We start from the raw sequence: 113,733 nt of genomic DNA, 5'->3' as shown, positions 1-113,733 counted from the left end.
CCAGACGTACCGCTGCGCGCTGACTTGATCATGACAGATCATAAAGAAGCGAATTTACCGCTGAAACGTATTAAAGCGATGTTAGTTGACCGTGGTTATCAAGAAGCGATTACTTATAGCTTCGTAGACCCTAAAATTCAAAGCCTATTACATCCGCAGGAAGAAGTACTTTCCTTGCCAAATCCAATTTCAACTGACATGTCCGCAATGCGTTTGTCTCTGTTGACTGGTTTATTAGGCACTGTGGTCTATAATCAAAATCGTCAACAAAACAGAATTCGTTTATTTGAGACAGGTCTACGCTTTACGCCTGATAATCAAGCAGAATATGGTATTCGTCAGGAAAACATGCTGGCGGGTGTGATCACGGGCAACAAATTCGATGAACATTGGTCATTAGATAAACAAGTTGTTGACTTCTTTGATTTAAAAGGTGATCTTGAAGCTGTTTTTGAATTGACTGGAAAACTAAATCAAATTACATTTAAATCTGAAGCACATCCAGCACTACATCCTGGGCAAAGTGCTGGGATTTATCTGGAAAATGAACATATTGGCTTTATCGGTGTTGTTCATCCAGAACTAGAACGTAAACTCGATTTAAATGGTCGTACAGTCGTGTTTGAAGTTCGTACTGATGCAATCGCACAGCGTGTTATTCCAGAAGCGAAAGCGATTTCGCGTTATCCGTCGAACCGTCGTGACATTGCTGTGGTTGTGCCAGAAACTGTAGCAGCTGCCGAAGTTTTAGCAGAATGTAAAAAAGTTGGCATAAATCATATAGTTGGCATAAACTTATTTGATGTGTATTGTGGTGAGGGGATAGCTGAGGGTTATAAGAGTCTCGCTATCAGTCTCGTCTTCCAAGATACCCAGCGTACCATGGAAGAAGAAGAGATTACCGCGACCGTTGATCTGTGTGTTGCTGCGTTAAAACAGCGATTCCAAGCCTCCTTGAGGGACTAAACTTATGGCGCTTACTAAAGCTGAAATGTCAGAAAATTTGTTTGAAAAACTGGGTGTTAGCAAACGTGATGCGAAAGACCTTGTTGAAACTTTCTTTGAAGAGGTTCGCCTTTCCTTAGAAAATGGTGAGCAAGTTAAATTATCTGGATTCGGTAACTTTGATTTACGTGATAAAAATCAACGTCCCGGTCGTAACCCTAAAACTGGGGAAGATATTCCAATTACTGCTCGCCGTGTTGTTACCTTCCGTCCAGGCCAAAAATTAAAAAGCCGCGTGGAAAAAGCAACCCCAAAAGAGTAATCCTATTCTCTGAATAGCAGAGTAATAAAAAAGACCGCCTAGGCGGTCTTTTGTTTTTAAGTAAAAGACACTTTTTAAATATGGTGAAATTTACTTTTCTCTTGATGGATTAACGCGACAATATAATTCTCAGCGAGTTTAATCGCTTTAGCTTCTTTTTGTGTTGCAGTAATAGGATCCAGACGATTATGTTGCGGTGTGTTGCTCGTGTTAATCAAGTGCGGTGCGAACATCATAGCTAAATTCCTGATGGACATTTTATGGGATGCTTCATCGTTGGAAAAAAGAGCGCAATAACGAACAACAAGTTGTAATGTTAATGGCGGTGGTGCTAGGCGACTCAATGCACTGTGGATCCTATTGTCACAGTTTTTTAAGATTGAAGAGGCTTTACTTTTTAATTGCTTGTTACCTTTAATTTGTTGGGTCACATCTTCTTTATTTTGTATTGCATCGGCACAGGCTTGTAAATCATTAAATGAAGTATCTGACCTGAAATCGATGTTGGTAGTTTTTCTGAGTAATTCTCCTGCTATTTTTTTAAATACACTGGATAATGTTAGTAAAGGATAGTGCTCTAGTTGCGTAAGATCGTAACTGCCACTCTCTGGGTCATTTATCTTATTAACGAGTTCACTGACATCATTTTGGCCACCTTCAATACGAAGTATACCTTCACCATTACTTGTTGAGTACTCGTCATGCTTATAGATCGTACAGCCTAGCAGGTTAATTGCATGATTTTTCTCTCTATCTGTGTCAGAAAGATTGTCACTAGTATTAATGAGCTCCGCATTGCTTTGCTGCAATTCAGTCGCTTCGTTTTTTCGTTTTTTTTCTGCTCGCAGGGCTTTATGTTGAGCGATGGCGTTTAATCCAGCCGCTCGTGCAGCCTCGGCTCGAGGATTTCCAGTTAAATCCGCTTTAGGTATAATTTCATCTTGAGGTGGTAAATTTCTTGTGGAAGTTTCATCTGCAAAGGAAACCGTGCGTGACGATGCATCCTTGTACGGAAGGCTAATCATAACAAAGGGTTCATTTGAAATGGTTTTTTTCTGGCTGGCTTGTTTTTTTTGGCAACTAAAAAGTAAAGAAAAAAAGCTAACTAATGATTGAGTTGCTTTTTTTATTGATGTTTTAAAATGACTGTTAGCCTTATTCTCAGCTTGGTCAGTCTCTTTTGTGTTATATGCAGAGAGTTGCGGTTTGGAAGAATGGTTAACTGTATTTAGTGCCATGTGTAACCCCTTATAGTGGTTAATAGTAAAATTAAAATTGGCAGCAGTTTAAATTTTTTTTTATGCTCTCTCTTATATAAAACGCGCTTATTTTTTTAACAAAAGATAATTATTGTAAATGTAATGACTATTTCCTTGAAACAATTACAAAAACAGCAATATCAATCCGATATAGGTTTGATTTTTTTGTTGTTACTGAGTCTTTTTATCATTGCAATGCTATCGCTCAGTGCAGGAGAAATTTGGTATTGGCCGAGCCAATGGATGGATGATTCCGCACAATTATTTGTCTGGCAAATCCGCTTACCTCGGCTCCTTGCGGTTATCACCATTGGAGCATCATTGGCAGTAACGGGCGCCATCATGCAAGCGTTATTTGAGAACCCATTAGCGGAACCTGGATTGTTAGGGGTCAGTAATGGTGCAGGGGTTGCAGTTGTTTTTACCGTATTGCTCTCATCAGGGGTTACCTATTATTGGCTAGTTAGCATGAGTGCCATTATCGGTGCTTTAGCCCTCACGGGTATTTTACTCTATTTTGCTCGCCATCAACATTTGAATAATGCCAGCTTATTATTAGTTGGTGTTGCGCTAGGTGTGATCAGTGGTGCGTGTATGACATGGATGGTTTACATGAGCAGTAATTTAGATTTACGTCAATTGCTGTATTGGATGATGGGCAGTTTCAGTGGTGTTGATTGGCGTCAAATAGGATTAGTCATAGCCTGCCTTCCGTTTTTATTTTGGGCAATCACTCAGGGAAGAATTTTAAATTATTTATTACTGGGTGATATTCAAGCTTATCAATTGGGTATTTCTACGCATCGTTGGCGATTAATATTAATTATCATTACTGGAATATTAATTGGACTCAGTGTAGCAATTGCGGGGGCAATTAGTTTTATAGGATTAGTGATCCCCCACATATTAAGGCTAAGTGGGATCACTGATAACCGTTTTTTATTGCCAGCCTGTGCAATTGCTGGTGCGCTATGCTTATTAGTTGCAGATTTGTTGTCCCGATTATTGATAGACAATGCTGAAATTCCGATTGGCGTGATTACTGCAACCTTGGGCGCCCCTATTTTTATTTATCTTCTCGTCAAAAATCATACGTGGCGACAATAATATGAATAAAACAGTGATGATTGAAACGCAAAATCTGACTGTGAAAAACCGGTTACGGGGTATTAATCAATCCGTTTTTGCAGGGGAGCAGATACACCTATTAGGTGCCAATGGGGCAGGGAAAAGCACCTTACTTTCAGCGTTGAGTGGTTGCACATCTTACACAGGAACGATTTTTTTTAATAATGTCAATTTGAAAGATTATGCTGTTCAGGATGTTGCAAGGTGTCGTTCTTATCTCACACAGCAAACGGGAATTTTACCGAGTTTAAAAGTGTTTCAATACTTATCCTTGTTTATTGAGCAGCATGTCGTTCCGCCCACGATTTTTAGCGAATTATGCGAAGATTTTCAACTTTCATCATTATTATCTAAGCCTATTAACCAATTATCTGGTGGGGAATGGCAGCGAATTCGGATAGTCGCTGTATTTTTGCAGGTATGGGATCGAGACTGTTTGAGCGGAAAAATAATCTTATTTGATGAACCAATAAACAATTTAGATATTATTCAGCAAGGAATGCTAGATAAATGGGTGAAATGTTTTTGTCATTGCGCAGGAACAGTTATAATGAGTGGACATAATCTTAGTCATTCTTATAAAAATGCAAGTCGAATTTGGATGATGAAGAAAGGCGCAATTATCTATGCAGGTGAGCCTGACAATGTCATGACAGAAAGTCATTTGTCAGATGTATTTATGGCTGATATAAAACTCAATCAGAGCTCATTGAATAAAGTATGGCAAATTAACGACCATACTAATTAGCTAATCGTGTTCTTATTGCCCGTATTATGGCAATTATTGCAGTAATGATGACTGGTGTTGAGGTTCGGTTAAAGTAATTTTAACTAGAATATCCTATTCATAATGAAACTAGGCTACAGACAATATGAGCAATTTCCTTCCGTTTTCAAAACCAGCAATCGGGGATGAAGAGGTTAAGGCAGTAGAAAACGTTCTGCGTTCAGGCTGGATCACTACAGGCCCACAGAATCATCAATTAGAAGAAGATTTTTGTAAACGTTATGGTTGCAAGCATGCGATTGCCCTCGCATCGGCAACCGCAGGTATGCATGTTGTTTTGATGGCGCTGGGTATCGGTCCAGGTGATGAGGTTATCACTCCGTCACAAACATGGGTTTCAACTATCAATATGATTGAGCTGTTAGGTGCAACGCCAGTTATGATTGATGTTGATCGTGATACCCTCATGATTCAGCCAGAAGCAGTAGAAAAAGCCTTAACGAGCAAAACGAAGGCAATTATTCCTGTTCATTATGCGGGGGCGCCTTGTGATTTAGATGCCCTACGTGCCATCGCCAAAAAAGCGGGTGTTTTCCTCATTGAAGATGCGGCTCATGCGGTCGGAACGCGTTATAAAAATGAGTGGATTGGTGAGAAGGGCACTGCCATTTTTTCATTCCATGCAATCAAAAACGTAACCTGTGCTGAAGGTGGTCTGGTCGCCACTGACGATGATGCACTTGCTCAGCGTGTTCGTGCATTAAAATTTCATGGTTTAGGTGTAGATGCGTTTGATCGCCAAATGCAAGGTCGTAAACCGCAAGCCGAAGTGGTTGAGCCGGGTTTCAAATATAACTTATCAGATATTCATGCGGCGATTGCAGTAGTACAATTATCCCGCGTTGAGTATTTAAACCAGCGTCGAGCTGAACTGACGGCACGCTACCGTGAGTTACTAAAAGACTCTCCATTACAAATGTTATCTGTGCCAGAATACCCACATTTACACGCTAACCACTTATTTATGGTGCGTGTTGATGAGTCTGTGTGTGGCATTGACCGCGATGCATTTATGGAGAAGCTAAAAGAGCATAATATTGGTACGGGATTACATTTCCGTGCGGCTCATACACAAAAATATTACCGCGAAAAATACCCAGAGCTGTCATTACCAGAATCAACATGGAATAGTGCAACGCTTTGCTCATTGCCTCTGTTCCCAGATATGACTGACGCGGATGTTGAACGGGTAGTGAGTGCGATTAATACAGTCCTTTTGGAGTCAAAATAGTGTCATTAGCTGATGAATTTGATGAGATTAAAAAAGTCTCAGTGGTAATCCCTGTTTATAACGAAGAGCAAAGTTTGCCTCAGTTGTTAGAACGTACGATTAAGTCCTGTAAACAACTGACTCAAGCTTATGAGTTAATTTTAGTTGACGATGGAAGTAGCGACCGTTCTGCAAAAATGTTGGTTGAAGCGGCTGAAAACCCAGATAACCATGTGATTGCGATCATTTTAAACCGCAATTATGGTCAACATTCTGCGATTATGGCAGGTTTCAATCAAGCGGATGGCGACTTAGTTATCACTCTTGATGCGGACTTACAAAACCCACCGGAAGAGATCCCTCGTTTAGTACAAACAGCGGCTCAAGGCTATGATGTTGTTGGAACTCGTCGCGCTAACCGTCAGGATTCATGGTTCCGCAAAACGGCGTCAAAAATGATCAATGCAATGATCACCAAGGCGACGGGTCGTTCAATGGGTGACTACGGTTGTATGCTGCGAGCTTATCGCCGTCATATTATTGAAGCGATGCTTCAATGCCATGAACGCAGCACATTTATTCCTATTTTAGCGAATACCTTTGCGCGTAGAACCATCGAAATTGATGTAGCGCATGCTGAACGCGAGTTTGGTGATTCAAAATACAGCTTTATGAAGCTGATTAATTTAATGTATGACTTATTAACTTGTTTAACGACTGCGCCTCTGCGTCTGTTAAGCGTGGTTGGTAGCATTATCGCTGCTGGCGGCTTTGTGCTGGCAGTGTTGTTAATTGTTTTACGTTTACTGTTTGGTGCGAGCTGGGCAGCTGACGGCGTATTTACACTGTTTGCGATACTCTTTATGTTTATCGGCGCGCAGTTTGTTGCTATGGGATTATTGGGCGAATACATCGGTAGGATCTATAATGATGTGCGCGCGAGACCTCGTTATTTTATTCAAAAAGTCGTCGGTGCAGACCTTAAAACCGACAAAAATCAGGAAGAAAACTAATGAAAGCTATTGTTTTTGCCTATCATGATATTGGCTGTGTAGGGATAAAAGCGCTTGAGAAAGCGGGTTTTGATATTCAGGCAGTATTTACTCACACTGATGATCCAAATGAAAACCACTTTTACTCTTCTGTAGCTCGTGTCAGTGCAGATATGGAACTTCCTGTTTTCGCTCCAGAAAACGTTAACCACCCACTGTGGATTGAACGTATTCGTGAGATGAAACCCGATGTGATTTTCTCTTTCTATTATCGCGATATGTTAAGCGAAGAACTGTTAGCATTAGCACCGAAAGGCGCTTTCAACCTGCACGGTTCTTTACTGCCTAAATACCGTGGTCGTGCACCCATCAACTGGGCACTGTTAAATGGTGAAAGTGAAACTGGCGTAACGCTGCACAAAATGGTCGCTAAAGCTGATGCTGGCGATATCGTAGCGCAAGAAAAAGTGGCTATCACGGATACTGATACTGCCCTGACTCTGCATGCGAAAGTCCGTGAAGCAGCAGAAGTTCTGTTAGATAAAACTCTGCCATTAATCGAAGCGGGCAGCTACAAAACTGTTGCTCAAGATGAGAGCCAAGCAAGCTACTTCGGTCGTCGTTGTGCTGATGATGGTCAAATCGACTGGAGCCGCAGCGCGAAAGAAATTAGCTGCCTGATCCGCGCAGTGACTGAACCATACCCAGGCGCGTTCACCTATTTAGGTGCACGTAAAATGATAGTATGGCGTGCTCGTGTATTAGACGATAACCAAGGTAAAGCTGCGGGTACTGTATTATCTAGCGACCCACTGCGTATCGCATGTGGTCAAGGCGCACTGGAAATCGTTAGCGGTCAAAGCGAAACTGGTCTGTACATGCAAGGCAACCGTCTGGCTAACGAAATGGGCATCGTAACTGACGTTCGCGTTGGTGCTAAACCAACTGCGCAAGTTAAGCGTCGTAAACGTGTCCTTATCCTAGGTGTGAACGGCTTTATCGGTAACCACTTAACTGAGCGTCTGTTACAAGATGACAACTACGATATCTATGGTATGGATATTGGCTCATCTGCGATTGAACGTTTCATTGGTAACCCTCGTTTCCACTTTATCGAAGGTGACGTAAGCATCCACACTGAATGGATTGAGTACCACATCAAAAAATGTGACGTTATTCTGCCACTGGTTGCTATCGCGACGCCAATCGAATATACCCGTAACCCACTGCGTGTATTCGAATTAGACTTCGAAGAAAACCTGAAAGTTGTTCGTTACTGCGTGAAATACAACAAACGCATCATCTTCCCATCCACATCTGAAGTTTATGGTATGTGTGATGATAAAGAATTTGATGAAGACGAATCTCGTCTGATCGTCGGTCCAATCAACAAACAACGTTGGATTTACTCTGTATCTAAACAGTTACTTGACCGAGTTATCTGGGCATACGGCGCGAAAGAAGGTCTGAAATTCACCTTATTCCGTCCATTTAACTGGATGGGTCCACGTTTAGACAGCTTGAACTCTGCGCGTATTGGTAGCTCACGTGCAATCACTCAGCTGATCCTGAACTTAGTTGAAGGTTCACCAATCAAGTTAGTCGATGGTGGTGCACAAAAACGCTGCTTCACGGATATCAAAGATGGTATCGAAGCACTGTTCCGCATCATTGAAAACAAAGACGGCAAATGTGATGGTCAAATCATCAACATCGGTAACCCAACTAACGAAGCAAGTATTCGTCAGTTAGCGGAAATGCTGTTAGAAAGCTTCGAAAAACACCCAGCTCGTAGCAAGTTCCCTCCATTTGCTGGCTTCCGTGAAATCGAAAGTGCTAGCTACTATGGTCAAGGTTACCAAGACGTTGAGCATCGTAAACCAAGTGTTGAAAACGCACGTCGTTTACTTGACTGGGTTCCGACTATCGACATGAAAGATACCATTGAAGAAACATTAGACTTCTTCTTACAGGGTGCTGTAGAAGAGCTGGAAAGCAAAAAATAATGAAAAAAGTTGGCTTGAGAATCGATGTGGACACCTATCAAGGTACATTGAAAGGGGTTCCTCAATTACTTAAAGTGCTCAAAGAGCATGATATTCAGGCCAGCTTTTTCTTCAGTGTAGGACCCGATAATATGGGGCGCCATTTATGGCGCCTTTTGCGTCCTAAATTTCTGTGGAAAATGCTACGGTCGAATGCGGCATCTTTGTATGGTTTAGATATTTTACTGGCGGGTACTGCGTGGCCAGGTAAAAAAATCGCCAAAGATTTAGGCTATTTGATGAAACAAACCTTGGATGCTGGGCATGAAGTCGGCTTACATGCGTGGGATCATCAAGGGTGGCAAGCCAAAGTGGCTAAATGGAGCGAGGCTCAACTCACTGAACAAGTGAAATTGGGTGTCGACGCACTGCACAACGCGACAGGTCAACGAGTCACTTGTTCAGCGGTAGCAGGGTGGCGTGGTGACGAGCGTGTACTCGAAGTTAAACAAGGGTTTAATTTTGACTACAACAGCGACTGCCGTGGAAAGTTCCCATTTAGACCTATTCTACGTGATGGTTCGTTGGGAACAGTGCAAATTCCTGTGACGTTACCGACCTACGATGAAGTCGTTGGTACAGTGGTAGCGGACGAAGAATTTAATGACTTTATTCTCCAAGCAATCAAAGATGACCAAGGTGTTCCTGTTTACACTATCCATACGGAAGTGGAAGGAATGTCAAAGTCACAACAATTTTCACAATTATTGGAACGAATTAAGCAAGAAGAAATCCAATTCTGTACATTGAGTGAATTGTTGCCTGAAGACATCAATACGCTTCCAAAAGGAAGAGTGGTTCGCGCCCCATTCCCGGGACGAGAAGGTTGGCTGGGCTGCCAAGAAGAGGAATAAAATACCCATGTTGAATAACCGAGCGAGCAAAGTAGGAGCCTCTCTGCTGGCTCTTTTTTTTGTCTTGACCTATTTGTTGCCGTTAAACAGCCGTTTACTTTGGCAGCCGGATGAAACCCGTTATGCGGAAATCAGTCGCGAAATGCTACAACGCGGTGACTGGATTGTGCCGTACATGCTGGATATTCGTTACTTTGAAAAACCAGTGGCGGGGTATTGGATCAACAATATTAGCCAAATGATTTTTGGTGACACAAACTTTGCAGTTCGTTTCGGTTCTGTCTTCTGTATTTTATTGAGCACTCTGCTGGTTTACCGCATGGCAAAAATGATGTGGCGTAATAGCCATGTTGCTTATGTGGCAAGCTTCATCTACATTTCGATGTTCTTGGTGTTTGCAGTAGGAACATACAGCGTTCTCGACCCGATGCTATCGTTATGGATAGCCGCCAGTATGTTCTGTTGCTTATGGGCAATGAAAGCTCGAGAGGTGAAAACCAAACTCGCCGCGTGGGGAGCTCTTGGCTTGGCTTGTGGTATGGCATTCATGACCAAAGGCTTTTTGGCCTTAGCCATTCCCGTCATCGTGATGCTGCCTATCACCTTGTATCAAAAACGTTTTCTTGAAATGCTCAAATATGGTCCATTAGCGATTATTACTGCGGTGATCATTAGCTTGCCATGGGCATTGGCAATAGCCAAACAAGAACCGGATTACTGGAATTACTTCTTCTGGGTTGAGCATGTGAAACGCTTTACGGCGGATGATGCTCAGCACGTCGCGCCATTCTGGTACTACATTCCGATTATTTTGCTTGGTGCTATTCCGTGGATGGGCTTAGTACCCGGCTCTTTAATTAAAGGATGGAAAGAGCGTAAATCTAGCCCAGATATGTTCTTTTTATTATGTTGGTTTGTGGTGCCGGTGATTTTCTTCAGTGTTTCACGCGGAAAATTACCGACTTACATGCTGCCGTTTATGGCACCATTGGCGCTATTAATGGCGAAATATGGTGTGGATTGTGTACGCAATGGCACCATGAAGGCATTGAAAGCTAACGGTATCATTAACATTGTGATCGGGATTGCCGCGGTGATTGCGGTAATTATCGTTAGCAGTGTGATCAAAAAGCCCCTGTACGAGCATGATGAATGGTCAAAAATGGTGCTGGGGGTCGTGGCATTTTCGATTTGGGCGATCATCGGTTATCTCTGTACTGTGTTAAATGCCAAGTACTGGTTATGGGCGGCGTCTTGCTCATTGGCAGTCAGTTTATGTATTGGTAGCGCATTGCCAAATAACACGATTGACTCGAAGTTACCGCAGAATTTTATTCATCAAAATCATGATCTTTTGATGAACAGCCAGTATTTGATGGCAAGTAACGTTGGAGTGGCTGCGGGACTGGCATGGGAAACCAAAAATTCCAATATTTATCTCTATAATAGCAGCGGTGAATTAACCTATGGCTTGGAATACCCAGACAGTGCGCATCGTTTGGTTAAACCGGATGAATTTGCAGCATGGCTAGCGAAAGCTCGCCAAGAAGGGCAGGTCACCGTGGTGTTCTTGTTAGGTAAAAAAGAAGGTTTGCCAGACATTCCTAAGCCGGATGAAGTCATTAAGAATTCACGTATGGCAATAGTGGTTTACCATAAACAATGATAGCGCAATTACTTCTATTACTCCTTGTCAGTGTGTTAACTTGCATTGGGCAAATTGCCCAAAAGCAAGCGGTCGTCACTTGGCAAGGAGACAAACATAATAAAGCCGCATCTGCCATTTGTTGGTTGGTGCTGGCGGTATTAATGCTGGGATTGGGAATGCTGTTTTGGCTAAAGTTATTGGAAACAATGCCACTCAGTATTGCCTACCCGATGCTCAGTATTAATTTCGTCTTGGTCACATTGATAGGGCAATTTGTCTACCATGAGCAAACTGGACTAAACCACTGGCTTGGGGTTGCCTCAATCATGATAGGTATACTACTGATGAGTATAAGTGTATGAATAAAGGATACTTATGGGTACTCGGTAGCGCGCTATTAGTTACCGTCGCACAACTTAGTCTAAAAGCGGGAGTTGTGGAACTTCCATCGTTCTCTCTAGGTTGGCACTGGTTGCAGCTAGAATGGCTAGCAGATAATGCGGCAAGTTTAGGGATTATCTTTGTCGGGTTAGTCTGTTATACATTATCAATGTTGTGCTGGTTATTCGCGTTAAAATACATTGCGCTCAATAAAGCCTACCCGCTTATCAGTCTCAGCTATGTGTTTGTTTACATACTGGCGGTGGTGTTGCCATGGTTTAATGAACCCGCAACGGCGTTAAAAGCGGCGGGGATTGCATTTATTCTGTTAGGCGTATGGCTGATCAGTCGACCTTCCAAGCCTTTAACCAAAAAAGCTAAATAGCATCAGATAAGTAGCCTTAAGTGTTTATTTTTTTATGCGTTGTACTGTTGATCATTGTACATTATAGTCTCGCGTATTAGGATATCACTTAAGGTGATTATTTTTTAGTTATCTATACCCACGGGTTATCTATAAGGTACGCTATGATAGTGAATCTCAAATACCTACCATTGCTGTGTTGCCTCGTGTTGATTGGCTGCTCTTCATCCGTAAAACGGACATCAGCACCGCCAATGAAAACCCAATTGTCTGATCCAATCATGACTATCGCTCAACTCAAAGACCAGCTAAGCCAATGGTATGGTACGCCGTATCATTATGGTGGCATGAGCCAAAACGGCGTGGATTGCTCGGGTTTTGTCTATCGAACATTTAGTGACCGCTTTGCTATTGAAGTCCCCCGTACGACGGTTGACCAAACGCGTTTAGGTACGCGGATTGATAAATCGGATTTAATGCCGGGTGACTTGGTATTCTTCAAAACGGGATCTGGGGAAAACGGCCTGCATGTTGGGATTTACGATACGGACAACACATTTATCCATGCATCCACCAGTAAAGGTGTGATGCGTTCATCGATGGATAATAGCTATTGGCGAAAAGTATTTTGGCAGGCACGGCGCATCTAATTTTGCTTCATTCCTCATTAATTCCTCAATGATTATGCTATCTTAGGAGCAAGTTTTGCTTTTAGGATAGCCGAATGTCTACATTACGTTTATTTATCTCTGAATCCTTCGACCCTTGGTTTAATTTAGCGGTAGAAGAGACTATTTTTCGCCAAATGTCCGCGGACCAACGCGTGATGTTCCTATGGCGTAATGCCGATACTGTTGTCATTGGCCGCGCTCAAAACCCATGGAAAGAATGCAATACTCGCAAAATGGAACAAGATAATGTTCGATTAGCGCGCCGTAGCAGTGGCGGAGGGGCTGTATTTCAAGATTTAGGGAATACCTGTTTTACCTTTATGGCAGGAAAACCGGAATATGATAAAACCATCTCAACCCAAATTATTGTGGATGGACTGGCACAAGTCGGGATCCACGCTGAAATTTCTGGACGCAATGATTTAGTTCTCGAAACCGAAAATGGCCCGCGAAAAATATCAGGTTCAGCCTACCGTGAAACTAAAGATCGTGGCTTCCACCACGGCACCTTGCTGATTAATACCGATTTAAGTCGTTTAGCAAACTACCTTAATCCCGACCCTAAAAAACTGCAAGCCAAAGGGATTACATCAGTGCGTTCTCGCGTCGCCAATTTAAATGAGTTGGTACCGGATATTTCCCATGAAAAAGTGTGCGAAGGAATTATAAATAGTTTCTTTAGCTACTACGGTGAAACGGTAGAACCGGAGTATATCTCACCGGAAAAACTCCCTGATTTACCCAATTTTGCGGAAACATTCGCGAAGCAAAGTAGCTGGGAATGGAATTTTGGACAAGCGCCTGCTTTTAGCCATATGGCAGATACTCGATTCCCATGGGGCGGTATTGAATTCCACTTTGATATTGAAAAAGGCGTGATAACTCGCTGCCAATTTTTCACCGACAGTCTCGACCCGTCGCCATTGGAGTGGTTAAGTCAGCAACTCGTGGGGCAAGCCTATCAAACGGAAACCGTGCGTCAGTTAATGGCAAAAATGACCGTATTGTGGCCAGAATTGACTGAGCAATTTGCAGATTTAGAAGGTTGGTTGGTGAACGAACTGAGATAAAAAAAGAGCCGATTATTTATCGGCTCAAAAAATAGATTTCGTTGGAATGGGTGTTTGAGGGTGTAACGAAAATCTAATGCGCGCTTAATGATGGCAATTGCAAGTCATAAAAGTTTTACATTCTGGTAACTCACCTGCTTGACGGAATTTAGCAGGGGTAGTATCAAAGTGTTTTTTGAAAATACGGGTAAATGTCGCTTGTGAGCTAAAGCCATATTGCAACGCGATATCGAGAATAGGTAAGTTGCCTTCACGTAATGATTTAGCCGCTTCCAATAGGCGACGTTTACGAACGTATTCGCCTAGTGTGCAGCCCTTAAGCTCTTTAAATACACGCTGTAAATGCCATTTCGAATACCCGCTTTTATCCGCGATAGTATCAATTTTGATGCCTTCATTACGTTGTAATTGGCTTTCAAGCCATCTAATGATTTCATTGACTACACTTTCTGACATATCTACCTCCTACTCTAGTAGGCTATTGTTCATTAATAACTAATAATAACTCATGAAATTATGGTCTATTCTTCCTTTTTTTCCGATATATCGATAGGCTAATCGTGCGGTTTTTGAGTGAGAATAACTATTGTTACGATAGTTTTTATTGAAATACAAAAAACTAAACATACACTATTGAATGTTAAAATTAACTTAAATACAGTATGTTATGTTTATTTTTATGATTAAAAATAGACTTATTTAGATTTGCCAATAGACTTATTCAAATTTATTGTTGGTGCTGTTCTATTTTATTAACCAAGTAAATTATTGAAATTTTATTTGATGTAATAATGAACAAAATACTTCAAGGCAATATAACAATTAACAGGAAATTCCGAAGTGAATTGTTTTCTTAACGATAGTGCGTGTATTGAAAGGTTCATTTACCCATGAAATTTAAGATTGGGATAAATGAACCTGATTTCAATATGTAGTTACTTATTAATTACCATTGATAACTGACGTTCCAATAAAAATTACGAACTTCCTGAGGTACACCCATGGAGGAAACATATTCTCTATCAAAGGCATTTTTCAGGGTTAGGGTCGTATTGAGCCCTTTGACAAATTGGTCGGCTTTGTAGTTTACGTAAAAATCATGAACGCCATAACCAGCCTGCTGGAAAATCTCACGACGGTAGCGGTCTAGATCGTTAGAATTTTTTCTATCAGGCAGTTTATAGGTACTATCTCCCGTAATTTTTGTTCTTGCGGCAAATTCGCCAGTCCAGCCCACATTAATTCCGGTGTTCGCTATAGGTGCATTGAATTTAATCATCATCGATTCAGGTCGAATAGAAGAGAGAGCGTGATTTTCTAAATCTTCTTTCCCAGAGGTTAAATTATGGTTGAGGCTCAAATCAAACCACTGAGATTGATAGCGAATAAAGCTATCGAACCCAGCAATGGTGGCCGATGGCACATTGGCATAGAAAATTTCTTCAGGGAACCAGACATAATATAAATCGCGGTTCATTTTCCTTTTATATTGGCTATGCATCGCAATGTAGTTATGAGCTTTAGTATGGAAATAGGTTGTTCCAAAGCTGAGCGTATCACCCGTTACCACAAAATCGTCGAAGCTGAGTTTTAGGCCAGCTTCTGTAGTTTTATTGGTTTCTGGTTTTAAATCAGGGGACGTTCTAAAGACTGAAGTGCCAGCCCATTTGGTGGAAAAGTGAAGTGAGTTATTGTACAACTCCGCCATTCTTGGCGCGCGATAGCCTTCGGCATACGAGGAATGAAGACTTAGCCAATGCGTTGGTGTCGCGCTAATGGCAAAACGTGAAGACCAATTGGTATGTTTGCTTTTGGCAAAGCCATCGCGATTGACACTATATTGTGTAAAACGCGTTCCAGCTGAAAGCGTCACAGGCACATGGGCAAATGTGAGTTCATTGTTTAGCCAACCGGAGGTATTTGATAACTCTGTTGGTGGATAGCTAATTGCATATTGATTCGGTTTTTGTTTTTGTTGATAGTGTTCAATACCGCTTTGAATATTGCTGTATGCCCAGCTCGATACAGGCAAAGTAAAGTGGTTTGAAAATTTAGAACCATAGGTATATTGATGACGGCTTTCGGCACCATACTCCGTTGGTTTTTTAGCGGCTTTAACTAAATCTAATTGGCTTAGGCTGAGATCAGTATAATAAATATCCCACTCAGCCTCCCATTGAAATCTATTTTCAGGCTTAAATATTTGATTGATTAGAATATCGCGCTGATGTGCATGACGTTCAGTCGGGGTATTCTTGAACATGTTTTTTTGGGTATTAATGAGTGCAGGTTGTCTCAAACTCAAACCGTCATTACGGTATTCCCTTAACTGTAAACCAACATGATATGCGGGATTAGCCATCCAGACGGTTTTAAGCATCCAGTTATGAATTTTTTCTTGGTTATCAAAAGGTGCTGAATCAATTGATGCCATTAAATATTTTTTGCGTTGGCTATAGCTGAGTAGGGCATCAACAGAATCACTGCGTCCAAGTAATGTTCCCCCCGCGTAATAACCATGATCATTACGGTTGATACCACTAAATAAGCGCCCTCCGATATTTTGTCCGGGTGCTAACACTTCTGAAGCGCTGAGGGTTTTAAGGGAAATAACACCAGCAAGCGCGCCGCTGCCGTGTTGTACAGAAGATGCGCCTTTATGCACATAGGCTTTACTGATCAGTGAGGGATCAATCAGTGTGGCATCGAATAAGCCAGAATTAAAATCCTGAACTACATTATCCACCATAATTTTGACACCACGGGAGTCGTAGCCTCGCATCTGTACTGACTGTCCATAGGTACTGCCGGCTCCCGTCACAAAAATACCAGCCTGACCCTTTAATAAATCGAGGGCGGATGATGCGGTTTGTTGTTCTGGTGCGGTAGCGTCAATCACCTCAAATTGCTCAGCAACGGCAAACTTTTCGTGGCTCAATGGAGTGGTGGTGACGTGAATGATATCGTCGGCAGCAAAACTCGCAGTACTGAACCCAGTCATAGCAAGGGCGACGGTTAATGTTGATAAAGAAAATACTTTGCTGTGTGAAGCACCTGAAGTTGATGCTGATCTCAATGTAAGCGCCATTAGGAAATCCTTTCCTGAGTAATATGATTCTAGCAGCCAAGATAATAAAAAAATTATCTATGGGTAGCATATAGTTAAAACGAGAATCATTATCGTTAATAAAATGGCGGTATCAAGTATTTTTTGGTTAATAATGTTAAAATAATTGAAATTATCAGGTAATTGTATTGCTGACTGAATGTGTCGGTAGTGACTTATTTGGACGAGGAATGGAAATAAGCACTTTAGATTATAATACAATTTAAAGCGCTTATTTTGGCTGTGGACAGCGAGACTTATTTGAAGCGGAAGTTAACAGCGTCAGCCAGAATTTCAATCAACTGTTCGGTGTCTTCCCAACCTAAACATGGGTCGGTAATCGATTGACCATAAACCAGAGGTTGGTTTGCACAGATTTTTTGATTGCCTTCTTTTAAGAAGCTTTCTGCCATGACGCCACTAATCGCTGTGGAGCCTTGCTTAATTTGTTGGGCGATATCTTGCGCAACATCTAATTGGCGACGATGAATCTTCTGGCAGTTACCATGGCTGAAGTCCACCACTAAATGCTCAGCTAAACCAAATTCATTTAATTTTTCACAGGCTTGTGAAATGTACTGTGCTTCATAGTTAGGCTTCTTGCCACCACGCATAATGATATGCCCATGAGGGTTACCACTGGTTTGGTAAATGGTCATCTGCCCGCTCTTATCTGGCGATAAAAACATATGTTGCGCTTTGGCTGCACGAATAGCATCAATAGCGATGTTGATATTGCCATCTGTACCGTTTTTAAAACCAACAGGACAAGAGAGCGCCGAAGCCATTTCTCGGTGGATCTGACTTTCAGTGGTACGAGCGCCAATCGCTCCCCAGCTAATTAAGTCCGCAATATATTGCCCCGTCACCATGTCGAGGAATTCGGTGGCGGTTGCTAACCCTAATTGATTAACTTCAATCAAAAGTTTGCGCGCTAAGCGGATACCGGTGTTTACTTGACATGAATTATCAAGATGCGGATCAGAAATTAAGCCTTTCCAGCCCACAACGGTACGCGGTTTTTCAAAATAGGTGCGCATGACAATTTCTAAGCGATCTTGATATTTTTGACGTAGTGTATTGAGCTTGTTCGCGTACTCAATTGCGGCGTCAATATCATGAATAGAGCAAGGACCTACAATTACCAGCAAACGCGGGTCTTCACCGGATAAGATCTTTTCAATTCTTTTACGTGACGCTGTCACGTTATTGGCAATTGCTTGGGATATCGGAAATTCCTCAGCGAGTACTTGTGGTGTAATTAAACTGTCCACTCGCTGAGTTCGTAACTCATCTGTTTTATGCATTTTGTTTCTCAAAACTTTTACTCGGCTGAGCCATTTCGTACAGCCGTATTAGTGACTAAGGTCACAATAAACGAAACTGGCTCAAATTCAAACCACCAACTTGGGTTGAATGAATAATTTTTTATATTTTATTTCATCAAAAAATACGACGCTGTAATCCCATCGTATCAATCACTTTTGCTGAAATTTCTTCAACAGAATAGTTGGTTGTGTTTAAGTAATTGATTTTATTCTGTCTAAATAGGGCTTCTACTTCAGCAATTTCAATACGACACTGACGAAGTGAGGCGTAACGGCTGTTTTCACGTCGCTCTTCACGAATTGCCGCAAGTCGTTCAGGGCTGATGGTTAAACCAAAAAGTTTATGGGTATAGGGGCGTAATGCGGCAGGTAGCTGTAAATTGTCCATATCATCGGCAGTGAATGGGTAGTTGGCGGCTTGTATGCCAAATTGCATCGCTAAATATAAGCTTGTTGGAGTTTTACCGCAGCGAGAGACTCCAATTAAGATCACTTGCGCTTGTTCAAGGTTACGCAATGAGATGCCATCATCGTGAGCGAGGGTATATTCAATTGCTGCAATACGGGCATCATATTGATTCATATTTTGCATGGATAACCCGTGGGTACGATTAAGTTTTGGTTCTGGCTCTAACCCGACTTCTCTCTGTATTGGAGCGACCAAACTTTGCACGATATCCTGACAAAAGCCCGCACTTTGAGTGATGATTTCTTTCACTTCAGGGGAAATTATTGAATAAAACACCAGTGGTCGAAGGTCTGTTTCAGCATAGATAGTATCGATTTTTTGTTTAATTTCAAGCGCTCGTGCTTGCGTAGTAACGAACGGTAAGGTGTAAGAAATAAAGGATAATGGAAATTGAGATAAGACGGCGTGCCCTAACGTTTCAGCTGTGATTGCAGTACCATCAGAGATGAAAAAAACGGTGCGTTGGACTTGGCTGGCATTTTTACTCATAGAATTTAATTCGCTCATAACTGGCTTCTTTTTATCGTATTTTTTCTAAGTTTTGGAAAATATTGTAAGTGAATAAACATTTAAAAATCATTTATGGGGGGAAGTATAGACAAATTTTGAACAATTTTTAGAACAAAAAAATTTTATTAATTGATGGAACGATTCACCAGTCCATCTTCCCATAACGTCTGTGCTAGTCTATTCGCGAGGCGAATTTTCGCCAACGAGATTTTTTACGATTTGTTGTCTGTCACTAAATTGCTATAAAAGGATCGCTTTCAATGTCCACAAATGGCCTTACTCCGTGTAATGTACTTTGGTATAACCAATTAGGGATGAATGATGTTGACCGTGTTGGAGGCAAAAACGCTTCCCTCGGTGAAATGATCACCAACTTGTCCGATCTTGGTGTATCCGTACCAAACGGTTTTGCGACAACCGCACAGGCGTTTAATGATTTTCTGGAGCAGAGCGGTGTAAACCAGCGTATTTACAACCTGCTAGATGAAACGGATATTGATGATGTGAACCAACTGGCGACAGCCGGTGCTCAGATCCGCCAATGGGTGATTGATACCCCATTGACGCCAGCATTAGAGCAGGATATTCGCGAAGCTTTCCTTCAATTATCTGAAGGTGAAGCAGAAGCGTCATTCGCTGTTCGCTCATCAGCAACCGCTGAAGATATGCCTGATGCCTCATTTGCTGGGCAGCAAGAGACATTTCTCAACGTTCAAGGGATTGATGCGGTTTTGGTTGCCATTAAACATGTATTTGCGTCGCTGTTTAATGACCGTGCTATTTCTTACCGTGTACACCAAGGCTACGATCATCGTGGCGTCGCGTTATCTGCGGGTGTGCAAAGAATGGTGCGTTCTGACCTCGCTTCTTCCGGTGTTATGTTTACTATCGATACTGAGTCTGGTTTCGACCAAGTCGTCTTTATTACCTCCGCATATGGTCTCGGCGAGATGGTTGTACAGGGCGCGGTAAACCCAGATGAATTCTATGTCCATAAACCAACCTTACAAAATAATAAGCCTGCGATTGTACGTCGTACATTAGGTTCTAAAAAATTGCAGATGGTCTATGCCGACAGTAAAGAGCACGGTAAACAAGTGAAGATTGAAGATGTGCCAGAAGCGCTACGCAATCGTTTCTCTTTATCTGATCACGAAGTGGAAGAGTTGGCTCGTCAAGCTTTACAGATCGAAAAACACTACGGCCGTCCAATGGATATCGAATGGGCAAAAGATGGCCATAATGGTCGTCTGTATATTGTTCAAGCGCGTCCGGAAACCGTTCGTTCTAACCAACAGGTTATGGAACGCTATCAACTGAAAGACCAAGGGCAGGTCTTAGTTGAAGGTCGTGCAATCGGTCATCGTATTGGCGCAGGTTCGGTTAAAGTTATCCATAACTTAAGTGAGATGGATAGAATTCAGCCGGGTGACGTATTAGTGACGGACATGACGGATCCTGATTGGGAACCTATCATGAAAAAAGCCGCTGCTATCGTGACAAATCGTGGCGGTCGTACTTGCCATGCAGCGATCATCGCGCGTGAACTTGGGATCCCTGCTGTTGTTGGTTGTGGAGATGCAACCGAGCGCTTGAAAGAAGACCAAGAGGTCACGATTTCTTGTGCTGAAGGGGATACTGGCTTCGTTTATGATGGCAAATTAGATTTTGAAATTCACAGCTCCGAAGTGGATAACATGCCTGATTTGAACGTCAAAATCATGATGAACGTGGGTAACCCAGACCGTGCATTTGATTTTGCTTGTTTACCAAACGAAGGCGTCGGCTTAGCGAGACTCGAATTTATCATCAACCGTATGATCGGTGTTCACCCAAGAGCACTGCTAGAGTTCGATGCTCAGACGCCAGAATTACAAGCAGAAATTCGCAATATGATGGTCGGCTATGACGACCCTGTTGAATTCTACGTTAGCAAGCTGACGGAAGGGATTTCAACACTCGCTGCAGCATTCTGGCCAAAACGCGTGATCGTACGTTTATCTGACTTTAAGTCCAATGAATATGCCAACTTAGTCGGTGGGGATATTTATGAGCCTGAAGAAGAGAACCCAATGTTGGGCTTCCGTGGGGCTGGGCGTTATGTGTCAGATAGCTTCCGTGCATGTTTTGCACTGGAATGTGAAGCTGTTAAACGCGTTCGCAACAAGATGGGCCTGACTAACGTTGAAGTGATGATCCCGTTTGTTCGCACAGTAGCACAAGCTGAGTCTGTGGTTGCTGAGCTGGCAAAACATGACCTGAAACGTGGTGAGAATGGCTTAAAAGTGATTATGATGTGTGAAATTCCATCTAACGCACTACTAGCTGACCAGTTCCTTGAACACTTTGATGGCTTCTCCATTGGTTCTAACGACATGACTCAGTTAACCCTCGGTCTTGATAGAGACTCGGGTGTTGTATCTGAATTGTTTGATGAGCGTAATGATGCGGTTAAGGCGATGTTATCAATGGCAATCAAGGCTGCGAAGCGTCAGAACAAGTATGTCGGTATTTGTGGGCAAGGTCCATCAGACCACCAAGATTTCGCTCAATGGCTGGTGGATGAGGGTATTGATAGCCTATCGTTGAATCCAGATACTGTGGTACAAACTTGGCTAACAATCGCTGAAAATCAATAATTTAATTATTCATTTTTAGATGATTCATTATAAGAAGGTCGGTAAATAATTATTATTTACCGACCTTTGTTTATATATAGAGGCAACCTATTACAGCAATAGAATTAAACCTAATATAAGTTTAATTTACGTAAATATTCATAATATATTATTCAGATTTTCAGCAAAATAAAACTATAGTCTCATAAATAAAGTCATTATTAATGTTAAATAAAAAGTTATTAAATAATTAAAACCATTAAATCCATTACTCCAATTATGCGTAATTACGTATAGGGAGAGTAATTAGAATATTATATTGCCACTGTCATAGTGAGAGTTGGGGATGGGGGGCGTAGGGATAAAAAAAAAGCCTATCATGGGCTGACAGGCAAAGACTACACACAGCAATTTGGTTAAGTAAGTCACGTTAGAAATTAAATAACATAACTTATTAATTCGTTATCGAAGAGATATTAACAGGGATATATTAAACTGTTTAAATAAGTTAATCACTCGGAACACTCTTAATAAGATATTACTTATTGTTCCCAAATGATTATTCATTCGATGGGGAGAATATTAACATAATTAAAGATAAAAACTAACAGTAGTGTGTTAAATATTGTTTCTAAATATTAATGAGAATAGATAGTCGAGAAAACATGTTCAAAATGAAACATGTTTTCTCGAATTAAATGAAATTTATTTCTTCATTAAGAATTCTTCTTCAAGGAATTTTTCGGTAGCCTCTAAATTCTCACTTGGTGGAGCCACTTCATTCATCCACGCTTTGAGCAGGCTATAAGAGACAGCCAGCACTACAGGACCAATGAATAAGCCAATCATACCGAATGATAAGATACCGCCGATAACACCCACTAAAATAAGCACCATAGGAAGATCTGCACCCATTTTAATCAGCCAAGGGCGTAATACGCCATCCATTGTGGCAACCACTGCCGCCCAGACACCGAGAATGATTGCCCAGGTGGTATCCCCAGTCCAAAATAGCCATAGAACGGAAGGAACCATGACTAATAGTGGGCCAAGTTGTGCGACGCAGCAGATAAAAATCAAGACCGTTAAAATGGCGGCATAACTAATACCCGATAGAGCTAAACCGACGCCACCTACAATGGCTTGAATTAAAGCGGTAACAACCACGCCAAGTGCGACTGCACGAATAGATTGTGCTGCAAGTACCACCGCTGCGTCGCCACGGATGCCCGCAAGACGTACAGCAAAGTGACGAACACCGATTGTCACAAGCTCACCTTTATAATAAAGAAGACCGCTAAACAGTAACATTAATACGAGGTGGAATAAGAAGCGGCTGGCACTAACGGCCTGCGTTGCAAACCATCCTGCGGCTTGACCGAAATAAGGTTGAACTTTAGCCAATAACGCATTACCACCACTCGCGACTAAACTGTGCCAAGCGTAATAAAGTTTCTCTCCGACCATAGGCACTTGATTCAGCCACTCTAAATCAGGCAAGGTGATACTAGCCGGTGACTTCGCTAATTCGATAAGCGGCGCACTGTTTTGAATTATGCTGCCAATCAAAATACTGGTTGGAATAACAAAAAGAAGGAAGATCAGTAGAACCATGGTCAATGAAGCAAGCCAGCGCTTATTCCAAAGACGTGCTTGTAGTCGTAAGAGAATTGGCCAAGTAGCAATCACCATCATCCCCGCCCATACGAATCCTAAAATAAATGGGCTTAAGACCCAAAAACAGGTCGCTATCATAAAGATAATGGAGAGCAGTCCCAGGACGAGTTTGGGTAAATCCAAACGTTTTTGCGATTTTTCCATTAATGATCAATCCTTAACAAATGAAAATTCTGTGGGGTTAGGGCTTTTACAGGTGAAAATAACGTAATTATTTTTCATGCTTAAAAGAAACGATATTGTGATATGGTTTTACTGACAATGTCACCGGCAGATGCGCTATCTTTACAGGCTGCGAGGGAACACTTCAATATACCTTGTGCCTATTGTGCTACTTAAACTAAAGATAGTACATAACGACAAATGCGATTACTCAACAACAAGAGTCATGATTAATAATGATCCCGCGTATATCTGAAGCACCACATTTTAGTCAGCTAGCTATCCAATTTCTGCACGAGCTACAACAGCAAGGTTTTACTGGTGATACTGGCACCAGTTACGCTGAGCGCTTATCCATGGCTACTGATAACAGCATTTACCAACTATTACCTCAAGCCGTCATCTTCCCTCGTTCCAGCGCTGATGTACAAATCATTACGCGTGTTGCAGGGCAAGATAAATACCGCGAATTAAGTTTCACGCCGCGTGGCGGGGGAACGGGCACCAATGGACAATCGCTCACTGAAGGGATTGTGGTGGACATGTCCCGCTATATGAATCGAATTTTAGAAATCAACCCAGAACAGGGATGGGTAAAAGTTGAAGCTGGCGTGATTAAAGACCAACTTAACCAATTTCTAAAACCGTATGGCTACTTTTTCTCTCCTGAGCTATCCACAAGTAATCGAGCGACATTGGGCGGAATGATCAACACTGATGCCTCTGGGCAGGGGTCTTTAGTGTATGGCAAAACGTCAGACCATGTTTTAGGTGTCAAAGCGATGGTATTAGGGGGCGCTTGCCTTGATACTCGCGCTATGCCTATCGAGCTCGCCCAAACGATTGCGTCAGAGGATTCAGTCGAAGGGCGTATCTATAAAACCGTCCTTGAACGCTGCTTAGAACAGCGTCCGTTAATCGAAGAAAAATTTCCAAAACTAAACCGATTTTTAACGGGCTATGACTTACGTCATGTTTTTAATGATGACCTTACTCAGTTTGATTTAACGCGAATTTTAACGGGATCTGAAGGCTCGCTGGCGTTTATTACGGAAGCCACACTGGATATCACGCCACTACCAAAAGTGCGCCGTTTGGTGAACGTCAAATATGATTCGTTTGAATCCGCGTTGCGTAACGCACCATTTATGGTGCAGGCGCAAGCGCTCTCGGTAGAAACCGTCGACTCGAAGGTTCTGAATCTCGCGAAAGAAGATATTGTTTGGCACTCCGTAAAATCGCTGATCACTGATGTGCCGAATAAAGAGATGCTTGGGCTGAACATTGTTGAGTTTAGTGGCGATGATGAAAACGAAATCAATCATTTGACTAATAGCTTATGCCAACGCCTTGATGAATTGATGGCGAGCCATCAAGCGGGCGTGATTGGCTACCAAGTTTGTCATGACCTCGCGGACATTACCCGTATCTATAATATGCGTAAAAAGGCGGTGGGGTTATTGGGCAACAGTAAAGGTGCCGCGAAACCCATCCCATTTGTTGAAGATACCTGTGTACCACCCGAACATCTTGCAGATTATATTGAGGAATTCAGAGCGCTACTGGATAGCCATAAACTGAATTACGGAATGTTTGGTCACGTGGATGCGGGTGTTTTACACGTTCGCCCCGCATTAGATATGTGTGACCCTCAGCAAGAATTGTTAATGAAGCAAATTTCGGATGAGATTGTTGCTTTGACTGCAAAATATGGCGGCTTACTGTGGGGGGAACACGGTAAAGGCTTCAGAGCGCAATATAGCCCAGAATTCTTTGGTGAAGAGCTTTACAGTGAGCTGCGTAACATTAAGGCGGCATTTGACCCAGATAACCGTTTGAACCCTGGAAAAATTTGCCCTCCAGCGGGTGTCGATGCCCCAATGAAACAGGTGGATGCAGCTAAGCGTGGCACATACGATCGCCAAATTCCTGTTCAAATACGTCAAGAGTTCCGAGGTGCGATGGATTGTAACGGTAACGGGCTCTGTTTCAACTTTGATGTGAAAAGTCAAATGTGCCCATCGATGAAAATTAGCCGCCAGCGTGTGCATTCACCGAAAGGTCGTGCGACGTTAGTTCGTGAATGGCTACGTTTATTGGCGGAGCAGGGCGTCACACCAGAGCAAATTGAAAAAGGTGTGAAAAGCGAATCTCCATCGTTACGTGGATTGATTGAAAAAACGCGTAACTCATGGCGGGCGAAGCAGGGGGATTATGATTTTTCCCATGAAGTGAAAGAGTCAATGTCTGGGTGTTTAGCCTGTAAAGCATGCTCGACTCAATGCCCAATTAAAATTGATGTGCCGTCTTTCCGCGCAAAATTTCTTGCTCTGTACCATAGCCGTTATTTGCGACCTGTTCGTGACCATATTGTAGCGAATGTGGAAGCCAGCGCTCCGTTGATGTCAAAAGCGCCGGGCGTTTTTAACTTTTTCTTGCGTCAAACGGTAGTTCAGAAACTTAGCGAACACACCATTGGTATGGTGGATTTACCGTTATTTTCTCAACCGACGCTGAAACAGGAGTTATCAGGGCATGCAGCGACCTCCCTGACATTGGAACAGCTTGAAGGCATGTCTGCCAGCCAACGTGAAAACCATGTGCTTGTGGTGCAAGACCCATTCACTAGCTATTACGATGCCAAGGTGGTGGTAGACTTTGTTCGCCTGATTGAAAAGTTAGGCTATAAACCCGTGTTACTCCCATTCTCACCGAATGGTAAAGCACAACATATCAAAGGTTTCTTAAGCCGTTTTGCGAAAACCGCACGTAAAACATCGGACTTTTTAAATCGCGTTGCTAAACTGCAATTACCGATGGTGGGTGTCGACCCTGCATTGGTGCTGTGTTATCGCGATGAGTACCACGAAATTTTAGGTGAGCAACAATGCCAGTTTACGGTGATGCTGGCTCATGAATGGCTAATTTCATTACCTGAGCACTCATTATTAAAACAAGCCGAAAATGATGGGACTGACGAGCAGCCTTGGTATCTCTTTGGCCACTGCACTGAATTAACGGCATTACCCAATAGCGCCAACCAATGGGCGACACTGTTTTCCCGTTACGGGCGTAAACTCACAAACGTGAGTGTTGGATGCTGTGGAATGGCTGGGACCTATGGTCATGAAGTCGCTAACCTTGAAAATTCAAAAGGTATTTACAACCTGTCGTGGAAACCTGCGATAGAAAAACTGCCCCTAGAACGTTGCTTAAGTTCGGGATATTCCTGTCGTAGCCAAGTAAAACGAATGGAAAAAACGGCAATCAAACACCCAATTCAAGCCTTACTGGAGATTGTTTCATGATTTGGAAGCGTCAATTTAACTTGCAACAAATGGCGGCGATGGCTGAAAGCTGTATGTTAGGCCATATAGGGATTGAAATTACAGGTTTCGGTGATGACTACCTTGAAGGTACCATGCCAGTTGACCATCGCACCAAGCAGCCTTTTGGTTTGTTACACGGTGGTGCCTCGGTGGTGTTGGCGGAATCCCTAGGCTCAATCGCAGGCTACCTATGCAGTGAAGGGGATCAACGTGTGGTTGGCGTGGAAATTAACGCTAATCATATTCGTGCGGCGCGAGAAGGTGTGGTGAGAGGTGTATGTAAACCGATTCATCTGGGACGCCGTCAGCAGGTGTGGAATATCGAAATTTTTAACGAGAAAGACCAACTGTGTTGCACTTCCCGTTTAACGACTGCGGTATTGTTTGAATAATCAGCAGTTTATTTCCTCTGATACCCTCAGTTTATCTGAGGGTATCAATCCTATATTTATCTTTCATATCAATTCTTTATAACTTATCTAATTTATTCATTCTTATTCAATGAATGTAGTCTTATACCAAATATCACTTTATTAATTTGTGTTATTTTTATGTACTCATTAATACATAAAAAACATTATCATGAATGAAATTTATTTCTTAATTATTAATTGGTTAGCTATTTTTATGAACTAAAACCCTGTCAATAAACCGTTCTCATCGCTATAACCTCTTAAAACAAATGGTTGAAGTCATATGGGTAATCATTACCATGTCATATAGAGAAGAAATCGCTGATAACAGGCTGAAAAACCATAAGAAAAGTGAGGTCAAAATGACTGATGGTGTAGAAACATTTTCATTGGATGAAAATTCATGGCAGGGCGTCAGCCTAACCCCTAGTGCCGCTAAACAGATCAACAAATTGGTTCTTCAAACACCCAATAGCAAAGGTCTATCCCTCGGCGTGAAACAGTCGGGATGTGCAGGTTTTGGATATGTCTTCGAGATGATTGAAAACCCAACCGATGACCACTTAGTGTTTGAACTCGATGGTGCACACTTGTATGTGCCTAAAAAAGCAATGCCATTCATTGATGGCACGGTAGTGGATTATGTCCAAGAAGGGCTTAACCATATTTTTAAATTTAATAACCCGAAAGCTCAACATGCCTGTGGGTGTGGTGAAAGTTTCGGCGTTTAACTTGTGAAGCTAGATTATGTCTCAGAGCAATGTAGAAGTTGGCGAAGATGTTCAAAGCTGGCTTGATGAAAAACGTTATAAAGAAGGCTTTTTTACCCAAGTTGCCACCGATGAGATGGCGAAAGGGCTAAATGAAGATGTGGTTCGTGCTATTTCTGCGAAGCGTAATGAACCTGAGTGGATGCTGCAATTTCGTCTTGATGCCTTTAATCACTGGAAAGGCATGGAAGAGCCACACTGGCTGAAAGCCCATTATCCAAATTTGGATTACCAAGATTACAGCTATTATTCCGCGCCATCGTGCGGGTCGTGTGATGATGCCTGCGGCTCACAGCCTGGTGCGACGCAATCAACAGGCGCTGCGGAAGACGCGAATTATCTGACGAGCGAAGTTGAAGATGCTTTTAACCAGCTAGGCGTGCCTGTCCGTGAAGGCAGCAAAGTAGCGGTAGATGCGATTTTTGACTCCGTTTCTGTATCGACAACCTACCGTGGCGACTTAGCCAAACACGGGATTATTTTCTGCTCGTTCAGCGAAGCGATTCAAGAGTACCCGGAACTGGTGCAAAAATATTTAGGTAGCGTCGTTTCTAGCCACGATAACTTTTTTGCTGCGCTGAATGCAGCCGTGGCATCGGACGGAACCTTTGTTTACATCCCGAAAGGGGTGCGTTGCCCGATGGAGTTATCGACCTATTTCCGTATTAATGCGGCAAAAACAGGGCAATTTGAACGCACAATCTTAATTGCGGATGAAGGCAGCTATGTGAGCTACATCGAAGGGTGTTCAGCACCGGTGAGAGATAGCTATCAATTACACGCTGCGGTTGTGGAAGTGATTATCCATAAAGATGCCGAAGTGAAATACTCGACAGTTCAAAATTGGTTCTCGGGTGGTGATAGCGAAACGGGGGGAATTCTCAATTTCGTGACTAAACGTGCTCTGTGCGAAGGGGAAAATTCCAAAATGTCATGGACACAATCCGAAACGGGTTCTGCTATTACGTGGAAATACCCAAGCGTGATTTTAAAAGGGGACAATTCAGTTGGGGAATTTTTCTCTGTCGCACTGACCAATGGCAACCAACAAGCGGATACGGGCACTAAAATGATCCACATCGGCAAAAATACCCGCTCAACGATTATCTCAAAAGGGATTTCGGCAGGTAAAAGCCAAAATAGTTATCGTGGGCTCGTCAAAATACTCCCGAGCGTCCATAACGCCCGTAACTTTACCCAGTGCGATTCCATGCTGATTGGTACCCAATGTGGCGCTCATACCTTCCCGTATGTGGAAGTGAAGAACAATACCGCACAATTGGAACATGAAGCGACAACGTCGCGCATTGGCGAAGACCAGCTGTTTTATTGCTTACAACGTGGGATCAGCGAAGATGATGCTATCTCAATGATTGTTAACGGCTTCTGTAAAGATGTTTTCTCAGAGTTGCCATTAGAGTTTGCCGTTGAGGCACAAAAATTATTGGCTATCAGCTTAGAACACAGTGTGGGCTGATCCTAACCGAGTTTAGTTGCGCTTGAGCGCTAAAGGCATGTTGATATGTTAAGTATTAAAGATTTACATGTAAGTGTAGAAGGTAATGAAATCTTAAAAGGGCTGTCTCTGGAAATTAAACCGGGGGAAGTTCATGCCATCATGGGGCCAAATGGTTCAGGTAAAAGTACCTTGTCCGCAACCCTAGCAGGTCGTGAAGATTACCAAATTGACAGTGGTGAAGTGACATTCAATGGTAAGGATTTACTTGAATTAGATCCTGAAGAGCGTGCGGGTGAAGGGATTTTTCTTGCATTCCAATATCCGGTTGAAATTCCGGGTGTGAGTAACCAATTTTTCCTGCAAACGTCAGTGAATGCAGTGCGCGAATACCGCCAGCAAGAGGCGCTAGACCGCTTTGATTTCCAAGATTTTATCGAAGATAAAATCAAATTGTTGGATATGCCACAAGACCTGCTCACCCGTTCAGTTAACGTGGGTTTCTCTGGTGGCGAGAAAAAACGTAATGACATTTTACAGATGGCGGCGTTAGAACCTAAGTTATGTATTTTAGATGAAACCGATTCTGGTTTAGATATCGATGCGCTAAAAATCGTCTCTAATGGTGTGAATTCACTGCGTACTCCTGAGCGCTCATTCATTATCGTGACCCACTATCAGCGCATTTTGGACTATGTAAAACCTGATTTTGTTCATGTCCTGTATCAAGGGAAAATCATCAAATCCGGTGATTTCAGTTTAGCAAAAAAACTGGAGGAGCAAGGCTATGGCTGGCTTATTGACCAACAGTGAAAGAGCAGAAAAACGTGCTGCGGTTGATGCTTTAAATCAGCAGGTAATGCGCCGTTTTGAAACGCTATATGAGCAAGGATTAGGTGGAAAATCTCAGCACGCTCAAACCCATTGGAGCCTCGCTAAACACGTTGGACTGCCCGCTTTTCGTCATGAAGATTGGCACTATACTCCGTTAAATAGCGTGTTAAATACCCATTACCGTTTTAGCTCGCAGCAGCAAATGCCGCTAAATGACACGCTCGCATTAGCTATCGATGCTTATCGTGTCGTGCTGGTGGACGGACGCTACAATGCGGAACTCAGTTCTGTCGATACGGGGGAGTTTCAAGTTTCTCTGCTCGATAGCCAAGACAGGCTACCTGATGCGGTGAACAGCGAGATTTTTTTACATTTAACGGAATGCCTAGCCGCTCAACCGCTTATTATCCAGTTAGCTGCCAATAAAGTTGCGACTAAGCCACTCTATTTACTGAATATCTCCAGTGGCAGCCATGATCTCGACTCGATGAACATGAGCCAATATCGCTACCATTTGACATTGGGAAATAATAGCCAGTCTCAAGTGATTGAACACTTTATCAGCTTAGATGACCAAGCACATCTGACTGGTGGGCGATTGACGGTCGAAGTGGGTGATAATGCGCAATTTACCCACTTCAAGTTAATGACAGAAAACTCACAGGCTCAGCATTTCGCCCACAATGACATTGTGGTGGGGCGTGATAGCCAAGTGAAAAGTAGCAGCTTTTTATTAGGTGCTGGGTTAACTCGTCATCATACAAGTAGCCGTCTTGACGGTGAGAATACGGAATTTGAGTTAAACAGCCTGTTGCTACCGCAAGGTAATGAAATAGCCGATACACGCAGCTATCTTGAGCACAATGCGGGTTATTGTAATAGCCGACAGTTGCATAAAGTGATCGCCATGGATAGCAGCAAAGCGGTATTTAATGGCATGATCAAAGTTGACCCTAAGGCGCTGAAAACAGACGGTCAAATGACTAACAATACCTTATTACTGGGTGAAAAAGCGGAAATCGATACGAAGCCTCAACTGGAGATCTATGCCGATGACGTGAAATGTGGTCATGGGGCAACGGTTGGGCGTATCGATGATGAGCAACTTTTCTATCTGCGCTCTAGAGGGATTGATAGCCAAGCGGCTAAGCAGATGATCATCAATGCATTTGCTGCTGAGTTAACCGAATCAATTACTATCGATGGGTTAAAACAGGCCGTGATGGCGAGTATTCATCAACGTTTAGCGGAGGTGTAAACCGATGCCATTTGACGTTGAATCGGTCAGGCAGGACTTTCCTGCCTTAGCGCAATCAGTAAATAACCATCCATTGGTCTATTTAGATAGCGCGGCGAGTGCTCAAAAACCTCAGCAAGTTGTGGATGCGGAAAGCCAATTTACGTTGCATCAATATGCGGCAGTGCATCGTGGGGTTCATACGCTAAGCGCGAATGCCACCACGCTGGTGGAAAATGTTCGCCAAAAAGCAGCGGATTTTTTGCACGCGGCTTCCCCTGAAGAGATAGTGTTTGTTAAAGGGACGACAGAAGGAATAAACCTCATCGCGAACAGCTTTGGGCGCCAGTTTATCCAGCAAGGTGATAATATTATTATCACTGAAATGGAGCACCATGCGAACATCGTTCCTTGGTTTATGTTGGCGCAAGAGCGTGGTTTTGAAGTACGGATCCTGCCTATTCTTGAGGATGGTACCCTTGATGTCTCCCAGCTCGCACAACTCATAGATGTGCGCACAAAGCTATTCAGTTTTACGCATATTTCCAATGTGCTTGGTACCGTTAACCCGGTAAAAAAATTGATTTCACAAGCGCGTGAAATTGCAGGCCAGCATGGAAATACACTGACTATACTCGTGGATGGTGCGCAAGGGGCGATGCATCAGCAGGTTGATGTGCAAGCGCTGGATTGCGATTTTTATGTCTGTTCTGGTCATAAGCTATATGGACCAACAGGTATTGGGATCCTTTACGGCAAGAAGGCATTGCTTGAGAAGATGCCACCTTGGGAAGGTGGTGGGGCGATGATCCGCCAAGTCAGCCTGAAAAAAGGGATCACATTTGCTGATGTTCCATGGCGATTTGAAGCGGGTACCCCGAATATCAGTGGAATGATTGGTTTAGGTGCAGCTTTAGACTATCTCAATGGGTTGGGATTAAGTGAAACTTTTGCGTATGAAAAGCAATTGATGCATTATGCGACGGATTTGCTTAAGCAAGTGCCTTCCCTTCATTTATATGGTAATGACCAACGTGAAGGTGTGATAGCCTTTAATTTAGGTGAACATCATGCCTATGATGTTGGCGCATTTCTGGATAGATATGGGATTGCCATTCGTACTGGGCACCACTGTGCGATGCCATTAATGGAATATTATCAAGTTCCAGCGATGTGCCGTGCATCTATTGGTGTTTATACAACTAAGCAAGATATCGATGCTTTGTATAATGCGTTATTGCGTATTAAACAATTACTCGGCTAAACACCGACGATATATCAAAGTCACTGTATTGCAGCACATAGAGATTGTAGCGAATAGATAGAAGGAAATATTATGTCGGCGTTACCCGATGAAGCGAAGCTATTACGCAATTTTGCACGTTGCCAAGATTGGGAAGAGCGCTATTTGTATATGATTGAACTGGGCGGGCGTTTACCGGCGTTATCTGAAGCTCAACAGGTGGATGATAACTTGATAGCGGGTTGCCAAAGCCAAGTGTGGATTGATATGCAAAAACAACCGGATGGCCATGTTGTTCTAGCTGGAGATAGTGATGCCGCTATTGTTAAAGGGTTAGTGGCGATTGTGATTATTCTCTTTCAAGGGAAAACACCTGAGCAGATCCTTGCGGTGGATGTAAAACATTTTTTCCAGCAATTGGCGCTTGAACAGCATCTTACACCTTCTCGGACTCAAGGTTTAAATGGCATGATCAAGTCGATTTTGGCGAGAGCTCACCAACTTCTTTAAGTGTTCTGTGGGAAATCTTCGGAATTTCCCACACTTTTCTTTTCTTCCTATTATTCTTATTCTAGAAAATAGACCTAAGTAACTTACTGTATTTTATTGTTAAACTAACAATAACGAGACAACGTTAGCTCATATTCAAATTATTAGCGTACTAAAATATTTATTAGGTATTAAAGATATTCGAGATAGTTGCTATTATGAGCGATATTGTTTGAATTTTGTAATGAATCTTATTTTCCTTGGAGTAGGTATGAAAAGAGTTTTGACGGCGGTAAGTCTGTTTGTCATGAGTGCGGTGCTGGCACCTGCGCAGGCTAAAGATTATCCATTACCCAATAACAACACACGCCTGATCGGGGAAAATATCACCTATGTGGTGCCTAACGATGGGCGCCCACTGGAAGCTATCGCAAGCGACTATCAGATTGGTTTGTTGGCGATGTTAGAGGCGAATCCTGGGACAGACCCTTATTTGCCTGAAGTGGGTAAACCGTTGATTATTCCTGCTCAAATGTTATTACCATCGACACCGCGTACTGGTATCGTGATTAACTTGGCGGAAATGCGTCTTTATTATTACCCTGAAAACAGCCATAAAGTGGCTGTATATCCGATTGGAATTGGTCAGCTAGGACGAGACACACCTGAAATGGTGACGTCTATTAGCCAATTAATTAAAGACCCAACATGGACACCAACCACCAATATCCGTAAACATTATGCACAGCAGGGTATTACACTTCCTGCGGTGGTACCTGCAGGGCCAGAAAACCCGATGGGGCTGTATGCGTTACGCTTGTCTTATGGTCGTGGCGAATACTTGATCCACGGTACTAACGCTAATTTTGGTATTGGGATGCGTGTGAGTTCTGGCTGTATTCGTTTACGCCCTGATGATATCAAAGCACTGTTTACCCATGTTCCAAAAGGAACTCGCGTTCAAGTTATCGATCAGCCAGTTAAATATGCAAAAGAGCCAGATGGTAGCTATTACATTGAAGTGCATCAGCCATTGTCACGTAAAGACAGTGATGATCCACAGACAATGCCAATCAAGCTCACTGAAGATTTCCAAGCGTTTTTAGCGAGTAATCCGGGAATTGATAAAGCGAAAGTTCAAGCAGAGTTGTCTAGACGTTCAGGATTGCCAGTGAGGGTGAATGTTGGGGATGATTCAGAATCGATGAAACGCGATTATCAGCAGTTAAAACCCATTGCACCATTCACGATTACTCAACCACAACCTGTATTTGAAGGGGAAGTGAAGTCTTCTATTCCTGCTAAATATCAGTCATTTAAAAGCTAATGACTACCCGCCTTAAATGAATTTCAAAGTAAAAAATAAGGGCCTATAAAATAGGCCCTCAACAATAATTCAGCGATTAAGCTTTTCTAGATAACATCAAGCCGGACTTATTTTTTGTAAGTACGTACTTGGTTGTCCAGACGTTGGTTTGCACGAGCTGCTTCTTCTTGTGCAGTTTGTACATCAGAACGCAGAGACTGAACGTCGTTGCTCAGTTGGTCAACTTTACCGTTCAGAGTTTGCACGTCTGAAGAGAGCTTTTGCACTTCAGTGCTGTTAGAACAACCCGCCAGTAATGCTGAAGCTAATACGATAGAGCCCAGTACAATTTTAGTACGAATCATTATTTTACCCTCTAGATTGATTTATCTTGAAAATATAAAAGCAAGTAACCAAAAAATAGACTTAAGAGCGTTATCTTAAAGCTACCTCTATCCCTTTAAAACAACCTAATGTAAATTAGGGTATGGTACTTACTAAGTCTTATGCTAGTACGTAATTCAAAGTTTTGCTAGAAATACTTTATATTTAACAGGGTGAAAACGAATAAAAATTTCAATTAAGGGTTGTTTAGTTTGAAATTTGAGCAAGTGGTTATCGTTTTATGATTTATTTTGTAAATGTTTTGTAACCAAAATCTGGATGAATTATATCTTCGCGGATCATAACGTAACTTATTGAAATTATGTTTCGCATGGATTGCTAAATTTCAGTTATTCCAGATAATAAAAAACCCTACCGCCGTGAAGCAATAGGGTTAATGTCTCGCTAGGTTATGCAAGACAACTACAGAACATGTACTGATGAGGTATTTGTTGTACCACTTTGTACTAATGCTCCGGATACCATCACGACTGCATCACCTTCTACCGCCAATCCGCTTTCTAATGCTGCACGCTTACCTTCACGATAGAAATCATCGGTTGATTCGAAAGGACCCACGATCATCGGAATAACGCCTTTTACTAACAGTAACTGACGAGCAGTTTCTTCGTTAGTTGTCAGAGCCAGAATCGGTGCAGTAGGGAAGTATTTACGTACTGATTTTGCGGATTTACCACCATAAGTTGCGACAACGATTAATGGTACATCCAGTTTTTCAGACATTTCAACAGCACCACGGCAGACTGCTTCAGTCACACGTAAGCGCTGGGTTGGTTTTTGATTCTCAATACGCGTTGGCATAACGCGGTCAGTACGTTCACAGATAGTTGCCATGATAGTCACAGCTTCAACTGGATACTTACCTTTCGCACTTTCCCCAGACAGCATAACAGCATCTGTACCGTCTAAGATGGCGTTTGCAACGTCACCAGCTTCTGCGCGGGTAGGGCGTGGGTTTTTGATCATTGAATCTAGCATTTGAGTCGCAGTGATAACGACCTTACGAGCTTTAACACATTTTTCAATCATCATTTTTTGGGCGAAGATAACTTCTTCTACTGGGATCTCAACCCCTAAGTCACCACGAGCAACCATGATACCGTCAGAGGCTTCAAGGATTTCGTCGAAGTTATTTAAACCTTCTTGGTTTTCGATTTTAGAGATGATTTGAATATTTTCGCCACCATGTTTTTTCAGGTGAGCGCGAATTTCTTCAACGTCTGAGCGTTTACGGATAAATGAAGCGGCAACAAAATCGACACCTTGTTGGCAACCGAAAACGAGGTCTTCTTTATCTTTTTCTGCCAGGGCAGGTAAGCCAATAGAAACGCCCGGTAAGTTAACACCTTTTTTCTCACCAAGATCGCCATTGTTTAATACTTGGCAAATCACTTCAGTTGCAGTGATGTTGGTTACGGTCATGCCGATTAAACCATCATCAACTAAAACGGTGTCACCCACTTTCAAGTCTTTGGTTAAGCCAGGGTAAGTGACTGCAACGCGTTCTTGGTTACCGATAACGGAAGTATCTGTTGTGAAAGTGAAAGTTTGACCTGCAACGAGAGAAACATCATTGCCGCCTTCTAGTTTCATGGTACGAATTTCTGGACCTTTAGTGTCCAGCAGAATAGCTGCTTGTTTACCGGTTTTTGCACAGACAGAGCGGAGGTTGTTGATACGTTGACCGTGTTCTTCATAGTCACCGTGGGAGAAGTTAAGGCGCATGACGTTCATGCCTGCATCCAATAACTGGGTTAATTTCTCTTCTGATTCGGTTTTTGGACCGATGGTACAAACAATTTTGGTTTTTTTCATGGCAGTCTATCTAATGGTTATAAAGGAAATCGGTATTGCCGCCGATGCTTAATGCGCAAGATAGTCTATGTTGCGCAACTCATTTATAAGAATAGGCGACAGTCTAGTATTCAAAATCTGGTTATTTAAAAAACGTCACTTTTTGACTCTTATTATAGTGTAGATGACATTTTTCATTAAAGCTAACATGCTGATTTGTCTTTGTTGAAACCTTTCAGCTTGTGGGATTATTATAAACAACATCAAACTGTGAGACAAATCAAATTTTGCTAAATTTGATGCAGAAGTAATTAAGATCAAACAACAGCGAGATTTTCAGTTGAAAGTGGGTTGCGCAACAAAATAAGGGAAAACAAAATCACAATCAAGATAAATATGATATTTGAAAAAAGTACTTTTATAAGGGTTACTAAGGGGTCCAGGATAAAAAATAATTCGGGAATAAGAAACGAGTCAGAATAAATAGAATGGTGCGTCCGAGTAGACTCGAACTACCGACCCCCACCATGTCAAGGTGGTGCTCTAACCAACTGAGCTACGGACGCACTGAGATGAAGCTTGGTTTGTCACTGATGACAAATTTAAATGGTGCGTCCGAGTAGACTCGAACTACCGACCCCCACCATGTCAAGGTGGTGCTCTAACCAACTGAGCTACGGACGCACTGAGGTGAAACTTTGTTTGTCGCTAACTTGTCTGTCACTAATAATGAATTTAAATGGTGCGTCCGAGTAGACTCGAACTACCGACCCCCACCATGTCAAGGTGGTGCTCTAACCAACTGAGCTACGGACGCATACCAATCATTACTGCTTTAACGACGGGGACGAATATTAACGTTCTGCTGTCAATCTGGCAAGGGGAAAATGTAATTTTGCGAGAGTTTGCTCGTATTTAAAACTATTCGCAGAAAAACATTCGCTACCTTGCCATAAAATGCTGAAAATTACGCCAATTATCGCGTTGAGCGTAATAAAACGACGCTGTCAGGCTGGCGATGGATCCACAAAATTCGTGTTGCCATACCAATAGCCGCAGCGGTGAGTCCGATAATAAATCCTAACCAGAAACCTTTTGGTCCCATCGGCTCGGTAATGAAGTCGGTCAACGCCAAGATATAGCCAGACGGTAAACCTAAAATCCAATACGCCGTAAAGGTAATAAAGAAGATTGAGCGAGTATCTTTATACCCACGTAACACACCGGCACCAATAACTTGAATAGAATCTGAAAGCTGATAAAGCGCGGCATAGAGCATCAAGCTAGATGCCAAAACAACCACTTCAGGATTCTTGTTATACATCATCGCGATAGGTTCACGGAATGTGCTGGTAAAGATGGCCGTTAAGCAAGCTAGACTTAATCCTACCGCTAAACCAGTATAAGAAGAGATTTTTGCGGCTTCGGTAGACTGACGTCCCAAGTTATAGCCAACTCGAATAGTGACAGCGATACCCATTGATAATGGGAACATAAACATCACAGAACTAAAGTTAAGCGCGACTTGGTGACCCGCGACCGCAACAACCCCTAAAGGAGCGACCAATAGGGCAACAACCGCAAACAGTGTGACTTCAAAAAACAGTGCTAACCCAATCGGTGTTCCGAGCACAATAATGCGTTTCAGAATATCCGGATTTGGTGCGCCTAATGGTTGAGCAGGACGAATATCTCTCTGATTTGGTGCATGCTTAACATACCATCTCATCATCAGACACATTGCCCAATACACCGTTGCTGTTGCCACGCCGCAACCAACACCACCTAAGGCTGGTGCACCAAAGTGACCATAAATGAAGATATAGTTCACGGGAATATTGACCATCAAGCCAAGAAAACCAATGACCATGCCGGGTTTCGTTTTGGACAACCCTTCACATTGGCTACGGTACACTTGATAAAATAGGTAACCTGGGGCTCCCCACATAATCGCGTGTAGGAAACGAACCGATTTATCGGCTAACTCTTGGTCAATATGGGGCATGTTGCTGATGATCAGTTTACTGTTATACAACAGCAACATGATACTAACGCCTAAAATAAAGGCTAACCACAAGCCTTGTTGAACTTGATCGCCAATCAGGTTTCTGCGACCTGAACCGTTCATTTGAGCGATGATTGGCGTGAGCGCCATGAGAATACCTTGCCCTAATAAAATAGCAGGCAACCAAATAGAAAAACCAACAGCCACAGCTGACATTTCGATTTCGCTAACACTTCCCGCCATGATGGTGTCCACAAACCCCATTGCAGTTTGGGAAAATTGGGCGAAGAAGATAGGGATACCGAGAGCCAACAAGCTACGCGCTTCTGTAATATATTTCTGCACGCATACACCTTCACAATAAGTTTCGAATTAAAAAAAGAAAAAAGCGGAATGAAATTCTATGATTTACTAAAAAATCAGATAGTTAATGCTAACTCCTTATTCTATCTCTTTTATGTAATCAATCCAACATAGTTATAGATAAGAATAATAAAACAGCAGATTAGTATAGAAACCATTTAAATATTTTGTGATGGCAGCATAAATATAACCACTCAAATAAGATAGATCTCTGAAAATTCTTAGGTAAACTGAGTTCATTAATTCACTGCACGAGAGTCATTATGTTTACAGGCATTGTTCAAGGAACCGCTCCAATTATCTCAATCACGGAAAGAGCTAATTTCCGTACTCATGTCATGAAATTCACGCCGGAATTATTAGTGGGTTTAGAAACCGGTGCATCCGTCGCGCATAACGGTTGCTGTTTAACCGTGACTAAAATTGAAGGGGAGAACGTTAGCTTTGATTTAATCAAAGAGACATTGCGCCTCACTAATTTAGGTGAGTTAAAAGAAGGGGACGTGGTTAATATTGAGCGTGCTGCGAAATATGGTGATGAAATTGGCGGACATGTGGTTTCGGGTCATATCGTGACCACCGCAGAAATTAGCAAGATTTTCACCTCTGAAGATAATCATCAAGTTTGGCTCTCTGTTTATGATAAAACCTTGATGAAATATATCTTGCATAAGGGATTTGTGGCGATTGACGGAATTAGCTTAACGGTTGGTGATGTTATCAACAACCGTTTTTGTGTGCATCTGATCCCAGAAACATTGGCGAGAACAACACTGGGTAGCAAGCGACTGGGTCATAAAGTCAACATTGAGATTGACCCACAGACTCAAGCTATTGTTGATACTGTTGAGCGTGTTTTGCATCAGAAAGAACAAGAAATGTTATTGAAGCAGAAACAAGAGAGTGAAGACTCAGTAGAAAGCGAAAAATCATCAATCTAGTTTTGATAAGGTTATAGCTCTGTGCAGAGCTATAACCTGTTGAATCGGTAGGTAATAAATTCACCAGAATATTCTATTACTTCTCACTAAAATTAACCGAAAAAATGGCATTGTCACGTTCAATCGCGTCAACAAGTTGTTTGAAATGAGCGCTTTTTTGATACATTTCTAATGCTTGTGCATTTTCCCACTCTTCAAACACAATGTAGCCATTTTCTTTTGCCATCAGATCATACTGCAAACATCCTTTTTCCATCCGGCTGCGTTTGGCAATTTCGCTAACGATTTTCTTCGTTAAATACCCATCCTTTTTTTCGGTAGTGATTTGGGCATATACAACAATACTCATACCATTCTCCTTATGTACTCAGAACTATCTTAATGGAGACTTTGTTTTTGTATTGTAAAAAAGCGAATAATTTGACTTTAAAAATGCCGACGGTGTCATGGTAAAGTAACGCTTAAAATCGCGATAAAAGTGGGATTGATCATAATAGCCCGTTTCAAACCAACGATAAGTATCTTGTTCTTTCACCATAGTTTTCATCACTTGCTCTAAGCGACAATTGATCTGGTACCGTTTTGGTGTGATCCCAAATTCCTTTAAAAACTCTTTTTGAACTAAGCGTGCACTGTAGCCAATGTCATCGGCAATTTCGGTAATTTTTTTATTTGGATTGCGATAAAGAGAGTCCAGAACGTGATCGATAAAATGTGCCTTTTTCGCTTCCTTATTGACATAAAAACACTCATGCAACTCTTTGAATGAAGAGTTAGCCAATGATTTAAACCAATTATTGCTCCATATTTGGCTAAGCGGAGTAGGGATATCCGTATAATTTAACGTGCGTTGGGGAAGTAAAAAACGTAAGGCATCGTGGCGAATACGTAGAACCATCACGCTGGTATTATTCGGGATAGCCGTAAATATATTGACTCTGGGGATGATTAACTGAAATGGATTGACGGATGTATGCTCGTGAGTCGACATACTGATATTTTCAGTCGAAACCCATATTTCAGCTCCTGTGCCTGGGAAGATCTTAATAGCATCAGTAAATTTCTTGATAATCAAAACTGAACTAACAAATTCTTTTAATTCATCAGGAGGATAATACTGTTTCAGCATGGCTCTTCAAAACGTCATAATTGAATATGCTAATAATAGCGTGTTATAGGTAAAAAATTAACTCTATAAAATACGTATTAACTAAAATAAAAAAGTCAGCCACGTTATCAATAATGGTAACGTGGCTGATTATTGTGAAACTAAAAAATAACGTTAACTAACGATTAGTCATGCTGATATTCAGTGTGCTTAATCGCATTATTTGATTTGCTGGCACAACGCTGCATGAAATAGCCTATAATCATTGGGATCACCGTAAATGCCATCACGCCAGTCGTGGCGAGTAACGGGTCAAAGGTGAGCGCAGAGACTAATAAGCTGGCTAAGAAACATAACCCTAATTGTAAGGCATTTTGTAATGCAGCGGCCTTACCACTGGCGGATGGGAATGTGTTAAGGGCTTTGGCTACGGCAATTGGGTATGATGCGCCGTTCATGGCGGCCATAAAGCAGAATGGTACTAAAATCATAGTTAATGTTGGCTGAGTATAAATCGCCATCACAAATAATATAATCATGCTAATGGCATAACCGGCTAGCAGGATTGGGAACAACGTTTCAGCACGCACTTTAGCTAATACGAAGCGGCAGCCGTATCCTCCGACAATAAATGCCAGTGTTTGAGGGATATAACTTAGGCCGATATCCGCAGGGTTAAAACCCATATTGCGTAGAATAAACGGCGAACCCGTTAGCCATGCAAAAAAGCCAGCGCTACATGCTGCGTATACAAGCACGTTACCACTGAAAACAGGGGAGCTTAACAAGGTCGCAAAGGAAATTTTGGTTTGTGTCTGGTTTTCTTCTGCGATGACTTTCGGCGCCACTTTTTTTAGCATCAAAGTCGGTAGCAGGAGTAAAACGCCTACCATCATCAGCACGATGAAGATAAATTCCCAGTTTTTGTGCTCAAGCACCCAAGCACCTAAAAGAGGCGCCAATGCTGGAGAAAGTGCCACTAAAGGCATGATAGAGGCAAATACTTTTTGGGTATCAGCTTCGTTATAGCGGTCGATAACGAGGGCTTGCCATAAAACTGCAGCAGAACAAACACCAACGGCCTGTAAGAATCGAAGGATTAATAACTGAGTGGCATCGGTGACCCAAATCATAGCCAAGCAGCTAACAATAAACAGGGAAAGCCCCACAATGAGAATAGGTTTGCGTCCTAATTTATCTGAAAGGGGGCCCCATAGTAGCTGGGCAAAAGCAAAGCCAGCTAGAAAGATACTCAATGAGGCGCTGATAGCACCTTCAGTCGTATTTAAGGTTGTTTGCATTGAACCAAAGGCAGGCAGATACATATCGATGGCTAAAAACCCCAGCATGCTTAGGCCGGCAAGGTAAATCAAAAATCCAGAGGAGTTTTTTGTCGCAGTATTTGTCATAGTTTTGCTTAATCTGTATTTAAAATAATGTTAATAGTTATCTTATTGTATAGGCTATTTTTTTACGTTGTGAAACGGTAATATTTGGACTCTGCTATCAAATAATTTGAAAGGAAAGAAAATGTGGTCAGCTCATGCACTTGAAGTCATAGACGCAGTTGCTCGAACGGGAAGCTTTAGTGGTGCTGCGGATGAGCTGCATCGAGTCCCTTCAGCGATCAGTTATACAGTAAAGCAAGTCGAAGAATGGTTGGCAGTTCCGCTATTCGAGCGCCGTCACCGTGATGTGGTATTGACGGAAGCAGGGGTTATCTTTATTAAAGAAAGTCGAAGTGTTATCAAAAAAATGATTGATACTCGCCATCAATGCCAACAAGTCGCCAATGGGTGGCGTGGGCAGTTCAGTATTGCCGTTGATTGCATCGTAAAACCGCAGCGTACGGAACAGCTGATTTTGGATTTTTATCGTCATTTTCCTGATATCGAACTGTATATCCACCCTGAAGTGTTTAATGGGGTTTGGGATGCATTAGCGGATGGGCGTGTGGATGTGGCGATTGGAGCGACCCGTGCTTCACCCATTGGAGAGCGCTATAGTTTTCGCGATATGGGCTTTATGTCATGGCGTTGTGTTGCGAGCCCCGCTCACCCATTAGCGAAAATTCAGGGCAAACTGACGGATGATCAAATGCGTGAATATCCAAGTTTGTGCTTGGAAGATACCTCAAGAAGCTTACCGAAAAGAGATACTTGGGCGCTGGACAACCAACGACGCTTAGTTGTGCCTTACTGGGAAAGTGGTTTAGCGTGTTTGGCAAATGGTCTGTGTGTGGGGATGGTTCCAGAGCACCGTGCAGCACCTTTGTGTGCAGAAGGCAAGCTAGTTGAGCTGGAATTAGCGCAGCCGTTTCCTGAAAGCCCTTGCTGCTTAACATGGGTTGAGAATGATACATCTCCAGCGCTGAGATGGCTTCTTGACTATCTTGGTGATAGCGAAACGCTCAACGCGGAGTGGTTTGCGAGCTAATGTGCTGAGATAGACTTAGCGGCGATAATCAATAAATGGACCATCAGCCACGGAACGGCGCTCAACTAAACGCGGGTGAACTTCAATCGTTTGCGCATCTTCGCGTTTATTCACAATACGATCGAGCAACATCGCAAACGCCATTTGACCTAAACGCTCTTTTGGCTGGTGGATTGTGGTTAATGCAGGAGTGAAATAGCGCGCATTACGCACGTTATCATAGCCAATAATGGAAATGTCTTGTGGGACGCGTAATCCCATCTCGTCAGCCGCACAGATTGCTCCCATCGCCATGATGTCTCCTCCACAGAAGACAGCCGTTGGGCGGTGCTTGTTACTGAGGATCTGCATCATCGCTTTATAACCTGATTCTGGCTCGAAATCCCCTTGAACAATCCATTCATCTTTTAATGTGACTTTGGCTTCTTCCATGGCTTTTTGGAAGCCAGTTAAACGCCCAATGCCTGTATTTCTTTCAAGGGAGCCAGGGATCACGCCAATTTCACGATGACCACGGTCAATAAGATAACGACCTGCTAAATAACCACCGTGGAAAGAGTTATCAATAATACTGTCAGTGAAATCCCCGCGAGAGGTACCCCAGTCCATGACGACCATTGGAATATTTCGGTAATCTTCCAACATACCAATCAAGGTGTCAGGGTATTCTGAACACATCACAAGTAGCCCATCGACACGTTTTTGAGCCAACATTTGTAAGTACGCTTTTTGCTTACCTAAGTTATTGTGAGAGTTACATAAAATTAGAGTATAGCCTTTCTCATAGCAACTATTCTCGACAGACTCGATTACTTCTGCGAAATAGGGGGCTTCACTTGATGTTGCCAATAAGCCGATTGATTTGGTGTGGTTGACTTTTAAACTACGCGCAACCGCACTCGGAGAATAATTGAGCTCTTTGATGGCGGCCCAAACGGCTGTTTTTGTATCATCAGCGACAAAACGCGTCTTGTTGATAACATGGGAGACGGTTGTGGTAGAGACGCCCGCACGTTTCGCCACATCTTTAATTGTTGCCATGAGAAGAAAAAACTCCTAACCAAAACTTGGTCTCTAAAATAATTCTAGTTAAATAATTACCTGCATATTGATGCATAGTACCTTTGCTGGCAATAATTTAGCGATTTGTTGTCGATTTTGTCTGATCTAGCGCAAAAACGAAAGAAATAATTGATGTTATAACATGTGATATAGACACTGGTTTTACGTTTTTGTGCATGTATACTGAAATAACCTTTTTATTTTATGGTTATTTGATAATTCAATTTCTTTATATGAGAGGGTCTCATGGATACAGATTTTAAATATGGATTGCTAGCTGCGTTTGGCTCTTTAGCTGTAATTATTTTGTTTGCTGTGCACATTTTCTGATTTCATTTCCATCCTATCTACTCAGGATGAGAAATAATTAAGGGCGAGTATTATACTCGCCCTTAGTCATTTTAGATCTGAACTAAAATTAAGCCAGATTTTCTTCAACAAATTTCCAGTTAACCAGCGCCCAGAAGTTTTCTAAGTATTTTGGACGTGCGTTACGGTAATCGATGTAGTAAGCGTGTTCCCAGATATCAACAGTCAGAACTGGCTTGTCGTCACCAGAAATTGGTGTTGCCGCGTTAGACGTGTTAACGATAGCCAGGCTGCCGTCTGCTTTCTTCACTAACCAAGTCCAACCTGCACCGAAGTTTTTAACTGCGGCATCAGTGAATTGCTCTTTAAACTGAGCAAATGAACCGAATGCTTTGTTGATAGCTTCTGCAACTTTACCTGTTGGTTCACCGCCTGCGTTTGGAGCCAAGCAGTGCCAGTAGAAAGTGTGGTTCCAAACTTGAGCCGCGTTATTGAATACGCCAGCTTCAGAAGTTTTGATGATCTCTTCTAAAGACAGACCTTCAAATTTGGTGCCTTTGATCAGGTTGTTCAGGTTAACAACATAGGTGTTGTGGTGCTTACCGTAGTGGTATTCTAGGGTTTCAGCGGAGATATGAGGTTCTAAAGCATCTTTAGCATAAGGTAGAGCTGGTAATTCAAAAGACATTGCGTACTCCTTGATTGCTTTTATTCAGTGTTTAGGGTGTTTGCTCGTAAAATGAGCGAAATTAAGTGTATTTCTATTTATTAATCTACTTCTAGTATAGCGACGTAAAACCGTAGTTAGCTATTGCGCCGCATCGTAAATCATCTAATTATCATAACAGAATACAGGCTACAGTAAGAAAAAACCTGTTCCATGATGCTATTTATGCCTTAATTGTTAGTAAGTTGCATAATTATTATTCCACTGCATGTCATTATTGTCATTGAAGAGCAGGGAAACACATCAAGTGTTATTAATTTGCTAATATATTAACAAATAACTCCCATGATTACACTGCAAAAACGCCCATCCTGAATTTTTTATAGTAAAAAGAAAACGTTGCTATTTGCTTTTCACCTTTTGAGTACAGCAAATAGGAGTGCTATAGTATTCACCTTATAAAACTGGCATATTGTATGAAACAATCACGGAACAATTTGCGATGTTTTGACTGTGCCGGCGATTACACCGGTCAATGTGTTCTGTCTAATGAGTTGCCTTGTAAATGATTCAAAGTGGCTCAGTGACTGCAAAATCAGCACCCACGTTTTAGGATATAAAATGACAACTATCGAAAAAATTGAGCGCCAAGTTAAAGAAAATCCAATTTTATTATACATGAAAGGCTCTCCAAAACTGCCTAGCTGCGGTTTTTCTGCTCAAGCTGTTCAAGCTCTGTCTTCTTGCGGTGAGCGTTTTGCTTACGTTGATATTTTACAAAACCCAGACATTCGTGCGGAGCTGCCAAAATATGCTAATTGGCCAACCTTCCCACAGTTATGGGTGGATGGTGAGTTAGTTGGCGGTTGTGACATTATCGTTGAAATGTTCCAACGCGGTGAATTACAAGCTCTGATTAAAGAAACTGCAGATAAATACCGTCCAGCAGATGAAACCATCACTGAGTAATCAAATGGTTGAATAAGCTTTCCTGCTTATATTGATGAAAACCGTATTAGCGTAAAACTAATACGGTTTTTTTGTATTTAGGGGGCGAGATTATTGAGGTTCGCTAGGTAGTGGCCACCCGCCTAGTTTTTTCCATTTATTGACTAATTCGCAAAATAATAGCGCAGTACGGTTAGTATCATATAGGGCACCGTGGGCTTGTTTGCCATCAAATGGAATACCTGCGGTGACACACGCTTTCGCAAGAATGGTTTGTCCAAAGACTAATCCGCTCAGTGCAGCAGTATCAAAGGTTGCGAAGGGATGGAAAGGGTTGCGTTTTAACCCTGAACGCTCTGCCGCATTCATAACAAAGCTGTGATCAAAATTTGCGTTATGAGCTACCATGATCGCGCGATTGCAATCGGTATTTTTCATGCCTTTTCGAATTGTTTTAAAAATGGCATGCAGTGCTTCATATTCGCTCACGGCACCACGTAGAGGGTTAGTGGGGTCAATGCCTGTGAATTCCAGTGCGGAGGGTTCCAAATTCGCTCCCTCAAAAGGTTCTACATGAAAATGTAACGTTTCATCGATGGCCAGCCAGCCATCTTTGTCCATTTTGAGTGTAATGGCAGCTATCTCTAATAGACCATCAGTTTTGGGGTTGAACCCACCAGTTTCGACATCAATAACGACAGGGTAGTAACCCCGGAAGCGGTTAACCAGTGAGTTAGGGTTATTTTTTTCAGACATTAGGCTTTCAATTTACAGTTTCTGGTTGGCTTTCATTATGCCAAAGGGAATATATTTTTGCAGGTAGATACTGAAGAAATTTTAGGTGATGGTTATCATCACCTAAAATATAAAATGAATGCGAGGGATTAATTGCCTAATCCTTTGCTTGCACTTTTGTTTTCGATAAGCTCAATTTTATAGCCATCTGGATCTTCAACAAATGCGATAACGGTTGTACCGCCTTTGACTGGGCCTGCTTCACGAGTGACATTTCCACCTACTTGACGAATGTCCTCACAGGTTTTAGCGACATCATCAACACCTAATGCAATATGACCATAAGCATTGCCTAAATCATATTCTGTTACGCCCCAGTTATAAGTTAACTCGATAACAGCACCTTCACTTTCATCACTGTAACCGACGAACGCTAAAGAATATTTGTATTCTGTATTTTCGCTCGTGCGCAGTAAGCGCATACCTAATACTTTGGTATAAAAATCAATGGAGCGTTGCATGTCGGTAACGCGGAGCATGGTATGTAGTAAGCGCATAATAGTAGTTTCCCTATAAATTCTTCAGGCAATAATGCTTAAAGTCGAATCGATTTATCTATCAATATAACGTGGCAATATGACTAAATACAACGATTGAGGTTTATTTTTTAGTCATATCATGGCTATACTCAATTTGAGAGAGTATATCATAATTTTATGTTTATATTACGGGTGGTTAATGATGGCAGAACAACTTGAGTTTTTTGACATACCAAGCCCTTGCCGTGGAATATGTCAAACCAACGAGCAGGGATATTGCCGAGGTTGCTATCGAACCCGTGATGAACGTTTTGGCTGGTTACAGTTAACTAACGCTGAAAAACGTCATGTCATCCGTTTATGTCGCCAGCGATTTTTAAGAGCAAATAATAAGAAAGTGGCTCAAGAAGACATGAATGACCCTCAACAGTCTCTGTTTTAATTGATAATAAAACCATTCCACGCCAAATAATTCAATGGCAAATCAATTCACTTAAATTAATTTCAACGGTTACATTTCAATAAAATTTTATTTATTCAAAATGATGATGAAATTCATATAAATCAACTGTAAATGACATAATTTTAAGAATAACTATATTGCTTTGTTTTTAAAGAGTTTATTTGCTATTGCATTTTTTATTGTTAGTTGTAATTACTATAAGGGTTAAAATAGATAGATTCGAAAGAAGAGTAAGGCTATTCTTATTAATAAGATAATTGATAGGTTGTCTTATTAAGTGATTATATTGTTTTTATATGAAAAAGCATGGAAGAAAACAAGGTATATATCACTCAATGATTTATTGATGCTCACTATATATAGGTATTTATTAGGTATTGGCTCAATAAAAGGTTGTAAAGATAAAAGGGAATTAATATATAATTTAAAAAATAATATGTATTCGGTATATTTTTTAGACATTATAATTATATAAAGGAGGGTAAATTGGAATCTCAAATTGGAACTGAATTATCTCGTGTAGTCCGTATGTGGCGAGCATTGATTGACTATCGCCTCAAGCCACTTAAACTCACGCAAACACACTGGGTAACACTGCATAATATTAGCCAGTTACCGCCCGAGCAATCACAGATTCAATTGGCAAAAGCAATCGGTATTGAACAACCTTCTCTGGTCAGAACATTAGATCAATTAGAAGAAAAAAGGCTCATTTCACGTCATACATGTGCAAATGACCGACGCGCTAAGAGAATCAAACTCACAGAGGAGTCGGAGCCTTTTATCAAAACGGTTGATCAAGTGATTAATAATACTCGGACAGAGATTTTAAGTAATATTAGTCATGACGAGCTAAGCCAGTTATCTTTATTGCTATTAAAACTGGAGAAAAACATTCTACGTTTACAGAACGATTCATAGACTACTAATTATTTTTCTCATTTAATTTTATTACTATGAATATAATTCGCCTAAATATATATTAAACTAATAACTATAGCCACCATGCACGTAATATGTGTTTCTATATAGATGCATGATTTTTTACGTGAGGCGGCTTTGTATTCTATCATTATGGGTTAATTATTAAAAACATACGGTATTAAGAGGGATTAGAGAGTGAAAATAGGGATGAAAAATTTGCTTCAAGAAAAATAGAGAATACATACGGTGTAAATTACATTTTACTTGAATAGATATCAATCACAATTATTCAATAAAGTTCTGCTATGGAACCCATAAACGAAAAGATAGCGAAGTGCTCAGACGCGATAAAAATATTATTACTAATAAGCTAAAAAATAAAACACTAATCATGATTTAAATAAAAAATGCGTTCATCGATTAATTAGCCGGTGAACGCATTTTATTTTGAATTTATGTCAAATTAGCGAGGTGACACAGTAACTGTATTTCCGCTGTTTGCGATCATAACACGCTGACCTACACGGAAAGCGGCAGGATCTTGTTTCTGAACAACAACAATGTTTTTACCACTGTCTAAACGGATTTCAAGCTGCACACCTTGGCTTTTATTTAGAGCTCCTTGTGCTTGTTGACCCGCTAAACCACCTGCGATTGCCCCGGCCGCTGTTGCTAGCGTTTTACCAGTACCACCACCGACGGTATTACCTAACAGGCCACCGATAACTGCACCGCCAATTGCACCAATCACGTTACCATCTTCACCCGCTTGAATGGTCACTGGGCGTGCGTTGAGTACCGTACCATAAGTCACAGTTTGGACTTGTTTAGCATCTTGAGCTGAAATAGTATCACCAGAAAGCGTACTTGTATTGACACAGCCAGATAACGCAACAACCGCAGCAACACCTACAAAAACTTTCTTAAGCATAATAACTCCTATGAGACTTGCTGTTCGTGGCAGTAACGTAGCATCGAAGATTTGTTCTTACCATAAGCACAACAACATCAAAAATTTGTTTTAGATAACAGAGCCTAGACTACTAATTTTGAATTAAATAATGCATCAACACTAGGTAAAATATCTCAAATTCCACTCAAAATCCCAATTCAAAGCACCCTTTGCTAAAGAATCATCTATTTTTTGACTATTTTAGAGCATCAATTTATAGCAAAGGTCAAATAGGGGATTTTTACCTGTAATAAGAACTACTCACCTTAAGGTGTAGCAGATAATTACAGAATAAACCATTATAAATCAAATAAAATAATCAAGAGATAAAAAACGATTTATTGCTGCTATTTTGCTCACTATTTTCATCTCTTCTATCAATTATTTATTATTCCTGCGAAGCGCTACGAGAAATTGAATCGATCAGTTGACAAATTTTTCTCTAAAAGCACAATCTTTCCTAGTTTATCTCATTGAGTGAATAGACACGTTAAAGGGAATAATGATGATTAAATCGGGTCGCTATATTGGTGTTATGTCAGGAACCAGCCTAGATGGTGTTGATGTCGTATTAGCTGCAATTAATGATAAGTTTGTTGCGGAGCAAGCTAGCTTGAGCGCCTCATTTCCGATTGAACTAAAAAAGCGCATTCTCAATATTTGCCAAGGGCAAGAAACAACACTTTCTGAATTGGGAAAAATAGATAGAGAACTTGGCACAATATATGCCGATGCCATTAATCAGCTTCTTCATCAAACGGGTCTATCTCCTGAAGATATTATTGCGATTGGTTGTCACGGGCAAACGGTTTGGCATGAACCTGATAGTGAAACACCGTTTACTATGCAGATTGGTGATAACAATCGTATAGCAGCATTAACTGGAATAACGACTGTGGGGGATTTTCGCCGCAGAGACATGGCTTACGGTGGACAAGGTGCTCCGTTAGTTCCTGCATTTCATTTAGCTGTATTAGGTCATCCGACTGAAAAACGCATTGTACTTAACATTGGTGGGATTGCTAATGTTACTGCATTACTGCCAAATGCATATGTAAAAGGCTATGACACAGGGCCAGGCAATATGTTAATGGACACTTGGGTCTGGCGCAATAAGCAACAAGCGTATGATAAAGATGGTGAATGGGCAAAAACAGGAGCGGTGAATCAGGCATTATTAAATGCGATGCTTAATGATAGCTATTTTAAACGTTCAGCGCCTAAAAGTACTGGCCGTGAATATTTTAATATGCAATGGCTAGAACAGCATTTGGCGCATTTTCAATTACTATCTCCTGAAGATGTGCAAGCAACATTGTGTGAATTGACCGCCGTATCTATCGTAGATCAAGTTAAGTTATGTGGAGGCTGCGAGCGTTTAATTGTTTGTGGCGGAGGCGCTCAAAATAAATTCTTAATATTGCGATTAGCGACATTACTGCCGGGGATTGAAGTCGCGCCAAGTGATAAATATGGGCTGAGTGGTGATGATATGGAAGCACTGGCATTTGCTTGGCTTGCCGCTCGTACAGTTTCAGGCTTATCAGGTAGTCTTGCATCAGTAACGGGTGCAAGCAGAGATAGCATATTAGGTGCGATATACCCCGCAAATATTGATATAAAATAACCGCTTGAAAGGACAGTAAAATGAACGAACTTGAAGAGATCGATCTTGCTGCGGTACGACGTGAATATACAAAAGGTGGATTGAGACGCAAAGATTTAACGCCAGATCCTATTTCACTGTTTGAGCGCTGGTTAAAGCAAGCCTGTGAAGCGCGATTAACTGACCCGACAGCAATGTGTGTGGCAACAGTTGATGAAACCGGGCAGCCTTATCAACGGATCGTATTATTAAAGCATTTCGATGAAAACGGATTAGTCTTTTATACCAATCTGGGAAGCCGTAAAGCGCAGCATTTAGAGCATAATAATAAAATCAGTCTGCATTTCCCATGGTATCAACTGGAACGCCAAGTTCATTTTACAGGTGTTGCTGAGCGTTTAAGCCCGATTGAAGTACTAAAATATTTCCATAGCCGTCCAAAAGATAGCCAAATCGCAGCTTGGGCATCAGCTCAATCTTCGCGTATTTCGGCTCGTGGAATCTTAGAAGGGAAATTTTTAGAACTTAAGCAGAAATTCCAAAACGGTGAGGTTCCATTACCGAGTTTTTGGGGAGGGTATCGTGTTGTTTTTAACAGTGTCGAATTTTGGCAAGGTGGCGCTCACCGCCTACATGACCGCTTTCTATACCAAAGAGAAGGGGATGGCTGGGTAATTGACCGATTAGCCCCGTAATAAATGGTTTTTTAGCTGGCACTTAATTGATATGCGCTTTATGCTATAGCCTCGTTTAAGAAAATTGACAAATCATACTGGCGAGCCTTTGAGCGACGCCTCATTCTGCCAATTTTCCACATTAAAATAGATAGACAAAATTCAACCGATGGAGTCATTGATGTCTAGCAATAACCTGATTAAACAATTGCAAGAGCGGGGCCTCGTTGCCCAGGTAACGGATGAGGATGCGTTAGCAGAGAGACTGGCGCAGGGCCCTATCTCTCTCTATTGTGGCTTCGACCCTACCGCCGATAGCTTGCACTTGGGACATCTGGTTCCTTTGCTGTGTTTAAAACGATTCCAACTAGCCGGGCACAAGCCTGTGGCGTTGGTCGGTGGCGCAACGGGTCTTATTGGTGACCCGAGCTTCAAAGCTACTGAACGTAAATTAAACACCACAGAAACCGTTCAAGAGTGGGTAGAAAAAATCCGTAACCAAGTTTCACCATTCCTTAGTTTTGATTGTGGTGAAAACAGCGCACGCCTAGCTAACAACTATGATTGGTTTGGCAAAATGGATGTGCTGACATTCTTACGTGATATTGGTAAACACTTCTCCGTTAACCAAATGATCAACCGTGAGTCTGTTAAGCAACGTTTAAACCGTGATGATGTCGGGATCTCTTTCACTGAGTTCGCCTATAACCTATTACAAGGTTATGATTTTGCGAACATGAATAAAGAGATGGGGGTTGAGTTACAAATTGGTGGTTCAGACCAATGGGGTAACATCACTTCAGGTATCGATTTAACTCGTCGTCTGCATCAAAACCAAGTGTTTGGTTTAACTGTTCCATTGATCACCAAAACAGATGGTACCAAGTTTGGTAAAACCGAAGGTGGTGCAGTGTGGTTAGATCCGAAGAAAACTAGCCAATATAAATTCTATCAATTCTGGATTAACACCGCGGATGCTGATGTTTATCGCTTCCTGAAATTCTTTACTTTCATGGAATTAAGCGAAATTGATGCGTTAGAAGAAGAAGACAAAAACAGTGGCAAAGCTCCTCGTGCACAGTACGTATTAGCTGAAGAAGTGACTAAATTAGTTCACGGCGAAGCGGGTCTAGCGGCTGCAAAACGCATTACTGAAAGCTTATTCTCTGGTGCAGTATCGGATTTAACTGAAGCTGACTTTGAGCAATTAGCTCAAGACGGCATGCCGTGCATCACCCTAGAAGATGGTGCAGATCTCCAGCAAGCATTAGTTGATTCAGAACTGGTACCTTCTCGTGGTCAAGCAAGAACGGCAATCAGCTCAAATGCAGTCTCTGTCAATGGTCAGAAACAAACTGAACCAATGTATGTATTCACTGATGCTGACCGTTTATTTGGTCGTTACACACTTATCCGTCGCGGTAAGAAAAACGACTGCTTAGTTAACTGGAAATAGCTCTGACGAACCTTTGTAATGAATAGCCCGGAAATTTCCGGGCTATTCATATTGGCAAACGGCTACTCACTGATTTCTCTTCATTCGACATAACAATTCTCTGGGTTTCCAATGAAAAGCGTATTATCAATTCAATCCCATGTTGTTTTCGGCCATGCAGGAAACAGTGCTGCTGCATTCCCTATGTGCCGTATGGGCGTAGATGTGTGGCCACTTAATACAGTGCAATTCTCCAACCATACTCAGTATCCACAATGGACGGGCTCAGTATTTCCTGCTCAGCATTTGACAGATATTGCCGAAGGATTAGCAAAAATCCATAAACTGGCAATCTGTGATGCCGTGTTAAGTGGCTATATTGGTTCTGCTGAGCAAGGCAATGATATTCTAGCGATTGTTCAAAAGGTTAAAGCGGCGAATCCGCAGGCCATCTATTTTTGTGACCCTGTGATGGGGCATCCAGAGAAGGGATGCATCGTTGCGCCAGGTGTCGCTGAGTTTCTTTGTCAACAAGCGCTAGCGGCGAGTGATGTGATTGCGCCTAACTTGTTAGAGTTAGAAACGTTAGCGAATGAGAAAATAGCGACGGTAGAGCAAGCTGTTCAAGCTGCACGTCGACTATGTCAGCAAGGCCCTAAAACTGTATTAGTTAAGCATTTAAGCCGTGCAGGCTATCGTGCAGACCGCTTTGAAATGATTTTAGTCACTGCGGAACATAGCTGGCATGTTAGCCGCCCATTAGTAGATTTCGGTGAAAAACAGCCTGTGGGAGTTGGTGACTTAACGAGTGGTTTAATGTTGGTCAATATCTTAAAAGGTGAGCCACTAGATAAAGGCTTAGAGCATGTTGCGGCGGCAGTCTATGAAGTCATGCTGAAAACCAAAGAAATGGGTGAGTACGAACTTCAGTTAGTTGCAGCTCAAGATTTGATGGTTAACCCTCAACATAAATTCTGCGCCACTCAGTTAGACTGATTGAGCATAGTAGTAACTTATTAAATATAGTAATAAAAAACAGCGCCGAATGGCGCTGTTTTTGTAAATGCATTTCATACAATAGATTACTTTTTCAGTAACCCTTCCGCTTCTAATGCCTCTTGTACTTTTGGGCGCTTCGCAATCTTCTCACAATATTCGTTCAGATGGCTCAATGCGCTGATATCAACGCCAACTAAACGAGTCCAGTTGGTGACGGTAAACAAATACGCATCAGCAACACAGAAATCACTTTTAGCGACAAAATAAGGCTGATTTTTCAGAACATCATTCACATACTGGAATTTTTTCAGTAAATTTGCGCGAACAACATCTTTATATTCTTCAGGGGTATTTGGCGCAAATAATGGGCCAAAATTCTTATGTAGTTCAGTAGAAATGAAGTTTAACGCTTCTAACTGATGGTAGCGCTTCATTGAACCTGGCAGGGCAATTAAGTTTCTATTTGGGTTTTGATCTGCAATATATTGAACAATCACAGCACCTTCAGTTAATTGCTCATCATCATCTAAAACGAGAGTAGGAACTTGACCTTTAGGGGTAATTTCTAAGAAGTTTTCACCCGTTTCTGTGATTTTCTCTTTTAAGTTAACACGAACAATACTGAAATCTAATCCTGCTTCACGCAGAATAATATGAGGAGAAAGTGAGCAGGCACCGGGAGCGTAATACAATTTCATCATAAAACTCCTAAGTCATAGAATGGTCATCATTATTGTTCTTTCAAGTATACACTAGATTTAAAAAGAGAATTGCCAAAGGATGCGGGGCAGCTCCCAATATCTAAAATCACTCTAATGTATGGCAAGATTACGGGAGACGAGTATTTTTCAGGGGAATTATCTATTTAATTGATATTCCATTAAAATTAAGAATGTTACGGGATAGGTATCTGAGAGGGTTTTGTTATAATTTTGCCTCACATTGAGCTATTCTCTCAATCCTTAGCCACATTTTATGAGCTGTCAAAATGGCATCCATTTTTCACAATCTTAATTACTTAACCAAGCTAGATGCCATCTTAATGGCTCATAAACCGAATAGTAGTAAAGGATTAAAACGCTTTATTCTTGAATTTTGGTTTTTTGGTTTAATTAATGCTCGTTCTTGTCTGTTTGCTGGTTTCTTCTTTTTGGCTTTATTCCTAGTGCCAGCGAAAGGGATTCTAGGTATTCCTCGTTATGATGTTTTACTGATTTTCGCAGTCTCTTTTCAAGCGTTTTTGGTATGGTCAAAATTAGAAACATGGGATGAGCTAAAAGCCATTTGTGTATTCCATTTAGTGGGTTTTATGATGGAATTATTTAAAACCTCAGCGACAATTGGTTCATGGCAATATCCTGATGAGGCGTACACCAAACTTTGGGGAGTTCCTCTGTTCACGGGGTTTATGTATGCGGCAGTTGGTAGCTATATCATTCAATCCTGGCGTTTTTTTAATGTCAGGGTTGAACATTATCCACCTTATTGGATGGCGACATTAGTGGCTTTAGCCATTTATATTAACTTTTTTAGCCATCACTATATTGATGATTATCGTTGGTACTTAACGGCATTTATATTTGGTTTGTATGCCCGCAGCGTGGTGTTTTATACCCCGTTAGATAAAGAACGTAAAATGCCGCTATTGCTTGCATTTATGCTGATAGGATTTTTCATTTGGCTGGCGGAAAACTTCGGAACGTTCTTTGGTGTTTGGCAATATCCAAATCAAATCGGAGCATGGTCGATGGTACATGCAGGGAAATGGGGGGCATGGTCGTTACTGGTGATTGTGACGTTCACGATTGTGGTGCACCTCAAACACATAAAAAGTTGTGTATCCATAGCGCGCTAGCAACAAACAGTTTGTTAAAGACGGAGGTTATTTCCCCCGTCTTTTGGTCATTACAAATCTTGTCGCCACGCATCAATGGATAATGGCTCTCCAAAGTGACTTTCAATCAGACGACGCGTCACGTCATGAAGTGGAGCCGCTAAAACCTCCGCTGTATTTCCTCGCTCAACGACTTCGCCTTTATCCATTACGAGCATTTTGTCACTAATATGCTTCATCATGCCTAAATGTTGGGTGACGTAAATATAAGCGATATCTTGCTTAGCTTGCAAATCGAGCATTAAGTTGATTATCTGCGAGCGCATCGACATATCCAGCGAGGCAAGCGCTTCATCAGCCACGATAATTTCTGGTTGCAGAATTAACGCACGGGCGAGGGCGATCCGTTGTTTTTGACCTGATGCTAGCATGTGTGGGTAATATTCTGCGTGATCGGCCAGTAATCCTACTTGGCGTAATGTCTGGATAATACGTCTTTCCCGTTCAATACCGGTAAGGTTAGTATTCAGTTTTAAGGGTAATTCAAGGGTTTGCCCAATACGCTGGCGCGGATTTAAGGAAGTACTTGGATCCTGAAATATCATGCGAATACGTTGGCTTCGGTAGCTATAATCGCCAAAACTTAGCCGTTGACCACGGATTAAAATCTCTCCACCAGAAGGCTCCGTCACCCCAGACAACATGCGAGCCAAGGTGGATTTTCCTGAGCCGTTAGCGCCGATGATGGCTAACGTCTGCCCTGCTTGTAGGTTGAAACTTAACGGCTTGACGGCTTGTAATTCATGGCGACGAAATAACCCTTCACGAAAACGGAACGTTTTTGTCAGGTTACGTACCTCAAGTAACGTTTCCATTAGGGTTGTTCCTCGGTATTCAGTGGATAATGACAAGCAACTAGGTGTCCTTTAATGCTGCGCAGTGGTGGTGCATCGATACAGGTTCGTTGCGCGTAAGGGCAACGAGGACCCAAACGACAGCCAATTGGTAAGTGTTCCAATGAAGGAATAGCCCCAGGGAGTGTATTTAAACGACCTTTATGGGGGATCGGACTTTCAAAATCAGGAATAGAGCGAATTAATGCTTGCGTATAAGGGTGTCGAGGTCGCTGTAAAATATCATTCGGTGTGGCGCTCTCTACAGTCTGGCCACAATACAGGACATTAATTCGATCAACCAATTTAGACATCATTTCCATGTCGTGGCTGATCAGCAAAATTCCCATGTTATTGTTTTGGTTTAATTTATCTAATAAACGGAAAATTTGAGCCTGCGTGGTGGATTCCATCGCGTTGGTCGGCTCATCCGCAATCAACAAGCGAGGCTGATTGGCAATCGCAATGGCGATCATGACTTTTTGGCATTCACCATCCGTCAGTTCGTACGGATAACTGTGCATGATATCTTTGTGATCTTTGATACCCACACGATGCAATAATTCAATTGCTCGGCGTTTTCGCCAATTAAAGCGCTGCCACCAGCGCCCTTTGTATGTCCAGCCGGGGATTGATTGGATAAGCTGTTTCCCAATATCGGCCGCAGGGTCAAGACAGGATTGTGGCTCTTGGAAAATCATCGAAATATTATGGCCAATCAGGCGACGACGCTTGCGTGGACTTAGCTTTAAGAGGTCAATATCTTGGAAGCGAAAGCGGTCCGCAGTTACGCGGATATTATCTTTGGTGATCCCACAAATGGCTTTCGCAATTAGGCTTTTACCGGAACCCGATTCACCCACTAAGCCACGAACCTCACCTTCAGATAAGGTCATGGAAACACGGTCAACGGCTTTGACGGGGCCGTTAGCCGTCATAAATTCAATGGTTAAATTACGAATATCAAGTAATGGCATTATTCCACCCCCGAATTAATCGCTCGGTGCAGTCCATCACCCAGTAAGTTCACAAATAAGACACTCGACATAATCGCAACACCGGGCAAAATGACTGTCCACGGTGCCACATAAATCAATTCTAACGTATCGCCTAGCATAGCGCCCCATTCAGATGATGGGAGTTGTGCCCCTAAATCTAAAAAGCCTAATGCTGCAATATCCAAAATTGCAATGGAGAGAGCACGGGTTAATTCAGTGACCAAAATAGGGGTAATGTTTGGCAGTACGGTGTACCACAAAATAAAGATGTTTGAAGCGCCATCTAAACGAGCCGCCACAATATACTCTTTGTCTAGCTCATCGTGCACGGCAACGTAGATGGTACGCACCATACGAGGGATCAGCGCGAGGCAAATCGCAAGCATCGCATTGGTTAAACTGGCACCCATAAATGCCACTACGATAATCGCCAGTAGTAGGGAAGGGATCGATAGCAAGGTATCCAGAACGTGGTTAAACACAGCGGATTTCAGTCCGCGGGTCATGCCCGCAAGACAACCCAACACTAAGCCGATTATCGTCGCAATCGCAGTGACCAACAGGGCTGAGCCGAATGTGGATTTAGTACCAATCAAGAGACGACTTAAAATATCACGACCTAAATCGTCCGTACCAAAGAAGAAAGCCACTTCACCATAGTGTGACCATGATGGGGGGGTAATTTGGTAGCCCAAAAATTGTTGGTCGATGGCATAAGGTGCTAAATAAGGGCCAGCAAAACAGAGGACGATTAAAAAAATCACCCCAAAAAAGCCGATCATTGCTAGTATGTCGGAGGAGAAAATATTCCACACCACCCGTGTCGGGGATGGCATTTTCTGTTCACGATAAAAATTATCTGAGGACATACCAATCCTTATGTTTTAACGGGTCCATCATTGCGCCTAAAATATCGGATAACACGTTCACGGTGATCACCAATGCGCCAATTAACATCACGCCTGCAGAAATCGCTGAGTAATCTCCTTGGCGGATAGCAGTAACCAACCAACGGCCTAATCCCGGCCAGTTAAACACTAATTCTGTCACCATGGTTAATGTTAGCATCGTGGAGAATTGTAGCCCCAATTTCGGGATAATTGGCGGTATTGCGTTATGAAAAATATGGCGGCGAATAATTTTAAAGCGAGAAAGTCCACGAGTGGCTGCGGCTTTGACGTAGTTACTGCTAGCAACCTCATCCGTACTAATCCGGACTAAGCGAATGACCTCTGTGGTTGGCGCTAATGCGAGTGTGAGTACTGGCAGGATCATATGTTCTAACACGTTGATGATCATATCTTTACGGTATGGCGAATCCGAAAGCCACGCATCCACAAGGGCAAAGCCTGTCACTGGCTTCAGGTTATAAAGCAGGTCGATTCGCCCGGAAACGGGGAGCCATCCTAAGTGAAGCGAGAAAAATAGGGTTAGTACTAACGCTAAAACGAATACAGGCACGGAAAAACCCAGTAGGGCGAATGTGCTAATTGCAATATCAACGGGTTTGTTTCGCCAGAATGAGGCAATCATTCCTAGCGGGATCCCGACAAACAACGCAAATAAAAAGGCGAGAATGCACAGTTCCATAGTGGCAGGGAATGTGTCTTTTAGTTGCTCGGTGATAGGCTCTCCATTAATGCTAGAGACGCCGAAATCGAAATGCAGTAAGCCATCAAAATAGAAGATATACGCATCAATGAGTGATGCGCCGCTAAGAGGCGCATTAGGCGTGAAATAGCTTAAGCTGAAACTGACTAGCGACAAAAAGAAGACCGTCACCAGTAATAGCAGAAATCGTCTCAGTGAGTAGATGATCATGGCTGCGGCTCCTGCTGCCGAGGTGGTGCTTTTTTCGGTTCCTGCATTTCGCGATAAACACCAGCAAATGAAGTATTGCCGAACGCGCTGATCACCAATCCTTTCATGTCAAAACGATAAGCTTGTAAACGCAGCGAGTAAGCTAATGGCAATATAGGCAGTTCTTCTGCGAGAATTTGTTGTGCTTGATGGTAGTAATCAATACGGTCTGCCAGCTCTTGCGTTAGTAAGGCTTTATGCAAAACGTCATCAAATTTAGAATCACACCAATGGCTTAAGTTGGTTTGTGAGCCAATGGCGGCACAACTGAGCAGTGGGCGGAAAAAACTATCTGGGTCATTACTGTCTGTTGTCCAGCCCGCTAGTGTCATATCGTGGGAGCGATCCATTAATTGATTTTCTTGGAAGCGACCTTCCACTGAACGGATGCTCATGACGATACCCACTTGAGCGAGGTCAGCTTGGATTAATTCCGCCATTTTCAATGGGCTAGGGTTATAAGATTGGGATGCGACAGGAACCCATAATTCCAATTTTAATTTTTCTAGCCCCATTTCTTGCAACATTTGTTTAGCAAGCTCAGGATTGTAATCGGTTATTTTTGTTTGGTTATCAAACGCCCAAGATGCACGGGGGAGAATCGATGACGCCGTCTCTGCGGTACCATAATAAATGGACTGCATGAGTCGCTCATTATTAATTGCATAAGAAATCGCTTGGCGAACCTTGAGTTGGTCGAGAGGCGGCTTGCTGGTATTAAACGCAAGATATGCGATATTCATTCCCGAACGCATTGAAATACGTAGGCGAGGGTCATCACGTAGCACTTTTAACTGACTTGCGGCTGGGTACGCGAGGACATCGCACTCACCAGTGAGTAGCTTAGAAATACGTCCGGTACCCCCCGCGCCCATATCTACCACCACTTCTTCCATGCGTGGTTCACCTTTCCAGTAATCTTTATTACGCAATAAACGGACAAACTGCCCAGCTTGGTAATCATCAAAAGAGAATGGGCCGGTGCCGACAGGGCGCCAATCTATCATTTCTTGGCGATTGCTAGCAGAAAGCTCATCCGCATATTCTGCAGATAAAACGGGCGCGTAGTGAGTCGCCAAATGCCATAAAAATGAGGCATCCGGGGATTTTAATCGAAACTCCACCGTGTAGTTATTCAGTTTTTTAATACTTTCGACGCTGCTCGCAAATTGCAGGCTGTCAAAATAGGGGTAGCGCCCGCCATTAATGAAATGGTAAGGATTGCTGGTTTCAAACATGCGAGAAAAACTGAATACCACATCATCGGCATTCATATTGCGCGTTGGTGTAAACCAAGGTGTGGTTTGAAATTTGACGTCTTTTCTCAGATATAACCGATAGGTTGCGCCATTATCTAAAACTTCCCAGCGGGAAGCCAACTCTGGGATCAGGCGATACGTAAAGGGGTCAACATCCAGTAAGCGGTCATACAGTTGTGCACCTAGGGGATCAATAATTAACCCGCTACTGGCGAGTTGTGGGTTAAATGTGGTGACAATGCCATTGACGCAGTAAATAAAGCCATTTTGGCGAATATCGGCCGGGACATCATTGGCAATGGTGTCTTTGTAGCTTATGTCTGTTTGCTCTGCCAATGCAGAAAGAGAAACAGTAAATAAAAACCAAAGAGTTAAAAGGCGCATAGAGCTAATATCGTTGACCTGAATTGCCTTATTGTAGCGTAAAAATAGGGTAACAGGGTATAAGCAAAATTTGTGGTTATATTTTGTTCATACTGCCGAGGGGTGCGAAGCTTTTGAAGTGTAAATGAGAATCAATAAGGCCCTATCTAATTGTAATGGTTATTATTATTTTTAATTTAATCTTAATGAGAAATAATCGCATTAAAATGCTTTACAAATGATACTAATAACTATTATCATTAACTCAGTCTCTTGAGTGCTTAGTTTTAGCAGACAAGGCATGACATTGCTCACATTGCTTCCAGTGTTTTATTGCTTTCAGTGTTTTAGTTATATAGCCAGCTCGGGTGCTGGCTTTTTTTTGCGTAAAAATCAGCTTTCCAAGCTAATTTGATGTTTCTTTATCAATCCTCTAAATTGGTCATAGCTCAGCGATAGGCATTGGGCCGCTTTGCGTTGATTAAAATTAGCTTGGCGTAGCGCCTCTTCCACATACTGTTTTTCTGACTCCAGTTGCCATTGGCGTAAGTCAAAAGGAAAAACGGGTGCCAATTTGGGGCTTTCTGATGGCGCCGCTGGCATCTCATGAAGCTCTGCTAGCTTCTCACCAAAGGGATCTAAAATAATCGTATCCACCGGTAAGTCACTTTCACCATGTCGATAAACTGATCGCTCGACGACATTTTTCAATTCACGAATATTACCCGGCCAAGAATATCGCATCAGTATTTGCTGGGCTTTGTCAGAAAATCCAGTGAAATAAGCACGTTTTAGCTCACGTACCATGCCAATGGCAAAGTGCTCAGCCAATAACAAAATATCAGGAACACGTTCACGTAATGGCGGCATGCGTAGCACTTCAAAGGCAATTCTGTCGAGTAGGTCAGCGCGAAAAAGCCCTTGGCGAGCCAATTCAGGAAGATTGGCGTTAGTGGCACAGACCAAGCGAACATCCACTTTTAATGACTGACTTCCTCCCACACGCTCTAATTCACCATACTCAATGACACGCAAAAGTTTTTCTTGCACGGACATCGGTGCGGTTGCCAGCTCATCAAGGAATAGCGTACCTTTATCTGCACGTTCAAAGCGACCTTGATGGCGTTTCTGCGCTCCGGTAAAAGAACCTGCTTCATGTCCAAATAATTCAGAATCCAGCAAGTTCTCATTGAGTCCGCTGCAATTTAAGGAGATAAAAGGCTCTTGCCAGCGGGGAGATAGATAGTGAAGGCGATCCGCGATTAGCTCTTTACCTGTTCCTCGTTCGCCAATAACAAGTACAGGTTTATTTAGCTTGGCAAGCTCAGAAGCACGTTCTAGGACATCGAGGAAATTACTCGATACACCAAGAATAGTATTATTAGTCTCTGTCATGGTTATTTTTACCAAATATTGGTTAATTTTACCTATTGCTAACTATAGTATAAATAACCATCGATAGACATTAAAATAATATTTTTTTTATTTATTAATTGGTTATGTATTTTTTAATAAAGTTGGCACGCCACTTGCTATCTTAGAGTTGTAATAGATAGAGGTTGAAATAATTATCGGTTTAATAATTTCAATTTTATATTCATGGAGCATCACGTATTGGTTGGACGCCAACATCGGGTTGAGGCTCTACAGAAAGATAACATCCATCAAGAGGATATAAATTATGGGTATTTTTTCACGTTTTGCCGACATCATTAATGCCAACATCGCTTCACTGCTTGATAAAGCTGAAGATCCGCAGAAAATGATCCGCCTGATGATTCAGGAAATGGAAGACATGTTAGTGGAAATCCGCTCCACCTCAGCACGTACTCTAGCTGAGAAAAAAAGTTTAGAGCGCCGCGTCGAAATGGGCGAAAAACAAATTGCAGAATGGCAAGAAAAAGCGGAACTGGCATTAATCAAAGATAAAGAAGATTTAGCTCGCGCTGCATTAATTGAAAAGCAAAAAGTCAGTGCCATGGTCGATACACTAAAGCATGAACTGATTATTGTTGATGAAACACTGACTCGCTTAAAAGGCGAAATCACGGAATTAGAAAATAAACTGCAAGAAACGCGTGCAAAACAGCAATCAATGACCGTACGTTTAGAAGCGGCACAATCAAGCCGTAATGTTCGTCGCCAGTTAGATAGTGGTAAACTGGATGAAGCAATGGCGCGTTTTGAACAGTTCGAACGTCGCATTGACCATATGGAAGGCGAAGCGCAAAGCTACGGTATTGGTAAACAACGCTCTTTAGAACAGCAATTTGCTGAGTTAAAAGCAGATGACGAAATTAGTGCCCAGTTAGCCGCGCTTAAAGCTAAAATCAATAAAGACGAATAATATTCAACACGCAAGGCGCAGTGATTTCATTGCGCCAGTGCGCTAGGCTAAATAACCATAAATAAGGAAATGTGATGGGCTACGTTTTACTGTCTCTCGTATTAATCATCTTTGTCATTTTTGTTCTGCCGATTTGGTTGTGGCTCCATTATGGTAAGAAAAACAATGGGCAGGGAAGTCAGCTTACTGAAAATGAAGTACAACGTTTGATGCAATTGGCAGAGCAGTCGTCGCGTATGCAGCAACGTATCAAAACACTGGAAGATATTTTAGATGCCGAGCACCCAAATTGGAGGCAAAAATAATGACTAATTTTCGCAACCGCAAGTTATATCGCTTAACGGATAAACGTGTTTTTGGTGGTGTTTGTTCCGGTCTCGCTGAATATTTAGAGTTACCGGTTGCTTTGGTCAGAGCATTGGCTGTACTTGCCCTGTTTATGAGTTTTGGATTGACCTTGATTGTCTATGTGGTGATGTGTTTCTTTGTGGAAGCTGCGCCAAGCGGTTACCGAAGCGAGCAGGATATCGGACCAGAAGTGACAACACTATTAAACCAAATTGATGCTCAGCTACAAGCTGGGGAAATGAAACTGCGCCAAATGGAGCGCTATGTCACCTCGGACACTTATACCGTTAACAGCAAGTTTCGTCATCTATAACAACTGATTTGCACCATCACATAAATGGGAATAGAGTTTAATGACTGTATTCCCTTTATATTTTTATTGGGAGAGCGAGAACTAGGAGCATTATGAAACGGCTACAAAATGAATTAACGGACTTAATGAACCGTAGCGTTGACCGCCATGTAAGGCTTGCTGTCACTGGACTAAGCCGCAGTGGCAAAACCGCATTCATCACTTCTCTCGTTAACCAACTTCTTAACACCACCACGGGAGCGCGTCTTCCGCTATTTTCGGCGGCAAGAGATAAACGAATTCTAGGGGTAAAACGCATTCCACAGCGCGATATGTCAATTCCGCGTTTTGCTTATGATGAGGGAATTGCATCGCTTTATGGCGACCCGCCCCAATGGCCAACGCCTACCCGTGGCGTGAGCGAAATTCGCTTAAAAATTCATTACCGTTCGAATGATTCGTTTGTTCGACATTTTGTCGATAACTCCTCCCTGTACTTAGAAATTGTCGATTATCCGGGGGAGTGGCTACTGGATTTACCAATGCTAGATCTGAACTATTTAACCTGGTCTAGCCAAATGAAAGTGCTACTTAAAGGTAAGCGTGGGGAGCTCGCTAATGAATGGCTACAGCTCTGCCAAAAATGTGACCCATTAGCTCCCGTCGATGAAAATCTATTGGCTGAAATTTCGAATGCTTACACTGCATATCTACATGAATGTAAGCAACAAGGGCAGCATTTTATTCAGCCTGGGCGATTTGTTTTACCCGGAGAGTTAGCGGGAGCACCTGCATTACAATTCTTCCCATGGCCAAATATCGAAAAATATGGTGAAAAACAGTTAGCGCAAGCAGATAAAAACACTAATATCGGCGCATTACAGCGTCGCTATCAATACTATTGTGACCATGTGGTGAAAGGGTTTTATAAGGATCATTTCCAGCGTTTTGATCGACAAATTGTGCTGGTGGACTGTTTGCAGCCTTTAAATAGCGGTGCAGACGCCTTCAACGATATGCGAATGGCGCTAACCCAGCTAATGCGCAGCTTTCATTATGGAAAACGCACATTGCTCAGACGCATGTTTTCTCCATGCATCGATAAGCTACTCTTTGCCGCCAGTAAATCGGATCATGTAACGCCAGACCAACATGCAAATTTGGTCTCGTTATTGCAGCAATTAGTCCAAGATGCATGGCAAAATGCGGCATTTGAAGGGATCAGCATGGACTGTGTGGGTCTGGCTTCTATTCAAGCAACCGAAAGCGGCATTGTGGACTACAAGGGGGAAAAATTACCGGCTTTAAAAGGTGAGCGACTCAGCGATGGGCAGCCCTTAACGTTCTATCCTGGTGATGTCCCAAAACGCTTGCCTAATGAACAGTTTTGGCAGCAGCAAGGCTTTCAATTTGAAAATTTCCGCCCTCGGCCAACGCCGTTAGATCAACCGTTGCCACATATTCGCATGGACAGTGCTCTGGAATTTTTGTTAGGAGATAAACTGAAATGAGTGAACCTCTAAAACAGCGTGTGGACTTTGCCGATAAGGCCGACAAGCCGACTATGGAACCATTAAAACAAGCGCAAACTTTTGATGAAAAAGCGTTTGAAAAATTTGTACCGGTCGATATACAAGAAGAACAAGATAGCCAAGATGGTGAAGTTGAAAGTCTCATCAATGAAGCCTTAAAACCTAAACGCAGTTTCTGGCGTAAGTTAGTTGGTGCTGCCGCAGGCATTTTTGGAGTGAGCGTTGTCGCGCAATTAGGTCTTTGGATCCATCAATCATGGATAACTCAAGACTGGACAGCGTTAGGCACCGCAGCGGCGGGGGGCTTAATTGTAGTCGCTGGTGTGGGTTCAGTCATTGGTGAATGGCGTCGCTTGTATCGGCTCAGAGAACGTGCAGAGGAGCGTGATTTTGCACGTGAATTGCTTCATAGCCACGGCATGGGGCAGGGTAAAGCATTTTGTGAAAAGCTCGCCAAACAGTCTGCATTACCGATGCAACACCCTGCAATTCAAAGCTGGCAAGCCACGGTTCACGATTCGCATAATGACCGCGAGGTTATTGAACTGTATAGCAAATTAGTACAACCGATCCTTGATGAGCAAGCGCGTAAAGAGATCAGTCGTTCGTCGGCAGAGTCAGCCTTGATGATAGCGGTTAGTCCATTGGCCATTGTCGATATGGCATTTATTGCGTGGCGAAACATTCGTTTAATCAACCGTATTGCCGCCATTTATGGTATCGAATTGGGCTACTATAGTCGGATCCGATTATTCCGTATGGTGCTGATTAATATTGCATTTGCTGGCGCTTCTGAGCTTATTCGTGAAGTCGGAATGGATTGGCTATCTCAGGATATTACTGCACGGTTGTCGACACGCGCTGCACAAGGAATTGGTGCTGGGCTTCTGACTGCTCGATTAGGTATTAAGGCGATGGAGCTGTGCCGTCCATTACCTTGGATAGAAGACAAACCAAAATTAGGTGATTTTCGCCGTCAATTAATTGGCCAACTGAAAAATGCCATTCCCTCAAAAAAAGAGAATCCATAAGCTGTAAATTTTGCTGGCAGGATGAGTTGACAGTTTTGACCATCCTGCTAGTCATGTCTAAAAGGGCAATTCCCTGTCGAATTAATCTACAATCCTCGAGTTAAAGAAAGAAATGCTGCTGATATTTATTAGAAACTAGACGAGTGTCAACAATATGTGACACGGCTCTGTATTACTGGCCTGTTTAACGCTAAAATATTAGCAATTATGTTCTCTACAAAAGGTTTCATCATGCGCCTCGAAGTGACCTGCCAAGACCGAATCGGTTTAACGCGTGAATTACTTGATCTTTTAGTCCTACAAAACATTGACTTAAAAGGCATTGAAATTTCAGCTCAACGTCGAATTTACCTGAATTTTGCACCGGTAGATTTTCAGGTTTTCAGTACGTTAATGGCAGAGATCCGCCGTATAAACGGGGTAATTGATGTTCGCCGCATCTACTTTATGCCCTCCGAACGTGAGCATAAAGCAGTGTGGGCTTTACTCAATTCCTTCCCTGAGCCCGTTTTATCCATTGATAATAAACTGAATGTTGAGCTGGTTAACCCAATGAGTTTGCAACTTTTTGGGGTTGATGAAACTAAAATCAAACAAAAATCCTTCTCTCAGTTAATCCCAAACCATGGTTTACATCGTTGGTTTGAACGTGAGTCTCCAGAACCATACACCGAACGAATTTCGGTCAAAGGCAGTGACTATTTAATGCAGGTTACGCCAATTATTCTCGCCGATGAAGATGGAAAATCTCACTGCACAGGGGCGGTGATCTTACTCAAATCCGTGGCAATCCTTGAAAATCAACGTAAGCAAGTGGCTGAAGTTGATATTGAAAACCGTGGATTTAACCAGATTGTGGCGGTCAGTCCTGCGATGATCCAAGTCGTTGAGCGTGCTAAGCGCGTTGCGATGCTGGATGAGCCGTTATTGCTTGTCGGGGAAACCGGAACGGGTAAAGATATTCTGGCAAAAGCCTGCCATTTGCACAGTGCTCGTGGCAATGCGCCATTTTTAGGATTGAACTGTGCTTCTATGCCTGATGATGTCGTTGAAAGTGAATTATTTGGTTATGCAGCAGGGGCTTATCCAAATGCGGTTGAAGGGAAAAAAGGCTTTTTTGAGCAAGCGAATGGCGGCACTGTCTTGCTGGATGAAATTGCTGAAATGTCCCCTCAAATGCAAATTAAACTATTACGTTTTCTGAACGACGGAACATTCCGACGTGTTGGCGAAGAGCATGAAGTCAAAGTCAATGTACGTGTGATTTGTGCGACACAGAAAAATTTACCTGAGCTAGTGGAACAGAAAAAATTCCGTGAAGATCTCTATTACCGCTTGAATGTCATAACGCTCACGATCCCTCCATTAAGAGAGCGTAGCGAGGATATTAAACCGCTCACGAAAGTTTTTGTGTCTAATTTTGCCAAAGAATTAAATATTGATGAGCCAAAAATCTCACCAGCATTAATTGAATCACTCAGCGCCTATTATTGGCCGGGCAATGTTAGACAATTACGTAATGCGTTATACCAAGGGCTATCGCAATTTAATGGCGATATTCTGGATGTTGGTGATATCCAACTTCCTGATGCAGTTAACGCGCCTGCGATTGCGTTAGATACATTAAATGGGTCACTGGATGAAATAACCAAACGCTATGAAGCCTCGGTGTTGGCGAGGTTATATCGTGATTATCCGAGTACGCGTAAATTGGCTAAACGTTTAGATATTTCTCATACCGCTATTGCCAACAAATTGCGAGAATACGGGCTAAGTACCAAGAAAGAGCAAGATTAACATAATGAAAAAATGGTTTAAATTGGGTTTACTTAGCGTATTAATGAGTGTGAGTATTGGTGCTGTTGCACAAGAAAAACCGAATAATAAGCTGATTGATAAACTCTGTAAAAATGCAGAGCAATCCATGGAAGACGTATATGAAAATGGCGCACTAACTCAGTGTCATTTCCCAAATAGCTCACTACTTAGCGCTTATCAAGAATATCGTAACCTGATTGGTGACGATAAAAAGTTTTTAGAGGCTAAGTTAGAACCAAATAAGAACAAAGAAGTGACTTGCTCAGATGATAACTGTCAATTGATTATTTATCGATGGAGCGGGGACAAAAAATTAGAGATTGAGCAAAGTTTTCCAGGGGGAGAAACGTACCTCCAATTTATTCAAGATAATAAAGAGACTTTGCTCGAAATAAGATATTTCCCTGACTAACATCCATTCAGCTAGTATTAATAAAACATACCAGATAAATAAGCTCACTCATTCAAATCAGTTAAAAGAATTGAGTGAGCTTACTCGATTAAACTAAATTTACATATTTTTCATTGTAAAACGACGTCCCGATCATTGCGGATTGGTTGTTTTTTCTGCTATAAAAATGGTGAGCAACGCTTTAATTTTTAAATTAACGATAAAAAAATGCTTAAGTTGTGCATTGATTATTAATATTAGCAACGCGGGTTTTATACCTTTAAGGAGTTGCAATGGAACAATTTACGATTAATTTTATTGTCAATTTCAAGCTACGTGAATATATGTCTAAATGTCACTATCAAGGTGATATGTTTGAATCCGCAAATACCGCCGCAGAACTTTATTTAATGAATAAGGCAGCTGCGAACTATTTAGCGAAAAAAAATCGTTTTACGTGGGATGTGTTAGTCAAAAATGGTGTTAAACCACGGGATTTGATTATCGATATTCTTACGTCTTGTTGCCCTGTGACCCAAGAGCAGGCTCAACGGGTATTAAGTACGTTGTCGCACTCGTTAGTGAGTATGATGAAAGAAAATATAATTTTTACGAACGTGGTCAACGCGAAAAACCACAAACCGTTATTTTGGGCTTATGTTGATTAAAAACATGATTGATAACCCCAACCCCTATCAAATGAAGCCACAATCACCGAAAGCATCGGCGATTGTGGTTCATCATAATTTAAGATTATTTCAGGCTATTTAGCGCATTATCATAATCAGGTTCTTCAGTAATTTCAGGCACTAATTGGCTGTAAATCACTTTGTCGTTCTCATCTAATACAACGACAGAACGAGCCGTTAAACCTTTTAATGGTCCAGTGGTCATTTCAACGCCGTAATCTTGGGCAAAATCACTACGGAATGAAGATAATGTCACCACATTGTCTAAGCCTTCTGCACCACAAAAACGTGCTTGAGCAAAAGGTAAGTCAGCAGAGATACATAACACAACAGTGTTGTCTAAACCGTTGGCTAATTGATTGAATTTACGCACAGAAGCGGCGCAAACACCGGTATCTACGCTTGGGAAAATATTCAGAACTTTGCGCTTACCTTGGTAAGTATCTAAGGTTGCTTCACTTAAATCTTTAGCGACTAAAGTGAAAGGTTTAGCTTGTGAGCCCGCTTGTAAAAAAGTACCTGCAAGTGAAATGCTATTGCCTTTGAGTTTTACTGTCTGTGACATTCGTTTTTCTCCCGTTTATAGGTTGAGTTACAGAAGATGAAAATATCAAATAATTTTTAAAATCAAATTATTACGTAATTTCACATTCTTAACTTTCTGTTTTTAAATCCTATTATTGACCGAATTGCATTGTTGCTTTCTCGGTGTGCTAAGTAAGAAGGTTGCACTGCATTATACAAGTAATAAGCCCTATTAAGAGTTTATGTTTTTTATTATGTATCATCTTAAAATACCATATTCAACGCGATAAAAAGAGCGCTTTGTGCCGTGTTTTACTTGTTATATGATGAAGCGAAAGCTAATTTTAAACTGACAATCAAGTCAATGAGTTATTCGCCTATCACGGCTAATACCTTGGCATGTCAAATATCAATTTAGCAGTTTGTAATGGGTTAATTCATCAAAGCTTAGCGAATAACGCTGAGTAATCCTCTTTTTGATTAATAGATAGAAATAATAATATGCATAAACGTTCATTGACCTCTTTAGCTGTATTCATTTCATCACTTTTCCTTTCTACATCGGTTATCAGTGCTACGGTCCCTGCTGGTACTGTTTTATCCGAAAATCAAGAAGTTGTGCGCCATCTGAAAGATGAGCCAGCATCGTTAGACCCAATTAAATCTGTTGGACTGACTGAAGCTCAAGTGATGCGTGATTTGTTTGAAGGCTTAGTTAATCAAGATAATCATGGGAAGCCGATACCGGGTGTCGCACTAAATTGGCAAACCGATGACAATCGCACTTGGATTTTTCAGTTACGCCCTGAAGCGTCATGGTCGAATGGCGAGCCAGTTACCGCTGATGATTTCGTTTACAGCTGGCGTCGTTTAGTCACGCCAACCAATACATCGCCATTTGCTTGGTTTGCAGCATTAGCAGGAATTAATAATGCGCAGGATATTATTGATGGTAAGTTGCCGCCAGAACAGTTAGGGGTGGAAGCTGTCGATAAACACACATTGAAAATTGTGTTAAATAAGCCAGTTCCTTATTTCCCGTCATTAACCGCAAATTTTAGCTTATTTCCGGTTCATCGCGGAACTATTGAACAATATGGAGCAGATTGGATTAAAGTCGGTAATTTGGTTGGAAACGGGGCGTTTGAGCTGAATGACCGCGTTGTTAACGAGAAAATCGTATTAACACCAAATCCGCACTATTGGGATCATAAAAATACAGTGATCACTAAAGTGACTTTTGTTCCCATCAACCAAGAATCTCATGCGACTAACCGCTATTTGGCGGGGGATTTAGATATCACGGAATCCTTTCCAAAGCAGCGCTATCAAAAATTATTACAAGATATTCCTAACGAAGTTTTTACTCCGGATCAACTAGGTACATATTACTACGCATTTAATACCCAGCGCGAGCCGACCAATGATGTCAGGGTTCGTCAGGCATTATCAATGGCAATTGACCGCCAATTGATTGCTAGCAAAGTCTTAGGGACAGGGGAAAAACCCGCTAATTATTTTACACCCGATGTGACAGCAGGTTTTAAGCCACAAAAAGGGCTATATCAGACACATAAACAAAAAGAGTTAGATCAACAAGCCAAAGCGTTATTGAAACAGGCAGGGTACAGTGAAACGCATCCTTTGGAATTGACGTTGCTGTATAACAGCTCGGAAAACCATCAAAAAATTGCCATTGCGATTGCTTCTATGTGGAAGAAAAAACTCGGGGTACAAGTTAAATTAGTTAACCAAGAGTGGAAAACCTATATTGATAGCCGTAACACCGGAAATTTTGATGTGATCCGTGCTTCTTGGATTGGTGATTTTAATGAGCCATCGACATTCTTATCACTGCTAACTTCTCAACATAGTGGCAATATTCCTAAGTTTAGTAATCCGCAATATGACGCATTAATGACTTCAGCCAGTATTGAAACGAATGATGCGCAGCGTAATATGTATTACAACCAAGCAGAAGCCATTATTGCAAAAGAAGCGCCAATTGCGCCAATCTATCAATATACGAATGCGCGCTTGATTAAACCGTGGTTAAAAGGTTATCCGATTGAAAATCCAGAGGATGTGGCATATAGCCATAGCTTCTATATGATTAAGCATTAGAATGATATTTAGCCAGTGCAGATGTGCTGGCTAAATTTTGGGAGACCCAAAATAAAAAAACTCCTTCCACTGGAGAGTCGGAAGGAGGACCAAAAAGGAATAAACACTACAGGGCTAATAATAGGAAAAAACTTTGCGGTTTTATTGCTAATTTGTGTCAATCAAATGGGATCTCTCTAGCAAAAATTGAGAAATTTCATTGGGCTATAAATTTTGCATAACATCTTATTTTACTGTTTTTATTTTCCTTTGCTTAACACCTACTTAAACTTTGTATTTTGATTTTGTTATTGAAATCATTGCAATATTCCCTTTAATCAACTAAAAATACCTTACTTTTCAATTTAAGGAGATATTGCATGGTATCGACCTATGGATCGCAATTTCAACACTCTAGCCCCGTTCATGCCTTTCAGTTAGATGGAGACGGTGGTGTTCTTCCAATCGATTTAAATGCCACTGCAACACAGCAATCTCCATTTTGGCTGCATTACGATTATAAAAATAAAGAGACGTCTAGCTGGATCCAACAGACTGATTTGTTTAATGACCAAGTGAAATCGTCACTGACGGGTAAAATGAATCGTATGCGGATGGTGCGTATTGGTGATGGCGTTCTGCTGACATTACAAACTCTGAATAACACGGCAGGGCAGCGACCTGAACAATTGGTGGCCTTTCGTATCTTTATGAATAGCCGTTTGATTGTTTCATGTCGTCACCGACGTGTTCACTCATTGGATTCTGTTATTGATGATCTTAAAGAAGGCGTCGGTGCTCAGAGCACCGGTGAATGGCTTGCCGATGTCACAGATGCAATGACCGATGAAATTAGTGATTTCACCGATTCTCTTCATGAACGTCTCATTGAAATGGAAGATGTGATATTACATGGCGAAATTCCTGAACGCGGGGAATTAGCGTTACTGCGTAAACAGATTATTGTCGTGCGCCGTTATATGGCGCCGCAGCGGGATATGTTCTCTCGATTAACTGCTGAAAAATTATTATGGTTAGATGATAACGACAGACGTCGTTTACAAGAAATTTCAGACCGATTAGGGCGCTGTATTGAAGATTTAGATGGTTTTATTGCACGTACCGCCATTATGTCTGATGAAATTACGAATATGATGACAGAAATGATGAATCGCCGAATCTATACCATGTCATTAATGGCGATGATATTTTTACCAACCACATTTTTAACTGGTTTATTTGGTGTGAACTTAGGGGGGATCCCCGGTAATGAATTTAAGTTTGCCTTTAGTGCTTTTTGTTTATTACTCGCCTGCTTAATCGCTACGGTATTTTGGTGGTTAAAAAGAAGTCGATGGCTATAAGAAAGGTGAATTGTTCTGGATAATGGGCGCTAGTTTGAGATAAATCAATAAAGGGTATAGGGTTTTAAGGCAATATTACTCCCGCAGGTGAATGCAACGTTGAGCGATGAACGTTGTGCTCCATAATTGTAGTTTTTCTCATATTGAGTTCTTATACAGAATAATTGACCACTGTAATGCCGATGTATTTTACATCGGCTTTTTTTTGCATAAAATCTGACGCCACCCTGAATTTCTCCAGAGGTAGCGGATCAATTTTTATTATCTTACTTAACTTCAATCACATCTAAGCGGTCAGCACTGTAGTCTGGCTGATCATCTTCATCAATCATTGGCTGAGCAGGCAATTCTTCGCGGTCAAAAGCCATATCACCACCATTGATCACTGCATCACCATGTGAAATGTTTTTAAAATCAAATAGTTCAGTATCACATAAGTGAGATGATACAACGTTTTGAGTTGCTCTAAACATGGTTTCAATACGTCCAGGGTAACGTTTATCCCAATCGCGCAGCATCTCTTTAATAACTTGGCGCTGTAAATTAGGCTGGGATCCACACAAGTTACAAGGAATGATAGGGAATCCTTTAGCTTCAGCAAAACGCTCAATATCTTTTTCGCGGCAATAGGCCAGAGGGCGAATAACAATGTGCTTGCCATCGTCGCTCATCAATTTTGGTGGCATGCCTTTTAATTTACCGCCGTAAAACATGTTTAAAAATAGGGTCTGTAAAATATCATCGCGGTGATGGCCGAGTGCAATTTTGGTCGCGCCTAACTCTGTCGCGGTGCGATATAAGATACCGCGACGTAAGCGAGAGCACAGGGAACAAGTGGTTTTCCCTTCAGGAATTTTTTCTTTTACGATGCCATAGGTATTTTCTTCAACAATTTTATACTCAACACCGAGTTCGTCTAAGTAAGCTGGCAAAATGTGTTCAGGAAAGCCCGGTTGTTTTTGGTCTAAGTTAACAGCGACCAAAGAGAATGAAATTGGGGCACTTTTTTGCAGGCTTTGTAAAATAGACAGCAAGGTGTAGCTATCTTTTCCCCCAGATAGGCAGACCATGATACGGTCGCCTTCTTCGATCATATTAAAATCGGCGATGGCTTGCCCAACATCACGACGAATTCTTTTTTGGAGTTTGTTTAAGTTGTATTGTTCTTTATTAGTTGTCATTCTCAGTTGTTCTTTCTTGTTTCTGATTGCTATTTAAATTTTTGAAATATATATATTTTTTGGTTTTTTGTCGTTCTCGTTGTTTCTGAATTAACCCAGTCTTATACTGACTCGTGTATAAGACTTTGTATAAGATTCTAGACATTGGATAAGACTGATATGTCAGAAATTAATAAACTCACAGACAAAAAGCTAAAAAACATTCATGGTAAAGAAATCTCTAAGCCGGTAATGATAGCAGATGGTAGGGGGCTTTCGATACTAGTAAGCAAAAAAGGTTCTATCTCATGGTCATACTCTTACCGATTTGAAGGTAAGTTAAGTAGGATGATAATAGGGCAATATCCTGATTTGTCACTGAAACAGGCTCGAGATAAGCGGGATCAGCTTAGAGCTATTTTGGCTTCTGGGCATGACCCAAAGCACGCAAAATTAGGTGAAGAAAACGCGGATGTCAAAATAACAATTAAGGATGCTATAGAGTACTGGCTCACTGAATATGCAGCATATAACAGAAAAGATTTTGAAATGCTGCGTAAGAAGTATAAGAAAAATATTTATCCTTATATTGGTGACCTCCCTGTCGAAGAGGCAACAACAAAAGATTGGATTGCATGTTTTGATAGAATGAAAGATACAGGTCCCGTTGCAGCCGGTAACTTACTTTTAGACTCGAAGCAGGCTTTAAAATATTGTTCGGTTCGAGAGTATGCCAAAAGTGATGTTTTATCATTACTGAGCGTTTCTGATGTAGGTAAGAAAAAGCAGAAGCGAGAGCGTGTTTTAACGAATAATGAATTAAGAATCTTATTTGAGGCGCTTAATAATCATCGACGCATTTCTCAATATTATAAAAAATTACTTATTTTATTATTAATTTTTGGCTCAAGAACCCAAGAAGTTAGGCTTAGCACATGGAGCGAATGGGATCTGGATGATAAGGTCTGGATAGTGCCGGCTAAAAATAGCAAGGAAGGAAATAAAATCTATAGACCTATCCCGGATAGGGTGGTGGCATGGCTTAAATCTTTCAAAGGATCTAAAGATAGTTACGTGTTAGGCGAACTAAAAGAAGCATCTAATGTGAGCACGTTTTGTCGGATATTATGGCGTAGAATTGGTCACTCTGAACATTGGACAGCTCATGACTTGCGAAGAACATTTTCAACATATCTAAATGATTTAGGGCAACCACCTCATGTTGTTGAACAGTTGGTTGGGCATATCATGACGGGAGTGATGGCAGTTTATAACAAAAGCCAGTATATGAACGAAAAGACGGTTACATTGAATATTTGGCTGGATGAGTTGGAAAAGTTTGGGCTGAAATTAGATGTTATAAACTGATTTAGCGATAACTTATTACCAATGGCAGCCCTGAGTTAATGGCTGCCTTGTGCCAAAAGCGGATGTTGATGAATGTCAACGTGAGCGTTTATTAATGTCGATAGGTATATAAATGATTGATGATATCCGTTACCTGATTGTTTTTGCAAAAATTGTGGAGTTCGGTTCAATTTCAGGAGGAGCAGAAGCTTTAGGGCTCACTACTGCAACGGCAAGCACTCATTTATCTAAACTTGAGAAAAACCTTGGAAGTGCATTGTTATATCGAAATACCCGAAAACTCTCTCTAACCCATGATGGCGCAAAGTTACTTGAAACAGCAAATTCCATGCTTGAGTTATATGAAAAGGGATTTATTGAGTTTAAGCAGCGTGCCATTTCAACAACAAATAAGTTGAATATTTCTATTCCAGCTATTTTTCTAAATAGTGATTTCACTCATCATCTTGCTGATTTTATAAAAGAATACTCAGATGTTTGCCTGAATATTTCTTATAGTGATACACGCAAAGACATCATTGCGGATAGTATTGATGTTGCATTTCGAATTGGGGAACTTCCGGACAGCTCACTCAAAGCTCGACATCTTTTTGTATTGCCCAGACAAGTTGTAGCATCTAAGGAATTTCTCAGCAATTACAAGCCAATAAACCACCCTAATGACTTAGAAAAAATGCCTTGGATTGGTTTAACCATGCGGCAGAATATTCGAGAATTTAAGCACAAAAATGGGGAGGTAGCTTTAATTAAGTACACACCAACTGTTAATGTCGATAATGTTGAGGCTGCCTACGCCCTTGCAAAACAGCAAGTGGGTCTAACCGCACCTCCCCTCTATCTCTGCCGAGGAGATATTAAACGTGAAGAGATGCAAGAGGTACTCGCTGAGTGGTCATTAGAGCCGCTTAAAGTTTATGCAATTTGGCCTCCTAATATATCGACTAGCAGTATTGCTTATACATTGATTAATAAGCTTTATAATGCGTTTGAGTCTCATCAATTGGATTGATTGAATTGTTGAGTGATTAGGGTATTAATGGCAACTGACAATTTGAGTTATTGGGAATAAAGCAGATAGCATGCTGTAATAATTAATGTTCCCCCCATCAAAAAATTAAAAATGCGAATTCTCTGGGTGCTATTCAGTAATATTGAAACTTTGTCCCCAAGAATAGCCCATGCAGTCAACGAGAAATAACACACGAGAAAGTAGATCATGATAAAGGTTATTAGTGTAGTTTGCGTTGATGGTTCAGAGAACAAGGCAATCCCTGAAGCGCAAGCTATCCAAGCTTTTGGATTGAGCCATTGAAGCAAACAACCGTGGGTAAAACTTGGGATATCAACTTTATTCAAAGTTAACTCAGGCTGAGATGAGGCAATTTTATAACCGATATATATTATAAACGCTGATCCAGTAATATTGAGGTATTTGAGGAACAGTGGATGCTTATCGATGACTGTGTAGAAACCAAATCCGATAAATATAAGTAATAACGTAAATCCGATTGTGGCGCCTGAAACAAATGGGAGAGTTCTTCTAACGCCATGGCTTGCCGCTGAAGAGACAATGACCATATTGACAGGACCTGGTGAAATTGACATCGTTAAGGAAAACATAAACATAGTAAAGATTAGAATCATTTTCTCTCCGCGTTCTTATTAACGCACAATAAAAAATATACCGAATTTTTATTACCCGGTTGAGTTTCTGTGGTCTTTATAGGTTATAGAAATAAAAACGCTAGATTAAGTCGGTTTTCTTTAAAGGTGTATTTGATTTTTCCACATTATCGTTTCATGTATCGATCAGACAATACCATCGTATTTTTAGGGGTTTGAAAAGCAAGGTCTTGTCATTCGCTTTATGTGCTCACTTTATGCGCAGAACCAAGCCATAATTACGTTTTCTCCTACGAGATATTTTGATGATTTAAAAATAAACACATATGATATACCATATGTGATTGGTGTGCTAAACGGAGTAAACAATGCTACAACCTGTTCAGCTTTTTAAAATCTTATCGGATGAAACTCGTCTCACCATTGTTATGCTTCTCCGGGAATCGGGTGAACTGTGCGTATGCGATATATGTGCGGTTACTACTGAATCACAGCCTAAAATTTCTCGCCATATGGCTATCCTGCGTGAGGCTGGGCTGGTGCTAGATCGTCGAGAAGGTAAATGGATTCACTATCGTCTCTCACCCCACATTCCCGCATGGGCGAGTGAAACAATAACGACGGCATGGCACTGCTTGCGCGATGATATAGGTGAACGTTTGAAAAAATCCGTATGTACGTCTTGCTGATAAGTTTAATCATATGCGTGTAAACATATATAAAGGAGTCTGGAAATGTTTCTTGCTGGAAGCATCTTTATACTGACGTTGGTTCTAGTCATCTGGCAACCAAGAGGACTCAGTATTGGCTGGAGTGCAAGCATTGGAGCCGTGCTTGCTCTGGGAACGGGGGTGATCCAATTTGATGATATTCCCGTCGTCTGGCATATCGTCTGGAATGCTACAGCAGCATTCATTGCGATCATCATCATCAGCTTGCTGCTAGATGAATCTGGTTTCTTTGAATGGGCTGCATTGCATGTTTCCCGCTGGGGAAACGGGCGCGGTCGTCTGCTGTTTACCTGGATTGTCCTGCTTGGCGCTGCGGTTGCTGCATTGTTTGCAAACGATGGTGCTGCATTGATATTAACACCGATTGTGATTGCAATGTTACTCGCTCTGGGGTTCAGTCAGGGAACAACACTGGCATTTGTCATGGCGGCAGGATTCATTGCTGATACCGCTAGCTTACCTCTCATTGTCTCTAATCTAGTCAATATTGTTTCAGCAGATTTCTTCGGTCTGGGCTTTACGCAGTACGCTTCCGTGATGGTTCCTGTGAATTTGGCGGCTATTGCTGCCACGCTGGTTATGCTGCATCTCTTCTTTCGTCGTGATATCCCTGCCAGATATGACGCTTCCTTGCTGAGAATTCCTAGTAGTGCGATTAAGGATCCTGCAACGTTTAGGGCTGGCTGGGTTGTTCTGCTGTTCCTGCTAGTTGGTTTTTTTGTTCTGGAGCCGCTGGGGATCACTGTCAGCGCGATAGCAGCTATTGGCGCAGTGGTATTGCTAGTGGTAGCCAAGAGGGGAGATGCCATTAATACTGGGAAAGTGCTTCGCGGTGCGCCTTGGCAGATAGTGATTTTCTCTCTGGGTATGTATTTGGTTGTCTATGGTCTACGTAATGCTGGACTCACTGACTATCTTTCTTCCGTACTCAATATACTGGCGGATAAAGGCATATGGGCTGCGACATTCGGTACTGGCTTCCTGACTGCCTTCTTATCGTCGATGATGAATAATATGCCGACTGTGCTGATTGGAGCGCTGTCGATAGACGGGAGTGCTGCAACTGGTGTCATCAAGGAGGCAATGATTTACGCCAATGTGATTGGTTGCGACTTAGGCCCCAAAATTACCCCGATAGGCAGTCTTGCTACACTGTTATGGCTTCATGTACTGGCTCAGAAAAATATGACAATCACGTGGGGGTATTATTTCCGTACCGGCATTATCATGACCCTACCAGTGTTATTTTTTACTCTGGTCGCGCTAGCGTGGCGGCTATCTATCACTTTATAATGAGATATTGATATGAGCAACATTACTATTTATCACAATCCAGCCTGCGGCACTTCACGTAATACACTAGAGATGATACGTAACAGCGGTAATGAACCAACGATTATTTACTATCTTGATGCGCCGCCAACCCGCGATGAACTTATTAAACTAATTTCAGATATGGGAATTTCTGTGCGTGCATTGCTGCGTAAAAACGTTGAACCTTATGAGAAATTGGGTCTTGATGAAGACAAATTCTCTGATGAGCAGTTGATTGATTTTATGCTTCAGCATCCTATTCTGATTAATCGACCAATTGTAATTACGTCGCTTGGTACACGTCTTTGTCGTCCCTCAGAAGTTGTGCTGGATATTCTACCTGAAGCTCAGAAATGTTCTTTTACTAAAGAGGATGGTGAAAGGGTTATTGATGAAACAGGTAAACGAGTGAAATAACTTTTTGGGCTAATATTATCGGATGTTTGTTTACTTCACATAGGATCCGCTTTTAGCTCAAAACAATTTACCATATAAAGTCTGAGTAGATATAAATTAGAATAGGGCGGGTTATTCCCGCCTCCGCTAATCTTTTTTGGCATAAGGTTGATTTCTTACCCAAAATAGTAATTCTGAAAGTAGCCAAGCACATTTCTTCTCACCAAGCCCCGGTTTTCTTCGAGCTGGGAATTTACCCATTTTTTCGAGTTTAAAAGCCGTACTACGAGCTATACCCGTAATATCTTTTCTCTCGTGCTCATTTACAAGTCGGTCTACTTTGAAGCCATAAAAATTTAGTACAGACTGAGAGTCAGCGGAAGTTACAGTATATTTTGTTTCACATTCATTTTTCATTTCTGTTCTCCTCTTTTTCGTGTCAGATACGCATTTCGTTATGAGATTTAATTACATTTCCAAGGTTTAATGATTTCTGTTTTATTAATTTATTCAAATGATTACTCCTAAACTATGCCAGCACTCCGTGCGATTCTAGCATTCTTGCTGTGTGTATTTTTACTCTGTAGCAGGCACAGCAGAACCCTGTATTATCATGGGTAATACATATCCGATTATTTGCATGAATTGTTACTCTGAATTTTAGGTATAAAAAACCCTGCTAGTGCAGGGTGGATATCATTTTTCTTTTATCTTAGATCTTTACTGAGAATAAAAAGAAGTATGACAGCATACATTGAAAAAATAAGTATCATAATCATAAGTTGACTTACAGATGACAAACTATGACTAGTAAATACATCATGAAAAAGTGATATGGTGCTGAGTATACATAAGAAAAGTGATGCGATTGAAGCAAAATGCTCTACATTGTTATTTCTTTCTTTTGAAGAGAAGAATAGGTATGAACACAAGCTTAATAATAGAACAATGGAATTATAAACAATAGAACTATAACTGGATGAAAGTGTAGGTATTATTGATTGGTTAAATATATCAGAAAATGTTGACAAGGATAGGTATATAGTAAACAAACATAACAATAAAAATATAATAAAATCACGGAACGGGGTAAATATAATAGCAAAGCCATCTTTTTTTTGGTTGTTTTCTATGTTCATATTTTACTCCTTAAGTTGTAAGAACATATATTACTCCATAATATCATTAACTATACTTAATTAGTATTTCCTGTTTGCATCCTTGCATATATTCCATGTAATTAAAGAATTCCTTTGCGATATTCTTTTTCCAAATAAGTTTCTTTCCCGCTAACTTCTATTACTTCCATTAAGTAATTCTCGGTTAGCTTTTCCGATAGAATTGTCTGGCATTATATCTAATCCCTTGAGCGGTCTAGACATAGAGTCATTACGACTGATAATTTCCTACCTTTTCCTATCAACTCGGTCGCATACTTCATCAAAATGCTCTTCGCAGGAATGAAAGCCTCGGTATTCATACTCGTTATAGTCATCAAGCTCTTTTTTGCATAAGCAGCATTTATTTATGGTTATATCTTTTGGTTAAATCACATTTGGAATGGTGACTAGAATGGAATGTCGTCATCCCAATCCATCGGAGGATCATTCTGCGGAGCTTGTTGCTGTAGCAGTTGAGGTTGTCGCGCTGGCTGTTGGCTTCCTGCCTGATTATTGCCAAACTCAATTTTATCAACAATGATTACTGGCGCTGATTTTTTCTCCCCATTTTGGGTAGTCCATTCTTCCATGACGAACTCACCAGTGACCGTAACTTTTGTTCCTTTTGTTAAGTATTGGGGAAGTTTTTCAGCTTTAACTCCAAACATCTTACAGATAACCCATGATGTTTTTTCATGCTCACCGTAGCCCTGCTTTACAGGGAGACTGAATAATGCAATTGCTTTTCTATTTGGAGTCCATCGTTGCTCACAGTCTTTCCCTAAGTGAGCCGTAACGATGAATAGGTTAATTGCCATTGTTTTCTACCTCTTCAAATTCAGCTTCAAAAATTGCAGAGTGCTCTTGTTCGATATTTGCCTCTGCTTTTTCGTCAAGCATGACGGCTTTTTGCATTTCGATGGAAACAGGTAAGTATTTAAAAAGTCGGCGAATGACTGTTTTCTTTGCCATCTCCTCCCAGTGGGTAACCCATGGTCCATTTTTACCCGCTTTACTTGAGTCGCGAACTTTTTCTATTTGGTTATAGGTCATAACCTCGAATTGAACACCTCCATCTTTTAACCTAGCAACAGCATAAACATGGGTAATTGGTGAATCTTCATTTCCTTCGGGTATATGAGTTAGGTTTTCATTTAACCCATATTCAAAATGAAAGTTATCGCCTTGGCGCACTGTTCTGGCTGATATACTGATGATTTGACCTGAACGTCTTGCTAAATCAATCATTCCTCGGTAGCCAATGATGAGTTGAACATTTTGTTGTCCGTTATCTGACTTACCATTACCGAAAGGCAGAAGGTAGGCGTGACCTAATGCATTACCCGGCTCTAATCCTAATTGTGAGCATTGAACTACAGCACCAATAAAACTTTGAATATCACAATTTGCAAGAGAGGGGGTTTTACGAATCTCGGTACTGACAATTCTAATCATGCGGTCAGATGTGATATGTTTAGGTAACGCAGCGGATAATTGGGCTTTCATTCTGGGCTGATTAATAAACGCTACAAGTTTTTGCTCATTAGTTTTTATTTTTACTTCTGTTCCTTGGGTTTTCTGTAAATCAGCTTTAGCTAGCGGTGGTGTGCTCATGTTTTAATTCCTTAGCCCAGCTAGGCAGAGATAGCGTGCGAATGCCTGCCCATTCGTCAGTTTTAAGGCATTCTGCATATGTGATTAAGTTTTGTTTATAAGTGATGCGACCAACGGATTTGGCTTGTTCATCTAATACGAACACTCTGACTGGATAACGTCCGCAATTAATGGTTGTGCTTACGGCAAGAAAAACAAAAACAGGCATTTCACCCGTTAGTGACTTATATCCATCCGAATAGAAAGAGTCCTGCACGTGATATCGGTACTCATACATAGAGCGTTCAAACTTCTGTATGTCGGCAGTGCTTTTTACATCAACTAGCCAATGATGCTCTTCGATTAACTTGTCTGGTCTACAACGACAAAGAATGTCCGTATCCTTGTCTTTCCAATAGATGCTGCTTTCAGCGAATCCTTTCGCCTCCAAGCACCATCGAGCTATTGGGTGAGCCATCGCGCTATCTTTCATGAGTGATAACTTCCTGCTATCTTCATTGGTAATTGGTGTGATATTTTCCTTTTCACACATTTCAAGAAATTCCTTTTCTTGTTTTTTCCCTGCATTGGTTCTACGATTTACTTCTGGTGCAATCCTAAATCTTTTTTGAAATTTATCAGGCTCTAGCAATAAGCAATGCAAAGCCGTGCCAAAATCTAGAGCTTTTGTTTTTTCGTTATCTACTGGCGCATTCCTATGCCATATAAAATCAGCCGGAGATTCATCTATCAGGTCAAGTTGTGACTTACTAATACCTAATCCATGGTGATAGTCTTCATTTGAAATGTCGTAATAAATACCTTCGTTCATTGAATAAGCCTCTCTTCCAATACATCCTGTATTTTCTTTAGAATCCTATCCTTGGTTGATTCCGATAGTTGCCGAAGTTCCTCTCCGTCAATCTCGTTATAAATATCAATAACCATTTCTCCAATATCAAACTTAGGGTCAGGGCTATATATTTGAATTCTCATATCTCATCCTTACGTGAATGCGTATGACCCACGAGAATTAACTTGTCGTAGGATTCGATTTGTCTTTTCGCATTGCTGCTTAAATTTCCAATCAGCAACTAATTCGTCTATTTGTTTGTCAGTCATTTCAGACTCTCGCAGTAGGGCGAATATTTGCTGTTTTATGTATTTCTGTTTTGCATTCATGCTTGACTCCATATGCTGTCTTTAATGTTTCATTTGCTTCGCTCCATCCATTCTCATCCTTGAGATAGCGTGCAATTCCAGCTTGTGATTGAGCTAAACAAAGTTTGTATTTATCTATATTCATGCTTATCTCCGGATGTGCGAAATCCTCACTTATCTTGCGATAGCGATAGAAAGTCCCTTGGTGTTGGTAATATTTATTCGGTTAAATATGAAAGAGGTAAGTCTTTTTAATGGATAATGTCTCTGACTAATGTTTTTAATGCGGCTTTTTTGAGAGCTGTTTTCACCGCTTCGTTCCCGATTAGATTTTTCACAAACTCATCCAATAGCATTTGAATATTTGGCTCATTTTCAGGTACAGATATTTCAGCCATACCTTTTACTTTTGGTTGCATTTCATCAGACAGAATGAGTTTCAAGTTAATATCTACTGATGCTTTTGCGTGTGGCATTTTGCCTCCTTATTAATCTTTTAGTGGGGTATTGTTGAGTGAGAGCTTTCGTAATTGCAATGCAAGTTAAGCTGCTTTTTTAAATTTCTGTATTCATGCTATTATTTCCCTTAGTACCAACTACTAAGGGATATAAAGCATGAAAGATCATCACATATCTGAGTGGGCGAAAGTCCGTGAAACTTCAATTGAGATTGCTCAAGCTATATTTGAGCTAGCTAAAAATGATGAAGTTTTAGCTGAGAAAATTTGGGAAGAAGGTTCTGATGAAGTGCTCCCTCTAGCTTTTTCTAAAACAACAGACGATAAGTTGTTTTGGGGTGAGCAGACAATCGAACGTAAAAACGTTTAGTCATTCAAAGCCCTTAATAGGGCTTTATCATATTTCTAATTCTTATCTATCACCCGCTCACCTAATGAGCTTTAAGCTCTCGCTGTCACTTCGCCTGATTCTAATAATGTTCCTGACGCCCTATATTTAGTTGAGTAAATACTAGTATTGGGTAAGCAGGTATTATCTACTGAGTCAGAAACTTTAGTACTGCGAATTGATATTGCTTTTTCAACTCGGTTAATTGGTTTGCGCGTTAATGATAAGGTCGGGGGCTTTTTTTGTTCTTCTGATTTGCCATGTATTGCGGTTTTTAAGCTTTCGGTTAGTTCGTATGATTCTAGCAATGCCTTTCTGCGTTGCATTCTGCGTGATCTTGCATTGTTGTAGCCGTGAAAGTTACACATAGTTTCTCCTTGCAGTTTGCTTTGGTGATTGGTTATTGATGGCATGTGATAACTGCTAACGCATCAGCCTGCTTATTAACCAATCCCAAAATCTACTACAGTTGGTTTGCGCTTTTTCAGCGCGAGTTGTTAAAGAGCTAACATTCTATTTATCTAAGGCTCCTTGCCTTTGGTGTAAATAATAATATGTATTTTACGCAAATGCGTCAAGCGCATATTTTAGTTTGATATCTACATTTATGTGATTCATACGCATCTTTATGATTTTTTTACTAAATTAATTTTATTTATTTTCTAGGTGAGAAATGAAAATCACACAGGTAGGGAATTATGGGCAAAAAAGCCCATTAGGGCTTTTATGTTTATTTGTGATCTCTTCTGTACAAAGACCACTCTTCAATTTTTTCACCAGAGGGGAGGGTGCAATATCCGACTTGCCCATCATTGGTGTTAACTATGTCTAGTTTCCCGCCTACTTTCGCACAATAAACAGAAGCAGGGTTAGCCATTCCTACTTGTGTTGGCAGATTTTCATTTTTTCCTGAAGAGCAGGCAGTTAACGAAATTAAAGCTGATAAAATCATGATTTTTTTCATGTGATTATCCGTTTGGGTGGCGGTGGCTTCTACATATAAAAAGCCCTCGCGGGGAGGGCTGATGTAGTTACATGTTAAATTAAGGCAAATCTCGAAGGGAGTATTTTGTTTTACCGTTACCTACAGTGGTGCATAAAAATTTAGCCTGGACTATTTTTCCAATTAGAGTGTTGATAATCTCTGGTGACTTTATGTGAGGGCTTATTGTTGCTACCTCCACGTCGGCCTCATCGCTAATTAATTTAAATTCACACCTTCTCTTATTTGGTAATACGCCGGTAAATGTAACGTCCAGAGTTTTAATTTCTTCTTTTATGTTGTCTACGCTCAGCTTATAGCTGATAGTTTCTAGTTGCTGAGGATTTCTAACAACTAAAGAAAAGTCGCTGTTTTTTATAGTAAAAATTGTTTTTTCTTTTACTAGAATATCAATGAATTCTCTTATTTTTTTTATTGAATTTTCATCAATGGCTTCTAGCTCATTAGCTAATAACTCATCATCACCGCTTATTGCTGAACTTAATATTTTATATGTCTTTTCAAGAGATAAGGATGTTATTGATTTTTCGTCAAAATCCAACACGTCGCCACGCGCAGGCTCTTCTAAAACAAAGCCAAATGAACCTTTGGCGATGCCAGTAATAATCATTGGTTCAATTCTATGAGTGCCAGTGACAGATGTTAGCGATGTTGATACTTGTGCTATTGCGGAGTTGAATGCTTTTAATATCTTTGCACCAAATGTAGACGAAATACCAACCGTACCTAAAACAGGGTCGCCTTTAAATGTAATTACTGCCTTTGCAGGGGAGTGAATATTAAGGTTTGCATTTTCTATTTCTTCATCAAGCTGGGATAATCTATATTCTAGACTCATTCTGCTTATTACATCACCCTCATCCATTGACTCAAGCATGGATAATAATTGGCTGCGTTCGCTAAGAACATAGATGTATTCATCTTTATTCATTGAAGCCCCCTAATATCCGTTGCTGTAACAATTCGTTAGCTTGAAGGTCGTCATCTTTAGAAAGTGGCACCTGTAAAAATCCTTTCCAAGACATATCTCTTTTGTGAGACCACATACTGTACCAATATACAGTTCTTTCTACCAGAGAAATAGGGTCAACATCTAAACACTGAAAGTATGCATCAACCAAAAAATTTGTTTTCCTCCAATCACCTTTTGCTGGATGAAACAAATCTATTTCTCTGCTAATTATTGATCGTTGCGTCTCTCCTAGTGGGACTTTAAAGAAGGTAACTATATCAATATCATTCGGTTTTCTTGACTCTGTTAACTCTATATTTTCAGTAAAGCTTCCATCAACCCACTGAAATCCATTTATTATTCCCGTTTTATATAATCTATCTCTAAAAACTAAGAAACCATTTAGAATAGATGCTCTTTTATTATTAAAAGCATAACAATCAACAAGCTCTATCGTGTTTGTTTTATATGGGGAACGTCCAACCCCTAAAGGATCAAGTTCATTTACCGGAGGTAATATCCCTATAGAGTTCCAAGAAGGAATGTTATTGTTCATTATAGTCCTTTTAAAATCAACTACACCCTAAAACGTGTCGTCATGCATCAGAAAACCATCGACCATATTTGCCAAAACGCGTCATCATCAAAGTCAATTAAGAAAGCAATAATAACCATAGCAATAAAATACAGTATTGCTAATTTATGGTCCTCTATGTTTTTCCGCAGTTTTTTCATCTATGCATATTATTAGCTATCAAATGTAACCAGTAGCATTTAAATAAAAGTTAATGCCACAAAAAATAGTCATAATATCATTGAGTTATAATTCGGCGTTGACTATGGATGTATCTTCATATTGAAATCACTATTAGCCAAAAAAGTAACCTTGCAAATCATCTTCTACAAGCTTAATAGCATCTGAAAAACTACCTAACATTTTCTCATCGTAATGATGCCAGTTACTGTCTTTATCCATCCATAGTAGTGACCAAGAGCCTGTGATTTTGTTATGTATTATTTTTGCTACAGGTTCTTCTACTCTTGAGTCACTCCATGTTAGCTGTCTAACCTCGAATATAACGACCGAGTCATCTTCAATACGATACTGTAAATCGAGCTCATCTCTGAGATGTTCTGCTGGGCGGCGTTTTTCTAAGAAAAATTCCATGCACTTTTCAATATTTGCTAGTTCAATATCATTGAATGCCATGCTTTCTCCTCAAAAGGTCACCTAATTTTATACTATTCGATGTAGTGGATTAATATTGTCACACTTATCAATGTATTTAGTTGGTTTCACTATAGCTGCAACATAATGGATAGTATCTACTTGATTTGGCATTAACGTAATAGGTTTGTGTGCGTTATTGACACTAGTAAATTGATAGTCCCCATCTCTGGTTTTATTGAATATCTTGATCATATTGTGACCTTCGATAGTTCTAACGAATACTTCATCACCAGCTCTAATACTTGTATTGGGTTCAACAACTACATACTCGCCAGATTGAATTCTTGGCCACATACTGTCGCCTTTGACCTTTAATCCGTAAGCATCTTTGTCATCACTATAAATCTTTAACCAGCCGTTATGCTCTTCCATCATATCAACAGCGCCATCTACACCAAGAACTGCTTCTCCTCGAACCGGCACTAGCCCGGATGGTAATTCACCAATGTATTCAATTTCGTCGAGTCGTACAGGGTTTTCAGTAAATAAATCTGCAACAGTGACGCCTAGTGCTGATGCTATTTTTACTAGTGTATTTTCTGAATAGCCTTGTTTATTAGTTTCTAGGCGAGAGATATTACCCACATCGCTACCAATAGCAGTGGCTAATTCAAGGATTGTCATCCCTTTACTTTTTCGTATTTCGCGAATTCTAGTTCCTATTTTCATACCTTAATTCAACTTTATTTATGCGTACTACACAAGGCGTATTGCGCATATTTATTTGTGTGGTAGTATGCGTAATACGCATTTAAAAGGAGTGAAATATGCAAACACCGTTAAGGAAAATTCGCCTAGAAAAGAAACTAACAATTTCAGAAGTTGCCAACGCTATCAATTGCGATGTTGGCAATTTGAGCAGATTAGAGCGGGGAACTCAGGCTGCTTCACTAGAGTTAGCTGAGAGATTAGCTAGATTCTACGGCGATAAAATTACAGAAATGCAAATTTTGTATCCACAAAGATATATGTAATCAAAATAGCTCTTTAACATGTCTGCGCTGAAAAAGCGCACTTTTAGATACACCCATAGGATCGTGGGTAACGGATTAACTGTATATGAAGGAATATAAATTATGGAAAACGCAAATTCACGCAAATCGTTTAACCGATTTGTATCCAATCACTTGGTGGCAACCGCTTATCAAGTTATCAGAACAACATCTCAAACAGTCATAGCTAAATCATTAGGCGTTCATGATTCAACTATCACTCGTAGAACCGAAAAGATACCTGAGCTATGCGAAACATTAGCAGCGGCAGGGGTAATTGATTTTGTTTTGCCGGGTGAAAAGAAAATTAGTGAAGAGGAATACAGATTTTTGTGGAAGCAAATTGGCGAGCTTTCACGCTTGCTTACTCGAGAAAACGCCCCAGTTGTTGGAGCAACTGAGGCGCATTAATTATTTAATTTCACATGGTAATTATAAATGAAAATGAATTACATCACAAATCGATATGGAGGTCGCCATGAATACAGCGGAGGTATTTAAATTTCCCGTTAAGCCGGAGAAACCAAGAATGGCAGAGTTGGATAGTGGCTATACAAAGCTTGCCAACGAGTTACTTGAATCGCTGATGTGCTGCGACCTAACCGCAAGGCAATTTAGAGTCATGCTTGCGTTAATTCGTAAAACTTATGGTTTTGGAAAGAAATGCGATCGAATATCTGACTCTCAATTAGCCGAGAAGACCAAACTATCAAGGCAGAACGTTAATAAGGCAAAGAATGAATTACTTTCAATGAATTATATCATTCTTGATGGTAACAAAATTGGTGTCAACAAAGAGGTTTCAGCATGGAAAAATCAATCTAGAGACAGTGTCTCTAACTTGAAGACAAAAAACGTCTCTAACTTAGAGACAAATGGTGTCTCTAATCTGGAGACACACAAAAGAAATACTTTAAAGAAAAAAGAAATAAATAATATATCGTCAGAGAATTCTATCGAATCCCCTGACCAACCACCCGAAAAAATTTCAGTGGTTGATCCCGATGCTGTTGTTTGTTCCCCCAAAGGTAACAAGTGGGGAAATGCGGATGACCTCAAGGCAGCTCAATGGATTTACTCGCAAGTGTTGATAATCAGTCCTACATCCAAAGAGCCAAACTGGTCATCATGGGCTAATGATATTCGCTTGATGAGGCAATTAGACGGGTATTCACACAAAGATATTTGCCGATTATTCCAATGGGCTAACCGCGATTCGTTCTGGTGTAGCGTCGTGTTATCTCCTGCAAAACTTCGCAAAAAATGGGCGACTTTAGTCATTCAAAGTCAGCAACCAAACCGAAACAAACGAGCTGTAGAGCAAGAGCCAACACAAAGCTGGAATACTCGTGAAGCATGGGAGAATGAATTTATATGAAATCTCATTTGGCAACTGCAATTGCTAATCGTGATGCAGGCGCACTGGCTAAAATTGCTCAAGACAGTACGCCGCAAAAAGTAGTAAACCCACAAGCTGAGCAACTCGTTGATGTGCTATTCCGAAACCTGAAACAAATCTTTCCTGCGGCAGTAAATACCATATTCAAAAATGAAAGCGACGAACTCGCAGCTAAACGCCAGTGGATTGCCGCTTTTGCTGAGAATGGAATTACTACCCGCGAGCAACTTCAAAACGGAATGAGATACGCGAGGGCTAGTGATTCGCCTTTTTTCCCCGCTGTCGGTCAATTCATTAAGTGGTGTAAACAGGAAGACTTCACTCAGCTTGGATTGCCCACTGAAACTGAACTATATGAAATATTCAAAAAGTATTGCTCGGAACGAGGCTGGCGTAGATTTAATTGGCCATCAAATGCCTGTTACTGGATTGTCACTAAAGTTTACTCAGAAATGCGAAGCCGCAACCTATCGGATTCAGAGGTTATAAAACTTTGTGCGTCCGAGTTAAAAGTCATGGCCAACAAAATCAAATCAGGCGAGAAGATACCTGACCCGATATTGCAGCTAGAAAGTGCAGTGATACCCACTAAACGTGATAAAGCGTTATCAATCATTGCTGAGTGGAAAAGCAAATATGGATTCAAGTAACACATGGAATCATAAGGGGTTTTAAGATGAATGATGAAGCGGTATACAACATTACCGGTACATGGAATGGAAAGCCATTTGAAAAGCTAATGTTAGCGGAGTGTGCGTTGGATGCTGAGGCAACGATTGTCTTTTGGGCTAATTTAGGTAACGCTAGCCTTGATGACTTGAATGTTGAATATCACAGTGCTGTCGGCTAAGAGATTACAAAATGAGTATTTTATTTCATAAAGACCATAAGCTAGATGAAAAAAACAATTGTTATATCAATAGTAAGTTACTGTCATTAAAGAAAGGACATAAGCTCAATGGGATGAACTACTTAAATATTCAAAGTAAATTGAATAAAAAATTATTGAGATGCTTCCCTCGTGGAACAGCTTATATCAAGGTTTGGCAAAATGAGTTGATAGCTAAACTTAGCAATGGAGTTGAGAGTTAGTTGGGATAAAGTGGCTGATAAGACGATTGGAGCGGCCAGTGGGAATCGAACCCACATCATCAGCTTGGAAGGCTGAGGTAATAGCCATTATACGATGGCCGCTAGGTAAAAACAGATTAATTAACGAGTTAACGTTATTAGGCTACGCCTCAAAACTAATTTTCGCAAGGGTAAAATAGGAGGCTAATTGACAGATGATATCTGTCTCCACAAATCTAATCTCAAAGGCATTTTCAAAACCCTCTCAGAAGTAACAGAAACCGGTAAGCGATACCGAATCAGAATCACCGAATGGCGTGACCTCAGAACAATACCAATGAACAGAACATGGCGCATGTGGATAGAAACCACAGGCGATTGGCTACGTGCGCGTGGTGTTGTCATTGATATTAAAAATGGGGCAGGTGAAGTCGTTCTATCAAAGCCAATCACTAATGAAGAAACTCATGAATATTTTGTCGGTCACTGGTTAGGTCGTGATGAAAACGGAGAGCGTGAGAAAACCCGCAAGATGGATAAAGCACGGATGCTTCTAATGATGGAGAAGCATGAACAATGGTGTATTGAGAAAGGCATCCCAATCATCATTCCCAATAACTCGGAGTATATGAAACTTAAGGAGCAACAAGAGAGATGAGAAATGAGGCTGAAGTGTTTATGAGCGCACTTACTACCCTTAAATTATGCTGGGCTATTCATAAATCAAATGATGCGGTCAGGAAGTGTGCGGGAGTGTTAAAGCGCAAATTTATATTACCGCATGCAGTAGATGCTATGAGGACGATAGAACTAAGCGAAAGCCCTATGGTTGTGATTGTAGTCGCTGAGTGGGGTATTCAGGAGAAATAAATGGCATTAAAACGCGACAAGCACGATATTCTGTTTTCGCAGTTGGTCCGGGAAAGAGCAAATTATGAATGCGACTACTGCGGAAGACAATTTAGACACGAACCTTCAAAACTCCACTGTTCACATTTCAAATCACGACGACACAAATCAACCCGATACCATCCCTTTAATGCTTTCGCTCACTGCGTAGGTTGCCATCGAAAACTCGGCGAAGACCCACACGAATTCAATGCTCACGCTGTTATCACTTACAGCGAAATGACGATTGACCGCGTAGCTCGTTTAGCAGGTACTTCAGTGAAGTTGAAACCGTGGCAAATGGATGAGTTGTATCAGCACATGAAGATTGAGCTTAAAAGAATTCAGGCGCTACGGGCTAGCGGTGTAATAGGTCGAATTGAGTTCACGTTACCTGATTGGTACCAGCAAGGGATCACTTATCAGATGGGGGATTTATGAAAGCTGAAATCACGACTATTCCAGAGTTGCTTATTAAGACATATGGAAATATGGCAGAGGTTTCTCGGTACCTAGGATGCTATCGCGCGACAGTAAAAAAATATTCTACCGATGTTAAGGCTGAAAATCATGCTGTGATAAATGGGCGATTAATGACTATGTACAAGACAAGAGAAAGAGGCACCTCAAATCTCGCCAAAGAATCAGATAGTGCCATTTCTATAGCTAAATGTATTAACGCTGAATCCGACGGCAAAAGCTCGCAAATTCATACGAGGTAACGGATGCGTAATATTCAACAAGTACTAGAAATGTGGGGCGCATGGGCTGCGGATAACATCGAGTCAGTTCAATGGTATTCGACAGCGGCAGGATTTAGCCGCTTAATACCTAGTAAGGTGAAATCTCGACCTCAATGTTGTGAAGATGACGCCATGATTATCTCTAGCTGTATGGCTCAATTAAGTATAAAGAATAGAGAGATGCATGACCTGCTACTGGATTATTATTTATTTGGGAAAACATTCATGCAGCTAGCTAGAGAACATAAATGCTCAGATACCCATATAGGGAAAAAACTTCAAAAAGCGGAGGGGGTCATTGACGGAATGTTGATGATGTTAGACATAAAATTAGAACTAGATAGGTATGTAGAGAAGATTTAATAAAATACTTTACGATCGTAAAATAGCTGATATTGTGATAAGAATGACTACAACGTCAGCAGCTTATGAGCCTCACTTCAGTGGGGCTTTTTTGTTTGTTTTATTAGAGTGTGGAGTAGTGATTTATAAAGCTAGTAAATAAAGTGCAATGTTACTAATATGAATTCAATTATTACTATAAATCAATTTCGTATATAAGTGATTTCATATAAGGTGGCAATGATGGTTAATCTTCTTACCTCTAGTGATATGAGCAATACATCAGATAAAAAAATCACTGTAGGTATTAGCTCATGCTTATTGGGTGATAGCGTTAGATTTGATGGTGGTCATAAGCGCTTTCACTTTGCTGTAGATGAGTTATCAGATTATTTCGAATACCAACAAGCATGCCCGGAAATGGCGATTGGTTTACCAACACCTAGACCTGCATTGAGGCTAGTTAAATCTGACGAAAATAGCGTTAGACTCAAATTCAGCGATGGTCGTGAAGGCGATTTAACTGAAGAGATGCTTCAGTTTTCGACCACTTATTTGAGTGGGCTTTTAAATTTAAGTGGTTATATTGTATGTAAAAACTCACCTAGCTGTGGCTTGGAAAGGGTTCGAGTATATGATTCAGTTGGCAATGGTAATAAAAAGTCTGGAATTGGGCTTTTTACTGAACAATTACTCAAAGTAATGCCTTGGTTGCCTGTTGAGGAAGATGGCAGGTTAAGCGATCCTCATATTCGAGAAAATTTTATTATACGGGTATTTGCTCTTCATGAGCTAAATGAACTAAAGAAAAACTCCTTCAATCGGCACTCATTAATCGACTTTCATACTCGATATAAGCTCCTTTTATTGGCGCATTCACAGCCTCTTTATCGAGAACTTGGTCGTTTTGTTGCTAGTAACAATGAATGGGATTCAATCGATTCTTATTTTGATGAGTATCGAAATAAGTTTATGAATTTATTACAACACCAAGCGACTAGGCGCAATCACACTAATGTGCTTATGCATATCCAAGGTTACTTTAAACGTTATCTGACATCAAACCAAAGGCAAGCATTGAGTAAGTTAATCCTCGAATACCGCCAAGGAACACAGCCTTTATTGGCTCCATTAACATTAATTACGCACTATTTATCTGAGTACCCCGATAACTATTTGAATAATCAAAAATATTTCCATCCTTATCCTCAGTCATTAAGACTGCGATATGGGTTATGATATTAAAAATAATTCTCAGAATTTCAAAGTTATTCATATGATTGGTTCTTCCAGTCATATGAATATTGAACATAAAAGCTATGTTAGCGTATAACTGTCGGGATGAACGAAATCATTCATATTTACATAAGTCACCTAGCGAGGATTTTTCATATGTAACCTCAGTTAATCAAATCAATACTATTGCTAAAATAATTGGATTGATAATAAGTTGGCTATCAATATGATTTGTTTGGAAAAGTTATTGATGATGAATATGTGGTGTCTTAAGCAAAATCAACGCTTTTATGGTGAGAGTGAAAATTAAATTTGCTATCCCAGTGTTTGTATGGCTTAATCAAGTCATCGGTTTGGAAGTACAGGCCTATTTATGCTAGTCAGTTTAAAGTTGTTCACCATTTAGCGTTATCTAAGATATCCCTTCATTGCGAATTCCTTATAATTAATTCCCATAAGTAAAAATAAAAATCAAACCTCATCTATGCCTTATGGCAATCAAAAAATTAAAGGAAATTCTATGTCTAATACAATGACAGGTTTAGTAAAGTGGTTTAACGAATCTAAAGGTTTTGGTTTCATCTCTCCTGAAGATGGGAGCAAAGATGTATTTGTTCACTTCTCCGCGATTCAAAGCGATGATTTCAAAACATTATATGATGGACAAAAAGTCAGCTTTTCGGTAGAAAATGGCGCAAAAGGTCCAGCGGCTGCTAATGTGGTGGCACTTTAAGACAACATTAATATGAGATGCCCTTGTTGTAAGGGATCTCAATATAGACGCTATCACTTTGATGTATCAAAAAGCAATCCATATGGCGCTAAATGTATTTTTTGTAAATCTAATATGAAGCCAGCTTAAATAACATATAGATTATAAAACCCCGCAAAAGTGGGGTTTTTTGTTTTATATATCATTACAATCCCCCCAGTGAGAGAGTTCTGTGTTACAATAGCCATGTAATCATACCTCATTGCTATAAAAGCAAATCTTGCAGTTGCGAGTTTTTATTTTAAAAATAGATGCGGTATCCAAAGGATTTATTTCCTAAGGGATCACCTATGAACTTACCTACCTTTTATCAACGAATTTTATCACTAACGCAAAATGCTCTAACTATTTTAGGATTGCTTTTAGCCTCGTTTGCATTGGTCTACTGGATGTAAAATCATTCCGCCATTAACTCAACTGGAAGAGTATTTAGTATTAGCAAAACTAAGAGTCGGGGTTCGATACCTCGATGGCGGTCCATAAGTTATAAATCTTTTGTACAATGTAAATACGGAGATGTATGAACTATTACATTCAGACGACGATGGGACCAAAAGGTAATTACAAAATACACAAAGTTGGCTGTAAACAAATGCCGATGACTTCAAATCGTTTCTACCTAGGTAATCTATTTAATGCTATACATGCAATAGCTGCGGCTAAAGCTTCAGGATATAGCCTTATTAAAATATGCGCATGTTGTACCAGTAGGAGTGCGAGGTAATACGTTGAAAATACCTTGTCTAGTGCGGTTTTTTGTTTGAGCTAGTCGTTCTAAGCCAAAGTTAATGAATCATAATTGCACTGTTTAGATTTAAGTCTGTTTTGGTGTACTAAATACGCGGCTACCTCGATATTTTAATCAACCTAAATCATTTGATGAATAGTTATTGTTCGCGGCGATCTCTATTCAAGATGTAAGCTAAATTAATCTTTATGTATAATAGCGTACTCGCATATACATGAATGAGGTATTTATGTTTTTTGGTATATTTATTGTCCTCGCGGGCATAATAACATTACTCGAAAATTATGGCGTCATCTCAGGAGATGTGAAGTGGGGATTACCTCTCGCCATTATTATTTATGGGTTAAGTGTTGTTTACGATGCTATAACAGGTAAGAAAAAAAATTAATTATCTAGAATTTACTAAGGTCACTTCGGTGACCTTTTTTATTGCCTAAATTTCAACTGACTTTATTAACATCTTCTAGTTTTTATAGCTGGTGGCTTTCTATTAACCAAATCTTGGACCACTCCGTTGGGGGTGATATGCGTATGAACGAAAAATACTCTAGCCCCTTTTCTTATGCTCTTGGAGTTATCACTACTACAGCTGGGGCGTTATCACTAGACCAGTGGGCTGTGCTCATCGGGATTATCTGTACTGTCGCTACCTTCTTGGTGAATTGGTACTACAAACGGAAAGAATTCAAATTAAGAGAGGCTAACAGTGGCAAAGATACCAAATAAAATAAAAATAGCCGCTGTGACAGGTGGGCTGATGGCATTAACTGTTGTAATGGTGACTAATTTTGAGGGATATGAGCCCAAACCCTACCGTGATGTAGGTGGTGTTCTTACGGTGTGTTATGGGCATACAGGTTCTGACATTATTCCGACGAAAATCTATACAAAAGTCGAGTGTGACGAGTTACTGGAAAAAGACTTAGCAATCGTCGCTAAAGCAGTAAACCCCTTAATTAAAATCAATATTCCTGATTACACCAGGGCGGCACTTTATTCATTTACTTATAACGTGGGAATAGGTGCTTTCTCGCGCTCAACATTACTTAAAAAACTTAATGCTGGTGACCAAGCTGGCGCATGTAATGAACTAAAACGCTGGATATATGCAGGGGGGAAGGCGTGGAAAGGGCTAATGACGAGACGAGAGGTAGAAAAAACCGTGTGTCTTGGCGAGTTTGCTTATGCTTATCCTACTTTATTATCTGTCTACCCATCTACTTGGCAATTGGCGTATACGCACTTCGAGACGACACTTGTGGTGGCACTGACAAGGTAAGTTTAGAGAAGCGTTGCCAAAAAGCTATCGAGCATTACAAAGGTCGGCAAGTTAGTTTTTAAACGTCTTTATGGTAATCGCCATGAATAAAGTCAGCGTATTGTTATTTATTGTCGCATTGATAGCGATATGGGGAATGTGGAAACAACACGAGAGGATAGGTGAGTTAAATACCAAAAATGCCGGACTACTCGTTGAGTTGACAGAGCAGGTCAAAATTAATGAGGATTACCAAGAACGTGTCCAATCTCTCCATAAACTCGATACTAAACATATTCAGGAACTAGCCAATGCAAAAATTGAAATTGATGAGTTGCGTATTGCTGCTGAGCGTAATCCTGAGCGGGTGTACATCCGAGCCAGCTGCCAGAAAGTCGAAACCAATTCCACCTCCGGCGTGGATGATGGAACAACCGCCAGACCTACTGACTCCGCTATCGGAAATTATTGGCTACTCAGGCAGCGAATCGCAGAATCCAAGAATATGATACTTGGTTTGCAAGATTACATTAGAGCGGAGTGTTTACGTTAATACCAATCAGTAAATGCCCTTGCAAAAAAAATTAAATTTATGAAAGTCAGAGTGCTTAACAGGTAGATAGAGAATTTTAAAAAAAGTGTCGTTAAATTTGGTTGTTTTTTATCTTTAACAATAATCAATAGGATGCAGGCAAGAGTAGGGATAAATATTAGTAAGAGAGTAACGGGGTTATTATACATATATATATATTGATACAGTTCTCTTATGTAATGAAAGTTTAATCCAATAGTATAAGTATATTTTCAATAGGAAAGCAATACGGAAAATTGAACAATAAAGAAATGCCCCAGATATCGAGGCTAAATGAGAATAACTACTTATGAATAAGCGTCACTATACGTTAATCGTGAATGGGGGCAACCTTAAAAAGGTAGTAATCTCAATAAGATATTACAAAACGGAGCCTCGAGAAATGGCGATTTTTTTTGCAAAAAAGTAATCCGGAAAATTAAACAACAACAAACATAGAAATAAAGCAATTTTTAATTGAAAAGTGCTATGTTGATTCCGTAAATAAGTGAATAAGACTGTTCCTAAAAAATTAAAAACTCCCCTTCAGTTAAAGGGGAGTTTTTAAGATTAACTCATAATTATTGTAGGGCTAGTCATCCTTGACCAGCGAGAAAATAGTATCACTATTTATTTTCTAATCCAAATGGGATTATCACTCAACTTAGTAAGTTTGTATTAACATAGTAGAAAATTAAGCCATTATATGAATTTGTACACGAAGAAGAACAACAGCTTTATACAATTGAATTGACATTATTAGTGAAGGTGACGAAATTATATATGTAGGCTTGATCGCTCATTCAAGCTCTGAATAACATGGCGTTCTACAACTAGAATAAAAAGCGAGAGGGCTTCATTTAGAGCCCTCTGCATAGCATGAGTTATTTTTTTGTATAAATAATTTTCTGTGTTTCATTAGAGCAGTTACCTACAACAGTACCTTGTTGTGAGGCTGCTTCTTCATTTGAAACGACGGTAATGGTAAAGCTCTCTTCAGGCACGCCATTGTTAATAATTTTTTGCGTAATTTCTTCAACAACGCTTTCGCATGACGCACTCGCAATGGCTGGAATAAATAATGTCATTAATGTAGCAATAATTATTCTTCTTTTCATATGTAATATCTCTTATAAGTTAGAATCAGTTAATGAAAATTCACCCTAAAAATTATAATGATGAATCTGACGTCAAACATTCAATTTCATCAATTAATACGGGCTATGCTATTTCTTAAATATTATGGCTCAAGAGGATGTATTTATATCTAAGCTTTTAGGATTGGGCAAAGTTTAATTATACTCAGCAGCTCTTTGTATGGCTTCTCCACTGGCTTCTATATCTTTACCTACGCCTTTTGTCGTATTACAGGCAGTCAAGCTCGTAATAATAGCTAATGAGCATATGAGTAAACTGAATTTTTTAATCATACTTCCTTCCTTACATTGTGTGAGGTTACAGACTGCCAAAGTTCATTTTTCATTATAGCAGAATAATTTAATTGTTAATTGAATCGATATGGAACGTGAAAGCTGATTACTAGCAATAGCATTAGCTAAATACTTTAGTGAAACATGATATCTGACAAATTAAAAAGAGCTGCTATATTTTAGATGATACTATGCATTTTGATAATAAAATAACCTTAGCAGCAAGGAGTAAACTCTATGATATTCAAAGAGTTATTTATCCATATGCTTCATGTATTTCAATACCTGTTAGTCGGTATTCTTTTAATATTATCATCAATCGGTTTACCACACTGGCTAGTGTAATCCAAGTTAGTGCGACAATGACTTTATCTAAATACGAGGGTTCTATAGTCACGAAATACTAAATCACTATAGTCGCTCTGTGCTCTTTTTTATGCGAAAGTATCTTCATAGATCAATTTTATGTGAGGTTGCAATGCAGATAAAGTCAGTTTTTATGTTTGTAAGTATGCTGTTACTTAATGGGTGTAGTGTGAAAGTACCACATGACATAACACCAGTTAAACATTTTGAACTATCCCATTATCTTGGCGAATGGTATGAAGTTGCTAGAATAGATAATCGATTTGAAAAGGGACTAAGTAAAGTTTCTGCAAACTATTCTCTACGCAATGATGGTGGTGTAAAGGTAGTCAACAGAGGATGGGATTCACAAGGGAAAAAATGGAAAGAGAGTATAGGAAAGGCTTATTTTGTTGAATCTTCGGATATAGGTGCCTTGAAAGTGTCGTTTTTCGGTCCTTTTTACGGCGGTTATAACATTATTAAGCTTGATGACGACTACCAGTATTCACTAGTTGTGGGCCCTAATAAAGATTACTTATGGGTGTTATCGCGTACACCAACTATGCCGCCAGAACTTTTAGATGAATACCTTAGCTTTGCTAGCGCTAATGGTTTTGATAGACAAAGAGTATTGATATTTCAATAGAATCAAAAGTGGATTATTTATAGCGACATTAATTTATTGAAAAGTAAAATGTAATTACTGCAAGAGACAACCCGCCTTGTGCGGGTTTTTTATTACCTAATTAACTATGATTTTTATATTTTGAAGTGCTCATATGTTGTTATTTCATACTTATTTTCGTATGGGTCGGTGAAATAGATGGATATAGACACATCATGGTCAACGATAGAAAATTGAATGTTGTTGATTCTCAGGTGTTCTATGAATTCCATCAGTGTAGTCTTATCTGTACCAAAAGCGATTGTGTTACCGATGCTTTGTGATGTCCTTTTAAATAAGGAAAGGTGGACATCATTATTGTTTATGGCTAATGGACCACCCTGATCAAACCAAAACTTGTATTTGGGTGTAACGGTAAAGAATAAAATATCTTTATACCATTTTACGGCTTCATTGAGGTCATCGACATATACATGCACATGGTCTATTGAAGTTAGTTTCATTTGACTCTCCTTTAAATATTTAAAATAACATACCTTCAATGTAAATATTTTCGCTAAAAATGGTTTTAATTTGTTATGAGAAACTCTTTAAGAAATGTTAATAGTTAAAGCATAAGTGTTTTCTTGCTGAAGGTTTTAGATTTTTGGTGAAACCAATCGACAGAAGAATTGCTGGCTAAGATGTAAAGATAAGAGTTTGTAGATAAAAAACCCCTTATTGCAATGAACACAATAAGGGGGATTGCAGCAATACTAAATATTGCATTTAGCAATGAAATTAACAATGAAAAACTAAAATACAACAATTTAATTGTTATTATTCTGATTTAAATCAAATTAAAGATTTTTGTGAAAGATGCAGATCTTGTTTTTGTATTGGCTTTTTGATTTATCATGAGGGTGAATAATGTTCAAAAGACCAGATTGGGAGGCTATTGAGTCTGCTTACCGAGCTGGCGTAATGTCTATAAGAGAAATAGCCTCTCAATATGAGATAACCCATCAAGCGATAAGTAAACGCGCAAAGAAAGAAGGATGGGAACGAGATTTAAAAGCAAAGGTTAAGGCTAGAGCTGAAAACTTGGTTGCCAAAAGAGAGGTTGCCACTCTGGTTGCCGCTGAGAAGGCTATTTCTGAGCGGCAACTTATCGAAGCTAATGCTGAAGTCATTGCCAATGTTCGTATGGAACATAGGGGTGATATTCGTAGGGCTAGGGAGTTAACCAACAGTTTATTTGATGAGCTATCTGCTGAATGTACGGATGTACCTGCTTTAAGGAAGCTAGGTGAATTAATGTTTGAGCCTGATAGCAATGGGCGAGACAAACTCAATGAACTCTACAATTCAATCATCTCTCTCCCCGAACGTGTTAAATCTGCTAAAGCATTAAGCGAGACACTTAAAAACCTAATTGGACTTGAGCGCCAGGCATACGGGCTGGATGACGCGCAGCAGAATAAAGTATCCGACACTATATCGTCACTGATGGACGACCTATCGAAGGAATAAGTATGAAGCCAGAATATCTTGCATTATTAAGAGATAAGCTCTGGCGATTGAATCACTTGTACTGGATCACTAACAAAGAAGGTAAGCCAGTTCGATTTAAAATGACGCCTGAGCAGCTTGAATACTTTGAAGGGATGCATACGCGAAACATTATACTAAAGGCTCGTCAGCTTGGTTTTACGACTGAGGTTTGCATTATCCAATTAGATGCGGCGCTATTTGAAGCTGCTAAATGTGCGTTGATAGCTCATACACTGAACGATGCCAAACGGTTATTCAGAGAAAAAATAAAGTATGCCTACGAAAAGCTACCCGAAGAAATTAAAGCTGCAAATCCGGCGAGTAATGATGCTGCTGGTGAATTGGTTTTTAGTAAAGGAGGGTCACTTTATATCAGCACGTCATTTCGTGGTGGCACTCTTCGATACTTGCATGTATCTGAGTTCGGAAAGATATGTGCAAAGTACCCTGAAAAAGCTCGTGAGATAGTTACTGGTGCGTTTGAAGCTGTATCAAGTGACTGTTTTACAACAATTGAAAGCACTGCTGAGGGGCGGGCGGGCTATTTTTATGATTATTGTCAGTCGGCCGAGAAAGCGCAAATTCAGTGTAAAACGCTATCTAACTTAGATTGGAAATTCTTTTTCTTTTCATGGTGGAAGAATCCTGAGTATGCGATTGATCCTGTTGAGCAATTGCCACAGCGATTAATTGATTACTTTGATGAGATATCCCGCAAGCATGGCATTCACCTAGATGAGCATCAGAAAGCGTGGTACTACGCAAAAGAAAAAACACTTGGCGATGATATGAAGCGGGAATATCCGTCAATACCCTCAGAGGCATTCCAGCAATCGGTTGAAGGTGCTTACTATGCTAAGCAGTTCCGCTTTCTGTACGAAAATAAGCGCATTGGCTCACTCCCTGATAATTCACATTTACCCGTTCATACGTATTGGGATATTGGCGTTGGTGACTCAACCTCAATTTGGTTTATTCGTGAAGTAGGTGATGAATTCCATGTGATAGACCATTACTCAAACAGTGGTGAAGGTCTAAGACATTATATGAAAGTGCTGAAAGATAAAGGCTACACATACGCGAGTCATAATGGACCACATGATATTGATAACCGTGAATTTGGTTCAGATGCGAAATCGCGTAGAGAACTAGCTCGTGAAGGGTATGAAATTGACGGGCAAATTTACTCGATTCAATTTGACGTAGTGCCAAAGCTTTCTATTGATGAAGGTATTGAGGCTGTACGTGAAATTCTTCCTCTGTGTGTCTTTGACGAACATAAATGTGGTGAAGGCATTGCTCATCTCGAAGCATACCGAAAAGAGTGGGATGACAAACGAGGTTGCTGGAAAGATAAACCACTTCATGATTACACATCACATGATGCTGATGGGTTTAGATATTTTGCTGTAAGTAGACGGAACGTTAAACGACCAGCATTCGAAATTAACTTAGGAACAACCTTCTGATGAGTATAAATAATGTTGATTTTACTCGACCGGAGTATAAAACGGCTGCTCCTCAGTGGGAGTTAGTTCGCGCTGTTTGTCGAGGTGGCGAGGAAGTAAAGAGTTATCTTCCTGAATTGGAAGAAAAGGAAAGTGAGCGTAAGAAAAAGCGCAATAAAGACTATCAAGACCGTGCGGTGTTTTACCCAATAACAGGTAACACTCGTAACGGTATGATAGGGATGGCATTCAAGAAAGATCCATTGATTGCTGTTGCTGAAAAGCTGTCTTGTTTAAAAGATGATGCAGATGGTGCAGGTTCAAGCATTTACCAATTAGCTCAATCCTCTCTTGAATCGGTATTGGAAGTGGGACGACATGGGCTATATGTTGATTACAACAGCGACTCTAAGCTCCCGTACATATTTCAATATCGTGCTGAAGATATTATTAACTGGCGGACTGATCGTATTAATGGCAGGACGATGCTAACGCTGGTGGTATTGCGAGAGACTGTTGAAGAGGCGGACGGTTTTGGATTTAAAGATGCCATTCAATACCGCGTGTTAGTGATAGAAGATGGCAAGTTTATCTGTAGAGTATATCGCAAGCCAGCTGGCAGCAGTGTGTATCAAATCCACTCTGAATATATTCCAGAGCGTGCAGGTAGTGGTGCTTGGGATGAAATTCCATTTACGTTTATGGGTGCTCAAAACAATGACCATACGATAGATGAGGCGCCATTGTTAGGTTTGGCAAAAATTAATCTAGGGCATTATCGAAATTCTGCTGATTATGAAGATTCAGTATTTTTCTGTGGGCAAGTTCAGCCATATCTAGGCGGGTTAGATATAGAGTGGCGAGATCACTTAGAAAAAACAGGCATCATGGTTGGGTCTCGTTCACCTTTAATGCTGCCAGTGAAAGGGTTCTTTGGTTACGAGCAAGCTCAGCCAAATATGTTGGCTAAAGAAGCTATGGACAGTAAGCGTGATTATATGGTGGCACTGGGCGCTCAATTGGTTTCCGCTGACAGTAAAGTCAAAACGGTTATTCAGTCTGTTGGTGAGCAAAACGCCCAAACTTCTATCCTTAGTATTTGTTGTTCGAATGTCTCAGATGCGTTTAGCAAAGCGTTAATGTGGTGCGCTGAATACTTAGGTTTAGATACTAAAGACACTTCTTTTGAAATTAACAAAGATCTCGTTAATCACATTGCTGACAGTTCGATGATCCGCGAAATTGTTGCTGCATGGCAATCTGGTGCAACGCGTAAATCTGACTTGGTGAGAAGTTTACAGAAATATGATGTTATCGACCCCGCTGATGATGTTGATATGGTGGTCGATGAGCTTAACAACCAAGAGCCGACAATGGTAGGTGAAACATGAAGTCAGTGAATGAGCGATTAAGGGATGAATTGATTGCTCATGCTTTGTTTTCTGGTCGTTATTCTACGGGTGTTGCAAAGCGCATGATAAATGTACTCAATGAGTTTGACGCTGAATTAGCAGCTTCGCTTATTGTTGCCTTAGATGATGCCACTATTGACGTTAATAGCTTTACTGTAAGGAGATTAGAGTCATTACTGTTGAGTGTGAAAGTTATTAATAAACGTGCGATTGACAGTGCGTTTACGTTGCTAACAGCAGAAATGAGAGAACATGCATTGTATGAAGCGGGTTATTATTCTTCATTATTCGATTCTGTATTACCTGATGCTGTTCTACGTCAATATCCGCTTATGAGTATTACAGAGGAGATGTTGTTTTCCTCAGCAATGTCTCGTCCATTTCAAGGGAAATTACTGTCTGAGTGGGCTGCTGGATTAGAATCTGACCGCATGACACGCATAAACAATGCTGTTCGCAATGGTTATTTAAATGGCGATAGTGCGCTAGAGATTGGGCGTAAAATCAGAGGTCATGCAAATCAAGGCTATAAAGATGGTGCCTTACAACTTAGTAGAGCTAACGTAACAACGATAGCGAAGACGGCAATCAGTCACTTACAAGCGACAGCAAGAGAACAATTTGCTGAAGCTAATAAAGATATCCTTGACTGCAAACAGTGGCTATCCACTCTCGATAATAAAACCTCCCATGATTGCATTGCCCGGGATAGGCTGAAGTATACTCTGGAAGGTAAACCAATAGGCCACAAAATCCCCTATCTACAAGGTCCCGGTAAAATCCATTTTAATTGTCGCTCAACGGAAACTTTCGTCACTAAGTCATGGCGTGAATTAGGTATTGATGTGAATGAGATGGACGCAGGAACGAGAGCATCAATGGATGGGCAAGTTCCAGCAGAGACCAATTTTCTTGATTGGGTACAGCGACAACCAGAATGGCGACAACGGCAAGTGTTCGGTGAAACACGATTTAGATTAATGAAGGAGGGCGGTATGCATCCTTCTGAATTTTATACAGATAAGGGAGAATTTATTTCGTTAGAACAACTCAAAAAGCTAGACGAAAAAGCATTTAAAGATGCAGGTTATAGCTAATCAATTAACGATTTAACAAGGTCACTTCGGTGACCTTTTTTATTGCCTAAATTCAGCCAAGGGCTGGTTTACTTTAACGCGCTAGGCGCAATGAATCCCAAGGGGAACAACATGTTATTTATGAATATCGAACGCAAATATTACTCACAGGCTGATGATGGAGCTGGTGGTGGAAGCGGTGGAACTGCACCTGTAATCACACCGGAAATTCAAGCCATTATCGATAAAGCAGTCGGTGAGCAAGTAGCTGGGTTGAAGGCTAAACGTGATGAGTTATTGGGTAAGCTCAAAGAGCAAAACGATAATCTCAAGCGTTTTGATGGTATTGATCCCGATGCTGTACGTGGAATTCTCAAACGTTTTGAAAATGATGAAGAAGCCAAGTTAATCGCTGACGGCAAAATTGATGAAGTCATTAATAAACGTACTGAGCGTTTACGCAATGACGTTGATAAACAACTGAAAGAAGCCAATAGCCGAGTGGAAAGGGCTGAGGCTTTTGCTAATAAATTTCGCCAACGTGTATTGGGAGATGAAGTGCGCTCTGCTGCTGGTAAAGCCGGCGCATTAGCTAGCGCACAAGAAGACTTAATTTTACGTGCCAAAGGCATTTTCCAAATCAACGATGAAGGTCAGGCCGTAGCCGTTGATGATGATGGTAATCCAATTATGGGGAAAGATGGTCGAACACCGTTATCACCTGTTGAATGGGTCGAATCATTAAAAGAAAGCGCGCCTCATTTGTTCCCTGCTGCTTCAGGGACGGATGCAGGAAAACATAAACAAGGTGGTGCACACCTTAAACGTTCTCAAATGTCTGCGAGTGAGAAAGCTGATTATATTCGCCGATATGGACGTGACACATTTTTAAAACTACCTAAAGAGTAAAGGAAGATAAGTAATGGCTACGACGACTAATAGCGATTTAGTAATTTACAACGACTTGGCGCAAACAGCGTTTTTAGAGCGTCGCCAAGATAATTTAGCAGTATTTAATCAGGCATCGAATGGTGCCATTGTGCTTGATAACATTTTTATTGAAGGTGATTTCCGTAAACGTGCTTTCTATCAAATTGGTGGATCGATTGAGCATCGTGATGTTGATTCAACAGGAACAGTAGAGAGTAAAAAAATTGGTGCGGGCGAATCTGTTGAAGTGAAAGCTCCATGGAAATATGGTCCATATGCAACAACGGAAGAGGCATTTAAACGTCGAGGACGAGATGTATCTGAATTTTCTGAGCTAGTTGGTATTGATGCTGCTGATGCATCTCTAGAAGGTTACATTAAATATTCCTTAGCCGCATTGGGGGCAGCTATCGGCAGTAATGCTGATATGGTCGTGACAGCAGACATTGCTACAGATGGGAAAAAAACACTCACCAAGGGGCTGCGTCGATATGGGGACAAGTTTAACCGTGTAAATCTTTTCGTCATGCACTCTACTACGTATTTCGATATTGTTGACCAAGCGATTGATAACAAAGTATACGAAGAGGCTGGTGTGGTTATCTATGGTGGGCAGCCGGGAACGTTAGGTAAACCCGTCTTGGTAACAGACAGTGCGCCAGTTGATGCTATTTTTGGTCTTGTTCCTGGAGCTGTGACTATCATCGAGTCACAAGAACCAACCTTCCGCTCATTTGAGATCAATGATAAGGAAAACTTAGAAATTGGGTATCGTGGTGAAGGCGTTGTTAACGTCGGTGTGCTTGGGTATAGCTGGGATGAATCAAAAGGTAAAAACCCAGATCTAACCAAGTTAGGTACTGCGGGTAACTGGAAAAAACATTTTACGAGCAACAAACTGACAGCAGGTGTGATGATTAAATTAACTGCTCAGGGCAAAAATGCAGTAAAGCAATAGAGCCAGAAGTAGCTAAAAGGAAAAAAACTACTGATGGCAAGTGAAGATAGGGGCGTAATGCCCCTTTTTATTTTGAGGTGGTCATGATTGATGCCGATAAAAACTCACCTACGTTTAATAGTTATGCTGGCATTGAAGATTTAAAAGCATATGCGAAAGTCAGGAATTTAACCCTATCAGACAGGAAATCACTCGAATCATTACTCATCGTTGCTATGGACTTCTTAGAATCCCAAAAATGGAAGGGTAAGCGTTCCGACAGTATGCAACCTTTATCTTTTCCTCGTACTGGATTGTTTCGTGATGGGGTTGAAATTGCTAGTGATGCGATTCCTCATCAGGTTATACAGGCTCAGTGTCGCCTTGCACTTGAAGCACAAGAGAATGAATTGCAGCCAACATTAGGTGCAGAAATAATTTCTGAACGTATTGAGGGAGCAATTGATTTGAAGTATGCAGAAGGCACCAATACTGGTGCACCTAATTTCGCTTGGCTGAAAGGTTTGCTATGCGGCTTGATGGATAGCTCAGAAGGCTTGGCGATTAACACATTTGCAGTGAGGTAGTGATGAATATTTATCAGCGAGGTTGTCACACAGCATTACGAATACTGAAAAAGTACGGTGCTTCATATCAAGTGAAACGCGCTGGCAAGCATTGGGTTGATGATAATGGTGTTGAGCATCATGAGCCTGAGTCTCTATTTTCAATTATTGGTGTAAAGGTTTTGTACAAACCATATGAAATTGATGGAACTCTAATTCTCTCTACGGATATTAAAATGGTTCTTTCTCCAGAGGTTGATATTCGAAAAGGGGATTCTGTTCTTGTTGATGGTATCTGGCTTCGCGTGCATGAGCCTAACCCCGTGAAACCTGCTGATATTGTTATTTGCTACAAACCTCAGCTGAGGGCTTGATATGACTGATTCATTCATGAGGTCCGTTAATTTGTTTGTAGAGAAATCTCAAGCAAATATGGAAACGGTAGTAAGTAAAACGGGATTCAAGATTCTCGCACAGTTAGTTGAAATGTCTCCGGTTGGTAATCCTGAACTATGGGAAGTTAATCAGACGGCTGTTAATTATAATCAAGCTGTGTTTGAGCACAATGAAGCACTGAGAAAAGACCCTAATAATCTGACACCGAAAAGGGGTTTGTTAAAAAAACGAGTTCGCGTTAATGACTCTATGGATATCAAGGCACCTCCGGGGTATACAGGAGGGCGATTCCGTGGGAATTGGCAAGTCACTTTTGATTCACCTGCTGATGGTGAAACTGGGCGAGTTGATAAATCAGGCAATATGACTAAGGCGGTTGGTAATTATGTGCTTGAGCAGTTCAAAGTGGGTATGAATGCTATCTATTTTACTAACAATGTTCCTTATGCCTACAGGTTGGAAATGGGGCACTCAAGACAAGCTCCTAATGGCATGATTGCAATTACCGCTGAAAACGTAGGTAAGTTCTTTAGAGACGCTATCGCAGAGATGAAGTAAATGAAACAATCTGAAATCAATCAGTCTATTCGTGCGCTGGTGGCAAAAATTGCTAAGCAAGAAGGGGTGAAGGTGGCTTGGTCAAATATTGAGTTTGACGATATTAGCACTCCATATTTGCAATTACATATAATGCCAGCCATAACCGAAAATCTAGGTCTAGCGTTAGATATGCCAGTTCAAAAAGGTGTTATTCAACTTAATGTTGTTGAAAAGATTGGTAATGGTGATTCGGCGGTTATTAGCTTGGTTGATGCCGTCAAAGAGCAGCTCGAAAATGGTCTAACACTCACGGAGTCACTGTATCTCGACGGTGAACCAAATCAGCTACCGCCTCTTACTAGTGATATCAACTACATCATTCCAGTACGTACATCCTATCGATGTTATTCAATCCGATAAACGACCGCCTAAATGGCGGTTTTTTTATGCATAAAAATGAGGTTCATAATGGCTTATAACATTCCTAATGGCTCACGTGTTTATGTTGCGAGTAAATACGGAAAAGATGTTGAGTTTACGGCGGCAAGTAATGCCACTGAAGCTGTACTTTCTGTCGCAGCATCAAGTGGCATTAAAGCCGGAGATGTTGTTCTCATCACATCTGGGTGGAAACAAATGTCTGGTGTCTTTCGTGTGAAATCAGCAGAAAACACAAGTATCACGCTTGATGGTGTTGATACGACAGATACAGAACGTTTTCCGATTGGCGGCGGCAAAGGAACGCTAAAATCAGTTCAAGAATGGGAAGTAATGCCCCAAGTCATGACCTTATCAACAGAAGGTGGTGAGCAGCAAACACAAGAAATTCAATTCTTAGAAGATGAGCAAGCAGAAACAGTTGATACCTATAAATCGGGTATTGTGCAGGTTTATACATTTGCTCATGATGCGAAATTACCTATTCGAGGGTTATTAATGTCCTTGGATGATACAAAGCAGTTAACAGCGATTCGTTTTTATAATAAACGGGCTGGTGAAGACCGTTACTACTCAGCTAGTGTGTCATTCCAACGCGTTCCTAATACTGCAATTAACGAGGTTGAAAACGTATCTGCACGTTTCTCTCTTAAATCAGATATGCAAATTTACACTACCGCATAATAACAGCCCCTTTGGGGGCTTTTAAGGAAAACTAATGGCGAAATTCACTCTGAATCCCAATCCAATATTTAAGGCTGATGTAAAAATCCGTGTGGCTGGCAAAAGTGAGCCGGAGGTTGTGACATTTACGTTCAATCATTTACCAATGAGTAAATTGGAAGAATTGAAAAATGAGTCAGTAAACAAATTCTTTGCTCAAATTATTGCTGATTGGGCAATTGAAGAGCCTTATAACGAAGATAATTTGAAGTTGTTATTTGACAACTATCCATCAGCCGCAGGGGCTATTACAACAACGTATTACAATGAATTGTTAGGTAATCGTGAAAAAAACTAATATCGGTCGCTGAAGCAATGTATAGGGGAATGACAAAGCAAGAGGCTAAAAATTTTGAGCGAGCTTTTGGCTTTCCTCCTGATCTTGATGATGTTGAAGTTGTTCCTGATGTCTGGGAGTCATATCTGGTATTTTCTGCGATGAGTACACAGTGGAGAGTTGGTATGAATGGTGCTACGGGACTTGACTATAGCGTTATTCCCAATGTTTTAGAGCTACTTAACATCAAAAATAAAGCGACCGTGTTTGATGATTTAAGGATTATGGAGATCAAAGCCCTAGAGCTGATGAATAAAAGATAGGAGGAGCTTGCATATGATACAAATGGTTATTTTTTCGCGTGAATAATTGCCCAAGTTAAAACAAATCAATGCGAGGTAGTGAAGTAGTACTATAAAAACACTATTGTTAAGGTATTAATGTGACAAAACCACTTATAGCCACTTATGTATGCTTATAAAGGTATTTATGATTAACCTCTGGGGTTGTTATTACTTGTCAAAGCTTCTATTATGTGCAGAGCATACAGTGTAAATACGACGTATGTACAAGACACATAATTTTTTAAGCAACAATATGAGAGGGTTATATGGGGCATGCACTTCAAAAGCCTAGCCGCTTAAGTATACCTGCTCGTGATAAAAGTAAAATTGCAGCACCAAGAGCTGCTATTAGCGAGCAATGTTCTCACGATAATCAAGTCAAAAATGCATTTGACTTCGGTTTCGCTCGTTACGAAAAAGCCATGGAAAAATTAGCTAAGGTATAGTGAGTGTTGAATATCACAGGGGAGTTTGTTGAAGGGATTAACTATCTATCTACTGATGATCTAATAAACATCAATAGAAAATTGATAGAGCTACAAACTCCCAATGAGCCAATAGAGGTATTGAATTTCAACAATCTTAGCTCTTCTCAATCAAGACCAAGCCAAGTCAAATACTATGAACAAACAGACGATATGTTTGTTCTTGCCTCAGTGTTAATTGAAAGCCTGATTCAAAATCATCCTTTTGCCAATGCAAATAAACGAACTGCCATGATGGCGGGCTATATTTTTTTATTGCTTAATGGCTATGAGTTAACGGCTCCTGAAGATGATATGGTAGACATAGCTAGCGGCTTGGCAACCAAAGAATATTCTCTTGAAGATTTAGAAAATTGGTTGTGTTTTTGGTCTAGACCTTTTGATTCTAGGCAGTTATGTCACGAGAGAGTAGAAATTGAGACCAGTTCAATTTCTATTATCAAAATAAAAATAGACTAACCCACTCCGGTGGGTTTTTTATTGCCTGAACTCTGCATTGAGGGTACATTTCAATCATTTGATTTAACGAGTGGTAATTTGGCGTGCATGCTAAAATTTTGCGAGTTTTGTGCATTTTGCTGTTGGTATTATTAGCTTTTATTGTAGGGCTCTCAGTTAGTACTACTAAAAAACCGACAATTATTGACGGAGCTAAGCAAGTTGTGATTGATTTTATGCATCAGCCACAAGCTGCTGATATGAGAAATGTTAATTTTTACCCAGCAGGTGCAAGTATGAGTCGCAAGGTCGTTGGTGACGTTTGCGGAGAAGTATTTACATTTAAAGATGAATTACCTTATAAGTATAAGAGATTTATTGTTGTGGTCTCCTCTAGCAATGATGGTGAGCGCATGTTTTCAAACCCATTATTTGATTTTGAAGGTGAATCTATATCTGAAGAAGATTTCCAGAAGATATGGTATGAGAAATGTAAATAATTGATGAAACCTGCTCCGGCAGGTTTTTTGTTGGTTGAAGTTTGTGTAATTGAACTGGCATCCTTAACCGATACCAGTTCATTGTGTTATATTT

General features: G+C 40.8%; 125 protein-coding genes, 4 tRNA genes and 1 pseudogene (1 of these 130 only partly in view). 83 read left to right on the top strand and 47 right to left on the bottom strand.

The genetic code is table 11. The features are described 5' to 3' along the window. Window positions 1-966 carry the 3' portion of a phenylalanine--tRNA ligase subunit beta gene (gene pheT / locus PR799_RS02020; RefSeq protein WP_154627929.1) on the top strand. It extends 1,422 nt beyond the left edge of the window, so the window shows 966 of its 2,388 coding nt (coding positions 1,423-2,388); the start codon falls outside the window, past its left edge; its stop codon occupies window positions 964-966. A gap of 4 nt (window positions 967-970) precedes the next feature. Further along, window positions 971-1,267 carry an integration host factor subunit alpha gene (ihfA, locus tag PR799_RS02015; protein WP_004263721.1) on the top strand — a complete coding sequence of 99 codons (297 nt, stop codon included), beginning with the start codon at window positions 971-973 and terminating at the stop codon, window positions 1,265-1,267. Between the two features lie 74 nt (window positions 1,268-1,341). On the opposite strand, the gene PR799_RS02010 is transcribed toward ihfA, so the two are convergent. Continuing rightward, window positions 1,342-2,505 carry a RhoGAP domain-containing protein gene (locus tag PR799_RS02010; RefSeq protein ID WP_272521139.1) on the bottom strand — a complete coding sequence of 388 codons (1,164 nt, stop codon included), beginning with the start codon at window positions 2,503-2,505 and terminating at the stop codon, window positions 1,342-1,344. Window positions 2,506-2,628: 123 nt separating this feature from the next. Here PR799_RS02010 and btuC point away from each other — a divergent pair, with 123 nt between their 5' ends. From btuC to PR799_RS01955, 11 genes are all read left to right on the top strand, one after another. Then, window positions 2,629-3,633 carry a vitamin B12 ABC transporter permease BtuC gene (gene btuC, locus PR799_RS02005; protein ID WP_272521138.1) on the top strand — a complete coding sequence of 335 codons (1,005 nt, stop codon included), beginning with the start codon at window positions 2,629-2,631 and terminating at the stop codon, window positions 3,631-3,633. 1 nt (window position 3,634) lies between these two features. Then, the gene (locus PR799_RS02000; protein WP_272521137.1) at window positions 3,635-4,402 is read left to right on the top strand and encodes a vitamin B12 ABC transporter ATP-binding protein BtuD; all 768 of its coding nucleotides are present in this window, start codon (window positions 3,635-3,637) and stop codon (window positions 4,400-4,402) included. A 124-nt stretch (window positions 4,403-4,526) separates the two neighbouring features. Next, entirely contained in the window at window positions 4,527-5,672 is a 1,146-nt protein-coding gene (arnB, locus tag PR799_RS01995; protein ID WP_272521136.1) for a UDP-4-amino-4-deoxy-L-arabinose aminotransferase, read from the top strand. Beyond that, window positions 5,672-6,664, top strand: a complete 993-nt coding sequence (arnC, locus tag PR799_RS01990) for an undecaprenyl-phosphate 4-deoxy-4-formamido-L-arabinose transferase (protein WP_036950457.1) — start codon at window positions 5,672-5,674, stop codon at window positions 6,662-6,664. Before arnB ends, arnC begins: the two co-directional genes overlap by 1 nt. Next, window positions 6,664-8,649 carry a bifunctional UDP-4-amino-4-deoxy-L-arabinose formyltransferase/UDP-glucuronic acid oxidase ArnA gene (arnA, locus tag PR799_RS01985; RefSeq protein ID WP_108479020.1) on the top strand — a complete coding sequence of 662 codons (1,986 nt, stop codon included), beginning with the start codon at window positions 6,664-6,666 and terminating at the stop codon, window positions 8,647-8,649. Before arnC ends, arnA begins: the two co-directional genes overlap by 1 nt. Beyond that, on the top strand, window positions 8,649-9,542 hold the full coding sequence (arnD, locus tag PR799_RS01980; protein ID WP_154627934.1) for a 4-deoxy-4-formamido-L-arabinose-phosphoundecaprenol deformylase: 894 nt from the start codon (window positions 8,649-8,651) through the stop codon (window positions 9,540-9,542). The genes arnA and arnD overlap by 1 nt, the downstream gene beginning before the upstream one ends. Before the next feature lie 7 nt (window positions 9,543-9,549). Next, window positions 9,550-11,208, top strand: a complete 1,659-nt coding sequence (gene arnT, locus PR799_RS01975) for a lipid IV(A) 4-amino-4-deoxy-L-arabinosyltransferase (protein WP_154604015.1) — start codon at window positions 9,550-9,552, stop codon at window positions 11,206-11,208. Further along, entirely contained in the window at window positions 11,205-11,552 is a 348-nt protein-coding gene (gene arnE, locus PR799_RS01970; protein ID WP_154627936.1) for a 4-amino-4-deoxy-L-arabinose-phosphoundecaprenol flippase subunit ArnE, read from the top strand. The genes arnT and arnE overlap by 4 nt, the downstream gene beginning before the upstream one ends. Then, a complete protein-coding gene (gene arnF / locus PR799_RS01965) occupies window positions 11,549-11,956 on the top strand; it encodes a 4-amino-4-deoxy-L-arabinose-phosphoundecaprenol flippase subunit ArnF (protein ID WP_154627937.1) in 408 nt (135 codons plus the stop codon). Before arnE ends, arnF begins: the two co-directional genes overlap by 4 nt. A gap of 143 nt (window positions 11,957-12,099) precedes the next feature. Then, window positions 12,100-12,585 (top strand): C40 family peptidase, encoded by a 486-nt coding sequence (locus PR799_RS01960; RefSeq protein ID WP_036950443.1) that lies wholly within the window; start codon window positions 12,100-12,102, stop codon window positions 12,583-12,585. A 74-nt stretch (window positions 12,586-12,659) separates the two neighbouring features. Then, the gene (locus tag PR799_RS01955) at window positions 12,660-13,676 is read left to right on the top strand and encodes a lipoate--protein ligase A (protein WP_272521135.1); all 1,017 of its coding nucleotides are present in this window, start codon (window positions 12,660-12,662) and stop codon (window positions 13,674-13,676) included. 84 nt (window positions 13,677-13,760) lie between these two features. Here the strand turns inward: PR799_RS01955 and PR799_RS01950 are convergent, their stop codons facing one another. The 4 genes from PR799_RS01950 to ppsR all read right to left on the bottom strand — a co-directional run bounded on the left by PR799_RS01950 (window position 13,761) and on the right by ppsR (window position 19,068). After that, the gene (locus PR799_RS01950; RefSeq protein WP_006813273.1) at window positions 13,761-14,132 is read right to left on the bottom strand and encodes a helix-turn-helix domain-containing protein; all 372 of its coding nucleotides are present in this window, start codon (window positions 14,130-14,132) and stop codon (window positions 13,761-13,763) included. Window positions 14,133-14,622: 490 nt separating this feature from the next. Beyond that, window positions 14,623-16,764, bottom strand: coding sequence for a TonB-dependent receptor domain-containing protein (locus tag PR799_RS01945; RefSeq protein WP_272521134.1), 2,142 nt, complete (start codon window positions 16,762-16,764; stop codon window positions 14,623-14,625). Window positions 16,765-17,039: 275 nt separating this feature from the next. After that, window positions 17,040-18,089, bottom strand: coding sequence for a 3-deoxy-7-phosphoheptulonate synthase (locus tag PR799_RS01940; RefSeq protein WP_272521133.1), 1,050 nt, complete (start codon window positions 18,087-18,089; stop codon window positions 17,040-17,042). Window positions 18,090-18,225: 136 nt separating this feature from the next. Further along, window positions 18,226-19,068 (bottom strand): posphoenolpyruvate synthetase regulatory kinase/phosphorylase PpsR, encoded by an 843-nt coding sequence (ppsR, locus tag PR799_RS01935; RefSeq protein ID WP_154604422.1) that lies wholly within the window; start codon window positions 19,066-19,068, stop codon window positions 18,226-18,228. A 281-nt stretch (window positions 19,069-19,349) separates the two neighbouring features. Between ppsR and ppsA the strand changes: the two genes are divergently transcribed. Further along, on the top strand, window positions 19,350-21,728 hold the full coding sequence (gene ppsA / locus PR799_RS01930) for a phosphoenolpyruvate synthase (protein WP_154627941.1): 2,379 nt from the start codon (window positions 19,350-19,352) through the stop codon (window positions 21,726-21,728). Window positions 21,729-22,412: 684 nt separating this feature from the next. On the opposite strand, the gene ydiK is transcribed toward ppsA, so the two are convergent. After that, window positions 22,413-23,528 (bottom strand): AI-2E family transporter YdiK, encoded by a 1,116-nt coding sequence (gene ydiK / locus PR799_RS01920; RefSeq protein ID WP_036950431.1) that lies wholly within the window; start codon window positions 23,526-23,528, stop codon window positions 22,413-22,415. Window positions 23,529-23,782: 254 nt separating this feature from the next. Between ydiK and ydiJ the strand changes: the two genes are divergently transcribed. From ydiJ to PR799_RS01875, 9 genes are all read left to right on the top strand, one after another. Next, on the top strand, window positions 23,783-26,854 hold the full coding sequence (gene ydiJ / locus PR799_RS01915) for a D-2-hydroxyglutarate dehydrogenase YdiJ (protein WP_272521132.1): 3,072 nt from the start codon (window positions 23,783-23,785) through the stop codon (window positions 26,852-26,854). Further along, complete coding sequence (locus PR799_RS01910; RefSeq protein WP_154627943.1) at window positions 26,851-27,267, top strand: hotdog fold thioesterase; 417 nt, start codon at window positions 26,851-26,853, stop codon at window positions 27,265-27,267. The genes ydiJ and PR799_RS01910 overlap by 4 nt, the downstream gene beginning before the upstream one ends. Window positions 27,268-27,650: 383 nt before the next feature. Then, a complete protein-coding gene (gene sufA / locus PR799_RS01905; protein ID WP_154604421.1) occupies window positions 27,651-28,019 on the top strand; it encodes a Fe-S cluster assembly scaffold SufA in 369 nt (122 codons plus the stop codon). A gap of 16 nt (window positions 28,020-28,035) precedes the next feature. Beyond that, window positions 28,036-29,535 carry a Fe-S cluster assembly protein SufB gene (gene sufB / locus PR799_RS01900; RefSeq protein WP_272521131.1) on the top strand — a complete coding sequence of 500 codons (1,500 nt, stop codon included), beginning with the start codon at window positions 28,036-28,038 and terminating at the stop codon, window positions 29,533-29,535. A 45-nt stretch (window positions 29,536-29,580) separates the two neighbouring features. Then, window positions 29,581-30,327 (top strand): Fe-S cluster assembly ATPase SufC, encoded by a 747-nt coding sequence (gene sufC, locus PR799_RS01895; protein WP_154604006.1) that lies wholly within the window; start codon window positions 29,581-29,583, stop codon window positions 30,325-30,327. Then, the gene (sufD, locus tag PR799_RS01890) at window positions 30,302-31,606 is read left to right on the top strand and encodes a Fe-S cluster assembly protein SufD (RefSeq protein WP_272521130.1); all 1,305 of its coding nucleotides are present in this window, start codon (window positions 30,302-30,304) and stop codon (window positions 31,604-31,606) included. The genes sufC and sufD overlap by 26 nt, the downstream gene beginning before the upstream one ends. 4 nt (window positions 31,607-31,610) lie before the next feature. Further along, window positions 31,611-32,849 (top strand): cysteine desulfurase SufS, encoded by a 1,239-nt coding sequence (gene sufS / locus PR799_RS01885; protein WP_272521129.1) that lies wholly within the window; start codon window positions 31,611-31,613, stop codon window positions 32,847-32,849. A gap of 72 nt (window positions 32,850-32,921) precedes the next feature. After that, the gene (gene sufE / locus PR799_RS01880) at window positions 32,922-33,338 is read left to right on the top strand and encodes a cysteine desulfuration protein SufE (protein ID WP_036950416.1); all 417 of its coding nucleotides are present in this window, start codon (window positions 32,922-32,924) and stop codon (window positions 33,336-33,338) included. A 250-nt stretch (window positions 33,339-33,588) separates the two neighbouring features. After that, window positions 33,589-34,644: a L,D-transpeptidase family protein gene (locus PR799_RS01875; protein ID WP_272521128.1), complete on the top strand. Its 1,056-nt coding sequence runs from the start codon at window positions 33,589-33,591 to the stop codon at window positions 34,642-34,644. Window positions 34,645-34,751: 107 nt separating this feature from the next. Here the strand turns inward: PR799_RS01875 and PR799_RS01870 are convergent, their stop codons facing one another. The 6 genes from PR799_RS01870 to PR799_RS01845 form a co-directional block, all read right to left on the bottom strand. Beyond that, a complete protein-coding gene (locus tag PR799_RS01870) occupies window positions 34,752-34,988 on the bottom strand; it encodes a major outer membrane lipoprotein (protein WP_004263789.1) in 237 nt (78 codons plus the stop codon). Window positions 34,989-35,430: 442 nt separating this feature from the next. Then, the gene (gene pykF, locus PR799_RS01865) at window positions 35,431-36,843 is read right to left on the bottom strand and encodes a pyruvate kinase PykF (RefSeq protein WP_036950412.1); all 1,413 of its coding nucleotides are present in this window, start codon (window positions 36,841-36,843) and stop codon (window positions 35,431-35,433) included. Between the two features lie 468 nt (window positions 36,844-37,311). Then, window positions 37,312-37,388 (bottom strand) — tRNA-Val (locus PR799_RS01860). Window positions 37,389-37,429: 41 nt separating this feature from the next. After that, a tRNA-Val gene (locus PR799_RS01855) sits at window positions 37,430-37,506 on the bottom strand. A 56-nt stretch (window positions 37,507-37,562) separates the two neighbouring features. Next, window positions 37,563-37,639 (bottom strand) — tRNA-Val (locus PR799_RS01850). 159 nt (window positions 37,640-37,798) lie between these two features. Next, on the bottom strand, window positions 37,799-39,172 hold the full coding sequence (locus PR799_RS01845; protein ID WP_272521127.1) for an MATE family efflux transporter: 1,374 nt from the start codon (window positions 39,170-39,172) through the stop codon (window positions 37,799-37,801). A 281-nt stretch (window positions 39,173-39,453) separates the two neighbouring features. On the opposite strand from PR799_RS01845, the gene PR799_RS01840 reads away from it, so the two are divergent. Continuing rightward, on the top strand, window positions 39,454-40,131 hold the full coding sequence (locus PR799_RS01840) for a riboflavin synthase subunit alpha (protein WP_154627948.1): 678 nt from the start codon (window positions 39,454-39,456) through the stop codon (window positions 40,129-40,131). A 76-nt stretch (window positions 40,132-40,207) separates the two neighbouring features. Here PR799_RS01840 and PR799_RS01835 read toward each other — a convergent pair whose 3' ends face one another. The 3 genes from PR799_RS01835 to punC all read right to left on the bottom strand — a co-directional run bounded on the left by PR799_RS01835 (window position 40,208) and on the right by punC (window position 42,648). Further along, the gene (locus tag PR799_RS01835; RefSeq protein ID WP_036953541.1) at window positions 40,208-40,480 is read right to left on the bottom strand and encodes a putative quinol monooxygenase; all 273 of its coding nucleotides are present in this window, start codon (window positions 40,478-40,480) and stop codon (window positions 40,208-40,210) included. 24 nt (window positions 40,481-40,504) lie between these two features. After that, on the bottom strand, window positions 40,505-41,260 hold the full coding sequence (locus PR799_RS01830; RefSeq protein ID WP_272521125.1) for a helix-turn-helix transcriptional regulator: 756 nt from the start codon (window positions 41,258-41,260) through the stop codon (window positions 40,505-40,507). A gap of 164 nt (window positions 41,261-41,424) precedes the next feature. Continuing rightward, window positions 41,425-42,648, bottom strand: coding sequence for a purine nucleoside transporter PunC (punC, locus tag PR799_RS01825; RefSeq protein WP_154627950.1), 1,224 nt, complete (start codon window positions 42,646-42,648; stop codon window positions 41,425-41,427). Between the two features lie 121 nt (window positions 42,649-42,769). On the opposite strand from punC, the gene punR reads away from it, so the two are divergent. Further along, window positions 42,770-43,675, top strand: coding sequence for a DNA-binding transcriptional activator PunR (gene punR / locus PR799_RS01820; protein WP_154627951.1), 906 nt, complete (start codon window positions 42,770-42,772; stop codon window positions 43,673-43,675). Between the two features lie 15 nt (window positions 43,676-43,690). Here the strand turns inward: punR and purR are convergent, their stop codons facing one another. Beyond that, window positions 43,691-44,716 (bottom strand): HTH-type transcriptional repressor PurR, encoded by a 1,026-nt coding sequence (gene purR, locus PR799_RS01815; protein ID WP_154603997.1) that lies wholly within the window; start codon window positions 44,714-44,716, stop codon window positions 43,691-43,693. A gap of 267 nt (window positions 44,717-44,983) precedes the next feature. On the opposite strand from purR, the gene cydH reads away from it, so the two are divergent. After that, entirely contained in the window at window positions 44,984-45,067 is an 84-nt protein-coding gene (gene cydH / locus PR799_RS17650; RefSeq protein WP_108479009.1) for a cytochrome bd-I oxidase subunit CydH, read from the top strand. An 88-nt stretch (window positions 45,068-45,155) separates the two neighbouring features. Here the strand turns inward: cydH and sodB are convergent, their stop codons facing one another. Further along, window positions 45,156-45,734, bottom strand: a complete 579-nt coding sequence (gene sodB / locus PR799_RS01810; RefSeq protein WP_036953529.1) for a superoxide dismutase [Fe] — start codon at window positions 45,732-45,734, stop codon at window positions 45,156-45,158. Window positions 45,735-46,334: 600 nt separating this feature from the next. Here sodB and PR799_RS01805 point away from each other — a divergent pair. Beyond that, window positions 46,335-46,682, top strand: a complete 348-nt coding sequence (locus tag PR799_RS01805; protein ID WP_036953526.1) for a Grx4 family monothiol glutaredoxin — start codon at window positions 46,335-46,337, stop codon at window positions 46,680-46,682. Between the two features lie 90 nt (window positions 46,683-46,772). On the opposite strand, the gene rnt is transcribed toward PR799_RS01805, so the two are convergent. After that, window positions 46,773-47,417 carry a ribonuclease T gene (rnt, locus tag PR799_RS01800; protein ID WP_036953524.1) on the bottom strand — a complete coding sequence of 215 codons (645 nt, stop codon included), beginning with the start codon at window positions 47,415-47,417 and terminating at the stop codon, window positions 46,773-46,775. Between the two features lie 128 nt (window positions 47,418-47,545). Further along, window positions 47,546-47,953, bottom strand: a complete 408-nt coding sequence (gene gloA, locus PR799_RS01795; RefSeq protein ID WP_154603996.1) for a lactoylglutathione lyase — start codon at window positions 47,951-47,953, stop codon at window positions 47,546-47,548. Window positions 47,954-48,137: 184 nt separating this feature from the next. Here gloA and PR799_RS01790 point away from each other — a divergent pair, with 184 nt between their 5' ends. Both PR799_RS01790 and slyA read left to right on the top strand, forming a co-directional pair. Next, on the top strand, window positions 48,138-48,377 hold the full coding sequence (locus tag PR799_RS01790; protein WP_154627999.1) for a DUF1289 domain-containing protein: 240 nt from the start codon (window positions 48,138-48,140) through the stop codon (window positions 48,375-48,377). Between the two features lie 507 nt (window positions 48,378-48,884). Continuing rightward, window positions 48,885-49,319 carry a transcriptional regulator SlyA gene (gene slyA / locus PR799_RS01785; RefSeq protein WP_154603994.1) on the top strand — a complete coding sequence of 145 codons (435 nt, stop codon included), beginning with the start codon at window positions 48,885-48,887 and terminating at the stop codon, window positions 49,317-49,319. 466 nt (window positions 49,320-49,785) lie between these two features. On the opposite strand, the gene PR799_RS01780 is transcribed toward slyA, so the two are convergent. Then, a complete protein-coding gene (locus tag PR799_RS01780) occupies window positions 49,786-50,253 on the bottom strand; it encodes a glycine zipper 2TM domain-containing protein (RefSeq protein WP_036953512.1) in 468 nt (155 codons plus the stop codon). Between the two features lie 523 nt (window positions 50,254-50,776). Here PR799_RS01780 and anmK point away from each other — a divergent pair. The 4 genes from anmK to pdxY all read left to right on the top strand — a co-directional run bounded on the left by anmK (window position 50,777) and on the right by pdxY (window position 54,985). Further along, entirely contained in the window at window positions 50,777-51,901 is a 1,125-nt protein-coding gene (anmK, locus tag PR799_RS01775) for an anhydro-N-acetylmuramic acid kinase (RefSeq protein WP_272521123.1), read from the top strand. A gap of 20 nt (window positions 51,902-51,921) precedes the next feature. Further along, window positions 51,922-52,575, top strand: coding sequence for a pyridoxamine 5'-phosphate oxidase (pdxH, locus tag PR799_RS01770; RefSeq protein WP_154627952.1), 654 nt, complete (start codon window positions 51,922-51,924; stop codon window positions 52,573-52,575). Window positions 52,576-52,735: 160 nt separating this feature from the next. After that, on the top strand, window positions 52,736-54,010 hold the full coding sequence (tyrS, locus tag PR799_RS01765) for a tyrosine--tRNA ligase (protein WP_132494872.1): 1,275 nt from the start codon (window positions 52,736-52,738) through the stop codon (window positions 54,008-54,010). 111 nt (window positions 54,011-54,121) lie between these two features. After that, window positions 54,122-54,985, top strand: a complete 864-nt coding sequence (pdxY, locus tag PR799_RS01760; RefSeq protein ID WP_154627953.1) for a pyridoxal kinase PdxY — start codon at window positions 54,122-54,124, stop codon at window positions 54,983-54,985. Window positions 54,986-55,071: 86 nt separating this feature from the next. Here the strand turns inward: pdxY and gstA are convergent, their stop codons facing one another. Next, window positions 55,072-55,686: a glutathione transferase GstA gene (gene gstA / locus PR799_RS01755; RefSeq protein WP_272521212.1), complete on the bottom strand. Its 615-nt coding sequence runs from the start codon at window positions 55,684-55,686 to the stop codon at window positions 55,072-55,074. Window positions 55,687-55,976: 290 nt separating this feature from the next. On the opposite strand from gstA, the gene PR799_RS01750 reads away from it, so the two are divergent. Continuing rightward, on the top strand, window positions 55,977-56,843 hold the full coding sequence (locus PR799_RS01750) for a DUF817 domain-containing protein (protein ID WP_272521122.1): 867 nt from the start codon (window positions 55,977-55,979) through the stop codon (window positions 56,841-56,843). A gap of 50 nt (window positions 56,844-56,893) precedes the next feature. Here PR799_RS01750 and sapF read toward each other — a convergent pair whose 3' ends face one another. From sapF to pspF, 6 genes are all read right to left on the bottom strand, one after another. Beyond that, window positions 56,894-57,697: a putrescine export ABC transporter ATP-binding protein SapF gene (gene sapF / locus PR799_RS01745; RefSeq protein ID WP_154603991.1), complete on the bottom strand. Its 804-nt coding sequence runs from the start codon at window positions 57,695-57,697 to the stop codon at window positions 56,894-56,896. Continuing rightward, on the bottom strand, window positions 57,697-58,692 hold the full coding sequence (gene sapD, locus PR799_RS01740) for a putrescine export ABC transporter ATP-binding protein SapD (RefSeq protein ID WP_036953491.1): 996 nt from the start codon (window positions 58,690-58,692) through the stop codon (window positions 57,697-57,699). The genes sapF and sapD overlap by 1 nt, the downstream gene beginning before the upstream one ends. Beyond that, window positions 58,692-59,582 (bottom strand): putrescine export ABC transporter permease SapC, encoded by an 891-nt coding sequence (gene sapC / locus PR799_RS01735; protein WP_036953488.1) that lies wholly within the window; start codon window positions 59,580-59,582, stop codon window positions 58,692-58,694. The genes sapD and sapC overlap by 1 nt, the downstream gene beginning before the upstream one ends. Beyond that, window positions 59,569-60,534, bottom strand: a complete 966-nt coding sequence (sapB, locus tag PR799_RS01730) for a putrescine export ABC transporter permease SapB (RefSeq protein ID WP_154603989.1) — start codon at window positions 60,532-60,534, stop codon at window positions 59,569-59,571. The genes sapC and sapB overlap by 14 nt, the downstream gene beginning before the upstream one ends. Further along, on the bottom strand, window positions 60,531-62,216 hold the full coding sequence (gene sapA, locus PR799_RS01725) for an ABC transporter substrate-binding protein SapA (protein ID WP_272521121.1): 1,686 nt from the start codon (window positions 62,214-62,216) through the stop codon (window positions 60,531-60,533). Before sapA ends, sapB begins: the two co-directional genes overlap by 4 nt. A gap of 372 nt (window positions 62,217-62,588) precedes the next feature. Then, entirely contained in the window at window positions 62,589-63,590 is a 1,002-nt protein-coding gene (pspF, locus tag PR799_RS01720; RefSeq protein ID WP_154627956.1) for a phage shock protein operon transcriptional activator, read from the bottom strand. Between the two features lie 286 nt (window positions 63,591-63,876). Here pspF and pspA point away from each other — a divergent pair, with 286 nt between their 5' ends. The 8 genes from pspA to PR799_RS01680 all read left to right on the top strand — a co-directional run bounded on the left by pspA (window position 63,877) and on the right by PR799_RS01680 (window position 70,622). Then, entirely contained in the window at window positions 63,877-64,542 is a 666-nt protein-coding gene (gene pspA, locus PR799_RS01715; protein WP_006660058.1) for a phage shock protein PspA, read from the top strand. 74 nt (window positions 64,543-64,616) lie between these two features. Then, window positions 64,617-64,847, top strand: a complete 231-nt coding sequence (pspB, locus tag PR799_RS01710) for an envelope stress response membrane protein PspB (protein WP_006660057.1) — start codon at window positions 64,617-64,619, stop codon at window positions 64,845-64,847. Beyond that, window positions 64,847-65,203 carry an envelope stress response membrane protein PspC gene (pspC, locus tag PR799_RS01705; protein ID WP_154603985.1) on the top strand — a complete coding sequence of 119 codons (357 nt, stop codon included), beginning with the start codon at window positions 64,847-64,849 and terminating at the stop codon, window positions 65,201-65,203. Before pspB ends, pspC begins: the two co-directional genes overlap by 1 nt. Before the next feature lie 92 nt (window positions 65,204-65,295). Further along, entirely contained in the window at window positions 65,296-66,693 is a 1,398-nt protein-coding gene (locus tag PR799_RS01700) for a YcjX family protein (RefSeq protein WP_272521119.1), read from the top strand. Then, window positions 66,690-67,745 carry a YcjF family protein gene (locus PR799_RS01695; RefSeq protein ID WP_224060915.1) on the top strand — a complete coding sequence of 352 codons (1,056 nt, stop codon included), beginning with the start codon at window positions 66,690-66,692 and terminating at the stop codon, window positions 67,743-67,745. The genes PR799_RS01700 and PR799_RS01695 overlap by 4 nt, the downstream gene beginning before the upstream one ends. Before the next feature lie 231 nt (window positions 67,746-67,976). Further along, complete coding sequence (gene tyrR, locus PR799_RS01690; protein ID WP_154627959.1) at window positions 67,977-69,542, top strand: transcriptional regulator TyrR; 1,566 nt, start codon at window positions 67,977-67,979, stop codon at window positions 69,540-69,542. A gap of 4 nt (window positions 69,543-69,546) precedes the next feature. After that, window positions 69,547-69,975, top strand: coding sequence for a hypothetical protein (locus tag PR799_RS01685; protein WP_272521118.1), 429 nt, complete (start codon window positions 69,547-69,549; stop codon window positions 69,973-69,975). Between the two features lie 272 nt (window positions 69,976-70,247). Continuing rightward, complete coding sequence (locus PR799_RS01680) at window positions 70,248-70,622, top strand: ATP-binding protein (protein ID WP_154603980.1); 375 nt, start codon at window positions 70,248-70,250, stop codon at window positions 70,620-70,622. An 85-nt stretch (window positions 70,623-70,707) separates the two neighbouring features. Here the strand turns inward: PR799_RS01680 and tpx are convergent, their stop codons facing one another. After that, on the bottom strand, window positions 70,708-71,208 hold the full coding sequence (gene tpx, locus PR799_RS01675; protein WP_272521117.1) for a thiol peroxidase: 501 nt from the start codon (window positions 71,206-71,208) through the stop codon (window positions 70,708-70,710). Window positions 71,209-71,669: 461 nt separating this feature from the next. Between tpx and PR799_RS01670 the strand changes: the two genes are divergently transcribed. Continuing rightward, window positions 71,670-73,292: a peptide ABC transporter substrate-binding protein gene (locus tag PR799_RS01670; protein ID WP_154627963.1), complete on the top strand. Its 1,623-nt coding sequence runs from the start codon at window positions 71,670-71,672 to the stop codon at window positions 73,290-73,292. A 359-nt stretch (window positions 73,293-73,651) separates the two neighbouring features. Further along, on the top strand, window positions 73,652-74,635 hold the full coding sequence (gene zntB, locus PR799_RS01665) for a zinc transporter ZntB (protein WP_272521116.1): 984 nt from the start codon (window positions 73,652-73,654) through the stop codon (window positions 74,633-74,635). 266 nt (window positions 74,636-74,901) lie between these two features. On the opposite strand, the gene ttcA is transcribed toward zntB, so the two are convergent. Beyond that, entirely contained in the window at window positions 74,902-75,816 is a 915-nt protein-coding gene (gene ttcA, locus PR799_RS01660) for a tRNA 2-thiocytidine(32) synthetase TtcA (RefSeq protein WP_036953463.1), read from the bottom strand. 159 nt (window positions 75,817-75,975) lie between these two features. Between ttcA and PR799_RS01655 the strand changes: the two genes are divergently transcribed. Further along, complete coding sequence (locus tag PR799_RS01655) at window positions 75,976-77,163, top strand: tyrosine-type recombinase/integrase (RefSeq protein ID WP_272521115.1); 1,188 nt, start codon at window positions 75,976-75,978, stop codon at window positions 77,161-77,163. Between the two features lie 112 nt (window positions 77,164-77,275). Continuing rightward, a complete protein-coding gene (locus tag PR799_RS01650) occupies window positions 77,276-78,172 on the top strand; it encodes a LysR family transcriptional regulator (protein ID WP_272521114.1) in 897 nt (298 codons plus the stop codon). A 47-nt stretch (window positions 78,173-78,219) separates the two neighbouring features. Here PR799_RS01650 and PR799_RS01645 read toward each other — a convergent pair whose 3' ends face one another. Continuing rightward, on the bottom strand, window positions 78,220-78,807 hold the full coding sequence (locus PR799_RS01645; protein ID WP_272521113.1) for a LysE family translocator: 588 nt from the start codon (window positions 78,805-78,807) through the stop codon (window positions 78,220-78,222). A gap of 347 nt (window positions 78,808-79,154) precedes the next feature. Here PR799_RS01645 and PR799_RS01640 point away from each other — a divergent pair, with 347 nt between their 5' ends. From PR799_RS01640 to arsC, 3 genes are read left to right on the top strand one after another with little or no spacing between them, the layout of a single operon-like run. Beyond that, window positions 79,155-79,475, top strand: a complete 321-nt coding sequence (locus tag PR799_RS01640) for a metalloregulator ArsR/SmtB family transcription factor (protein ID WP_272521112.1) — start codon at window positions 79,155-79,157, stop codon at window positions 79,473-79,475. A 45-nt stretch (window positions 79,476-79,520) separates the two neighbouring features. Continuing rightward, window positions 79,521-80,810 (top strand): arsenic transporter, encoded by a 1,290-nt coding sequence (locus PR799_RS01635; RefSeq protein ID WP_272521111.1) that lies wholly within the window; start codon window positions 79,521-79,523, stop codon window positions 80,808-80,810. Window positions 80,811-80,822: 12 nt separating this feature from the next. Next, window positions 80,823-81,248: a glutaredoxin-dependent arsenate reductase gene (gene arsC / locus PR799_RS01630; RefSeq protein ID WP_272521110.1), complete on the top strand. Its 426-nt coding sequence runs from the start codon at window positions 80,823-80,825 to the stop codon at window positions 81,246-81,248. 126 nt (window positions 81,249-81,374) lie between these two features. On the opposite strand, the gene PR799_RS01625 is transcribed toward arsC, so the two are convergent. The 7 genes from PR799_RS01625 to PR799_RS01595 form a co-directional block, all read right to left on the bottom strand. Then, on the bottom strand, window positions 81,375-81,644 hold the full coding sequence (locus PR799_RS01625; RefSeq protein WP_272521109.1) for a helix-turn-helix transcriptional regulator: 270 nt from the start codon (window positions 81,642-81,644) through the stop codon (window positions 81,375-81,377). A gap of 1,150 nt (window positions 81,645-82,794) precedes the next feature. Further along, window positions 82,795-83,205, bottom strand: a complete 411-nt coding sequence (locus PR799_RS01620; protein WP_272521108.1) for a single-stranded DNA-binding protein — start codon at window positions 83,203-83,205, stop codon at window positions 82,795-82,797. Next, window positions 83,195-84,001: a recombination protein RecT gene (recT, locus tag PR799_RS01615; RefSeq protein WP_272521107.1), complete on the bottom strand. Its 807-nt coding sequence runs from the start codon at window positions 83,999-84,001 to the stop codon at window positions 83,195-83,197. The genes PR799_RS01620 and recT overlap by 11 nt, the downstream gene beginning before the upstream one ends. Further along, window positions 83,979-84,812, bottom strand: coding sequence for a PD-(D/E)XK nuclease-like domain-containing protein (locus PR799_RS01610; protein WP_272521106.1), 834 nt, complete (start codon window positions 84,810-84,812; stop codon window positions 83,979-83,981). Before PR799_RS01610 ends, recT begins: the two co-directional genes overlap by 23 nt. After that, window positions 84,809-84,976: a hypothetical protein gene (locus PR799_RS01605; protein ID WP_272521105.1), complete on the bottom strand. Its 168-nt coding sequence runs from the start codon at window positions 84,974-84,976 to the stop codon at window positions 84,809-84,811. The genes PR799_RS01610 and PR799_RS01605 overlap by 4 nt, the downstream gene beginning before the upstream one ends. Window positions 84,977-85,103: 127 nt before the next feature. Then, window positions 85,104-85,286: a hypothetical protein gene (locus PR799_RS01600; RefSeq protein WP_272521104.1), complete on the bottom strand. Its 183-nt coding sequence runs from the start codon at window positions 85,284-85,286 to the stop codon at window positions 85,104-85,106. Window positions 85,287-85,392: 106 nt separating this feature from the next. Further along, entirely contained in the window at window positions 85,393-85,617 is a 225-nt protein-coding gene (locus PR799_RS01595) for a hypothetical protein (RefSeq protein WP_154638893.1), read from the bottom strand. A 139-nt stretch (window positions 85,618-85,756) separates the two neighbouring features. Between PR799_RS01595 and PR799_RS01590 the strand changes: the two genes are divergently transcribed. After that, window positions 85,757-85,969, top strand: coding sequence for a YccJ family protein (locus PR799_RS01590; protein WP_036951028.1), 213 nt, complete (start codon window positions 85,757-85,759; stop codon window positions 85,967-85,969). A 71-nt stretch (window positions 85,970-86,040) separates the two neighbouring features. Here PR799_RS01590 and PR799_RS01585 read toward each other — a convergent pair whose 3' ends face one another. From PR799_RS01585 to PR799_RS01560, 6 genes are all read right to left on the bottom strand, one after another. Beyond that, the gene (locus PR799_RS01585; RefSeq protein ID WP_272521103.1) at window positions 86,041-86,355 is read right to left on the bottom strand and encodes a transcriptional antitermination N peptide; all 315 of its coding nucleotides are present in this window, start codon (window positions 86,353-86,355) and stop codon (window positions 86,041-86,043) included. A 362-nt stretch (window positions 86,356-86,717) separates the two neighbouring features. Next, window positions 86,718-86,951 (bottom strand): putative hemolysin, encoded by a 234-nt coding sequence (locus PR799_RS01580; protein ID WP_272521102.1) that lies wholly within the window; start codon window positions 86,949-86,951, stop codon window positions 86,718-86,720. 79 nt (window positions 86,952-87,030) lie between these two features. Continuing rightward, complete coding sequence (locus tag PR799_RS01575; RefSeq protein ID WP_272521101.1) at window positions 87,031-87,921, bottom strand: hypothetical protein; 891 nt, start codon at window positions 87,919-87,921, stop codon at window positions 87,031-87,033. Further along, window positions 87,914-88,498 carry a DUF6932 family protein gene (locus PR799_RS01570; protein ID WP_272521100.1) on the bottom strand — a complete coding sequence of 195 codons (585 nt, stop codon included), beginning with the start codon at window positions 88,496-88,498 and terminating at the stop codon, window positions 87,914-87,916. The genes PR799_RS01575 and PR799_RS01570 overlap by 8 nt, the downstream gene beginning before the upstream one ends. Window positions 88,499-88,810: 312 nt before the next feature. Then, the gene (locus PR799_RS01565) at window positions 88,811-89,152 is read right to left on the bottom strand and encodes a DUF3024 domain-containing protein (protein ID WP_006658129.1); all 342 of its coding nucleotides are present in this window, start codon (window positions 89,150-89,152) and stop codon (window positions 88,811-88,813) included. Between the two features lie 27 nt (window positions 89,153-89,179). Next, window positions 89,180-89,842 carry an XRE family transcriptional regulator gene (locus PR799_RS01560; RefSeq protein ID WP_132494921.1) on the bottom strand — a complete coding sequence of 221 codons (663 nt, stop codon included), beginning with the start codon at window positions 89,840-89,842 and terminating at the stop codon, window positions 89,180-89,182. Between the two features lie 98 nt (window positions 89,843-89,940). On the opposite strand from PR799_RS01560, the gene PR799_RS01555 reads away from it, so the two are divergent. The 5 genes from PR799_RS01555 to PR799_RS01535 all read left to right on the top strand — a co-directional run bounded on the left by PR799_RS01555 (window position 89,941) and on the right by PR799_RS01535 (window position 92,414). Continuing rightward, window positions 89,941-90,147: a helix-turn-helix domain-containing protein gene (locus PR799_RS01555; RefSeq protein ID WP_117162473.1), complete on the top strand. Its 207-nt coding sequence runs from the start codon at window positions 89,941-89,943 to the stop codon at window positions 90,145-90,147. Between the two features lie 102 nt (window positions 90,148-90,249). Next, on the top strand, window positions 90,250-90,576 hold the full coding sequence (locus PR799_RS01550; RefSeq protein WP_006658132.1) for a hypothetical protein: 327 nt from the start codon (window positions 90,250-90,252) through the stop codon (window positions 90,574-90,576). A gap of 67 nt (window positions 90,577-90,643) precedes the next feature. After that, window positions 90,644-91,543 (top strand): replication protein, encoded by a 900-nt coding sequence (locus PR799_RS01545; protein WP_272521099.1) that lies wholly within the window; start codon window positions 90,644-90,646, stop codon window positions 91,541-91,543. Beyond that, on the top strand, window positions 91,540-92,214 hold the full coding sequence (locus PR799_RS01540; RefSeq protein ID WP_272521098.1) for a replication protein P: 675 nt from the start codon (window positions 91,540-91,542) through the stop codon (window positions 92,212-92,214). Before PR799_RS01545 ends, PR799_RS01540 begins: the two co-directional genes overlap by 4 nt. Window positions 92,215-92,240: 26 nt before the next feature. Beyond that, a complete protein-coding gene (locus PR799_RS01535; protein WP_006658135.1) occupies window positions 92,241-92,414 on the top strand; it encodes a hypothetical protein in 174 nt (57 codons plus the stop codon). Window positions 92,415-92,683: 269 nt separating this feature from the next. On the opposite strand, the gene PR799_RS01530 is transcribed toward PR799_RS01535, so the two are convergent. Then, window positions 92,684-92,758 (bottom strand) — tRNA-Gly (locus tag PR799_RS01530). Window positions 92,759-92,843: 85 nt separating this feature from the next. Between PR799_RS01530 and PR799_RS01525 the strand changes: the two genes are divergently transcribed. The 11 genes and pseudogenes from PR799_RS01525 to PR799_RS01480 all read left to right on the top strand — a co-directional run bounded on the left by PR799_RS01525 (window position 92,844) and on the right by PR799_RS01480 (window position 99,175). After that, window positions 92,844-93,293 carry a hypothetical protein gene (locus tag PR799_RS01525; RefSeq protein WP_112837171.1) on the top strand — a complete coding sequence of 150 codons (450 nt, stop codon included), beginning with the start codon at window positions 92,844-92,846 and terminating at the stop codon, window positions 93,291-93,293. Next, the gene (locus tag PR799_RS17645; RefSeq protein WP_036968324.1) at window positions 93,290-93,505 is read left to right on the top strand and encodes a DUF7740 domain-containing protein; all 216 of its coding nucleotides are present in this window, start codon (window positions 93,290-93,292) and stop codon (window positions 93,503-93,505) included. The genes PR799_RS01525 and PR799_RS17645 overlap by 4 nt, the downstream gene beginning before the upstream one ends. Further along, a complete protein-coding gene (locus tag PR799_RS01520; RefSeq protein ID WP_117162469.1) occupies window positions 93,506-93,964 on the top strand; it encodes a hypothetical protein in 459 nt (152 codons plus the stop codon). After that, a complete protein-coding gene (locus PR799_RS01515; protein WP_272521097.1) occupies window positions 93,961-94,245 on the top strand; it encodes a hypothetical protein in 285 nt (94 codons plus the stop codon). Before PR799_RS01520 ends, PR799_RS01515 begins: the two co-directional genes overlap by 4 nt. A 3-nt stretch (window positions 94,246-94,248) precedes the next feature. Then, window positions 94,249-94,629 carry an antiterminator Q family protein gene (locus PR799_RS01510; protein WP_036950157.1) on the top strand — a complete coding sequence of 127 codons (381 nt, stop codon included), beginning with the start codon at window positions 94,249-94,251 and terminating at the stop codon, window positions 94,627-94,629. Between the two features lie 222 nt (window positions 94,630-94,851). Further along, on the top strand, window positions 94,852-95,847 hold the full coding sequence (locus PR799_RS01505; RefSeq protein WP_132495154.1) for a YbgA family protein: 996 nt from the start codon (window positions 94,852-94,854) through the stop codon (window positions 95,845-95,847). Between the two features lie 517 nt (window positions 95,848-96,364). Continuing rightward, a complete protein-coding gene (gene cspE / locus PR799_RS01500; RefSeq protein ID WP_036952486.1) occupies window positions 96,365-96,577 on the top strand; it encodes a transcription antiterminator/RNA stability regulator CspE in 213 nt (70 codons plus the stop codon). 12 nt (window positions 96,578-96,589) lie between these two features. Next, window positions 96,590-96,694 (top strand): annotated as a pseudogene (gene ymcF / locus PR799_RS01495) (cold shock small protein YmcF); the annotation flags it as partial. 1,195 nt (window positions 96,695-97,889) lie between these two features. Continuing rightward, on the top strand, window positions 97,890-98,090 hold the full coding sequence (locus PR799_RS01490) for a phage holin family protein (protein WP_036952477.1): 201 nt from the start codon (window positions 97,890-97,892) through the stop codon (window positions 98,088-98,090). Next, complete coding sequence (locus PR799_RS01485) at window positions 98,071-98,643, top strand: lysozyme (RefSeq protein WP_196712413.1); 573 nt, start codon at window positions 98,071-98,073, stop codon at window positions 98,641-98,643. The genes PR799_RS01490 and PR799_RS01485 overlap by 20 nt, the downstream gene beginning before the upstream one ends. An 82-nt stretch (window positions 98,644-98,725) precedes the next feature. Continuing rightward, window positions 98,726-99,175 carry a lysis protein gene (locus tag PR799_RS01480; protein ID WP_108479709.1) on the top strand — a complete coding sequence of 150 codons (450 nt, stop codon included), beginning with the start codon at window positions 98,726-98,728 and terminating at the stop codon, window positions 99,173-99,175. A 902-nt stretch (window positions 99,176-100,077) separates the two neighbouring features. Here PR799_RS01480 and PR799_RS01475 read toward each other — a convergent pair. Next, entirely contained in the window at window positions 100,078-100,311 is a 234-nt protein-coding gene (locus tag PR799_RS01475; protein ID WP_132494933.1) for a DUF1161 domain-containing protein, read from the bottom strand. A 174-nt stretch (window positions 100,312-100,485) separates the two neighbouring features. Then, entirely contained in the window at window positions 100,486-100,623 is a 138-nt protein-coding gene (locus tag PR799_RS01470) for an entericidin A/B family lipoprotein (protein ID WP_272521096.1), read from the bottom strand. A gap of 478 nt (window positions 100,624-101,101) precedes the next feature. On the opposite strand from PR799_RS01470, the gene PR799_RS01465 reads away from it, so the two are divergent. Beyond that, window positions 101,102-101,617 (top strand): lipocalin family protein, encoded by a 516-nt coding sequence (locus tag PR799_RS01465; RefSeq protein WP_272521095.1) that lies wholly within the window; start codon window positions 101,102-101,104, stop codon window positions 101,615-101,617. 113 nt (window positions 101,618-101,730) lie between these two features. Here the strand turns inward: PR799_RS01465 and PR799_RS01460 are convergent, their stop codons facing one another. Beyond that, entirely contained in the window at window positions 101,731-102,099 is a 369-nt protein-coding gene (locus PR799_RS01460; RefSeq protein ID WP_272521094.1) for a VOC family protein, read from the bottom strand. A 406-nt stretch (window positions 102,100-102,505) separates the two neighbouring features. Between PR799_RS01460 and PR799_RS01455 the strand changes: the two genes are divergently transcribed. The 16 genes from PR799_RS01455 (at window position 102,506) to PR799_RS01380 (ending at window position 113,639) form a co-directional block, all read left to right on the top strand. Further along, window positions 102,506-103,108, top strand: coding sequence for a hypothetical protein (locus tag PR799_RS01455; RefSeq protein ID WP_154609913.1), 603 nt, complete (start codon window positions 102,506-102,508; stop codon window positions 103,106-103,108). A gap of 2 nt (window positions 103,109-103,110) precedes the next feature. Further along, on the top strand, window positions 103,111-104,598 hold the full coding sequence (locus PR799_RS01450; protein WP_272521093.1) for a terminase: 1,488 nt from the start codon (window positions 103,111-103,113) through the stop codon (window positions 104,596-104,598). After that, window positions 104,598-105,968 carry a DUF4055 domain-containing protein gene (locus PR799_RS01445; RefSeq protein ID WP_272521092.1) on the top strand — a complete coding sequence of 457 codons (1,371 nt, stop codon included), beginning with the start codon at window positions 104,598-104,600 and terminating at the stop codon, window positions 105,966-105,968. The genes PR799_RS01450 and PR799_RS01445 overlap by 1 nt, the downstream gene beginning before the upstream one ends. Continuing rightward, window positions 105,965-107,086, top strand: a complete 1,122-nt coding sequence (locus PR799_RS01440; protein ID WP_272521091.1) for a phage minor head protein — start codon at window positions 105,965-105,967, stop codon at window positions 107,084-107,086. The genes PR799_RS01445 and PR799_RS01440 overlap by 4 nt, the downstream gene beginning before the upstream one ends. Before the next feature lie 111 nt (window positions 107,087-107,197). Next, the gene (locus PR799_RS01435) at window positions 107,198-107,974 is read left to right on the top strand and encodes a hypothetical protein (protein ID WP_036952450.1); all 777 of its coding nucleotides are present in this window, start codon (window positions 107,198-107,200) and stop codon (window positions 107,972-107,974) included. 13 nt (window positions 107,975-107,987) lie between these two features. Next, window positions 107,988-108,953, top strand: coding sequence for a major capsid protein (locus PR799_RS01430; protein ID WP_036952449.1), 966 nt, complete (start codon window positions 107,988-107,990; stop codon window positions 108,951-108,953). 83 nt (window positions 108,954-109,036) lie between these two features. After that, window positions 109,037-109,519 carry a DnaT-like ssDNA-binding protein gene (locus PR799_RS01425; protein ID WP_272521090.1) on the top strand — a complete coding sequence of 161 codons (483 nt, stop codon included), beginning with the start codon at window positions 109,037-109,039 and terminating at the stop codon, window positions 109,517-109,519. 2 nt (window positions 109,520-109,521) lie between these two features. Continuing rightward, on the top strand, window positions 109,522-109,872 hold the full coding sequence (locus PR799_RS01420) for a hypothetical protein (RefSeq protein WP_006659251.1): 351 nt from the start codon (window positions 109,522-109,524) through the stop codon (window positions 109,870-109,872). Between the two features lies 1 nt (window position 109,873). Continuing rightward, window positions 109,874-110,452 carry a hypothetical protein gene (locus PR799_RS01415; RefSeq protein WP_006659250.1) on the top strand — a complete coding sequence of 193 codons (579 nt, stop codon included), beginning with the start codon at window positions 109,874-109,876 and terminating at the stop codon, window positions 110,450-110,452. Continuing rightward, a complete protein-coding gene (locus PR799_RS01410; RefSeq protein ID WP_272521089.1) occupies window positions 110,453-110,854 on the top strand; it encodes a phage tail terminator-like protein in 402 nt (133 codons plus the stop codon). Window positions 110,855-110,890: 36 nt separating this feature from the next. Further along, window positions 110,891-111,556 (top strand): phage tail tube protein, encoded by a 666-nt coding sequence (locus PR799_RS01405; RefSeq protein ID WP_272521088.1) that lies wholly within the window; start codon window positions 110,891-110,893, stop codon window positions 111,554-111,556. A gap of 34 nt (window positions 111,557-111,590) precedes the next feature. Then, a complete protein-coding gene (locus PR799_RS01400) occupies window positions 111,591-111,893 on the top strand; it encodes a phage tail assembly chaperone (protein WP_211888111.1) in 303 nt (100 codons plus the stop codon). Between the two features lie 17 nt (window positions 111,894-111,910). Then, window positions 111,911-112,195: a DUF1799 domain-containing protein gene (locus tag PR799_RS01395; protein WP_272521087.1), complete on the top strand. Its 285-nt coding sequence runs from the start codon at window positions 111,911-111,913 to the stop codon at window positions 112,193-112,195. Window positions 112,196-112,482: 287 nt separating this feature from the next. Continuing rightward, window positions 112,483-112,662, top strand: a complete 180-nt coding sequence (locus tag PR799_RS01390) for a hypothetical protein (RefSeq protein WP_272521086.1) — start codon at window positions 112,483-112,485, stop codon at window positions 112,660-112,662. A 12-nt stretch (window positions 112,663-112,674) separates the two neighbouring features. Beyond that, complete coding sequence (locus PR799_RS01385) at window positions 112,675-113,160, top strand: type II toxin-antitoxin system death-on-curing family toxin (protein ID WP_272521211.1); 486 nt, start codon at window positions 112,675-112,677, stop codon at window positions 113,158-113,160. Between the two features lie 83 nt (window positions 113,161-113,243). Further along, window positions 113,244-113,639: a hypothetical protein gene (locus tag PR799_RS01380; protein WP_272521085.1), complete on the top strand. Its 396-nt coding sequence runs from the start codon at window positions 113,244-113,246 to the stop codon at window positions 113,637-113,639. The last annotated feature ends 94 nt before the right edge of the window (window positions 113,640-113,733 follow it).

This window comes from Providencia sp. PROV202 (genome assembly GCF_028479565.1).
GTDB classification, from domain to species: domain Bacteria; phylum Pseudomonadota; class Gammaproteobacteria; order Enterobacterales; family Enterobacteriaceae; genus Providencia; species Providencia zhijiangensis.
This window is presented reverse-complemented; position numbering and strand designations above follow the sequence as displayed.

Excerpts from the sequence above, each read along its gene's own strand:
- ihfA (WP_004263721.1), top strand. The coding sequence starts at position 971 with ATGGCGCTTACTAAAGCTGAAATGTCAGAAAATTTGTTTGAAAAACTG.
- PR799_RS02010 (WP_272521139.1), bottom strand. The coding sequence starts at position 2,505 with ATGGCACTAAATACAGTTAACCATTCTTCCAAACCGCAACTCTCTGCA.
- btuC (WP_272521138.1), top strand. The coding sequence starts at position 2,629 with ATGACTATTTCCTTGAAACAATTACAAAAACAGCAATATCAATCCGAT.
- PR799_RS02000 (WP_272521137.1), top strand. The coding sequence starts at position 3,635 with ATGAATAAAACAGTGATGATTGAAACGCAAAATCTGACTGTGAAAAAC.
- arnB (WP_272521136.1), top strand. The coding sequence starts at position 4,527 with ATGAGCAATTTCCTTCCGTTTTCAAAACCAGCAATCGGGGATGAAGAG.
- arnA (WP_108479020.1), top strand. The coding sequence starts at position 6,664 with ATGAAAGCTATTGTTTTTGCCTATCATGATATTGGCTGTGTAGGGATA.
- arnD (WP_154627934.1), top strand. The coding sequence starts at position 8,649 with ATGAAAAAAGTTGGCTTGAGAATCGATGTGGACACCTATCAAGGTACA.
- arnT (WP_154604015.1), top strand. The coding sequence starts at position 9,550 with ATGTTGAATAACCGAGCGAGCAAAGTAGGAGCCTCTCTGCTGGCTCTT.
- arnE (WP_154627936.1), top strand. The coding sequence starts at position 11,205 with ATGATAGCGCAATTACTTCTATTACTCCTTGTCAGTGTGTTAACTTGC.
- arnF (WP_154627937.1), top strand. The coding sequence starts at position 11,549 with ATGAATAAAGGATACTTATGGGTACTCGGTAGCGCGCTATTAGTTACC.
- PR799_RS01960 (WP_036950443.1), top strand. The coding sequence starts at position 12,100 with ATGATAGTGAATCTCAAATACCTACCATTGCTGTGTTGCCTCGTGTTG.
- PR799_RS01955 (WP_272521135.1), top strand. The coding sequence starts at position 12,660 with ATGTCTACATTACGTTTATTTATCTCTGAATCCTTCGACCCTTGGTTT.
- PR799_RS01950 (WP_006813273.1), bottom strand. The coding sequence starts at position 14,132 with ATGTCAGAAAGTGTAGTCAATGAAATCATTAGATGGCTTGAAAGCCAA.
- PR799_RS01945 (WP_272521134.1), bottom strand. The coding sequence starts at position 16,764 with ATGGCGCTTACATTGAGATCAGCATCAACTTCAGGTGCTTCACACAGC.
- PR799_RS01940 (WP_272521133.1), bottom strand. The coding sequence starts at position 18,089 with ATGCATAAAACAGATGAGTTACGAACTCAGCGAGTGGACAGTTTAATT.
- ppsR (WP_154604422.1), bottom strand. The coding sequence starts at position 19,068 with ATGAGTAAAAATGCCAGCCAAGTCCAACGCACCGTTTTTTTCATCTCT.
- ppsA (WP_154627941.1), top strand. The coding sequence starts at position 19,350 with ATGTCCACAAATGGCCTTACTCCGTGTAATGTACTTTGGTATAACCAA.
- ydiK (WP_036950431.1), bottom strand. The coding sequence starts at position 23,528 with ATGGAAAAATCGCAAAAACGTTTGGATTTACCCAAACTCGTCCTGGGA.
- ydiJ (WP_272521132.1), top strand. The coding sequence starts at position 23,783 with ATGATCCCGCGTATATCTGAAGCACCACATTTTAGTCAGCTAGCTATC.
- PR799_RS01910 (WP_154627943.1), top strand. The coding sequence starts at position 26,851 with ATGATTTGGAAGCGTCAATTTAACTTGCAACAAATGGCGGCGATGGCT.
- sufA (WP_154604421.1), top strand. The coding sequence starts at position 27,651 with ATGACTGATGGTGTAGAAACATTTTCATTGGATGAAAATTCATGGCAG.
- sufB (WP_272521131.1), top strand. The coding sequence starts at position 28,036 with ATGTCTCAGAGCAATGTAGAAGTTGGCGAAGATGTTCAAAGCTGGCTT.
- sufC (WP_154604006.1), top strand. The coding sequence starts at position 29,581 with ATGTTAAGTATTAAAGATTTACATGTAAGTGTAGAAGGTAATGAAATC.
- sufD (WP_272521130.1), top strand. The coding sequence starts at position 30,302 with ATGGCTGGCTTATTGACCAACAGTGAAAGAGCAGAAAAACGTGCTGCG.
- sufS (WP_272521129.1), top strand. The coding sequence starts at position 31,611 with ATGCCATTTGACGTTGAATCGGTCAGGCAGGACTTTCCTGCCTTAGCG.
- sufE (WP_036950416.1), top strand. The coding sequence starts at position 32,922 with ATGTCGGCGTTACCCGATGAAGCGAAGCTATTACGCAATTTTGCACGT.
- PR799_RS01875 (WP_272521128.1), top strand. The coding sequence starts at position 33,589 with ATGAAAAGAGTTTTGACGGCGGTAAGTCTGTTTGTCATGAGTGCGGTG.
- PR799_RS01870 (WP_004263789.1), bottom strand. The coding sequence starts at position 34,988 with ATGATTCGTACTAAAATTGTACTGGGCTCTATCGTATTAGCTTCAGCA.
- pykF (WP_036950412.1), bottom strand. The coding sequence starts at position 36,843 with ATGAAAAAAACCAAAATTGTTTGTACCATCGGTCCAAAAACCGAATCA.
- PR799_RS01840 (WP_154627948.1), top strand. The coding sequence starts at position 39,454 with ATGTTTACAGGCATTGTTCAAGGAACCGCTCCAATTATCTCAATCACG.
- PR799_RS01835 (WP_036953541.1), bottom strand. The coding sequence starts at position 40,480 with ATGAGTATTGTTGTATATGCCCAAATCACTACCGAAAAAAAGGATGGG.
- PR799_RS01830 (WP_272521125.1), bottom strand. The coding sequence starts at position 41,260 with ATGCTGAAACAGTATTATCCTCCTGATGAATTAAAAGAATTTGTTAGT.
- punC (WP_154627950.1), bottom strand. The coding sequence starts at position 42,648 with ATGACAAATACTGCGACAAAAAACTCCTCTGGATTTTTGATTTACCTT.
- punR (WP_154627951.1), top strand. The coding sequence starts at position 42,770 with ATGTGGTCAGCTCATGCACTTGAAGTCATAGACGCAGTTGCTCGAACG.
- purR (WP_154603997.1), bottom strand. The coding sequence starts at position 44,716 with ATGGCAACAATTAAAGATGTGGCGAAACGTGCGGGCGTCTCTACCACA.
- cydH (WP_108479009.1), top strand. The coding sequence starts at position 44,984 with ATGGATACAGATTTTAAATATGGATTGCTAGCTGCGTTTGGCTCTTTA.
- sodB (WP_036953529.1), bottom strand. The coding sequence starts at position 45,734 with ATGTCTTTTGAATTACCAGCTCTACCTTATGCTAAAGATGCTTTAGAA.
- PR799_RS01805 (WP_036953526.1), top strand. The coding sequence starts at position 46,335 with ATGACAACTATCGAAAAAATTGAGCGCCAAGTTAAAGAAAATCCAATT.
- rnt (WP_036953524.1), bottom strand. The coding sequence starts at position 47,417 with ATGTCTGAAAAAAATAACCCTAACTCACTGGTTAACCGCTTCCGGGGT.
- gloA (WP_154603996.1), bottom strand. The coding sequence starts at position 47,953 with ATGCGCTTACTACATACCATGCTCCGCGTTACCGACATGCAACGCTCC.
- PR799_RS01790 (WP_154627999.1), top strand. The coding sequence starts at position 48,138 with ATGGCAGAACAACTTGAGTTTTTTGACATACCAAGCCCTTGCCGTGGA.
- PR799_RS01780 (WP_036953512.1), bottom strand. The coding sequence starts at position 50,253 with ATGCTTAAGAAAGTTTTTGTAGGTGTTGCTGCGGTTGTTGCGTTATCT.
- anmK (WP_272521123.1), top strand. The coding sequence starts at position 50,777 with ATGATGATTAAATCGGGTCGCTATATTGGTGTTATGTCAGGAACCAGC.
- pdxH (WP_154627952.1), top strand. The coding sequence starts at position 51,922 with ATGAACGAACTTGAAGAGATCGATCTTGCTGCGGTACGACGTGAATAT.
- tyrS (WP_132494872.1), top strand. The coding sequence starts at position 52,736 with ATGTCTAGCAATAACCTGATTAAACAATTGCAAGAGCGGGGCCTCGTT.
- pdxY (WP_154627953.1), top strand. The coding sequence starts at position 54,122 with ATGAAAAGCGTATTATCAATTCAATCCCATGTTGTTTTCGGCCATGCA.
- gstA (WP_272521212.1), bottom strand. The coding sequence starts at position 55,686 with ATGAAATTGTATTACGCTCCCGGTGCCTGCTCACTTTCTCCTCATATT.
- PR799_RS01750 (WP_272521122.1), top strand. The coding sequence starts at position 55,977 with ATGGCATCCATTTTTCACAATCTTAATTACTTAACCAAGCTAGATGCC.
- sapF (WP_154603991.1), bottom strand. The coding sequence starts at position 57,697 with ATGGAAACGTTACTTGAGGTACGTAACCTGACAAAAACGTTCCGTTTT.
- sapD (WP_036953491.1), bottom strand. The coding sequence starts at position 58,692 with ATGCCATTACTTGATATTCGTAATTTAACCATTGAATTTATGACGGCT.
- sapC (WP_036953488.1), bottom strand. The coding sequence starts at position 59,582 with ATGTCCTCAGATAATTTTTATCGTGAACAGAAAATGCCATCCCCGACA.
- sapB (WP_154603989.1), bottom strand. The coding sequence starts at position 60,534 with ATGATCATCTACTCACTGAGACGATTTCTGCTATTACTGGTGACGGTC.
- sapA (WP_272521121.1), bottom strand. The coding sequence starts at position 62,216 with ATGCGCCTTTTAACTCTTTGGTTTTTATTTACTGTTTCTCTTTCTGCA.
- pspF (WP_154627956.1), bottom strand. The coding sequence starts at position 63,590 with ATGACAGAGACTAATAATACTATTCTTGGTGTATCGAGTAATTTCCTC.
- pspA (WP_006660058.1), top strand. The coding sequence starts at position 63,877 with ATGGGTATTTTTTCACGTTTTGCCGACATCATTAATGCCAACATCGCT.
- pspB (WP_006660057.1), top strand. The coding sequence starts at position 64,617 with ATGGGCTACGTTTTACTGTCTCTCGTATTAATCATCTTTGTCATTTTT.
- pspC (WP_154603985.1), top strand. The coding sequence starts at position 64,847 with ATGACTAATTTTCGCAACCGCAAGTTATATCGCTTAACGGATAAACGT.
- PR799_RS01700 (WP_272521119.1), top strand. The coding sequence starts at position 65,296 with ATGAAACGGCTACAAAATGAATTAACGGACTTAATGAACCGTAGCGTT.
- PR799_RS01695 (WP_224060915.1), top strand. The coding sequence starts at position 66,690 with ATGAGTGAACCTCTAAAACAGCGTGTGGACTTTGCCGATAAGGCCGAC.
- tyrR (WP_154627959.1), top strand. The coding sequence starts at position 67,977 with ATGCGCCTCGAAGTGACCTGCCAAGACCGAATCGGTTTAACGCGTGAA.
- PR799_RS01685 (WP_272521118.1), top strand. The coding sequence starts at position 69,547 with ATGAAAAAATGGTTTAAATTGGGTTTACTTAGCGTATTAATGAGTGTG.
- PR799_RS01680 (WP_154603980.1), top strand. The coding sequence starts at position 70,248 with ATGGAACAATTTACGATTAATTTTATTGTCAATTTCAAGCTACGTGAA.
- tpx (WP_272521117.1), bottom strand. The coding sequence starts at position 71,208 with ATGTCACAGACAGTAAAACTCAAAGGCAATAGCATTTCACTTGCAGGT.
- PR799_RS01670 (WP_154627963.1), top strand. The coding sequence starts at position 71,670 with ATGCATAAACGTTCATTGACCTCTTTAGCTGTATTCATTTCATCACTT.
- zntB (WP_272521116.1), top strand. The coding sequence starts at position 73,652 with ATGGTATCGACCTATGGATCGCAATTTCAACACTCTAGCCCCGTTCAT.
- ttcA (WP_036953463.1), bottom strand. The coding sequence starts at position 75,816 with ATGACAACTAATAAAGAACAATACAACTTAAACAAACTCCAAAAAAGA.
- PR799_RS01655 (WP_272521115.1), top strand. The coding sequence starts at position 75,976 with ATGTCAGAAATTAATAAACTCACAGACAAAAAGCTAAAAAACATTCAT.
- PR799_RS01650 (WP_272521114.1), top strand. The coding sequence starts at position 77,276 with ATGATTGATGATATCCGTTACCTGATTGTTTTTGCAAAAATTGTGGAG.
- PR799_RS01645 (WP_272521113.1), bottom strand. The coding sequence starts at position 78,807 with ATGATTCTAATCTTTACTATGTTTATGTTTTCCTTAACGATGTCAATT.
- PR799_RS01640 (WP_272521112.1), top strand. The coding sequence starts at position 79,155 with ATGCTACAACCTGTTCAGCTTTTTAAAATCTTATCGGATGAAACTCGT.
- PR799_RS01635 (WP_272521111.1), top strand. The coding sequence starts at position 79,521 with ATGTTTCTTGCTGGAAGCATCTTTATACTGACGTTGGTTCTAGTCATC.
- arsC (WP_272521110.1), top strand. The coding sequence starts at position 80,823 with ATGAGCAACATTACTATTTATCACAATCCAGCCTGCGGCACTTCACGT.
- PR799_RS01625 (WP_272521109.1), bottom strand. The coding sequence starts at position 81,644 with ATGAAAAATGAATGTGAAACAAAATATACTGTAACTTCCGCTGACTCT.
- PR799_RS01620 (WP_272521108.1), bottom strand. The coding sequence starts at position 83,205 with ATGGCAATTAACCTATTCATCGTTACGGCTCACTTAGGGAAAGACTGT.
- recT (WP_272521107.1), bottom strand. The coding sequence starts at position 84,001 with ATGAGCACACCACCGCTAGCTAAAGCTGATTTACAGAAAACCCAAGGA.
- PR799_RS01610 (WP_272521106.1), bottom strand. The coding sequence starts at position 84,812 with ATGAACGAAGGTATTTATTACGACATTTCAAATGAAGACTATCACCAT.
- PR799_RS01605 (WP_272521105.1), bottom strand. The coding sequence starts at position 84,976 with ATGAGAATTCAAATATATAGCCCTGACCCTAAGTTTGATATTGGAGAA.
- PR799_RS01600 (WP_272521104.1), bottom strand. The coding sequence starts at position 85,286 with ATGAATATAGATAAATACAAACTTTGTTTAGCTCAATCACAAGCTGGA.
- PR799_RS01595 (WP_154638893.1), bottom strand. The coding sequence starts at position 85,617 with ATGCCACACGCAAAAGCATCAGTAGATATTAACTTGAAACTCATTCTG.
- PR799_RS01590 (WP_036951028.1), top strand. The coding sequence starts at position 85,757 with ATGAAAGATCATCACATATCTGAGTGGGCGAAAGTCCGTGAAACTTCA.
- PR799_RS01585 (WP_272521103.1), bottom strand. The coding sequence starts at position 86,355 with ATGTGTAACTTTCACGGCTACAACAATGCAAGATCACGCAGAATGCAA.
- PR799_RS01580 (WP_272521102.1), bottom strand. The coding sequence starts at position 86,951 with ATGAAAAAAATCATGATTTTATCAGCTTTAATTTCGTTAACTGCCTGC.
- PR799_RS01575 (WP_272521101.1), bottom strand. The coding sequence starts at position 87,921 with ATGAATAAAGATGAATACATCTATGTTCTTAGCGAACGCAGCCAATTA.
- PR799_RS01570 (WP_272521100.1), bottom strand. The coding sequence starts at position 88,498 with ATGAACAATAACATTCCTTCTTGGAACTCTATAGGGATATTACCTCCG.
- PR799_RS01565 (WP_006658129.1), bottom strand. The coding sequence starts at position 89,152 with ATGGCATTCAATGATATTGAACTAGCAAATATTGAAAAGTGCATGGAA.
- PR799_RS01560 (WP_132494921.1), bottom strand. The coding sequence starts at position 89,842 with ATGAAAATAGGAACTAGAATTCGCGAAATACGAAAAAGTAAAGGGATG.
- PR799_RS01555 (WP_117162473.1), top strand. The coding sequence starts at position 89,941 with ATGCAAACACCGTTAAGGAAAATTCGCCTAGAAAAGAAACTAACAATT.
- PR799_RS01550 (WP_006658132.1), top strand. The coding sequence starts at position 90,250 with ATGGAAAACGCAAATTCACGCAAATCGTTTAACCGATTTGTATCCAAT.
- PR799_RS01545 (WP_272521099.1), top strand. The coding sequence starts at position 90,644 with ATGAATACAGCGGAGGTATTTAAATTTCCCGTTAAGCCGGAGAAACCA.
- PR799_RS01540 (WP_272521098.1), top strand. The coding sequence starts at position 91,540 with ATGAAATCTCATTTGGCAACTGCAATTGCTAATCGTGATGCAGGCGCA.
- PR799_RS01535 (WP_006658135.1), top strand. The coding sequence starts at position 92,241 with ATGAATGATGAAGCGGTATACAACATTACCGGTACATGGAATGGAAAG.
- PR799_RS17645 (WP_036968324.1), top strand. The coding sequence starts at position 93,290 with ATGAGAAATGAGGCTGAAGTGTTTATGAGCGCACTTACTACCCTTAAA.
- PR799_RS01520 (WP_117162469.1), top strand. The coding sequence starts at position 93,506 with ATGGCATTAAAACGCGACAAGCACGATATTCTGTTTTCGCAGTTGGTC.
- PR799_RS01515 (WP_272521097.1), top strand. The coding sequence starts at position 93,961 with ATGAAAGCTGAAATCACGACTATTCCAGAGTTGCTTATTAAGACATAT.
- PR799_RS01510 (WP_036950157.1), top strand. The coding sequence starts at position 94,249 with ATGCGTAATATTCAACAAGTACTAGAAATGTGGGGCGCATGGGCTGCG.
- PR799_RS01505 (WP_132495154.1), top strand. The coding sequence starts at position 94,852 with ATGGTTAATCTTCTTACCTCTAGTGATATGAGCAATACATCAGATAAA.
- cspE (WP_036952486.1), top strand. The coding sequence starts at position 96,365 with ATGTCTAATACAATGACAGGTTTAGTAAAGTGGTTTAACGAATCTAAA.
- PR799_RS01490 (WP_036952477.1), top strand. The coding sequence starts at position 97,890 with ATGCGTATGAACGAAAAATACTCTAGCCCCTTTTCTTATGCTCTTGGA.
- PR799_RS01480 (WP_108479709.1), top strand. The coding sequence starts at position 98,726 with ATGAATAAAGTCAGCGTATTGTTATTTATTGTCGCATTGATAGCGATA.
- PR799_RS01475 (WP_132494933.1), bottom strand. The coding sequence starts at position 100,311 with ATGAAAAGAAGAATAATTATTGCTACATTAATGACATTATTTATTCCA.
- PR799_RS01470 (WP_272521096.1), bottom strand. The coding sequence starts at position 100,623 with ATGATTAAAAAATTCAGTTTACTCATATGCTCATTAGCTATTATTACG.
- PR799_RS01465 (WP_272521095.1), top strand. The coding sequence starts at position 101,102 with ATGCAGATAAAGTCAGTTTTTATGTTTGTAAGTATGCTGTTACTTAAT.
- PR799_RS01460 (WP_272521094.1), bottom strand. The coding sequence starts at position 102,099 with ATGAAACTAACTTCAATAGACCATGTGCATGTATATGTCGATGACCTC.
- PR799_RS01455 (WP_154609913.1), top strand. The coding sequence starts at position 102,506 with ATGTTCAAAAGACCAGATTGGGAGGCTATTGAGTCTGCTTACCGAGCT.
- PR799_RS01450 (WP_272521093.1), top strand. The coding sequence starts at position 103,111 with ATGAAGCCAGAATATCTTGCATTATTAAGAGATAAGCTCTGGCGATTG.
- PR799_RS01445 (WP_272521092.1), top strand. The coding sequence starts at position 104,598 with ATGAGTATAAATAATGTTGATTTTACTCGACCGGAGTATAAAACGGCT.
- PR799_RS01440 (WP_272521091.1), top strand. The coding sequence starts at position 105,965 with ATGAAGTCAGTGAATGAGCGATTAAGGGATGAATTGATTGCTCATGCT.
- PR799_RS01435 (WP_036952450.1), top strand. The coding sequence starts at position 107,198 with ATGTTATTTATGAATATCGAACGCAAATATTACTCACAGGCTGATGAT.
- PR799_RS01430 (WP_036952449.1), top strand. The coding sequence starts at position 107,988 with ATGGCTACGACGACTAATAGCGATTTAGTAATTTACAACGACTTGGCG.
- PR799_RS01425 (WP_272521090.1), top strand. The coding sequence starts at position 109,037 with ATGATTGATGCCGATAAAAACTCACCTACGTTTAATAGTTATGCTGGC.
- PR799_RS01420 (WP_006659251.1), top strand. The coding sequence starts at position 109,522 with ATGAATATTTATCAGCGAGGTTGTCACACAGCATTACGAATACTGAAA.
- PR799_RS01415 (WP_006659250.1), top strand. The coding sequence starts at position 109,874 with ATGACTGATTCATTCATGAGGTCCGTTAATTTGTTTGTAGAGAAATCT.
- PR799_RS01410 (WP_272521089.1), top strand. The coding sequence starts at position 110,453 with ATGAAACAATCTGAAATCAATCAGTCTATTCGTGCGCTGGTGGCAAAA.
- PR799_RS01405 (WP_272521088.1), top strand. The coding sequence starts at position 110,891 with ATGAGGTTCATAATGGCTTATAACATTCCTAATGGCTCACGTGTTTAT.
- PR799_RS01400 (WP_211888111.1), top strand. The coding sequence starts at position 111,591 with ATGGCGAAATTCACTCTGAATCCCAATCCAATATTTAAGGCTGATGTA.
- PR799_RS01395 (WP_272521087.1), top strand. The coding sequence starts at position 111,911 with ATGTATAGGGGAATGACAAAGCAAGAGGCTAAAAATTTTGAGCGAGCT.
- PR799_RS01390 (WP_272521086.1), top strand. The coding sequence starts at position 112,483 with ATGGGGCATGCACTTCAAAAGCCTAGCCGCTTAAGTATACCTGCTCGT.